Here is a 115,343-nt window from a genome sequence, read left to right on the forward strand (position 1 = left end):
AAACCTGAAAGACCTATACCCACAGAACTATAAAAATAATCTTCAGGAATCAAACCTGTAGTTGGTCGGGCGGATACGTGCTCACATCAGTATAGCCGTCAACTCAATCGTCGTATTTAACAATTTTGAAATGGGGCAGATGGCCTTCGCCTTTTCGGCAATCTCACCAAATTCCGATTCGGAAATCCCCTCAACCGTTCCTTTCAAATCCAGCTGTATGGATGTGATGCTTCCATCTTCAAACGTCACTTTAGCCTCCGTGTGGAGGTGACCGGGCGTGTACCCTTTCTCACTGAGTAAAAAACTGAGTTGCATGGTAAAACACCCCGCATGCGCTGCTCCGATCAACTCTTCAGGGTTCGTCCCTACCCCGTCTTCGAACCGCGTCTTGTAGGAATAAGCGGTTTTGTCCAATACGGTGCTTTGCGTGCTGACGGTACCACTGCCATCTTTTCCGGTACCCTTCCAATGGGCACTTGCCTTTCTGGTAAATTTCATCGTTATCGTGTTTATACGTTATAAGTTATTCAGAAAACACCCAATGCCATGAATTGTTTATAAATTCGCAAGATGGACAGGTTGATCTATTTCGACAACAATGCAACCACGCCGTTGGACCCCAACGTACTGAACGCGATGATGCCGTATTTTACCACCCATTTTGCTAATGCGTCAAGCCTCACGCACCGTGCGGGCCGCTTGGCGGCGGCAGCGGTAGACGGCGCGCGCGAACAGGTTGCTGCGCTTGTCGGTGCATCGGCTAGGGAAATCACGTTTACCTCGGGCGCCACGGAAGCCATCAACATGGCCATCAAAGGTGTCTTCGAACACTACCACCGCAAAGGCAAACACATCATCAGCTGCCGCACCGAACACAAAGCGGTATTGGACACCCTCGCCTATCTTGAAAAAAAAGGTGCCGAGGTTACCTATCTGCCCACCGACAGCGACGGCCGCATCGATTTAGACGCATTGGATTCGGCCATCCGTCCGGATACGATTTTGTTGGCACTCATGTATGCCAACAATGAAACCGGCATAATCCATCCCATAGCCCGTATCGCCGAACTTTCCGATAAACACCAAACCTTATTTTTCTGCGATGCCACCCAGGCGATTGGAAAAGTGGGGGTCGACGTCAGCGGCACAGGGCCCGACTTGCTCTGCCTGAGCGCCCATAAGCTCTACGGTCCGAAGGGTATCGGTGCGCTATATATCCGCCGCCGTAGCAAACGTATACAGACCGGGGCATTATTGCACGGTGGCGGGCAGGAAAACAAACTCCGTGCTGGCACACTGAATGTACCCGGTATCGTGGGATTGGGGAAAGCGGCCGAAATAGCCCGGCAGCAACTTACCGAAGAGGCACCGCGCCTTACCGCACTACGCGACACATTGGAAACGGCACTGCGCAAACTACCGGCTACCGCGATAAACGGACAAGGCGCACCGCGGCTACCGCACGTGAGCAATATTACGTTCAGGCACCTCCGGGCTGATCAAATCATGTTCAGCGTGCCGGATATTGCCCTGGCTTCCGGCTCGGCGTGCGTGAGTGGCACACGCGATCCATCCCACGTATTGATGGCCATGGGGCTTTCAGCACCCGACGCCCATGCGTCGTTGCGGTTCAGCCTAGGCCGGTTCAATACCGAAGCGGAAGTAAACGCCGCCATCGGGAAGCTCACCACGGTGGTGAACCAGTTACGGGCTTCCTCGCCCATCTGGCAACTGCACGAGGCCGGGCTGGTGGAATAACGCTCGTATTTAGGTACGAATCTTGTTGAAGCTATTTTTATTTTTTACGTATTGGCTACTGACAACCACATCTTAATCATCGGTGCTTTCGATCGCTTCAACTACGGCGACCTCCTGTTTCCGCTCGTCATTGAAGCGCAACTGGCTACATACGGACACGCTTTCGATGTCCGTTACTTCGGTATCATCGAAAGCGACCTCAATGCGTTGGGGGGCAAACCCACCGACGATATACAGGCATTCTACCGGGCCTGCCGGGAAAGCACGGGGCATACCAGCGTCATCGTCGCTGGCGGCGAGGCGGTGGCGGTTACATGGAGCTCCCTGCTATTGGCATTGAGCAGCATGTTTAAGCGCACACATCGCTTCCATCACCACCTGAACAAGATCGTTGACCTCAATGCATTCGCCAAACGGAAACTACACGGACAGACCGAACTGCCCTTTGTCTTCACCGCGTCGGACTTCGCTGGCGTTGACCGGGTAATTTTCAACTCACTGGGAGGTTCGGAAATCGATCCGGCCACCTTCGACCGATTTGGTTCGCTCCGCGACAAGCTGCGCGGGGTCGACTATTTTGCCGTGCGCGACCAAGCCACGCAACGTAACCTCGCCGAGCAGGGTGTCGACACGCACTTGTACCCCGATTCGGCCATCCTCATGTCCAACTTTTATCCTACGGCGCAGCTTGCCGAGCGGGTATCTCAACAGGTAGCCGAATACGTTGCCCAAAACCGGCACCGTTACCTGTTCTTCCAGGTGAAGAACAACCACGCCAAAGCAAACGAACAGCTCATCGCCCGGCAACTGGATGCCATTGCTACCCAAACAGGCCTCCACCTGTGCCTCTGCCCCATCGGTAAAGCGCTGAACCATGACGACCACCTCGCCCTGCAACGCATTGCCCCTTTACTGGCACATCCCAATACCTTATTTGATGAAGTGACCATCTGGGATATCATGTACCTTATCGCCAACGCCGGTGTTTACGCGGGCACCAGCCTGCATGGGGCTATTACGGCCATGAGCTATGCCGTGCCTTATGTGGGTATCGCGGTACCAAAGCTACATAGTTACCTCACCACCTGGGGCGTGGATGGAATAAACCGCACCGTACCTTTAAGGGAAATACATGAAGGGGTCGACCGGGCGCTGGCCGCCGACCGCACGGCACTGGAACGCTCACGTAACCGACAGATAGAAGCCGCTCAGGCTTCGTTTTCATATATCCAACAATTGGTTTTTTCTTAACAAGCACGGCGTGAATAGACACATCCTAACACCTGAAGTACAGCGCTATTTAAGGGAGCACGAGCAAAGCGACCCGGCAACGGTGGCCTTGCAGAAAAGTCCGTTTCCGACGGTCTCACCAGCCGAACTGGCGCAGCAACTGGATAGCCGCCAGCGTTGCCGTAAAAAGTTGCCGATATGGTATGACACGCCGGGCATCTACTATCCCGAAAAGCTGTCCATCGAGCAAGCATCCTCGCAGGTTACGGCAACCCACAAAGCCGGCATCGTACCCAAGGGATCGCGGGTTATTGACCTCACCGGCGGCTTCGGCGTCGATAGCCTCTTCTTCGCGCAACGGGCAGCGGCAGTTACCCATTGCGAAACCAATGCCGGCCTTTCCGAAATCGCTGGTCACAACGCATCCGTACTGGGGGTGACGAATGGCACGTTCATGGCCACGGATGGGCTCCGGCACGTGCAAAACGTGCCGGAAGATACGTTTGATGTGGCTTACATCGATCCGTCGCGCCGTGTGGCGCAGCGCAAGGTGTTCCGGCTGGAAGACTGCGTGCCCGATGTGGTTGCCAACCAGCACGAACTACTCCGAAAAGTACCGCAACTGATTGTTAAATCCGCGCCCTTGCTGGATATCACGGCCGCCCTGCAGGTCCTGGAACATGTAAGCGCGGTGCATATCATCAGTACCGGCAATGAATGCAAGGAACTCCTGTTTGTCATGGACCGCGCACATAGCGGCGAACCGCAGCTCGTGGCCACCGCGTTGACAGCGGATACGGTCGCGTGGTTTGCGTTCATGCCTGCTGAAGAGCAAACGGCAACCCCCACATTCGGCGCGCCCGCCGGATACCTCCATGAGCCCGATGCCGCCCTGCTCAAATCGGGCGCCTTCAAATTGATAAGCACGCGCTACGGATTGCACAAACTCCACCGCCACACCCACCTCTATACCGCAAACGAACCGGACGATGATTTCATGGGGAAAATTTTCCGGATAACGGACGTGATGAGCTACGGTGATTTTAAGAAATCGAAAGTCCGGTGGCAGGGAAACGTGAGCACACGGAATTTTCCGCTCAAAGCAGAAACCCTCCGCAAGCGCCACCGCATCAGCGAAGACGGGAGCCGCCAGTTATTCTTCTGTACGGGCCCCAACGATGAGCTGTTGGTCATCTTTGCATCAAAATGCTGAGTAGGGTTTGCCCGTGATACCGTTATTGCGGTACTTTGTAACCATGCACAAACAAGTCAAGCTCTCTGCACTCGACCTTTCGGTTATCATCGAAGGTGGCGATGCCACTTCAGCCATTGCCCGCACGGTCGAAGCGGCCCGATACACGGAACAACTCGGCTATGCCCGCCTCTGGCTCGCCGAGCACCACAACATGGAAAACATTGCCAGCTCGGCCACGTCGGTGCTGATTGGCCATGTGGCCGGAAAAACAAGCAGTATCCGTGTGGGCTCGGGCGGCATCATGCTGCCCAACCACGCGCCATTGGCCATTGCCGAGCAGTTTGGCACACTCGAATCGCTCTATCCGGGCCGTATCGATCTCGGATTGGGCCGCGCACCTGGTACCGACCAATTGACTGCCGCCGCGCTACGGCGTAACAACCTCGGCACAGCCTACCACTTCCCTTCCGATATCCGTGAACTCCAGCTGTATTTCAGCGACGACAACATCGATGGCCGCGTACGGGCATTCCCGGCTGAAGGCCTAGACATCCCCATCTGGATACTGGGATCGAGTACAGACAGCGCCTATCTGGCCGCAGAACTGGGATTGCCGTATGCATTTGCTTCCCATTTTGCGCCGGCCCAGCTGCACCGCGCGATCGCCATCTACCGGCAACATTTCAAGCCTTCGGCCCAACTGGATAAGCCTTATGTACTGGCCTGTATCAATGTGATCGCTGCCGATACCGACGACGAAGCCCACGTATTAGCCACCAGCATGTACCGTATGTTCCTCGGTATCGTTACGAACACCCGCCGGCCCCTGCAACCGCCCGTACCGTCCATGGACCCTTACTGGTCGCCAGAAGTGGAGGCCGCGGTAAAACAAATGACGGCATGCACCTTCATCGGCGGGCCAGAGAGCCTGTCACAGCAGCTTACCACCTTCCTTGAGGAGACCGGCGCCGACGAACTGATGACCACGGGAAATATCTATGATCAGGGCGCGCGGCTGAAGTCATACCGCATCCTAAACGAGGTCGTTAGGGGGAATTAGCTTATCTTTGCACCAAACAATAACGAAAACCATGGGATATTGCAGCCTCGCCGAATGCATCAATGATTTGGAGCACCACGGACACCTCATCCGTATCAAACAGGAGGTAGACCCATACCTGGAAATGGCGGCCATCCACATGCGTGTATACGATGCACAGGGCCCCGCCGTGCTGTTTGAAAACGTCAAAGGAAGTCCCTTCCCGGCGGTATCCAATCTATTTGGCACGTTGGATCGCTCACGGTTCATGTTCAGGGATACGCTGGATAAAATCAAGGTGTTGGTAGACGTCAAGTCGGACCCTATGCAGGCGCTGAAAAACCCATTCCGCTATGCGAACGTCGCTACGACAGCATGGTCTGCCCTTCCCTGGAAAACGCAAAGGAACGCCCCTATTTTACACAGCACCACACGCATCAGCCAGTTACCTCAAATTGTCAATTGGCCGATGGATGGCGGCCCCTTCGTTACCATGCCGCAAGTGTATACCGAAGACGTGACCAAACCGGGTGCCATGCATGCCAACCTGGGCATGTACCGCATCCAACTGGGAGGCAACGACTATACACCGGATACCGAGATAGGGCTCCATTACCAGCTGCACCGTGGCATCGGCATACACCAAACGAAAGCCAACGAACTAGGCCAACCGCTGAAAGTAAGCATCTTCGTAGGAGGTCCGCCTGCCCATGCCTTGGCAGCCGTGATGCCGCTGCCGGAGGGGCTATCCGAGCTGACCTTTGCAGGCGCACTGGGTAACCGGCGCTTCCGGTACTTTTATGATGCGGAGGGATTCTGTATCTCTGCCGATGCCGATTTCGTGATCACCGGAACGGTCTATCCGCAGGAAAACAAACCGGAGGGCCCCTTCGGCGACCACCTGGGCTACTATAGCTTGGTGCACCCTTTTCCGTTGATGCGCGTGCACAACGTGTACCATCGCAAAGACCCCATCTGGTCATTCACCGTGGTGGGGCGGCCGCCGCAGGAGGATACGAGTTTCGGTGCACTGATACACGAAATCACGGGGTCGGCCATTCCGCAGGAAATAAACGGCCTCCACGCCGTCCATGCCGTGGATGCGGCGGGTGTACACCCCCTGCTGTTTGCCATCGGCAGCGAGCGCTACACGCCCTACGTGGAAACGCAACGCCCACAGGAAATTCTCACCATCGCCAACCAGATACTGGGCAAGAACCAGCTGAGTCTGGCCAAATACCTGTTTATCTCGGCATACCAGGATAACCCGCAACTGGACATCCACGATGTCACGGCGTTCTTAACCCATGTTTTCGAACGGATTGATTTGGAGCGCGACCTCCACTTCCACACGCAGACAACCATTGATACACTAGATTATTCTGGCGATGGCCTAAATGCCGGCTCCAAGGTTGTCTTTGCGGCAGTGGGTAGTAAAAAACGTGAGTTGGCCACCGAATTGCCCGGTGGTTTTACTTTGCCACAGCCTTTCCAGGTTTGCAAACTAGCGTTGCCGGGTGTGGTGGCCGTAGAGGCGCCTGCATATACCGACGAAGCGACGGAAAGCAGCCGGATCGAAACCTGGTGCCGCGAGGTCCACGATGCCGATTTCGCCGGCATACAACTCCTCGTGCTGTGCGATGATGCGGCGTTCACCGCCGCCAACCCCGATAATTTCGTGTGGGTCTCCTTTACGCGAAGCAATCCATCGCATGACATCCACGGCGTGGGCAGTTTTACCCGGCATAAACACTGGCGGTGCCGCGGGCCGTTGATCATCGACGCACGCAAAAAGCCGCACCACGCTCCCGAGCTCATCAAAGACGCCGAAACGGAAAAGCGCGTGGAGGCATTGGGGGCGCAAGGCGGGCCGCTGCACGGTATTATATAAAAAAGCCATCTCGCTTTAAACGAGATGGACTTTCAATCATATTAACACATTAAATCAAAAAATCAGCCTTTGTAACGGAACCACTTGACCAGTTCCTTGTAACTGGCTTTCTTGCCATACATCAAAATACCCACCCGGTAGATACGGCCCGCCACCCAGGTGGTAAGGATAAAGCCGCCCACCAGCAGCGCAAAAGACAACGCGATTTCCCATATGGGCACGCCAAACGGCACACGGACCAGCATGGCTATGGGCGAAGTGAAAGGTATCATGCTCAACCAAAAGGCCAATGGGCCGTGGGGGTCATTTACCAGTACGCCGAACGACAGGATATAGGTAAACAGCAGCGGTATGGTAATGGGAAGCATAAATTGCTGCGTTTCCGTTTCACTATCCACAGCCGAACCCACAGCGGCAAACAACGCACTGTAAAGCAGGTAGCCACCAAAAAAATAAAGTAAAAAGGTGGTGATGATGGTCTGGAAATCGACTTTGGCCAACTCCTGCGTTACCTTGCCTACCATGCCCGTTTCGGATCCGGACGCCGAGACAGCAACGCCGCCCTCCTGTAGTTGTTCCACCTGTGCTTCCATTCCGCTGCCACCCATCATCCCTGTTCCCGCAATGCTCATCAATGCCGTTGAGAGCACGATCCACAGGATAAACTGGGTAAGCCCCACCAACCCGATACCAATGATTTTTCCCATCATCAATTGGAAAGGTTTCACCGATGAGATCACCACTTCTACAATACGGCTACTCTTTTCTTCAATGATGCCCCGCATCACTTGGGCGCCGTAGAGGAAAAGGCAAATATAAACCAAGATAGATAGCGCCATGGCAATTCCCATGGCTGCACCGGCACTGCTGTCTTTCTCGCCCTCATCCGTGATTTCCTTCGCAGAAAGGCTCACATGCGGACTAATACTTTCAACGGTGGCCCGGTCGATCCCGGCTTCGGCATACGCCTTGTCGCGAAGTACCTCTTCCAACTGATCGGTCACATCGCCCTGCACACCAAAGCTGGCCGTCTCTTTTGAGAAAAGCTCCACCCGTGACGACGTTGCCACGTCCGGTGGGATAACCAGGAGGAATGTTTTGCCCTCTTCGGTGAGTATACGTTCCTTTTCGGCAGCGATATCGCCCTCCTTTTCCAAAAACGTAGTGCTCTTCGTATTTTCAACCTTCCCTGCAAAAAGGCCGCTTTGGTCGATCATGTAGACCGTCGCCTCGTTATTCTCGAAGCTCTTGGCGGTAAGATATATGGTAAGGGCATAGATCCCGATGAGAAACAGCGGCACGAGGAAAGTCACCAACAAAAAAGACTTCTTCTTTACCCGGCTGAGGTACTCGCGTTTGATGATCAGTAATATCTTATTCATGATAGGGTTTCGTTTATGGTTGTTTTGGTTTTGGCCGTGACTTGCTGCACAAAAATATCATGGATACTTGGGACTACCTCCTTGAGCTCATGGATGTGTACCAATGGGATCAAATGCACCAGTACATCATTGATGGTTTTACCGTCGGCAATCTGCAGGGTGAGCGTGGTATGGTCGGCCGTCGTTTCCTGGCCCACGATCGTAAACAGGCCTTCAACATCGGAAAGCGTCTCTTCCTGATGCAGGTATTCTACCCGGTAGGTATTTGTGCGATAGGTATTCCTGATTTCCTTTACCTTGCCATCCAGAATTTTTTTCGATTTGTTGATGAGTACAATGCTATCGCATAATTCTTCGACCGATTCCATCCGGTGGGTAGAGAAAATGATGGTTGCTCCATTGCGGTTCAGGGCGAGGATTTCCTCTTTGATAATGTTCACATTCACCGGGTCAAATCCCGTAAACGGTTCGTCAAGGATAATCAGATCGGGCTGGTGCACCACCGTGGCTACGAATTGCACCTTTTGCTGCATGCCTTTGCTGAGGTCTTCCACTTTTTTGTGCCACCAACTCTGCATCTCCATTTTCTCGAACCAGTGCTTTATGCGATCGGTAGCGTCGCTCTTCGAGAGTCCTTTCAGTTGGGCGAGGTAAAGCATCTGCTCCCCGATCTCCATTTTTTTGTAAAGGCCCCGCTCTTCGGGCAGGTAACCGATCCGGCTGATGTGATTGGGGTTAAGCCGCTCGCCATCAAAGTAAACCGCCCCCCCGTCGGGGGCCGTGATTTGGTTAATGATACGGATGAGCGACGTTTTCCCGGCGCCATTTGGGCCCAAAAGGCCGAATATACTCCCCTGCTCTACGCGCGTGGACACATCGTCCAGTGCGCGGTGGTTAGCATATTGTTTGACAATATTTTTGATCTCCAGCATCGTGTGTTGTCGTGGTTTTGCACGTATGACGCACGTACGCTGGGATTGTTACAGCCCCGGCACGGATTTTGGCTATCAATTCAACAACTCATCAAACAGCAGCGAAACATAGTACATACCGCCAACCGACGGATTGCCCCAACTGGTGGTATATAGTCTATTGCCGATATTGGTGCCGCCCAATTTCACAATGGATTTGATGGCAGGAACCTTCTTGCTTACCTGCGCGTCGAAAGTGGAGTAAGCAGGGATCATGGAATGCCTGCCGATATTGACGGCCGGCGTACCAATTGAGCCATTCCACAGGAACTCGCTTTGGTGGCGGAATGTGAGGCCAAAGCCCCAGCCCGACCGGTTGATGTCGCGATTGGAAAACCCGACGTTGAACCGATATTTCGGCGAGTTGAAAAACGTGATAAAGGCAGGGTCTTGCTCCTGCAACTCATCGTCGTTGAGCAATACGTTCTGCGTTACATTTCCGGTGAGCGTATAACCCCTTCCGATCACGTAATCCAACCCGATGCCCCAGCCCGAGTTCTTAAGCACCTGCGGTGCATTCACCGGCATACTGTATACGTTACGCCGTGTCGGGTCGCCCAAATCGGCAAGGGATCCGTTCGGGTCTTTCAATTGCACCAACACCGCAATCCCTTCGAACGTAAGGAATCGGTTGTAGTAATAGAAAAGGTCGATAAAGAACCGGTTATCGATCACACTCTTATAGCCCAACTCGTAAGTTTCCACCTTCTCCGGCTCCCAATCCTTGAATTGGTACGGGGTGATGTTGCCACTTTGCACGTCCGAGAGTGCATACACCGGGTTGGTGACCATGTTGTACCGGTCGCGGAACAGTGGCAGGCCGCCAACGAGCCGTGCTTGCGGTGTCAACAGGTCGATGTACTGGTTTTGCGTAGTCGGTATACGGAAACCCCGTTGGAATGAGGCCCTGAAATTGTGGTTGTCCGCAACGGTAAGCACCCCCGATATACGGGGGCTAAACTGCCCTTTGAAGTTCTCGTTCTTATCATAGCGCAAGGAGGCTGTCAGTTTGAAAACATCGTTGAAATTCCGGCCGGCCTGCACATATGCCCCCCACTCGCGGATGTTGAACTCCTCGTCGTTATCATCGCGGGCAAAGAGTGTCCCTTCCGAATTGAGGTCGTACACCCGGTAGTTTGCACCCGCAATCAGTTCCACGATGGCCGGATCGATTTGCTGCTTGAAATTGAACATGCCTTCGGCGTGGTACATATTGGAACGGTCCAGGAAATTGGCTCCGGCGGGAATGGCCCGCGTTTTGATATCGGCCATGGTTGCCTCAAATTCCTCCCCGCTGGGCAGGAATAGGGCATTGGCCGTTTGCAGTGCCGGTGCCATGGCATCGTCCATCCACCCGCCCCGATTGGCGCCCGCATAGGCGTTGGCAGCATTCTGGGCGATACCCACCGCCGTGCCATGGTCGGCCCCACCCTGCGTGGCCTGCTGGTAGGCCATCAAAAAGGCACCTGCATATTGGGTGTAAGCATTTCCCACGAATGTGGGTGCACCCGCACCAATAGCCGTTTGCAGGTACCGTTGGCTCATGAGGCTACCCAGCACACCGAGCGCATGGGCGTCGCCCGAATTTTCCCTCGTCGTGTATCCCCGTACGAAAAAATTGTCGCCGCGCAACTCGGCCTTATATTGGCCCATGGTGAAATTCTGGATATTGTAGCGATCGGCGGCAGTATATACGGTAGAGCCCTTACCCCAATTGGCTTGCAATATCGCCTCGACTTGATCGTTGACCCGATAATGCAGGGAAGCATTGAGCTTCAAACTTTTGGTCGGGTAGTCGGTCAATTGCTGTTCGGAATAACCCGGCGCAGCCTGGTAATACTGGGGCACCATGTTCTGGAAGATGTCGCGCGCTACGGCAACCTGCTGCAAGGGGTCGCCCCCCGCGATGAACTGCGGCAGCGTGGCGTTGCCAATTTGGGGGATCTGCGTACTGTATATCGCGCCCAGTGCCGCAGACGACCCGTTGGAACCATCGCCCGGCATGCCATTGGCATACAGTATATCATACAGGTTCGCACCTACATCGCCATACCAGTTAACGCCGTCATACGTGGCGTTGCCCTGAGTATTGCCCGTGTTGTTTTCGAGGTTGGTATTATTGGTGAAACTTTGGTCGCGGTAGTCCGTTGCCTGCCAATCATCGGCCTTGAGGTAGGCGATATTGGCCTTGAAAGCGAACTTATCATTGAACGCCTTCGCGAAACGCACGGCTACATCGTAAAATGCCGTATTTGCTTGCGTACGGTTGGAGGCACTCATCAATCCCGTTTTCACATAGGCACTCAACCCCTGGTAGGTAAAGGGTGATTTGCTATTCATCAACAACAGCCCGTTAATGGCATTGGGGCCATATAACGCCGATGCCGCGCCCGGCAGGAGCTCCACGCTTTCCACATCCAACTCAGACATACCTACCACATTCCCCACCGCGAAATTGAGGCCCGGGGCCTGGTTGTCCATGCCGTCCATGAGCTGCACCAGCCGCGTATTGCCATTGGAACCGAATCCCCGCGTATTGACCGACCGGAAGGTCAGCGATTGGGTGCTCATCTCAACGCCCTTCAGGTTCTGCAGCGCGTCATAGAAACTGGGCTGCGGGCTTTCCCTGATACCCAATACATTCAGCTTTTCGATGGAAACCGGCGATTGCATCACGCTTTCCTCTATCCGTGAGGCCGATACTACGACCTCCGAGGCCATGATGGTTTGCTCCTGCAGGGCAATGGATATCGCCGCCGATTCGGTTACCGTTACCTCCTGTGGTGCGTAACCGATGGATGATACCTGCAATGTGAGCGGCAATTGGTCGTTTACCCGCAGGGTAAACTGACCGGCATCGTTCGTCGTTGTACCGACGACCTTTCCTTTCACCTGGATACTTACCCCAACCAATGGCCGGCCCGTGGCGTCGGCAACCGCTCCTGAGAGGGTGGTCTGTGCAAAAGCAGGTAAGAAAAACAACTGGAGCGCGAATAGTGAGACGTACCATCCAAAGCGCCTAAGGGTCATCATGTGTGCCATAGCGTTCTTAGTTACAATTGGGTTACTACAATGATACAAAATATTTCACAATGTGCCATTTAGGCAATTAACATTTTTTAACACTTTGCTTGATTAAACTTTTGGGTACGGGAACACTCTCATCAATAGAAACCGGTCATACAAGGCAACCGGAAAAATAAAGGTGACAACTATTAATAAAGGGAGGACAATATGAGAAATGCAGCATTCATTACGCTTTTGATTTCAGGCATAGCCTTTTCGGCGGTAGCACAGGAACGGGCACCACGGGTATCAAAAAGTGCCGAGGAAATCGCGCAGATGCGCACCGACCGGTTGACAGAACAGCTGAGCCTGACCGAAAACCAACAGCAAGCGGTTTATGCATTGAGCTTGGAAAATGCCAAAAAGATGCAAGCCACCCACGAGGAGCGCGCAGCACGCTTGGCAGAAATGCAGAAAGCAAAGGCCGCCAAGATGGACGAACAGCGTGCGGAGATGAAAGCCTCGCAAGAGCGCTTGAACGAAATCCTCACCAGCGAACAACAAGCGTTGCTCAAGCAACAACAGGCGGAGCGCGCCGCGAAAATGAAGTCGATGCGTGAAACGCACAAAGATGGCAAGTACAAGGGGGGGCGCTCGGGAAAGAGCAAGCACGGCTTCCACAAATCCCACAAGAAAACAGACAGCGCCCGGACAACGGTGCCCGAAGAAACGAAGTAGAAGTTCATATTTTTGGTTAAGTTTGATGATGAGCGCCCATTCCGCCTTTTGGCGGATGGGCGTTTTTTTTGCTATGTTTCCTCTGTAAAATAGTTCTCAATGGCAGAGGAGAGATCGATAACCGCGTAAGCGCTCATGAGCACCAATGAAAGCGGGACGAGGCGAATAAACTTGCTTCTATAGTCAAGTTTATCTAAGTTTGTCCGGAACCAATTGAGTCACTATGCAACGGATCAGCGTCATCGGATCGGGCACCATGGGCAATGGCATTGCCCACACCTTTGCACAACATGGGTTTGAAGTCGCTTTGGTCGACATCAACGCCGCTGCGCTAGCGAGTGCACGAGCGACCATAGCGAGCAACCTGGACCGCCAGATCAAAAAAGAAACCCTCACGGAGACCGACAAGCAACTTATCCTCAACCGTATCACTACGTATACCGACCTGGCGGCGGGGGTGCGAAACGCCGACCTGGTGGTGGAAGCGGCTACGGAAAACGAGCAGGTGAAACGTTCTTTATTCGAACAGCTTGACAAGCAATGTGCCGCGCACACCATCCTTGCGAGCAATACCTCATCCATCTCGATCACCAAAATAGCAGCTGCTACGCAACGCCCGGAAAAAGTGATTGGTATGCATTTCATGAACCCCGTGCCCGTAATGAAATTGGTGGAGGTAGTCAAAGGGCATTCCACATCAACTGACACAACAGCTGAAATAACAGCACTTGCCATACAATTGGATAAAATTCCCGTAGAGGTAAACGATTACCCCGGATTTGTGGCTAACCGCATCCTGATGCCCATGATCAACGAAGCGGTCTACTCGGTTTACGAGGGAGTTGCCGACGTGGAAGCGATAGACAACGTAATGAAACTAGGCATGGCACATCCGATGGGGCCGTTGCAATTGGCCGACTTCATTGGCTTGGACGTATGCCTGGCCATACTGCGGGTGCTGTACGAAGGTTTTGGGAATCCGAAATATGCACCGTGTCCTTTGCTGGTCAATATGGTTACGGCCGGCAAATTAGGACGGAAATCGGGGCAGGGCTTTTATACGTATTGAACTGATATACGTATGGAACCAGCAGCCACATTACTCCAATCCACTCACGCCACCGGACACCACCAATTTCATGGCGTCTGTTGCACTCATGGCAAGGGGTTTCACTCGCGCTGACTTAACAACAACCACTTGTCCGGCAAATGAATAAGAATAAGGAAAATAAACAACCACTTCATCTTCCAACCCAATTTTACTTAAATCACGTTGGGTAAGAAAACCTACCTTTTTCAATCCTGTTTCGTTCACTTCCACCAAGACAGGCTCGTTGAATTTTTTCGCGTCGCCCACAAATGCCTCTGTAAAATCCTTGATGGAAGAATACAGTGTATTGAACAGCGGAATCCGATTGATTAGGTCGTTGAACCAATTGTATATCGGTGCAGTGACCACATTGGTGAATATCATCCCTACAATCACCAGCCCGATGATGACCGTCAGTATCCCCAGTCCGGGGACGTACAGCGGCCTTCCGGACTCGTCTTCCCAAAACCAGCTGCTTAGGTTGAGCGCCGAGTCGATGCTTGCTACGATCCATACGATCAGAAACAATGCGCCAGCAAGCGGCAGCACCACCAGGGTGCCCTTAATGAGGTAATTAAAAAATAAGCGTACCGTTCTATTTTTCATCTCTCTAAATTTGCTTTTTTTCGGTGATGAAGCTATCGGATTTTTCAACAGTATTCTGAAAAATCATGATGGTTTCATGTGTTAGTCGTTTGTCTAGTATCTCAAATCTCACATCTCATAATAATAAATCCGTTTGACGCGCTGCGATATGCCGGTGAGCAATTCATAAGGGATGGTGCCGATTGCTGCTGCTTGTTCCTCCATATCGTCGAACACCACCACCTCGTCGCCTACTTGGGCATGGATACCGGTTAGGTCCAGCATGGTCATATCCATGCATATATCTCCCACCGTCGGGGCTTTGGCTCCATTCACCACCATATACCCCACCCCGTTGCCAAACCGCCGGTCGTAGCCGTCGGCGTAACCGATGTTGACCGTTGCGATAAGGCTGCTTTCCGTTACACGGCCACGCCGGCCATACCCTACGCTGTCGCCTGCCGGCACCTGCCGTAGTTGCGTAATGACCGTTTTCAATGAGCCCGTTTGCTGCAATTGCAACCGGTTTCCACCCAAATCGCCTACCCCGTATAAACCGATTCCCAGTCGCACCATATCCAGGTGTGCCTGCGGCCATCGCTGGATACCGGCCGTATTGGCAATGTGGCGGAGCACCGGATATCCCAGTGCGGCCGTGAGCTCGTCGGCAAATACATGGAAAGCAGCCAGTTGGCCGGCAGTGAACGCGTCGTGCTTTGCGTCGCCGGCCGCGGCCAGGTGCGAAAATACCGATTTCACCTTCACCCCTGCGGCATTTTGCAATAGCTGTGCCAACGGTGCCGCATCCCCTTCCGAAAAGCCCAACCGATGCATCCCGGTGTCTACCTTGATGTGGATGGGGTGGTCGGTGATGCCCCGCGATACCAGCATACCCAGCAGCTCTTCCAGGATGTCAAAACTGTATATTTCGGGCTCCAGCTGATGCTCCAGCAGGGCGCCGAAAGACGCCGGTCGCGGATTCATCACCATAATCGGCATCCATATACCCGCCTTCCGTAGTTCCACCCCCTCATCGGCATACGCTACGGCGAGGTAGTCTACCCGGTTAAACTGCAGCAGGCTCGCGATTTCGAAGTCGCCGCTGCCGTAAGAGAACGCTTTCACCATCGCCATCAATTTGACCTTCTTAGGAAGCAACGACCGGTATTGGTTCAGGTTGTGTTCCACAGCGCTCAGATTGATTGCCAGCACCGTATCGTGTACCTTGGCCGTGAGTGCCGTACTGATCCGTTCGAACGCGAAGCGCCGCGCTCCTTTCAACAGAATGGTCTCATGCTGAAACTCCAACGTAGGCAACGCCGCTAGCAGCGTATCGGTGTTGGCAAAGGATTCGTGTGGCATCCCGTTGTAGGTACCTGCGAGTTTTTGCAAGGCGGGTCCCACCGTAATCAAACGATTGATACCGCTATCTTCCAACAACTTAAATAAATTTTTATAAACATCACCTTTATGCTCGGACTCCCCCGGCAAGTCAGAAAGGATAAGCGTCCGCATGGGATGCCGATGCTGTTGCTTCAGGAAATCGAGTGCGATAGACAACGATGCGAGGTCGTTGCTATAGCTATCATCTATTACCGTACAATGGTTGATGCCTTTCTTCATTTCGAGGCGCATCTCCACCGGTTGCAGCAGTGCCATCCGCTCCCGGATCACCGTTTGCCGGTAACCCATCGCCAACAGCACCGCCCAGCAGCAAAGTGCATTGGCCCGTGCCGCGGCATCGGTAAAGGGGATGTTGATAGCGACATCCTCCCCTTGATAATGTGCCCGGATTGTACATTGGGCATCATCGGCCGCTTCAAAACCAAGTACCATCAACGTTGCCCCGTGCCTACCCCAGGTAACGTGTGTACCATCGGAGGGTACGGGTACATCGGCAATGGCATCAGGCGAATATACCGCCAGGCGCGCACCATGGAACAGCTGGAGCTTTTCGCGTACTTTCTCCTGGCGCGAGGCGAAACCATCGTCGTGCGCCGGACCTATGGTAGTGAGTACGGCTATATCGGGCTGGATCATCCGGTGCAGTGCCTCCATCTCTCCCAGCCGGCTCACCCCCGCTTCAATAATGGCCAGCTCGTGGCCGGCACCCATCTGCCACAACGAAAGGGCCACGCCAATCTGCGAGTTGTAGCTCTTGGGGCTTCGAGCTATCCGATAATCCGGAGCCAGCAACTGCATCAGCCATTCTTTCACGATGGTTTTGCCATTGCTGCCCGTAATGCCGATCACTGGGTAGGCAAACCGGGCCCGGTGGCTTGCCGCTAGCTCTTGGAGCGCCCGGATCGTGTCGGCCACCACGATGAAATTGGCTTCAGCAAACAATTCTCGGTCGGCCCACCCATCCATGACCACAAAGTTCCTGACACCGGCATCATACGCGTCACCGATATACCGATGCCCATCCCGCCGGTCTACCAACGCAAAGAAAAGCCCTTGCGCCACATCGGCCAGCCGCCGGCTATCGTATAGCAATGTTGTGACGGTGGCCGTCTCATCGACCAGCGAAACACCCACCGTTTGCATCATGTCCGAAACCTGCCGGATGGTATAAGATTGCGTGTGAACAGCCATGCCACGAATTTCAACATTTTTTGGGTACTGCGGGAATTTTTTGCCATTTTGGTGGTATGGACGATTTATCTGACCAAAGCCGCGGAAAACTGATGCCACAGCAGGCCAAAAGCAAGGCAGAAGCCTATTGTGCTTACCAGGAGCGCTCACAACAAGAAGTACGCGACAAACTTTATCATTGGGGGCTGCACCGCACAGATGTGGAACAACTTATCGCTACGCTCATTGCAGATGGTTTCTTAAATGAGGAGCGGTTTGCACGCGCTTATGCATCGGGCAAATTCCGTATGAATGGCTGGGGCAGGCATAAAATAAAACAGGGGCTCGTTCAGAAAGCTGTCTCCGCCCCCCTTATCCGGACTGCATTGGCCAGTCTGGACGAACGGGAATACCACGACAAACTGATGGGCCTACTAGAGGCCAAGGCCCGCCAGGAGAAGGAAAAACACCCCTATAAGCGGAGAAACAAGCTGGTTCGCTATGCGCTGGGCAAGGGATACGAAAGCGAGCTCATCCTCGAGTTATTGAATGACAATGACTTGTGATTTTTTCCAAAAATTATTTGACAGAAGCCGAAAACTCCACTATATTTGCATCCACAAACAGCAAGCGAAAGTAGCTCAGTTGGTAGAGCGCAACCTTGCCAAGGTTGAGGTCGCGAGTTCGAACCTCGTCTTTCGCTCCAAAAAGAACCCTTTCTATCATTGGTAGGAAGGGTTTTTTACGTTCATAACAACCTTCCATACGCATAAGGATTCAAATTATTCCCTTAAAAACATACGGCGATTTCAAAATAAGTTCGTAGTATTGACCCTTAAACGAACTATTTAAAAACATCACAGTACTTTAAACATGAAAAATTCGAAAAATTGGTTAACTGTTGCTTTCGCGGTCGTATTCCTGGCTGCATGCGGGTCCGGACAAAAAAATGAAGACGGACAAGATTCCACGGCCGCCACCGATCCTGCGGCTGGAAACGATGGCTGGGTATCGCTATTCGACGGGCAAACCACCAACGGCTGGCATACCTATCTACGCGACACGGTTTCCGCAGCCTGGACAGCGAGCAACGGCGAGCTACGCTTCAACCCCGATGTACCCCGCGAGCAACGCGGCGACATTGTAACCGACGGCGAATATGAAAACTACGAATTGGAGCTGGAGTGGCAGATCTCATCGGGTGGCAACAGTGGCATCATTTTCAGTGTCCATGAAGTCCCTGAATTCGGCGCTACCTATCAAACAGGCATCGAGATGCAGGTACTCGATAACATCGATGCGGGCGACAACAAGATCGAAAACCACCTCGCCGGCACGCTGTATGATTTGATCGGAAGCACCGAAGTATCGCAGCCAAAACCGGTAGGCGAATGGAACCAAGCGCGTATCCGCAAAAACAACGGCCAAATCACGCTTTGGCTCAACGACGTGCAAACCGCTGACGTAACCATCGGCACACCGGAGTGGGAGCAGGTTCTTAATGCTAGCAAGTTTAAAGATTGGGAAGGGTTTGCCAAATATCCGAAAGGGAAGATTGCCCTGCAGGACCATGGCGACGTGGTTGCTTACCGCAACATCCGGATCAAGGAATTGTAGCAGCAGCCGATTAACCGCCAATAAAAAAATCCCCGGGTGTTTTTCCACCCGGGGATTTTTTTATTGGTCAAAGACAATTTTGGACGGGCTGTTAGTCCAACCCTACGGTCCAGCCTTTGGCCCATTCAGGCACATCAATACCTGCTCCGGCACCGGTAGCAGCCGCATTTTCGGTAAATACCGCATTTACGTCAGCGCTACTGCCATCGGTTTTCTTGCCCTTGGCTTTCGTACCTACATTGACAAACCGCACACCAATCGCTTTCAATGAACCGTCGCCTACAAATGAGATGCCTTCGTCGTGCTCTACATCAAATCCGGTAGCCCAGTTGGCCAGCACCACATTTTCAAAGCTAGCCTTGGTGCCTACCCGCAATTTCATGGCCTGCGGCTCGGGGCTGCCTGCGTCGCCGTTCCCGATCAAGGTCAGGTTTTTGATGGTGGGGTTAGAAACCGGCGTAGCGGCGTGGTTGTTGCTGTTATTGTCTGCTTCGATACCACGGTTACCATTGTTCGTACGGATACCGTACCAGTTCTCGCCGTTACCGTTCCATCCCTCTGTCCAATCAAACAGGTCGTCACCCACTTCAGCCGCATAATTGGTAACAATCAGGTTCTTCGCGTCTACTGTACCGCCAAACCACTCAAAACCATCGTCCGAGCCTTCGTGTACCTGAATGTTCTCAATGACGGTGCCTTTACCTACACCGAAAAGCGACAGGCCGTTAAACTCCTTTTCACTGTTATATGCAAAACCGGAATACTCGATACGGAGGTATTTAACGGAACCCGAATTGTCATTCGCGTTTGAGCCGCCGTAGTCCAAATCACCTACTTCCGACTTGGCCGTTGCACCCTTATTGATAGGGGCTGCGCCGCAAAGCACCAAACCACCCCATGCACCCGGTGTCTGTTTCGCTGAGGTGAACACCACGGGGCTGCTTGCCGTACCCTGCACGTCGATCTGGGCACCGCGTGATACCCCGATAAAACGCACTTGCGAATGCTGATCTGACGCTACCTCGGTTGCCTCCACCGTTACGCCGGCCTTGACCACCAATTTAGCACCTTCTTTCACTACCAATGCACCGGTCAGCTTATAGGTTCCCGACTCAAGGACCACTTCCCCAGTCTTGATCTCTCCTTTCAGGTCGTTGCGATCAACCACGAACTCATCGCCGGGTTCGGGTTCCGGGTTCTCATCATCGCTACAAGAGGTAACAACTACGGCGCCCATAAGAGCGGCAACACCCATCATCCATCTAAACGTCTTTTTCATTTCCATGTTCATTCATTTTAATTTTAACACAAAGTTGTATATTAATGGTAACCTGACCGTTAACCGTATATGATTAAATTGTTAACCGTCGCCATTGAGAGAATCAGAACTGATAATTCAATCCCAGTGTAAAGAACCGCCCCTTTTTATAAGTGAATACAGGTACATGGCCACTTGCGTTCTCCTGCACCCGGCGGTATTCCGGATCGAGGATATTCCGGACCAGCAAGTCAACCCCGATGCGCCGACTGATTTTGCTCCTGACAATGAAATCAAGCGTACCTACCCCATGATCCACCAAGTTGCCTTTTTGCTCGTTGCCCAGGGCATAAATCTTATCCGAAAAATACGAATAGGCAACCGTTGCCATCACGTTACCGTCTTGGTGCCACCGCTTCGAATACGTAAGGTCCGCATTCACCAGGAGGTCGGAGGCCCCCGCGAAACTCGAACGGGTATGGGTAGGCCGCACATCGAACGCCGTTTCCCGCTGCACCTTCTCTAAGTCGATTTTCTGGTCGGTATTCATGTAAGCAACATTCAAACCGGCCGAAAACAGGTTGCGGTCACGGTCCCAGCGAAGAATATCTTTCTTCAATTCCAGTTCGACACCCATCACCGTACCTACTTCGCCGATATTGACATAAGAGATATCATTGGCCGTTGCCGCCACGTTGATTTCGTTGATTGGATTTTGGATGTATTTACCGAATGCGGCCAGCGACACCAATTCAGACGACGAAGGGAAAAGTTCCCACTTGAGGTCGAGGTTGTAGTTGTCTGAAGGGTATACGTACGGGTTACCTTGCCGGGGCACCGTACCATCGTCATATACAAACGGTGCCCGCTCCTTGAATTGGGGCAGTGTATACGTCTTGCTGGCCCCCAGGCGGAGGTTCTGCTTTTCGTTCAATTCGTATTTCAGGTTCAGACTGGGCAGGAAGGGGCTTTTTGTCAGCCTATTACTATTCCCGGGGTCGAATTGGGTAATCCATTCGACATGCTGGCGGATAAATTCGTACCGTACCCCAACGACGGAAGTGAGCCGATCAGTCAAATCGTACTCCAAGCTGGCAAAACCTGCGTGGATCTGTTGCTCGCCTTGGTAGGTTTGCGGCGATTCACCGAAAAACGAACCGATGCTGAAGCGACCGCTTTCGAAACCTTCCTGGTTGTAAAAAGCATCTAAATTATTGGGATCTACGATCGACATCCGGTCGGTGATATCAAAATTGAATTGTATCGATTCGAAATCACGCTTTTTTATGCGGCCTTGGTACCCTACCCGGAGTATACCTTGCGGCTGGTCCCCGTGGCCCAGCTTATAACTGCCGTTTAGGTTAACCGCATACTCCTTTTCATCCAGCCGTTGGTTAAATCGGTTATTATCCGTATCGGCATTATTCGTATTCACATAGCCCTGTCCATCAATTAGCCGCAACGTATTCTGCACCCGATCGGGCATGGCGTAGCTAACACTGTTTGCCGATACTCCCCAATCCACCTCAATCCGGTCGCTCAACTGGTGCGTGCCCAACAGTTGATTGACAAACAACCGGTTCTGTGCGTACGATCCCAGTCGGCGTAGACCAGTACCCCCTTCGGTGATATCCCGAAAATACCCGTCGTAGTTATCATTCCACTGATCGCTGCTGTTAACGAACAAGAAGTTATATGAAAATTTATGCGTTGGATTAAGTAGGTACCCCACATTGAACAATCCGGTGGTATTGGTTTTGTAACCAAACCGTTCCTGCTCCGCCCACCGTATCCGGGCCCCTTGGGCACTGACGTCGCGGTTGATTCCCTCACGGTACTCAAACCCGTTCCCGAAACTTGCCGTGCCAAAGAAGTTGAGCCTTCCTTCACTACCCACATTAAACGACTTTCCGCCCAGTAGCCGCACATCCGCGGGATACGGACTACGCGATACCGGATTCGCACTGTTGGTGAAGTGGAACCCACTCAACGGATTCTGCGGAATAGAATACTCATCGAACCCCCATTTGCTGCCACCGGGAAGCAACAGGAAGTTATCCGCACGCGAAACAGCGTTGGTATTCAACGTGGTAGATACCGACACTTCGAGCATGCCGTTGCCGGAGTAGTTTTTCGAATAGATATCGATATTGCCCCCGCCAAAATCGCCGAACATCTTGCTATTGTAGAGCTTGTCGACCGCCACGAACTCAATGATGTCCGTAGAAAATAGATCCAGTGCAATATTCTTCAATTCAGGATCGTTGGACGGCAGGGGAAGTCCATTGAACGAGGTGGTAACATACCGGTCTCCGAGTCCGCGGATATATACCTGGGTGCCGCCTTCTTCCTTGGAAATCCCCGACATCTTTGCCACGGCTGCCGAAGCGTCGCTGACGCCCACCCGCGATAGTTCCTGCGCGCCGATACGCTGGATCACCAAACTAGCTTTCTTCTGTTCAGCCAGTAGGGCGATGTCGCTCCCCCGACGCCGGGTGGTGGTTACCACCACTTCGTCCATCAGTTCTCCCGATGCTTCCAGGCTGATGTCCAAAACCGTTTCCGCGCCGTCTTTAACGGCAACGTCTTCAACCCGGATGGTGGCATACCCGATGTAACTTACCTGTAATACGTACTGGCCGGACTGGATACCGGAGAGCAAAAAGCTCCCCTGTTGATCCGAAATGGTACCATAGGTGGTCCCTACAAGGCTCACGGATGCACCGATGACGGTCTCGCCGGTAGCGGCGTCCTTGATCGACCCTTTGACCATCCCCTTCGGAACTTGCGCGTTCGCGCCCACAACAGCCAAAAGAAGGCCGATGAGCATTAACAATGTGTTGTTTTTTCTATTTTGCATGGTTTGACTAAAATTCCGTTGCAATAATCCTAACTTAACATTACCTGTTTGTTAACCAAGGATGAACGAATGTTTAGATTTAAGTTAAAATAATGTTATACATCTTATTTTCAGGTTATTACAAAAGTTAATTTAACTTCACCTATCCATTAATGACTGTACTTCGTCTCCATGGCCCGCACCCGCTCTATCACAATAAAGTTGCATTATCATGGTGCGGATGTGACTGGAATAACTTAGGTTTGCGTTGGGCAGAAAACATTGTTTGATATGACGCAACAAGACCTGTTAAAATCGGTCGCTTCCCTAAGCGGCATCACACACCGATATCCCGGCGGGGAAACGCTCCAGTTTGCAGACCTGAACGTTTCTGCCGGCCAGCATACCTTGATACTCGGTAATTCGGGCAGTGGCAAAACTACGTTGCTGCATATCCTCAGCGGACTGCTCAAGCCGCAAGCCGGTTCGGTGCAGATCGATGGACAGGAACTCTACCAACTCTCCTCGCGGAGACTGGATGCTTACCGTGGACAGCGGATCGGGCTGATTTTCCAGGAAGCGCATTTGGTAAAAAGCCTTACCGTAAGGGAAAACCTGCAGATCGCGCAGGGCTTTGCCGGTACCCGGGTAGACAACAGCCGCATCCGAGAGGTATTGACGCTGCTCGAACTCGACCATAAAGCCCACAGCTACCCGAGCAAATTGAGTAGAGGGCAAATACAACGGGCAGCCATAGCACGGGCTGTCGTCAACCACCCGGCCATCTTGGTAGCCGACGAACCCACCGCCTCGCTCGACGACCGAAATACCGAACGCGTATTGGACCTCTTGTTTGCACAGGCTACCCAACATGGCGCCACATTGATTATTGCCACGCACGATAAACGGGTGAAAACACATTTCGCACATACGTACCAAGTGGGAGGTGCAGCATGAATATCTTACAGATTGCTTGGAAAAACATCCGCCAGAATCCGGCTACGTCGATCTTAGGGATTTTGCTCACCGCATTCGGTACGGGAATCCTTTGTGTGTTGCTTCTCACATCCCACCAAATCGAAGAGCAGCTCGACAGCAATAGCCGGGGCATCGACCTCGTGGTTGGTGCGAAGGGAAGCCCCATACAGCTTATCCTGAGCAGTATTTACCACATGGACAACCCTACGGGAAATATCAGCCTGGCCGAGGCGCAGAAGCTGGCCGCCAATCCGATGGTTAAACTGGCAGTGCCCCTTTCGTTGGGCGACAATTACCGCGGGCACCGGATTGTGGGGACGGATAGTACTTTTCTGCAATTATATGGGTTGGAGTTTGATGGCGGCCGGTTATGGCAAACCGACTTCGAAGCCGTGATCGGCGCGGAAGTAGCCCGTAAGCATGGGCTTAAAATCGGCGACACCATCTACGGTGCGCACGGGCTGAGCAGTGAAGGGCATACGCACGACGAGCACCCATATACCATCACCGGCATTTTAAAGCCCGGCCACCAGGTGGTAGACCGGCTGATCATTTCCAACCTGGCCAGTATATGGCGCATGCATGGCGACCATACGAATGACGAGCCCCATGATCATGCGGCGGAGCAGGGGCACGAACATGACGTGGAAGGTGTGGAAGAACACGAACACCACCACGGCGAGCATCACGATCATGACCACAGCGAAAATCACGAACCTGCTGGCACCGATGGCCATCAATCACCTGCTGCCGAACACCCGGCACTGGTTAAAAGCATGATGGGCGACATCGGCTCTGGCGAGCGCGAAATCACCAGCATGCTCATCCAGTACCGCAATCCGGCAGCTATCGGCATGTTCCCGCGTTTGGTTAACCAACATTCGTCGATGCAGGCTGCATCGCCGGCGCTGGAAAGCGCCCGCTTGTTTTCCCTGCTAGGCATCGGTATTGATTCACTGCAAGTGCTGGCTTACGTGATTATGTTCATGGCGGCGCTCAGCGTCTTCATCAGTCTGTACAACGCTCTCCAAAGCAGGAAATACGATCTCGCCGTGATGCGTACACTCGGCGCATCGCAGGGAAAGCTCTTCGGCATAGTGATTGCAGAAGGAATATTGCTTACTTTTGTCGGAGCGATAGCCGGTATTGTGGTTGGGCATACTGCGCTCTATATCATTGGAGCCAGCACCGACGGCACAACCACATTCGTGGAAGCGTTTGCGCTGCTGCCACAAGAAGCAGGGTTGATTGCTATCGGGGTTGCCATTGGCTTCGTAGCTGCTGCTATTCCGGCGGTGAAGGCATACAGAACATCGATATCACACACGTTAGCAGGAAATTAGACACACAATGAAGAAATTGATCATCATCGCGTTCATGGCCCTCGGCATACAAGCCGCAAATGCGCAGCAAGACGAGCTGTTCGGGCAGGTTCCCGACCATACCCCCATGATGAACGACACGTGGGAAACCATCAATAAACTTATGTACAAGGTAACCCATAAGGATAACCAGACCATATACACTCCCCATTTCCCCGATGAGTTGAAAGCCATCGATAAAAAGGTGGTCACCCTGCCCGGTTACCTCGTTCCGGTAAACGGTGGCCGTGACCATGAAACGTTCATGCTTTCGGTACTTCCCATTATGCAATGCATGTTCTGCGGACAGGGCGACGTCCCGCCGATGGTAGAGATTTTCATGAAAAAAGGCAAAAAGGTCCGGTTCACGGAAGAACCCATCAAAATAAAGGGGACCGTTCGTCTCAACTCAAATACCCAGGAAGGGAATTCCGAAATCCAGATCTTGGATGCGGAGCTGATCTAGCCTCGCGTTGCCCCGGCAACTTTCTGCAGCGCCGCTACCTTATTGCTCACGTGCAACTTACCATAGATATTATCTATATGTTTACGGACGGTACCGAAGCTAATATAGAGGTTATCAGCAATCTGCTGGTAGGTAAGGCCGTTTTTCAATTGCTCTAGAATCTCTAACTCCCGTTTGGTAAGCCCATGGTCGGTGGGCGAGATAGGCACAGCCGAAGGAGCATTACGCACCATATTCAGCACTTTGAAAGCAATGGATGGCGACATGGGCGCTCCGCCGCGCATCACATCCAGTATGGCCTCCCGCAGTCGCTCGGGCTCCGCTTCTTTCAACAGGTAACCGCTCGCCCCGCTCTTTATCGCTTCAAACACTTTGTCATCATCGTCGAAGGTGGTTAATACCAATACTTTTATATGGGGATGGCGGCCCTTCAGCAAAACCGTAGCCCGTATCCCGTCCATTACCGGCATTTCAAGATCCATCAGCACCACGGAAACAGGACTGTTCGGAAAGCAATCCAATAGTTGCTGGCCGTTTACGGCCACCAGTCTGATCACGATATCATCATATGCTTTCAGTTTGCGCAGCACGGCCTGCAGGGCAAACGGATTATCCTCTGCTATAGCAATATTCAATGGTTGCATCATTTGTTTTTTTCAAAGTTAGCATACGCAGAGGCACGCACCTATACGGAAATTTCCGTATCTTGTTTGGTAATAGGCAAGTGGAACCCGACGATCGTCCCCTTTCCGGGTGCAGATTCGATAGTCATACTTCCGTGAACCTCTTCCATTCTCGAGCGCATGCTCATCATGCCGAACCCTTCGTTCACCTCATCAGCTCGGAATCCACGGCCGTTATCTGTCACTGCGATCTTAAGTATCCCGTCGGGGCAGTCCAGTGTGATCTCAATTCGGGAAGCCGAAGCATGCTTCATCGCGTTGTTCACAGCCTCCTGGATGACACGGAATAGTTGGGTAGCGACTGGCGAAGTCAATACGACACCCACCAATCCTGTCGTGACCACCGTAATATCGCTCCTACCGTCAAAATATGCCCGCAGTTTGATGGTAAATTCGTCGGCTTCCACGGACGGTTTGTTTATTAGCCAAACCGTTTTCCGCAATTCACGGATGGTCCCATCGGTCATTTCCCTTACCTGCCTGAAGGCTTCGTCAGACGACAATTCCTGTGCATTCCCATCTACCGTCGATTTGATGAATGTAAGCTGCGAACCAATGTTATCGTGCAGTTCGCGGGAAATGCGCAGCCGATCCTGCTGTAAAGCATTTTGTGCCTCGAAGCGAAGCAACTGCTCCTTCAACAGCGCTTCTTTCTTCAACTGCCTTTCCCGAAGCCGCTTGTTGTGGTGGATGAGCCAGGCACCACATACAGCCGCCAAGAAAAGCAAGGACGCAATCGCCAGGTAGAGGTTACGTTGACGGATACCGAGTTGCTGGATGGTGGCTTGCCGGTTGAGCAATTCGATCTGCTGCTCTTTCTGTTCGGTCTCAAACTTTGTTCGCAGTTCATTTGCTTCTTTCAACCGTTCAACAGTAGCCGCCGAATCCCTGAATACGGCTGCTTCACGCTGGTGGTTGTACGCCGCATGGTAGTCGCCCTGATCTGCCTTGACCAGCGCCAATTCACTTGCCGATTTAGCCAATTGGGCGACATAGCCGATTTCCCTAGCGACTTCGATAGAGGCCCCAAATTGGGCTTCAGCTTCATTGAGCCGCTGTTGTCTATGGTATACGTATCCCATATTATAAAGCAGTTCCGATTCGCGCTGTCTGTCTCCGACCGACCGGTGGATGTCTAACGCCTGCCGGTTGAAATGCTGGGCCCGATCGAACTGCCGCTGCCCCTCGTATAAGGAACCTAGGTTTTGATATACATTGCCATTATTTCTCTCAAACCCGATCTGTCGATTCACTTTTTCCGAACGTAGCAGGTAGGCAATCGCAGAATCCACATTGCCCAACTCCTTATATATGGTACCTATGTTGTTATAACTGGTTGCTATTTCAACGGAATCAGACACGTTGATTGCCTTATCCAGGTGCTTCTTGAAATAGGACAATGCTTTTGCATAGTCTTCGTGCGCGTGTGCCGTAACCCCCATTAAATTATAGACCCTGCCTTCGCCGTTTGCATCGCCCAATTGTTGGAAAAACCGGAGGGCGATTAGGCTTTGCTCAATGGTCTTTTCATAACTCCCCTTCACCCCGAGGGATGTGGCAATATTCAGATAGGCCTTGGCTATCTCCAACGTATCGTTCAATTGCTCATACAGTGCCAGCGATTCAGAATAATAGGCAATCGATTCATCGAACTTGCTATGGAAATAGGAGGCCACTCCCATGATTTTTGCCGCCGTGGCCGCGCCGCGCGTATAGCCAGATTTCTTGGCTATGCGATACACCTTGTCCGCCTCGACGGCGAGCGAATCCGGATAGGCCAACAACTGAAGGCTGTGTGCATTCAGGGAGTCTATCGTTGCTTCCGATACCCGCTGTGCGCGTACGGACGGGGACCAGCTACCGAAAACAACACACAATAAGGCAAAGTATCTTAATTGAGTGAATGCCATAGGTTGATTATTTTTCTCGTTGTGATCAAAAATACGGAATTGTTCGTATTTCCCGGTACCCCGGCCCGCTATACTTTTGATCGTACGAATTTAATATAAAAAAAATGAAAACTGTATTGACAATTGCGATCTGTTTGCTCACAACGGGCTGGACAATCGCACAGCCTATCACCGCCAAAGAGGCACAGAAACTATTCGGGCCGAAGGGCACCCACCGGGCACCGTTCAAAAAAAACAATGAGGTGGGTTTGGCGAGTGTAAACCTGCGATTTAAAACCGCTACGCGAGCGTATACCGAGAAACGTAACGCCGGCTCGGCCGTTACATGGGCATTCCTCGAAGGAGTGGACTCAATACTCTTCCAAGAGATTGCTGATGAGTACTACAACAGGCTGGCCAACAAACTGCACGAAAACGGATGGAACACGTCCGACGGCTACAAGCGTTCGAAACACTACCAAAGCCTCGTTGAACGTTCTGCAGACCGCAGCCGGATAACCGATAGCAAAGACTGGGGCGTAGCTCAAGTTTTCACGGCACATGACCAACCCTATATCGAATACCCGCTGATGGCTACGGCCGCCCATGCAAAAATGGGCAACGAACAGGACATGCCCGTAGGAACACTTCTTATTACCATTGACTTTGCCGACATCGTGCAAAAAGTATCCGCCCATTACCCATTTGCCCTACCACATGAAATCCGCACCAAAGAGACATCGGCCAAGACGACGCTGGTACCCATGATTCGCATCGAAGGGGTAACCAGTAGCAAAGTATTCGGCGGCGACGGCACATACGCCAAATTCGTGGGTGGTAACTGGAGTTTCTGCAATGCCGTACTGGGCAGCTCGCCTATCTATTCGCTGCAGGCGTTTGCCACCGAAGTGGAAAGCTCGAAAGAATTCCCCGAGAGCATGAAGAAAATCAAAAGTGAGGTGGTGTCCGATCTGGTCAGTATCTTCTCGCGTGGCACCGCCAACTCCGGCAGGGCCGGGGCCGAATTCATGTTTGCGGTGCAAATCGACCGTGAAAAATACCGTAAGGCAGCATTGGACGCGTTGGATCGTTTCAACGAATACCTGATTGCTTACATCAAAGCAAACAACTAACACTAAATAATTAAGCGAAATACCAGTACAAAACAAGGATGAATAAACAAATTTAGACAGATGAAACCTGCATAAATTGCCATAAACAAAAGGATGTGAATAATTTATGCAAGCTTCATTGCCATAAAAAACAAATTATACAAATGAAAAACAGCATACTCCTTCTCATTGCCTGCGCATCCGTTATCGCATGCAAAAAGAACAGCATCGAACCGAATAACGAACCGGATGCCGAAGTGGCCATTACCTCTATTCAGCCCGACTATGGCCGCGCTTTTGACGAAATCGTAGTCACGGGAACGGGATTCAGCACAATCACCACCGAAAATACCGTTGCACTAAATGGTATCAGTGCCGAAGTTGTTTCGGCCACCGTCAGCCAACTGGTCATAAAAGCGCCTGGGAATGCATCCCATGGCAACATAGAGGTAAAGGTTAAAAGCAAATCGGCCATCTCGGCCGACAAGTTCTACTACACACCGGAAATTGATGGACTGGATTCGGAATCCGGAAAAATCGGAGATGCCGTCGCCGTGACCGGCAAGCATTTCATTGCCGACCCATCAACAATGGAAGTTACATTTAACGGGACAGCCGCTACCATCTCAGTGGCTACGGCAACCACCCTGACGGTAACCGTGCCGGAAGGGGCTTCCACAGGAAGCATAACGGTGGCCCTGAAAGGCCGTGAACCCGTAACTGGCCCTATTTTCACCATCGTTGGCGAAGAAGAAACCACGGACTTATTTACAGTCGTTTCCGGCAACATCACCCCCACAAAAATCCTGGGGAGCGGAGAGGTATTTATCGTAGACGACATACGAAACACCCTCTACGCCCTTTCCGCGGACCAAAAGCAACTCCTTAAAGTGGATCTGGCATCCCTTTCGCAAACCGTGCTACTCGACGGCGTTTCGCCATTTCTGCTGGGCAATTCGGCAGCGCCGTTCTATCCCAGTAGCATGGCCTTGTCCGATGACGGCCGTTCGCTGTATCTGTTGTGTACCACCAACAACAACGTTGCTACACAAACCAATGTCTTCAAGGTAGGCACAACCAACGGGGAGGTAACGCCGATTGGCAACAGAAAAATAGGGCTGGCGGGACTGGGCGGTCTTACTGGGGGTGGAGCAAGACTACCTCTTTTTGTCGATAACGAGGAAAACATATATACCCGGCACAACGAGGGTGGCATTACTAATTTTCAAGCTTTGGCAAAATTCAACAGTGACCTGTCTTCCTTTATACATGTCATAGATAATAAATTCAGTGGATCTAACAGCTTGATCCGCATCAATGAAACGACTTTCAGGGCGCTTTACGATTATGCCTTTACCGGAAGCCAGTATGTCGACATCACCGAAGGAGTAGCGGGAACGCCGCAACGGCAACCCGTGGCCATTGTTGCCAACTACCTACTGGCGCGGGCCGGCATGGAAAAATTCGCCATGCTCAAATCCCCGATGGCAAACAGCTACAATTTGTTTGAAGTAAATGCCGATTGGTCGGCCAATACGCAAAAAGGCCAGGTAACGATCGCGAAGCAAGCGACCGTCAATGGTCGCACCTTCGACTACTTCATCGACCTGATGTGCGCGGATAGTGACGGCAATCTATATGTACGGGTAAACGTCAACATCGCCGGCAACAGCGGTATCGGCGAATATTCCGGAATCTATAAACTGAAGGTTGACTGACGTATCTACAACTTTTCCCTGGCTAAAGCCAGGGAAAAGTTTTTCGACCCACCGGTATTTCCTATCGGTTAATCAAAGCCGTCTCCCAACAGGCCATCAAAGCCGCTGTCTCTGTACGCAGGCGCGCGCGGCCAAAAGTAATGGGCTTAAAACCAGCATGAGCGGCCGCATCGATTTCCCCCGGGCTGAAATCGCCTTCGGGCCCGATGAGTATCAAGGCTTCCCCTCCCCGCTGCATCGCTTCCGTAAGGTGCCGCTTTTCCCCTTCGGCGCAGTGGGCGATAAAACACTGACCCGACAGGTCGTCACCACTGACAAAATCCGCAAACCGGGTAGCCGGGTTGATTTTCGGCAGGTAGGCACCCTGCGATTGTTTCATGGCAGCCACGACCACCTTGTATAAGCGCTCCAATTTGACTTCCTTCCGCTCCGAGTGGTCACAGATAATCGGCGTGATTTCGTCCACGCCCACTTCGGTGGCTTTTTCAAGGAACCATTCCAGCCGGTCGATACTCTTCGTGGGCGCAACGGCGATATGCAGGTAATTCGGCCGCCTTCCATCACCCTGGCTAACAGTCGTAATTTCGAGCACCGTACGCTTGGGATGCGCATCGCTAATCACGGCCGTATAGCGCCCACCCTTGCCATCAACCAATTGGAGTGGCTGGCCGGTAGATAGGCGAAGTACACGAACGGCGTGCTTGCTTTCCTCCTCGCTCAGGATAAAAGCCTTGTGCTGCGGTTGTATGTCTGGCGTATAGAAAAGGTGCAAATCGCTGAACGTTACTCTTCATCCTCATCGTCCAAGACGGCAATCAGCTCCAGCTTCACAAACTCGATATTCTGTTGCGTCTTTTTCATGATGATGAAATTATATCCATGAAATTCGGTATGCTCCCCTACATCGGGTATCTTATCGAACAAGTCGCTCACCAAGCCCGAAATGGTATCATAATCGCTACTCTCGGGCAGCTCCTTGGGCAAAAACTCATTCACGTCGTGCACATTGGCACTGGCCTCCACCATGTATTCCGTATCGGAAATTTTCTCCACAATGGGAGTTTCCTCATCGTATTCGTCTTGGATCTCCCCCACCAGCTCTTCTACGATGTCTTCCAGCGTCACCATTCCTGCTGTACCTCCAAACTCGTCCAGCACGATGGCGATCTGTAGGCGTCGCTGCTGAAATTCAGCCATCAGATCGTTGATTTTCTTGGTTTCTGGAATGAAATACGGCTTACGTATGATATTTCGAAGCACCAGCTCCTTGCCGTTGGCTAAGATGGGCAAAATATCTTTGGTATGCACAATCCCGATAATCTGGTCGATATTGTCGTCGTAAATCGGAATACGTGAATACCCCTCATGGGTGATGCGCTCAATGACCTCCTTGCCCGAGCAATTCATCTCGATGGCCGAAATCTTGGTACGCGGCACCATGATGTTTTTCACGATACGCTCATTGAAGTCAAACACGTTCTTGATCAATTCGTGTTCAACGGTATCCAGGGCGCCACTCTCGCGTCCTTGGTCGAGTAGATATTGCAGCTCTTCCGACGAATGGTGCGCCTCTCCCACGTTTACCTGAAACCCCATCAGCCGGAGCAACATATTGGCAAAACCGTTCAACACCCAGATAATGGGCCGGAATAACAAGTAGAAAAAACGCAGGGGCAATGCGATACCCAGGGTTGTACCTACGGGACGCTGGATGGCGATGGACTTGGGTGCCAGCTCGCCGAATACGATGTGCAGTACGGTGATGATACTAAATGCCAGCACATGCCCCAGGTTTTTGGCCACCGAACCCGTGAGCTCCACATTGAACCAACCGAAAACCGTTCCGACGATATCCGTCATCACGGCTTCGCCGATCCAGCCCAATGCCAAGGAAGATATCGTGATACCCAATTGGGTTGCAGCCAAATAACCGTCTAGATGGGTAGTAATATGCTTGGCTACCTGGGCAACCTGGCTACCGGTTTTAATCTTGATCTCAATCTGGGAGGCCCTGACCTTGACAATCGCAAACTCGGCGGCCACAAAAAAGCCGTTGGCAAAAACCAGAAAAAATGTCCAAAAAATTTCCCAGCCCATTAAGTCATCGTTAGGTTAGCAAACTCCTTTTGGTACAAATCTATACCATCCTGGATTACTTGGTAGGCATACGATCGACCAAAAAGACGCTCTATCGTTACGTTTTTCCGCTCCAAGGCCTTGTAATCCTGGAAAAAACGAACAATCTCTTTCATTGTGTGCGGTGGCAGCTCGGATAGGTCGTTGATATAGTTGACAGACATATCGTTTTTAGCTACAGCGATGATTTTATCGTCTTGCTCCCCGTTATCGATCATGTGCATCACGCCGATTACTTTGGCTTCGATGATACTCATGGGATATACATCGACCGAGCAGAGCACCAGGATATCCAAGGGGTCTTTATCGTCGCAGTAGGTTTTAGGGATAAAACCGTAATTGGCCGGATACATCACCGACGAAAACAATACACGGTCCAATTTGATCAGCCCGCTTTCCTTATCTATTTCATATTTCGCCTTTGATCCTTTCGGAATTTCGATGATGGCATTGACCGACGACGGCAGGTCATCGCCGGGGGATACTTCATGCCATGGGTGCGATATGCTCATGCTGGATTGCAATTAGTGTTATTATTTCTCTGTTTCAATGTTCTTCTTATTGTGTTGCCGTTTCCTCCTGATCAACGCAATTAATATAGGTGTAAATGAAATCGCAATGAACCCCACAATAATATACTCGATATAGTGGATGATTTGCGGAAACTCACGCCCCAAAAAAAAACCCGACAGCGTTAGGAGCAATACCCAAATCGCACACCCGGAGATATTATACCACACAAATCTACGGAAATTAAGTTGCACAATCCCCGCCAATATCGGAGCAAATGTACGGATTATCGGCACGAAACGGCCGATAATCAACGCCGCACCGCCATACTTGTGGTAAAACTCTTCGGCCATTACCACATATCGTCGCTTGAAAAGCCAGGTATCCTTCCGCTTAAATAGCATCGGCCCTGTTCGCCAACCAAACCAATAACCCGTGAAATTGCCCAGCACGCCTGCTCCGAAGAGCCCCAAACACAACGTCGTTATATCCACATTCAACATACCCGACGCACAAAACAAACCGGCCAGAAACAGGAGATAATCTCCAGGAAGGAAAAAACCGAAAAAAAGGCCGGTCTCTGCAAAAACGACGAATATAACAAGATAGAAGCCTCCGGACCTTAGCAATGCTTCCGCATCCAGCAATTGTAAAAAAGAATCCCAGAACTCTTGCATATCTATCAGTTACAAACTTACACAAATTGCCTATATCGCCAAAACACTTTATGGTCCCAGCAAACGCCTTTGGATGTTGTAGAACAACCGGTAGAACCCATTGGTCTATGGAGCCTTAGCCTTGGGTTATCGACAGGATCGCTTGCTTGATCGCTTCGGCGCTCTCCGCAAACGCTTCCTGGCTCAGTTTAAGTTTAGGCCGGTTGAAATCAATATCGCCCACGTGGTTGATGGGGATCAAATGGATATGCGCATGGGCCACCTCAAGACCCACCACCGCCACGCCTATCCGTTCGCAGGGGTAAACGCGCTTAATACCTTGGGCCACGATCTTGGCAAAAACCCAGAGCCCCATGTATTCGTCGTCGCCGATATCAAACAGGTAATCGGTCTCCCGTTTGGGGATAACCAGCACGTGCCCTTTGGCTAGGGGGTTGATATCTAAAAAAGCGAGGTAATCATTGCTTTCAGCTACTTTGAACGCAGGTATTTCGCCGTCGATGATTTTTGAGAATATGGTGGGCATGTATAACCAATGAAATGAAATGAAACAAATCGATATGACAAATATAAAAAAAGCGGCCGTTTTTGCAAACAGCCGCCAATCATATCGATCCAGCGTAGTTGGTTCAGCATGTGCGGTTATGGCAAACCCGCACATAACCGTTACATCGCTTATCGGGAAATATCCAGGATTTCCAGCTCCACTTGGCCCGCAGGCACCTGTATCTGCGCTTTATCCCCAATGGATTTGCCCAGCAAACCCTGTGCTATGGGCGACTTGACCGATATCTTACCGGCCTTCAGATCGGCTTCCGTTTCAGACACCAGCTGGTAGGTCATCACACTTCCGTTCTTCACATTCTTCAGCTTCACGATCGACAATGCCAATACCTTGGAAGCATCCAACGTGGATTCATCGATCACACGCGCACTGGACAGGCTCTCTTCCAGCTTTGCAATTTTCGCTTCGTGCAGCCCCTGGGCGTCTTTTGCCGCGTCATATTCGGCATTTTCAGACAAATCCCCCTTGTCGCGCGCTTCCGCAATAGCTTTGGCTATTTTCGCCCGGCCTTCCGTTTTGAGATACTGCAACTCATCCTTGAGTTTTTCCAATCCCTCTTTGCTGTAATACGTTACTTCTGCCATAATTATGAATTAAAAATAAAGTCAAAAAAAGAAGCAAGACCATACCGTCGTGAGGTATGGCCTTGCTCGATTGTTACGAAGATAGGGAATACTTTTTAATAAACAAAAAAAAGTAAGGAATACCGCGCGCCCTATTCCGGGTTGTCGACAAATTTATATCCCATGCCCCTTATAGTCTGCAAATAAGCGGGTTTATCTACATTCAGCTCTATTTTTTTCCGTAAACGCACAATGTGCATATCGAGTGTCCGGGTATTTACGTTGGAGCTATAGCCCCATACCACTTGCATCAGTTCGTCGCGACTGATAACACGGCCGATATTTTGAAGGAAGTACAGCAAGATGCGGTTTTCCAGGATAGTGAGCTCTATCTTCTTTCCATCGCGCACCAGTGAGTGTATATTGGGATGGTGCTCCGTTTCACCAAACGTGTATAGATCTGCTCCGTGGTTGTTGACGAAATATTTCACCTTGTTTTCAATCATCGCTACCAGCACATCCATACTGAACGGTTTGGTAATGTAATCCGACACACCGAAACTGTAGGCATCGATTTTATCGACATCCTGCGATTTGGCTGTCATCATGATAATGAGGTTGGCAAACCCGGCCTTGCGCAAATTTGCGCATACCTCGGCACCTTGCTTGCCCGGGAGCATCCAATCGAGCAGCACAATGTCCGGCTTCTGTTCCAATATCAATCGTTCGGCCTCATCACCATTCCCGGTCTGTACAATCGTATAATTCTCAGACTCGAGCCGGTGAGCAACCAGAAAACGCAAGTTTTCATCGTCTTCGACAATGGCTATTTTGATGTTCTTATGCATAATTTAAAAGTCAAAAGTCAAAAGGAAAAACCAAGGGCAAGATAATCAATCCAACGGAAATACGATACTGAACGTTGTACCGCTGCCCAATTCACTTTCAACCGTGATATTTCCGCCCATGAAGTTAACCAATTCTTTGCAAAATGCAAGCCCTAAACCTACGCTGCCCTTTTGGTTATATTGGTTCTGCACACGGTAAAACTTCTTGAATATGTGCTCCAGCTCTTTTTTGGCAATACCGATACCCCTGTCGGAAAACCGCATAACTACCTGCTTCTTTGTTTGCGCCACGTTAATCTCCAACAATGCGCTTTCCGGCTTGGAGTATTTATAAGCATTATCGATCAAATTTTGGAAAATGCTGCCCAATAACACCGGATCCACAAAAAGTGTCTTTTTTGCATCCACCCGGCATCGCACATCGAAATCACCATACTTAATACGCGTAGCCGCCAATACCTTATCGCAAAATTCGTGCAAATCGACCTCTTCGCGCTTCATCTTAATCGATTTGTTTTCGATCTGCGTAAAGGAAAGCAGGGTATTCATCAAGTTGTTCAACTTATCTGCTTCTTCATCCAATATCTTCCCGTAGTGCCGCCGTTCATTGTCCGAGAGCTGTTTGGCGCTATGGATGTTATTACCGGCGATCTTGATTACGCTCACGGGAGTCTTAAACTCGTGCGTCAGGTTGTTGATGAAATCGTATTGCAATTTGAACAGACGCCTGTTCACATACAGATTGCGGTAAATCAAGTAGGCCACAATAGCCAACAACAGGTATATCCCCACCACGCCGGCCATCACCGGCAGGAAACGCCGGTTAATCTCTGACCGCAAAAACGGGCGGCTGGAACTGAAATAGATCTTGTAATCGGCCAACGCACCGGGCAGGGGGGTTTCCGTGGTCAATAGGTTGGGGTCTGTATCCATAGATTCGTAGACCAGTGGCTGTATTTGGACTTGCTGGTATAACTGCGGCACCGTGTTGGTGAGCGATAGCTTGTTCGGATTGATAAAGTACGTCAGGATATCCTGCTCGTATACTGCACCGGGCACATGCTGCCCATACATCAGTTCCTTGTATATCTTAAGGTCGTCGCGCCGCGGAATATTCATGTACGATATTTTTCCCGGCGTGACCGAATAGAAGACTTTAAAGATATCGTCATCGTGCAGCGCCTTAGCCGTATCCACCCGTTCGATAAACGCAGCGAATTTCACAGCCATATTGTTGAAATCGTCTGACAACGAAAGCGGCAAATGCCTATTGTTATTCACCGCCGGCGACAAACTATCTGGTTTGCTGTATGCGCTGAACTGATACACCCCTTTTGGGTATACCACCAGGTTGTTGGCTGAAAAACCATAGTCTATATCCTCCTTATTGCTCAACGACACATCGTAAAACACGATCCGCTCGACAAAGGGATATGTTTGCAGCACACTGTCGGCATATACCGAAACCCCGGCCGAATCCAGGTAACCCTGGTAGAACGATATCTCGGGTATTCGGTTGTGAAAGAAATTATTAAACGGACCGATATTATATTCGAGCACCTCCACCTTGCGCGACGAAAACTCGTTTTCGACATACGTAACGGTAAGGTCGCGGGCGAGGAAGGTGGCCAACACAAATGAAGCAACCACAACGACGATAAATGCGCTAACCAATATATAGTTTACGCGGTAGGTGTTGCGTTGATGGGTCATTTCAAATACTTTTCAAAAAAGGCACCCAACTCCCGGTAAAACTGTACCCGGTTATCTTCGTTGCGGAAAAAACGCCCTTCTTCTTCGCGCAGCATGTACGTGATGGGGATGTTTCGTTTCCTCAACTTCTGCACGAATTGGTTGGTCTCGTTTACGGCACTCCAACTATCTTTTCCCCCTTGCGCAATGAAGACCGGTATATCGATGTTTTCCGAATGGAACACCGGCGACATGGCTTTAATCAGTCCGGGCTCGGTCTCAGGATTGCCGATAATTTCATAGTACATCTGCAGGTAAGGGGTAAGGTGTGGCGGGATTTCCTTGAGGTAGGTAAACAAGTTGGTAAAACCGGAATACGAAGCCGCACAGGCATAAAGGTCCGAGTTAAAGCACGCACCATGCAGGGCAGCGTATCCGCCGAAACCGGCCCCGTAGATGCCTATCCGCGAGGGGTCACCGATGCCTTCGTCAATGAGCCACCGCACCCCATCGGTGATATCGTCTTGTATTTTACCGCCCCACTCCTTGAACCCTGCCGACCAAAACGCTTTTCCATACCCCGTTGAGCCGCGGTAGTTGACCTGGAAAACCGCAAACCCACGGTTAGCGAAAAATTGGACAACAGGGTTAAACCCCCATTTACTTCGGGCGCCGGGGCCTCCGTGTGGATACACGATCACGGGCACTTTCCTTCCGTTGGCATCGGGCGGCATGGTCAGGTACCCCTGTATCTGGCGCCCATCGCGCGATTGATAGGTAATGGGCCTCATTTCGGCGAGCATACAATCGCGCAGCGCCGGGCTATTGTCTGCCAGTTTCACCAGCGTGTCGCCCGCCATATCGTAGTAGTAGGTGGCACCCGGATCCTTGTCGGTAAACGTGCGCACGATGAATCGGTTGCGCGCCGTGTCCCGATCCAATATATCTATTTCATACCCCGTTAGCTTTTGGCCGATGGTCCTATACACCTGTTCAGTTCTCCTATCGAGGAAATGCCGTTGCTGTTTCCACGTAGCATAGGCGGCATAGGCCATCTCCCCGCGATCAATGGAATAGCCGCCGTGGTCGATATCCACATCCGGATGGCTGTAAATCACCCCAACTTCGGCTCCTGTATTCATATCTATTTCAACGAGTGCCAACTTATCCCGGTTCAAGTTAGACAATGCGAACACGTGGCTCCGCTTCCCGGTCGAAAAACCAAGTGGCATGATCGAGTTCCTGAAACTATTGCTCATAACCGGCCGAAACGGGTCCTTTTCGCTATCGCGATACAGCATGGTTTCCTTTACGCTGTCGCTGGCCAGCGCCAACCGCAATTCGCCATCCAGATCCGCATACCACCTGATGATGTTGCCCGGATTCCTGGCAACGAGTTCTCGCTGGCAGGCATCGGTACGGAGCCTGTACACATCAAAAACAGACGAATCCCGTTCATTCAGCGAAATCAAAAAGCTATTGTTGATCACTTTGGTGGGCGATATCCAATGTAATTTTACCGCGGATGGGGGCATCAGATGCCTCACAGCCGATGTAGCGCGGTGTACCGCAAATATCTGGAGGCTATCCTGCCGTTTGTCTTTCGTAAAAACCAACTCCTCGTCATTGGCCCAAAAATAAGATTGGATGCCCCGCTCGGTTTCGGTGGTGACGCGTTGCGCCTCCCCCTCTTCGCCGGTATCCATGACGTAGATGTTTTTCTCATCGTTATACAACCCCAGATAGGCAATATATTCCCCGTTCGGCGATATCCGGAAATTGGTCTTCTCCGGCGCCGAGAAAAAATCTTCCACAGGAATCAAGCGTCTTTTCTGGCCATCACAGCCTTTCAAGAAGCAAGAGACCGCAATAACGAACGTTAAAAAAACAGCAGTGCGCAGCATAAATTACAATATTCCCTTCACTGATCAATCAAAGGTGGACAATTTTGCGGTAAAAGGAGGCTATGCAACCTTAATTTTACACGCTTAAATATCTGCAATAAACTCCGCTTATCCAACCGGCACCGATGATTAGTTTTCGACATATTGCTTATCTTCGCGCCATGTATTTGTACAATGTCTCTGTTATTGTTGAAAACGACATCCGCGACGCTGTGAAACGACACCTCCATGCAACGGTGGTTGGCAAACAACCGCTTGGCGGATCCTTGTCGCTATTGGAGTTGTTGGACTCGCCGCATGAGGGCACCACGTACTGCATCCAACTCCGCTGCCAAGACAGAACGGATATCGTAGCATTCCAATCGCATTGGCTCGCAGCACTCCAAACAGGGTTTAATGAAACCCATCCGGGGAAAGTTGTCTTTTTCGACAGCACCATGAAATACCTCAACGACTAACAACATGAACTTCACAGCCACCCCCATACCCGGACTTATCGTCGTAGAACCACAAATATGGACCGATGACCGGGGTTATTTTACCGAAACCTACAACGAGCAAACGTTCCACGCAAACGGCGTTGATGAAACGTTCGTGCAAGACAATCTTTCATACTCGCATCGTGGCGTATTGCGCGGCATGCATGCCCAAGCCGGGCCGCAGGCACAGGGCAAACTGGTCCGCGTGCTACGCGGTAGCGTGTTGGATGTCGCCGTCGACATCCGTAGGCAATCAGACACGTATGGCCAGTCTTTCTCCATCGTACTGAATGCTGGTCAAGCCAAGGCTTTGTGGATTCCCAAGGGCTTCCTACACGGGTTTCTAGCGCTCGAAGACCATACGGTATTCGCCTATAAAGTCACCGGATTTTACGACAAGGAGGGCGAAGTGGGTGTTCGCTGGGACGACCCCGACCTGCATATCGAATGGCCCATGCAACCGGAAGAGCTGATTATCTCGGAAAAGGACCAAAAACTACCGCGGCTGAGCGAGATCACGAGTCCGTTTTAGCCAGCTCGTCTTCGTATTTAGGGTCGTATTTTACCTTCGGCGTCAGGTAATGGAGAAGGATAAGGCGCGAATACCGGTAATTGAAGGGCGCAGAAACAGCAATAGCCACCAACAACACCGCCAGGTATACCCAAGGCGACTCACTTTTGGTAAACTCATAGGTCAATAGTCCGACGATGACAAGCTGCGCCATCGAGAGCCCGTAACTCACGTACATAGCCGCATAGAAATATCCCGGTTCGATTTCAAAACGGAAGCCGCAATGCGGGCATATATCGTTCATCCGTTGCTTCTTCATCCCATAGGGGCTACCTACGAACATGTGCCCCACCCGGCATTTAGGGCACTTGGAAGCAGCGATTGCCTTGATCTTCGAAGTATGTGTGGGCATGTGGGTGCTAATTCAGCACGATGGGTTCATCGTCCATGGTCACCGTCTTCTTGCTCCGGTATTTCGTATACCACAGCACGCCCACACCCACTGCTGCGAGGTAGGGAATGGCCAATAAAAACAGAATGCCCCTATTCAGGCCCTTGCCTTGGCTGTTGCCGTTTTGGGTGGCATTCTCGGCGGTGAGTGTACACATGGCACATTGCGCATCGGCACGATCTGGGATCACGGCTGTCAGTGCAACTGCCAGCACCATCGTTCCTATGAAACGCTTCATGATATTCATAATGCAAAGCTAGCGAAACTTGCGGGGATATGCAAACGGGCGGCAGTCGCAACGACACCTACCAAAATAATCCATAATCCGATTAATTTAATCATTTTTCCGTCGGCTATGGTTTCCGTTCTTTGTTTCATAAACTGATGCAATAATGGAAACCATGACAAATACGTTACCCGAACTGGATCGGCTGTACGAAATCAGCGACGAACAAGTACAGGAGTTTGCCCGGAACGGCCACACGCAGACCTTAAATCTCCTCAATGCAGACGAGGCACTGGTTTACCGCAACGTGATCAGCGCTGCTGCCGACAAGTTCAATGAGGAAAAACGCAACCTTGCCGATCGCGACACGTATGGCAAAGCGTTTTTGCAAATCATGAACCTATGGCGCGTGGATGAAGGTGTGAGAAAATTTGTTTTAGCCAAACGCTTCGCGCACGTTGCTGCCCGGTTGCTGGGGGTAGCGAACGTGAGGCTGTACCACGACCAAGCCTTATTTAAAGAGCCCGGCGGCGGCCCGACGCCGTGGCACCAGGACCAGAATTACTGGCCGCTTGACACGGACAAGACCATTACCATGTGGATGCCGCTGGTGACTATTCCCAGTGCGGAAATGGGCATGCTGACCTTCGCTTCGGGGTCACACCGCAACGGCAACGTATTTGATTTCGTTATTTCGGACGAGTCGGACGATGCGTTTGAACAATTTGTACGCCAGGAACGCTTCCCGCTTACCCGGCCGGCTGCATTGAACGCGGGCGACGCCACCTGGCATAACGGATTCACCATCCATAACGCACCCGGAAATGATTCCGACCGGATGCGCGAGGTGATGACCATTATCTATTATGCCGACGGCACCAAGATAAGTGCACCCCAACATGAATTCCAGGAGAATGACCTCAAAACGTGGCTCGGCAATAAAGCGCCGGGATCCGTGGCCGACTCGGAACTGAATCCATTGTTACTTTAAACGGCATGAAACACCAACGCCCTTTACGACTAGGCTTGGCGTGCGCCATCCTCTTGAGCACGACCAGCTGCCAAAACACGCCGGCACCTGTTGATACGACACCCGCCGATGAAATTATATACCACGTATTCCAGCGCAGCTTTTATGACAGTAATGGCGATAGCCACGGCGACCTGGCAGGCCTTGCGGAGAAACTGGACGACCTGCAGGAACTGGGTATCACGGCCATCCTCCTTACCCCGCTGTACGAATCGGTGTATTACCATAACTATTTCTCATCCGATTTCGAAAAAATAGACCCGACGTATGGCGACAAGGCGGCATACCTTTCCCTCGTGCAGGAAATCCACCGCCGGGGGATGAAAATCTATATGGATATGGAGACCCAATACGTCACGGAAGACCATCTGTGGTGGCGCGATTCCTACGGCAATCCGGCTTCGCTCTATAGCGACTACATTATTTACAACGACAGTGCGCAGACGCAGCCCGAATCCATTGTATTTAACCTCACTGAACTGCTGGGCTACGATGGTACCGTCCGTAAGATAACGACGGTCAACCTCGACCATCCCGCGGTTCTGGAATACAACTTCCAATTATTCAGCCATTGGATCGATCCCAACGGCGACGGCCGGTTTGACGATGGCGTAGACGGTTTCCGTTTAGACCATATGATGGATGACCTGGATAACAAGGGGATCCTGCCCCAATTGTTCCGGACATTCTGGGTACCACTTATTGAGCGGCTGAAAGTGGTCAACCCCGATGTACAGTTTATGGCCGAACAGGCCGATTGGGGATCGTACGGATTCGATTACTTGGAACGGGGTGGCGTGGACCGCGTGTTTGCCTTCCGTGTTCAGCAAGCTGCGCGGACATTGGACAAAGCACGTATCGAGGCCTTTGCCGACACGACGTTTGGCAACACGCCGGCCGGAAAAAAACAAATCATGTTTATCGAAAACCACGACATCCCCCGTTTCGCAACCGTGGTGGAGCAACATCCGGGCAAACTGCGGGTAGGCGCGGCCATCAACCTGCTTATCGGCGGCATTCCGTCCATCTACTACGGGCAGGAAATCGGTATGCTGGGCCATGCCGAGTTCGGCAGGTATGGAGAAGTGGTCACCGACGCCAATGAAATCCCCTCGCGGGAAGCCTTTGAATGGTATGCATCAGCACAGGGGGAAGGTATGGCGTATTGGTATAAAGATACCGGCCCGTGGTGGGACGAATCCAACATCAAACCAAACGACGGCATCTCGCTGGAAGAACAGCGTGCCGACGACCAATCGCTTTGGAACTATTACCGCTCGCTAATCGCCCTGCGCCGCGACCACGATGCACTGGTTAACGGTAGCTACCACACCATCCCGAACAACACCGCCAATATCCTTTCTTTTATGCGGGAGAGCCCCAAGGAACGAATATTGGTCGTTATCAATCTAGGGGATTTCAGCGAAAGTTTATCGCTCGACGGCGATGATGGGCACCAGGAACCAATGGGCACCCTAGATCAGCTTTGGGGAAAAACCCCTTTCAAGCAGGGAGCGGGCAAAATAGCCATCGATGACATCCCTCCTTACAGCGTCCATGTATTCCGGATGGATGGGAAGATGCGGTGATCCGTAGCCGTTCAAATGGCAAACTGGCGTCGGTAGTGAAGCGGGCTTAACTTGGTCCGCCGTTTGAAAGCACGATAAAAAAAAGACATATCCGCAAACCCACTTTCGAAGGCAATCTCGGTGATGGGCTTATCGGTTTGCACGAGCTGCTGGGTGGCGTGATTGATCCGGTAGTCCATCACCGCATCCATGAACGTTTTCCGGGTGGCTTTCTTGAAATATTTACAGAAGGCGTGTGGTGTCATGTGGGCGAGTGATGCCGCTTCTTTCAACGAGACCTTACCCCTGAACTGGTCTACCAGATAGGCCAGCACCGGCCCCATCCGCTGCTGGTCGGCCACCGCGGGCAATACCGTGATACTATCCGCACTGAACGCCACGCGATCGCCATCTTCGGCCAGTTGTTGGAGGATTTCCAGCAATCCGGTAAACCCATACAGCCCGTGCTTATCGGCCAAGTTACGAAAGGTGCTTTCCATTCGATGGGACAATGAAGCACCGGACCGAAAGCCTACGGTGGTATGGACCAACAAGTTATGGATATCTGTCAGCTCCTTCTTTGTAGCCAGGCCATTGCCGAGCATATCAGGCGAAAACTGAATGACGATAGCTTGGGCACTAGCGTTCGTGTCGATGGTCGCATCCAATTTCCAGCAATGGGGCACGTTGGGGGCAACAAGCACCAAATCACCTGCCCCGAAACGCTCCATGTGGCTACCCACATACCGCTTCCCCTCCCCCTGCACCACGTATGTCAGTTCGAACTCCGGATGGAAATGGTAAGGGGCGTCAAAGGCTTCCGCGCCAAAGTTGCGGAGCAGAAACGCATGGTCATCGGGCGTTTGCACATATTCGGGAGAGGCTTTGCGCATCATCAATCCTCCTCCACCCGTAACACGCACACCGCCGCCGCCAACATGAGCACGCCAGCCATCACCAGCGAAAATATGGCGTGGCCACCAAATGCGTACTTGACAATATAGCCGCCGAAAAAGCCATTGACCAGCTGGGGAAAGGTGATAAAAAAATTGAAAATACCCATATATACCCCCATTTTGTACGTGGGTATGCTTTTGGAAAGGATGGCGTACGGCATTGCCAGTATACTCCCCCAAGCGATACCGATACCGACCATCGGGACAACGAGGTACGTGGGGTTGCCAATAAAAAACATCGAAACGAGCGATATTCCACCCGCAGCCAACGATACGGCATGGCTCCCGCGCTGGCCCAGCCGTTTCGCGATAAAGGGGAGCATCAATGCATATAGTGCGGCTACACCATTGTATATGCCGAATAGGAAACCCACCCAATTGGCCGCGTCGGCATACTGGGTAGAAGCCGTATCTTCAGGCCTGACGCCGTACACGTGCTGGGCAATAGCCGGCGTAGTGAACACCCACATGGAAAACAGGGCGAACCACGAAAAAAACTGTACCACCCCCAACTGCTTCATCGCCTTGGGCATCCGTGCGAAATCGGTGAATATAACGGCAATACCTTTGCGCGTGGCGGCAATTTCGTCGACTGGCGGTGCTGCATCTTCGTCAAATCCCGCTACCTCCGCAGGTGTGTATTCGCGGGTGGTGACCACCGTCCATAATATGGCTAGCACCAATACCGCGGCACCGGCGTAAAATGAATAGATCACGTTATCCGGCACGTGCCCCGGCGCGGCCGTCTTCGCTACCCCCATGTACTCGGCAAAGATGTAGGGAAGCCATGAGCCTATCACAGCGCCCACACCGATAAGGAACGATTGTACGGAAAACCCGGTGCTGCGCTGCTCGTGTGGCAACTTATCGGCAACAAGTGCCCGAAACGGCTCCATGGCGACGTTGAACGATGCATCCATAATCATTAACATGCCTGCCCCTATCCAGATGGCAGGCATCACCATGGTTAATACCGCCGCATTGGGCATCAATATCAACGCTACAGCCGACAGCAGTGCCCCGCCCAGAAAGTAGGGCCGTCTACGGCCCAGCCGCGTCCACGTGCGATCGCTATAGTGGCCAACGATGGGTTGGATGATCATGCCGGTCAAGGGCGCAGCCAACCAAAAGAGCGACAGATGCTCCACATCGGCACCGAACGTCTGCAATATCCGCGATGCGTTACCGCTTTGCAGGGCAAAACCGAACTGGATACCGAGAAAGCCCAAGCTCATGTTTACGATCTGGGCGATACTTAATCGTGGCTTTTTTTTCAGCGTCATCGTTGGTTAGTTGGTTAACTTTTTTACGAGCGACTAATAATAAGGAATTTTGCTTAAAATCAGAAATGCTTGTTCATGCTTTTTCATAGTTGGGCGTGGCGACGGTCGCTTTTTTATCTACGGCAAGGTGTTCACCAAAAACGGTGATGGATGCTGGCTGTTCACCATCATTGGAAAACGTAACCGCTTTGGGCGTGATATGCACCGTAAGCAATGCACCCCTGAACCTGACCCTGAACGTGTATGATGTCCATTTCCCCGGCACCATGGGGTTGAAATGTAGGCGGCCATCCCGTACCCGCATGCCCGCAAAGCCCTCCACGACGCTCATCCATGTGCCAGCCATCGAGGTGATGTGAAGTCCATCTTCGGTGTCGTTGTTGTAATCGTCGAGGTCGAGCCTTGCGGTGCGAAGGTAAAACTGGTATGCGCGCGCCTCATCCCCTAACCTGGCAGCAAGGATGGCGTGGACGCAGGGCGACAGCGAGCTTTCATGTACCGTAAGGGGTTCGTAGAAATCGTAATTACGGCGGATGGTCTCCACGTCAAAACGATCTTCGAGCAAATAAAGGCCCTGCAGTACATCTGCCTGTTTTATATAGCAAGAGCGTAGGATCCGATCCCAGCTCCAATGTTGGTTGAGTGGGCGTTGTTCATCGGGGATATCCGTTGCGGGAACCAATGCCTTGTCCAGAAAGCCATCCTGCTGCAGGAAAATACCCCGGGCCTCGTCGACTGGATAGTACAGCTGACTCCTAATCATTGCCCATCGATCGGTTTCAGAGGTTTGCAGGGCGGTCTTGGCCACAATGGCCGCGTACCGTTCCGCATTCGACTCCCGCACTTCACCCAGCGCACTGATGGTGTACTCCAGGCACCAGCTCGCTATCGTGTTGGTATACCAATTGTTATTGACATTATTTTCATACTCGTTCGGGCCCGTCACGCCAAGCATGACATAGCGTTGGCGTACTTCGCTCCAGTTAACACGCTGTGCCCAGAACCGGGCAATGCCAATGAGCACCTCCAGGCCGTATTGGGCCAGGTAGGAAGTGTCTCCGGTATAACGGATATAATTGTATATCGCAAACGCAATCGCACCGTTCCGGTGGATTTCCTCAAACGTTATTTCCCATTCGTTATGGCATTCCTCGCCGTTTATCGTTACCATCGGGTACAGGGCAGCTCCCGCCCCGAACCCCAGCTTTTCCGCATTTGCTATCGCTTTGGGCAAGTGCTTGTAGCGATACACCAACAGGTTCCGGGCAACCCGCGGAGGCGCCGTGGCCAAATAAAAGGGCAAGCAATACGCTTCCGTATCCCAATAGGTGGAACCGCCGTATTTCTCGCCGGTAAAACCCTTCGGGCCGATATTGAGCCGGTCATCTTCGCCGGTATACGTCTGGTGCAACTGGAAGATATTGAACCGGATGGCTTGTTGCGCGGCTACATCCCCCTCAATACTGACATCACTCTCTGCCCATTTTAACCCCCATGCGTCGGCTTGCTCGGTAAGGAGGCAATCGAAGCCTTTGCCTACCACACGGTCCAGCAATTGCCCGGCACGATCTGCCATTTCCGGTTTTGGATGGTTCTCGGATGAGAGGTTTACCGCATACTTGCGGACTTCAACCGTTTCCCCCTCCAAGATTTCGACGGTCACCGACCGGGCCATGTAATCTTCACGCTCGATAGCCACTTCCCGTGGCGTTAGGTTACCTCCGTCGTGAGTCAGCTCGTAATGCATGCCCGTCGTTACCCAAAAATCGGTCTTCTTTGTACGCATGGTCAACAACGCACGATGTTCGCTGCCACGCTTCGCTACGGGTTCCCAGAACAGCTCATCGTAGTTTGAATCGGCATTCCGCACACCGCCGTCGATATAGGGCGTCATCGCTACGGTTCCCGAGAAATTCTTCGCCGTAATCCGATACCGTATCACCCCGCATTCGTCGTCAACCAGGCTGCAAAAGCGGATGGCCTCTACCTCCACCTCCTTCCCATCGGGAAAGCGTGCCGTGAACTGCCGCAGGAGGTAGCCTTCTTTCATATGGAGCACCCGCTTGAAATGGCTTACCTGCATGGTGTGCAAATCCAACGGCACCCCATCAACAGCAACATCAATCCCTATCCAGTTCGCGGCATTGAGCACTTTGGCGAAATATTCCGGATAGCCGTTTTTCCACCACCCTACACGTGTTTTATCCGGGTAATAAACACCGGCGATGTACGACCCCTGTAGGGTATCGCCCGTATATTGCTCCTCAAAATTGGCCCGCTGGCCCATGCGGCCGTTGCCGATACTGAAAATACTCTCGGAAACCCTGTTCAAGGCCGGGTCAAAACCCATTTCAATAATATGCCACGCATCGTGGACGATGTAATTCTTCATATACGTAATTGGTGGTTATGCACGCCAGTAACGGCGCATCTTCATAACGTTAAATCAACCAGCCCCGGCACGACCATATCCGCACCTTTGAGATCGGCCGGATGACCGATGCCGACCACTTGCATCCCGGCGGCAATGGCCGCTTCGATACCAGCCTGGGCATCCTCGAAAACCAAGCAATCCGATACGGGTACGTCCAACGCCCTGGCCGCGTTGAGAAAGACCTCAGGGTGCGGTTTCGACCGGGAAACCGAGTTGCCATCGATCACGGCGTCAAAACACTCGGCCGTACGGGTATGCGCTAAAATCAATTGCGCATTCTTGCTTGCCGAGCCCAGTGCCGTGCGGATTCCTTTGGCCTGCGCTGCCCTAAGCAGGCGGAACGCCCCCGGCAGGACATCCCAATGCGTCATCCCCGCCACGAGTTCCAGGTACCAGTCATTTTTCCGGGCGGCAAGCCGTTGCTTTTCGGTCGATGGCAGGTCCACGTTACCCCAGTCAAGCAAATACTCCAGCGACTGCTGCCGGCTTACCCCTTTCAGCTTTTCGTTCTGCTGCCATGTAAAATCAAACCCCAGCGAATTGGCCAGGCGTTTCCACGCTTGGTAATGGAATGTCGCAGTATCTACCAATACGCCGTCGAGATCAAAAATAAATGCCTTTTTATCGGTAGGCAGGGTGTGTTGGGTCATGCTGTGCGCAGTCAATAGCATACATTATAAAATTTCGAGTACCGTTGTTGATTTAGCTGCTAGTTGGATGGGAGCTGCGATATCGATGGTCGCTCCCGTAATAATATCCCTGGCTTGCGTAGCGGCTTGGATCCGTTCGGCGAACCGATCCGTCGCAACGGCTTTTGTTTCCTCGGCCGTGTTCATGATCACCATGACCGTTTTGTCATCGTTATACCTAAAATAGACGTATACCGCATCTTCAGGCACATACTGCATCAGTTTTCCTGTTTGCAGCACCGGATTATCACGACGATAATTGGCGAGCTTCCGCACATAATAAAACAGCTCATTCTCCCACGCCGAGCGGCCCGCTTCGGTGAATTTATCGACCGTATCCGTTGGCCATCCGCCGGGGAAATCGTCCCGGACCAGCCCATCGGGGTTGGCAAAATTTTTCATGCCGATTTCCGCACCGTAGTACAGCTGCGGGATACCCCGCGTGGTAAACAGCCAAGCCAGCCCCGATTTGTATTTATCGATGTTCTCCCCGACTTCCGACAGGAAGCGGCTTTTATCGTGATTATCAAGGAATACCACATTCCGGTACGCATCTTCGTATACAAAATCATTGGCGAGAACACTGTAGAGCCGGTTCACGCCGTCGGTCCACCCGAACTGGCCGTTCATCGCCTCGATAACGGCGAAATGGGTCTGAAAATCGGTCACGCCGGGCATGTGGCTGTCGTAATCCTGGTTGATAGTGTTCCCCTGGGTATAAACGGCTTGATTGGGCACACCATGTACCCACGTCTCGCCGAAAAAGGTAAGGTCAGGATACTCCTCCTTCATCCGCTGGCCCCATTCGGCCATATACGTCAGGTCATTATAAGCATACGTATCCAACCGGAAACCATCCACACCGGCATATTCCACCCACCATATGTGGCTCTGTGTAATGTAGTTGCGCACAAAAGGATTGCCGTGGTTCATGTCGGGCATGCTCGGCACAAACCAGCCGTCGCTCATCCGCTTCTTATCGGCTTCCGATGCATAGGGATCAAACAGCACCTGGTCTTTGTACGTCGTGTTGGTATATTCGGGCCACTGGTGCAGCCAGTCGGCCGATGGCGCGTCGAGCACGGTCCAATGCATCAACCCGACGTGGTTATGCACCAGATCTTTCACCAGCTTCATCCCCCGTTTGTGGAGCTCGTCGGCCAGCTCCCGGTACAGCGCATTGTCGCCGAACCGCGGGTCGATTTCATAATACTCCGTAGCGGCGTAACCATGGTAAGAAGCCTGCTCCATATCGTTGGTGAGCACGGGGTTGAGCCATACCGCGGTAACCCCCATGTCTTGCAGGTAATCCAATCGCCCCATAATCCCTTGCAAATCACCCCCATGCCGGTAATACATCGAGTCGCGGTTGAGGGCGGTCTCCCGCATACCTGCCACCACGTCGTTGGACGGGTCCCCATTGGCAAACCGATCGGGCATGATGAGGTAAATGAAATCCTCGCTTGTAATGCCCTGGGCTTTGGGCCGATTCCGTTCCCTGTCTTTCAGCTCGTAGGCGTACGTAACGGATGGCTTGCCTGATTTAGAAAACCGGATATCCACTTGGCCTGCCTTAGCAGCGGTACCGATGTGGATATCCAGGAAAAGATAGTTTGGGTTTTCTACCCGGTGACTTTTTAATAGCTCCACGCCCGGGTAGTCAACCGAAGGTTCCCACGTTGCGATACTATCGCCATAGACAAGCAGTTGGACTTCGGAGTGTGCCATGCCCACCCACCAGTTGAGCGGCTCCACCCGGTCGATCCGGGTGGATTGGCCATATGCCTGTGCGCCGGCAAGCAACAGAAAGAAAATACATAACCTCATCATTTGCTATTGTTTTTCTATGCTATACGTGTAATAACCGGCGTTCGTCAGATCGAGGGTAATCAGGTAAGTTCCCCCCTCTTCCACCTTGAAATTACCACCACCGTAGGCCAACAGGCCCGCTTTGTCACTTGCTCCGAAATTGATATCCCAACCGCTATTGGCCCTGAATTTCCATTCGCTGGCCGTCATATCCACCGTAGCTGTCCACAGTCCGGTTTCGGTATCATAGACCATCGGAACATCGGTATCCCAGCTTCCCACGGCATCGCCGATCAGTCCCCACGTTGTTTTCGTGGCCGACCAGGTAAGTGCGCCGGTGTTGGCCTTCAACAGGTAAAAGCCTGCCGCTTCGGCTTTGAGGTTTCCGGCACCGCCGTCGGTGCTGAGCATCGATCCGCCGCCATCGCCGTAGTTTATACCATCCCATCCCGGTACACTGGAGAACTTAAATTCCGTATTATCATCCGGAAAATTAACATAACCCTCATACTGTCCGTCGTCATTTGCCGAACCTGCCCTGAAATCATCACTATGCGACCAGCCGTTGAAACCACCTGCGAGATAGAGCGACGGATACCGCACCACATCTTCATAGGGCACCGCGGTGAGATCGATGACATTGGAATAATTAACCCGGTTGGTGGCCATGGCTACCAGTAGGCGGGCTTCCAAGTTTGCGGTTTCACCGGGATTGTATTTGGCGGCGATGAGCGCCTCATTCAGCTCTTTCACCGTGAAGGCTGCCGTTAGCGCGTCTACGGTCTTGGTGGCCACCAGTGTCCGGAATGCGTCACCCGCTTTACCAACCTGGAGGGTATAGGTCACAATGTCGGTAGCTACCTCACTATCCGACCAGGAAAGCTGCATCGCTTCCCAGTCAAAGGCCACGGCCTGGTTGTCTGCCTGTTCACGGTCCAGTTCCAACGCGGTGGCCGAAGCGGTCAGTGTCGGCGTGTCGCCATTGGAAATGGTTACCGGATCGATGTCCTTTTCGCATGCAGCCATCAGCCACAGCAACATGCACCCGGCAAGGGTATTCGTTATAGTGGATTTCATTTTATTCGAGTTCATGGTTCACGATTACTTAATATATCCGTTATTCTGATCCAAATTCGGGTTAGCGATCACGTCGGATGCAGGCAACGGGAAAATGGTCCGGTACGCCTCAACAGCAATCCCTTCCTGTGCACCGCCTTTAAATGGCCATACGTATGCATTACCGGTATACTTACCGAAACGGATCAGGTCGGTACGCCGATGGGCTTCCCAATAAAACTCGCGGAGGCGTTCATCCAAAATAAAATCGAGCGTAATGCTGCTTACATTCCCGTTGGTGTTGCCGAAGGCTCGTTCACGCAGTTCGTTCACGTAGGCTACAGCGGTAGCCATATCGCCGCCCTGGCCGCCGCGGAGCACTGCCTCGGCATAAATCAGATAAGCGTCTGCCAACCGGAACAGAGGGAAGTCCACCGAACATTGCGTGCCGTCGTTCGATGGCGCGGCAGTACCATTACGGTCCACGTTCTTGAATTTCATCACCGCTATCCCCTGGTCAAACAAACTGATATCCTGTATTGCCGGGTTTTCACCGAAAAACATGGCGCGGCTGTCCGTAGCCCCGGTCAGGTCATCAAATTTATCCACAAGGGAAGCCTTAGCCCGGTTGCCGCCCCAGCCACCGTTCGGGATGCCCAGTGACGCGGGGTCCATCGCGCTGTTTGTAGACGAGTTGATCAGGAAGGTTGTGCCGCCGAAATTCTGGGAGTTCACCGCGTCATAGTTGATGGATAGGATAATCTCATTCCGGTGTTGATCATTGTCAGCCAGGAACAGGTTGGCATACGTAGGCTCCAGTGTATAACCCGACTCGATGACCCGATTGCTGTAAGTAATGGCTTCGCCGTATTTGCCGTTCCCTTCGCCGAGATAGACCTCGGCATTGAGGTATAGTTTGGCAAGGAGCAGCCATGCCGCGGCCTTATCGGCCCGGCCGTATTCGTTTTGATGCGGTTCCACCATCATGCTTTCGATAGCCAACAGCTCGGACTCTACATAGGTAAACAGCTCTGCACGTGGAATCTGGCGCGGCGGCACCTTGCTGATGGCATCGGCTTCGGTGATAAACGGCGGGTTACCGAAAAGGTCCATCAGCACCCAGTACTGGTAGGCGCGCAGGAACCGGGCTTCGGTCCGGTACGCACGGATCTCTTCGGCATCGGCTTCGGTGATGTTGCGGCTGCTCAATTTTTCATCCGTGCTTTCACGTAGGAACTCATTGGCCACCGTGATCTGGTAAAGCGACCGCGTATAGAGCCCCTTCAACAGCACGTTGTTTTCATTCCACGTCAGGTGGTTGAGGTCGGAGATGCCGGGATCCTGCACCCAAGCGCAAGCAGCTTCATCGGAAGCAAGCTCCTGCACATTCCAATACAAGCGTAGGAAATCGGACGTACCGGCATCGATGCCTCCAAGATCGCTCGATCCGGACCCACCGCCGCCGGTCAGCGCGAAACTGGCGTATATTTTCACGAATGCCTGTTTGTAACCTTCTGGCGAACTGTAGACCACATCTGCCGTGATGTCATTCGTCGGCTTGAGGTCCAGCGATTTGTGGCAAGACGCCATCAACATCACCGCACCCAACACCATCATATATTTCTTATTTTTCATGATCTCTTCGTTAACTGCTGATTAAAATCCCAAATTCAGTCCTAAAACAAACGTCCGCGGCCGCGGATACACCCGGTTGTCGATACCGCTCTGCACCTCGGGGTCTATCCCGTCATATTTCGAGACGGTAAACACGTTCTGCACATTTGCCGAAATGAGCAGGTTGGCACTGCTGTTGGTGAACAACCGGCCGACGTTATAACTTAATGACAGGTTGTCCATCCGCAGGAATGACGCGTTATGGAGGTAGTAATCACTCATGGCACGGTTGGTTTGGAAATTGCTGTGCAACAAATCTACCGGCGCATTGTTGATGATTCCGGCTGGATTGATGACGTTATTCCGGACAGCCATATTCGACGTGATGTTGTCGTAAACGTAATTGCCGATATTGGCGCGGAGCACGGTATTGATGTTCCATCGTTTGTAGGCCACCCCTGTGCTGAAGCCCAAGATGTATTGGGGAAGCGGTGATTTATACAGGTTACGGTCCAGGTCATTGATGAGGCCATTGCCATCCAGGTCTTCATATACACCTTCCAGTGGCGTACCGTCTTCATGGTAAACCTGCTTATATAGGCGGTAGGTAAACGGCGAATAGCCCACCGTGTGTACCTGTACGTTCTGCCCGGTGCCCCCTTCTATATACCCCACCTCGGTAAAGTAGTTGGGGTCATCCACGGCCGTAAGGTTGGTCACCTTGTTGTGGTTATACGTGAAGTTGAAATCCACTTCCCACGTGAGGTCATCCTGTTGTATGGGAATGGTATTGATATTGAATTCAACACCCGTATTTTCCATGTTACCCACGTTGGTAAGCAGCAGGTTACTGAAATTGGTACCCACCGGGATGGGGATCACGCTCAGCAAGTCTTCGGTCTTCTTATAGTAGACGTCGACCGTACCGCTGATCCGGTTATTTAAAAAGCCATAGTCCAGCCCTGCGTTGTAGGTCGCCGTACTCTCCCAGCGGATATCCTGATCGTAGGCTATCGGAGAATACGACTGGTAGAAGTTGTTGCCCAACTGATACTGCGACTCGCCGGTACTCAGGTAATAATTGGCCAAGTAACTGTAGTTGGCAATCCCATCCTGTTGCCCGGTTTTGCCGTAGCTCAGCCGGAGGTTGAGTGACGAGAGGTTGGCCGCATCGGCGAAGAACGCCTCGTTTTTCAGGCGCCAGGTGAATCCTGCCGAGGGGAAAACACCCCAACGGTTTTCCGGGCTGAAACGGGAGGAACCATCCGTACGCAGCGTACCGGATAAAATGTATTTATCGGCGAGGGTATAGATTGCGCGACCGTAATACGATATCAGTCGATTCTGCGGAATATCGAACGGGAAATTCGGGGTGCTTAATACCGAACCATCCGCCCGGAGCGTCGGGTAGTTATTGCGCGTGGTCTTGTAATCGTAGTAGCCGTAACCTGCCGTCACATCGAGGTTGCTCCGTACGTTCCCTTCAAACGTTTTGCCGTAATTCAAATAAAACTCGGCCACTTTATTGCTGATGTCTGTCAGGTAGCGCGTTTGCGTACCCTGTGTGGAAAAGTTCTGGGCGGCGTGCGCGGGAACGAACACATCGCCTTTTCCCCTGGACACGTCATAACCCAAATTGACGTTTGCGTGTAATTCGGGCAGGAAATGGAAGGAATAATCCAATTGGACGTTTCCGAAACTCCGGTTTACCCGCGCATCGTCATCCCGAAGCTCGATGAGGCCGAGTGGATTACGCGGCGCCAGCGGGTGTGGGATATCGCCTTGCATCCATTCGAAGAAGTTTCCGAACGCATTCTCCTCGTGTATGGGATGGGTGGGATCAAACTGCAACGCGTTGAATATCGCCCCTTGGTTTGCATACATCGAATTTTGCATCGATCCTTTCAGGTTGAGGTCGACTTTGAGGTGATTGTCGAAAAACTTGGGACTCAAGCTGATGGCGGCACTGGTGCGGTCCATCTCGTCGCGCTGCAGGATACCATCCTGCCGGAGGTACCCTACCGACACACGGTACGGAAGGAAGCCCGACGTGCCGGATACGCTCAGGTTGTTGTCGGTAGCAAAGGCATTTCGGTACACCACGTCTTGCCAGTCGACATCTTCAGTGCCCAGCTGGGCCACTTGCGCTTCAGAACCATTGGCTTCGACATAGCTACGCAGTTGGTCGGCCGATAGGACATCCAGCCGACGCCCCAATGTAGCGACGGAGTTCTGGGAGCTGAAGCTCACTCTAGGCCTTCCTGACACTCCTTTTTTGGTGGTGATCAGGATAACCCCGTTGGAGGCACGCGACCCATAGATAGCCGTTGCATTGGCATCTTTGAGAATGGTGAACGACTCGATATCGTTCGGATTGATCAAGCCGAGCGCATTGGGACTGCCGTCGATACCGCCACCGGACAGCGGCACCCCATCGATGACGATGAGCGGGTCGTTGCTGGCATTGAGCGACGCCCCGGCACGGATACGGATGGTACTACCCGCTCCCGGTCGGCCACCATTGGGCGTGATCTGTACGCCGGCAGCTTTCCCCGAAATCAATTGTTCGGGCGTGGTGATGGCCCCTTTTTGGAAATCCTTGGTGGTTACCGTGGTCATGGAACCGGTCAGCTCCCCTTTACGCTGCGTACCGTAGCCGATAACGACCACTTCTTCCAAGCTCTCCGCCGAGGTGACCATCGTGATGCTCACACGCACCGGCTGGCCGGAAACGGCCACCGTTTGGGTGGCTGCTTCGTAACCGATAAAGGTGGCCACCAGGGTGTAGGTGCCGTTTGGCACGTCGGCAAAGGAAAACTCACCGGTGCCGGAAGTGCTGGCGGTAAGGCCGAGTTCCTGGATCGACACGGAGGCCCCTTCCAAGGGAACAAGCTGTTGATCGGTGATGCGCCCGCTTACCGCACCACTCTGTGCATAGGCGAGCACCGCCGAAACCATCAGCAGGCCCGAAAGCATCAATAATCGCTTAATGGAATAGTTGTTCATGTTGTGTAAGGTTTAATCTATATTCAGTTATTCAATTTGGTTTTACTGTATATCCGGTATTCGCCCGGCTGCAGCGTCGCGCCGTACCCTGCCGGCAACGTTTCCGTCACGTTGGTGATGTTGTTATACCAGGCCCCCGCGGTGAGCTGCGGTACCTGCGCTTCGTGGGCTACCACGTCGAAATTGCCGATGATGAATACTTGTTGGTCGCTATGTGTGAGGCTTACGAACTTGATGGCATCGCCCAATACGTATTCGGCTTGGCCGGCCCTGAAAATCTCGTTGTTTGTTTTAAACCGGATAAACCGGCTGAACGCGCGGTATAGTGCCCGACGGTTACCCTGATTGTAGTCCCAGCGTATGGGCTTCTCCCCTGTCCTTCCGTTTTCGTCAATGGAAACATCATAACCCAGCTCACCGAACTGCCAGATCATTTTTGGTCCGGGGGCAGCAAACAGGAATGCAGCGGCCATTTCAACCCGCTTCAATGCGGTTTCCACGGCTTTGGTATCATAGCCGCCCGAACTGTTGCCGTATTGCAGGTTCTTATACATCAGCCGCTCTTCATCGTGGCTTTCCATGTAACTCACGAGGTTAGGTTGGTCGAAACCGTGCTCCGTATGGAACAGCCGGTCGAAGTTGGCATGGTCAAGCCACCCCATCGTGGCTTCGTTGAATGCATGGTTCACGTTGTTCCAGAGCAGCATGCCCTCGGCAGCCAATTCCTGTTCTTCGTGGTCGTCTGCGAAGTGCTCCAGAATAACATAGCTATCCCCGTCGACCGACCGGATAAAGTCGTTGTACGTTTTCCATATCGCCACGCGCGATGCATCGTAGGCACTCCACGCTCCCACCGCGTTATCGGAGGTGCCCGAGTTGGTCTGGGTAAACCCTTTGGAAAGGTCAAAGCGGAAACCGTCCACGTTGTATTCCTCCAGCCAGAACCGGAGCACATCTTTTACGAACGACTGGGTATAAGCACTTTCGTGGTTAAAATCATAACCCACATTGAACGGGTGCATCGGCTCCACGTTGAACCATGGGTTTTCCGCCGTGGGCCTGCCATTTTGGAAATACAGCTGTACCATGGGCGATTGGCCGAAAGAGTGGTTAAGCACCACGTCGAGGATTACCGCGATACCACGGCCGTGGCATTCGTCAATCAGCTGCTTCAGGTCGCTCTTGGTTCCATAGTATTTATCGGGTGCAAAATAAAACGACGGATTGTATCCCCAACTGGAATTACCCTCAAATTCGTTCACCGGCATCAGCTGGAGGGCATTGACGCCAAGATTGTCCAAATAATCCAGCGTGTCTGCAAGGGTGGTGTAGTTGCCTGCCGCAATGAAATCGCGGACAAGCAACTCATAGATAACCAGATCGTGCTTATCCGGTCGTTGGAAGCCGCCATGTTTCCACGAGTAGGCGGGTGCGTTGGCGTGCATCACGCTCACCAGGCCTGTTGTTTTACCTTGCGGATACGAGCGTTTAGCGGCCGGGAATGTGGCTGCTGGTATGTATTGGTCGTTGGCAGGGTCGAGCACAAGCTCCGTGTAAGGGTCGGCGATACGGAGATGGCCGTCCACCACAAACTGGTAACCGTACGCCTCGTTGGGGTCGAGGCCGGAAACTTCAAGCCACCAATGCTTACCATCGGGCGTTTGCTTCATCAATCCGCCGGTGCCCAGTGTCCAATCGTTGAAGTCGCCGATGAGGTATACCGATTTTTTAGCCGGTGCCGTCAGCGCAACCACGGCTGTCGTCCCCCCATTCCCGAATGTCACGCCGTTGGCAGCAGCGCCAGCGGGAAGTTCCGCCGTTTCCGGCTCACCAGCGACCAACAAGGAGAAACTGCTTTCGCTGGTCTGCCCGTTAGCTGTCGCCTTCACCGTAAACGTATAATTCCCTTCGTCGGCTAGGCTGTAGGAAGCGGTGAGCGATTTACCATTCGTCGATGCCAGCGAAATGCCATTCACCGATATATTCAGGTCTGCCTCGGAAGAGGAAAGCGCATGAAGGTTGATATCCTGTCCAACCAGCCATTCCCGGGCAGCGGGCGACGGCTCGAAAAGCGGGTGCATCTCGGGAGCCGCAAACCGTACTGCTAACTTACCGGCTTCGAAAAGCGGTACATAGAGATCGCTCCCATCGCTGTTCCTTGCCACCTGCGACCCGTCCGCGTTTCGCACGACGAGCGCTATCTTCAAGATTTCCTCGCCGGCCGGCACGCCAAAGAATGTCCGTGGACTGAGGGTGAGCTCGTAGCGGTCGGCCGACTTCCTTATCAAGCGCGTTGCGGCCGTGTTTTCTGCCCATTCCGTCTTTACATATTTCCAGTCGGTTCCGTCTTGGCTTTGCGATGTAATAACACCGATATGGACATAGCAATCATCCTGATATCCCTTTAGCCCGGCGTCTCCTTTCGTTGCGTCGAATCGAAGGGTAACTTCGCCCCCATCCGTCGGAAATGCCGGCGAAAAAGTCAGGAGACCGATCTCATTGATGGGCTCATCTGGGTCGCCCGGCAGGTTTCCATCATCGGCCGCATGCTTCCTGCAACCCATGGCTATGGGTACACCTACCAGCAACAAAACCATACTACGAAACGTTAATTGCATCACAAATCGGTTATCTAATCAGCTTCAGAACCAAGGCTTTAGCCTTCATTCATTTTTCGGGAACGTTCCCGAAACAGAAGTAAAGGTAGGGATTATTTCGAAATTGCCAAAAAAAAGTAATTTTTTTCTGGGTGCTGGTTTTAGGTTGCCGTACGGCCTTTCGGGTCGTTAGGTGTTCCCGCGGCAGCGCCACTGGATTGGCGCTCAATCAGTATGGACTCCAAGGTGAGGTGATTGTCGGGCGTCGATTTCAGCCCGCTGGCCAGTGCATCGAACAGTGCCGTCGCCGCAGTCACCCCCATATCGAATGCGGGCTGGGTAATGGTGCTCAGCGCTGGATGGAGCAGATCGGCAATTTCGAGGCTGGAGAACCCGATCACCTTCAGGTCGGCCGGCATCAAAATGCCCTCTTGGTGGCAGAAACGGTATGCAGCGATTGCCAGCCGTTCCACGGAGGCAAACACCCCATCGGGCCGCAGGTTATAGAATGCATTCCGAAGTCGTCGCTCGATTTCTTGCTTTTCGTTCGTACATTCCACGACCAGGTCGTCATCGTACTGCTGGCCTGCATCGCGTAGCGCATCCAAGTAGCCCTGTAAGCGTATTTTACCAATCGATACATGCTTATTGACCACGAGGTAAGCCACCCGCTTGCAGCCGTTATCGATCAGGTGCTTCGTAGCCGCGTAGCTACTCGCGTAGTCGTTCGCTGTTACGCGCGTAGCCTGTACGTCATCGTAGTAGCGGTCGAAAAAGACGAACGGTATGCTCCGCTTGGTTAATACATCAAGGTAGCCATGTTGGTATTCCTCGCCCGATACCGACATCACCACACCTTCTACCCTACCATTCCCGATGTCGGCTACGAATGCGGCTTCTTTTTCATAATCATCGTCGGTCACGTAGATCAAGGTGTGGTAACCCTTGGAGCGGGCCACCTTCTCGATACCATGGATGGCTTGGGAGAAAAAATTATTGGCAAACTCGGGTACGATGATGGCAATGGTCCGGCTTTTACGGTCGCGCAGGCTGCTGGCATATAAATTCGGTTGATAGCCCATGGCCGCCGCAGCGTCCAGAATACGTTGCTTGGTTTTCGCATTGATGTCACTGTTACCCCGAAACGCCCGAGATACGGTCGAGGTCGACAACCCCAACCGCTCGGCAAGCACTTTTATGTTTACGGTATCCATCGCCTATTCATTCGTTACCCTTCACAATCAATGTGCAACTATACACATTCCTAGTCCATTTCTCGCATACGAGCCAAACAAAAAGTCCTGATCGACGAACAACCAGGACTTTCTTAAGTTTATAATTAGTTGGTTTTGTGCAATAAAAATATGGAAATTAAGCTGACATCGTCAAATAATTTTCCCGAATATGTCATACTATTTCAACAAACAATCATAACTTGTTGTTAATCAAACCCTACCCGTAATCGCTATCAACGGGACATCTTTCCGGTAATGTAACAGCTTTGTGGTTTATCGGCATATCGGTACGGATCAGTACCGTGGATAAAAATATAAAACAGATTGCATGCCGAGTACGGCCTCCCCCAACGTATAATAGCCCTGGCCATCGGGCGCAAAGGCAACGGCCTCTCCCTGTGGTTCGGGCTGATAGGGTTGCAGCATGGCTGGGCGACTGGACATTTCTGCAATGGATTCGCCGGGCTTCCGTTTCCAGTAAAATACCTGGAGCAAGTTCTTTAAAAGCATTTCGGTACCATCGGGACTGATCGCTGCGGACGTAATAAAGGTGTGGGGCAGTACACCGACTTTACGGAGCATCAACGTATCACCGGGTATTTCAGGTAGTGCCGTAGCATAGATACCCACCTCCAGTTCGCGCTTACTGATCACGTACAACTGTTCGTCTAGTGGGTCGAAGAATAGTGATTCCGCATCCCGCGGTCCATCTTCGTAGCGTAGCACGAACGAGCGGACCTGTTCATTCGGCAGCGTATCCACCATTGGTGTTCGTATGGGAGCTGTGGGTTCCTTTAATACGTGCAAATGCACGTATGGCCGTTGACCGCGGTTGTCTCCAATATCGCCAATCAACAAGTAATGGCAGCCATCCCGTTCCATCATCGCTATATCTTCCCAGTCGTACGCTGATATCCCCTGCAAATAATAGGTGGCCTTGTGATGTGCCGAACCATCAATCAAGAATATCCTGGCCCCATCGCCACTGTCATTGTGGGTCCAGAAATGCCCCGTGTGCCCTACCGCCGCTACAAGTCCCGATGCCTCGTTGATTTCAGGGTTTTCAATGTTACCCCTGGCTTCCCTCGTACCGAATATGGTGGGGCTAACTTGGCCCACCGCACATTCAGCCAGCAGGAAATAGCCTATCCATGTCGCTATTTGTTTGCCAACCCACATGTCCGCCAAAATACGAATTAATTCAGCGCAAAAACATTTTCCCTATCTTTGTACACACAATTGTCACACACAGATGGATATACACCAATTTTACGATGAGGGGCTATCGCACGCATCCTACGCCGTACGAAATGAAGATCAAATCGCGTTAATCGATCCGGCGCGGGACCCCCGGCAATACCTCGACTTCGCCGAGCACCATGGCGCCAAAATCACCGCCATAATCGAGACACATCCCCACGCCGACTTTGTAAGCTCGCATTTGGAATTGCATCAGACCATCGGGGCCACATTGTATACCAGTGCATTGGTAGGTGCGGAATACCCCTATCAACCGTTTGACGAAGGTGACCGTATCGCCATGGGCAATGTACAGTTGGAAGCCCTCAACACCCCCGGACATTCCCCAGACAGCATCTGTATCTTACTCATAGACCCACAAAACAAACCACATTCGGTGTTCACGGGCGACACCTTGTTTGTTGGTGACGTGGGCCGGCCGGATTTACGTGAACGGGTGGGTAACATCACCGAAAAGGCCGCTGCATTGGCAAGGCAGTTGTACCGCTCCACGCGTGAAAAGTTAATGCGGCTTCCCGCCGATGTCTTGGTCTATCCTGCCCATGGCCCGGGCTCGTTGTGTGGAAAAAACATGGGTGACAACCGACACAGTACCATCGGAATCGAAATCAGCAGCAACTATGCGTTGCAACCCATGGATGAAGATGAGTTTGTCGCATTGATCATGGAACAACAACCCTTTATACCGCGCTATTTCGAATATGACGTGATGCTCAACAAAAAGGGCGCTCCGGCCTACCAAGCCAGTATCGACGCCATCCTTACGTTGAACGACCTATCCCTACGCGATAGGGATGTGCTCGTGGTGGATGGGCGCCCGCAAACAATGTTCCAATCCGGGCACTTACCCGGGGCCATCAATGTACCCGATGGACTGCGGTTCGAGACGTGGCTGGGAAGCATCGTCGACCCCGGTGAGGCGTTCTACCTCATGGCCGAAGATGCCCAACAATTACAAGCACTTATAGCGAAAATAGCGAAGATAGGTTATGACCAGCAGGCGGTCGGAAAGGCGGTGATAACCGGTGGTCCCGTACAAGCCGCATCATTCGACGAAAGGCACTTCGCCAAAAATCCCCAGAACTACACGATCGTCGATATCCGTAATAGTGACGAAGTGGCGGCGCAGCCCATTTTTTCCGGTTCTATCCCAATACCGCTCCCCGAACTACGTGCACACGCAGCGGCACTCCCTACAGACAAAACAATTGTGGTGCATTGTGCAGGGGGCTATCGTTCGGCCATCGGGGCGAGCATCGTAGCGGCAGCATTGCCCCATGCCACGGTGGTAGACTTCGGTGCGCACATCCACGAATTTAAGCCTGTAAGTTAATGTGGTCGGCCTTGACCGTTATATGCCTAACCTGCAGCGGTGGTTTCCTACAAGATTCGACCACCAATCCGGAATTTAGTGAACGGCTGAACAGCATCTACCGGCACAGTATACCGACGATTACCGTCGATGAACTTGCGGTCCTGATGAAGCAGGGTGCTGTGGTACTCGACGCACGCGAGCAGGAAGAATTTGATGTCAGCCACATCCGCCGTGCAAGGCACGTCGGTTACATCTGGTTTGACATGCGCGAAGTGTACGATATCCCCAAAACAGACACGGTGGTGGTCTATTGCGCCATCGGCAACCGTAGCGAACGGATTGGCGAAAAACTACTGAAAGCAGGCTATCGCCATGTGTTTAATCTATACGGTGGGATTTATGAATGGGTAAACCAACGCAACCCCGTATATAACGCCGATGACGTGCAAACCACCGAAGTACACGTATACGATAAAAACTGGTCACCGTGGCTCACTCGCGGCACGCCGGTGCACTGACCGTGCATGCCTAACTAGGCTACGGAAAATTCCTTGGCTGCCAGGTAGCGTTCGGCTTCGAGGGCAGCCATACAACCCGTTCCTGCAGCCGTAACCGCTTGGCGATACACGTGGTCCTGTACATCGCCGCAAGCAAATACACCTTCGATATTTGTGCGTGTACTGTCCGGCTGGGTAATCAGGTAACCGTTGGTGTCCATATCCAGCTTCCCTACAAACAATTCGGTATTGGGTTTGTGGCCAATGGCCACGAAGAAGCCCGTCACGGGAATGACCTCCTCTTCCAAGGTCTGGTTGTTATATACCCTTATACCCGTCACGCTCTGTCCATCCCCCACGATCTCTTTGGTTTCCGTATGGTAGTGTATTTCTATATTCGGCGTATTCAGCACCCGGTGCTGCATGGCTTTCGATGCGCGGAACTCATCCCGGCGCACCAGCATATGTACTTTGCTGGCCAGCTTCGCCAAATACGTTGCCTCTTCGGCTGCCGTATCGCCGGCTCCCACGATAGCGACGTCCTGCCCCTTAAAAAAGAAGCCATCGCACACCGCGCACGCGGACACGCCAAACCCGTTGTACTTTTGTTCGCTTTCGAGCCCCAGCCATTTCGCTGTCGCTCCGGTAGCAATAATCACTGTCTCGGCGATAATGGTCTTTTCGCCATCCACCACTATCCGATGGCCGCTGCCCGAAAAATCCACTTCGGTAATGTAACCGAAACGCACATCGGTACCAAAACGCTCCGCCTGCTTCCGGAAATCCTCCATCATCTGCGGGCCCAGCACGCCGTCGGTATAGCCAGGGAAATTCTCCACATCAGTGGTCTGCGTAAGCTGTCCCCCCGGTACGATACCGGTATACACTACGGGCTTCAGATCGGCACGGGCGGCATAAATCGCAGCAGTATACCCTGCCGGACCAGAACCGATAATCAGGCACTTTACGTGTTCAGTTTCTTGTGACATCGTGATAAATAAAAGTGAAGATGCAAAAATACGGGTTTACCCCCATTAATCAATAGTTGTTTGTCAGGCATGCGTAAGGAATGCCTTGCGGCTATTTCCCAAATTTCGCCTGCAAGTTCTTCAGCATGTCGTCGGTGATAGGGCCCGGCTTCCGCTTCGGCCGGTCATCCTTCTCCCCCCCTTCCTGCCTAGCGGATTGTTGCTGCGGGCGTTGCTCTTTCTGTTTGGCCCGGAATCGCTGCCACAGCCTATCCAAGCATTTTTTGGTGTACAACGGGAAATCACCTTGCATCATCCATGCATAGTAGCTGGGCTCCATGGCAAATACCGCTTCGACGGACCGGCCTTTATGCTTACCGAAGTTGAACACTTCTTCGCCTTGATCGTTGAACACCATGCGGCCTGCAAAATCCACCGGCCGGCTTAGGTTGGTGAAACGGTGCAGCGCCTCCACATCATTCACCACGGGTACTGACTTGTTGCCCGCCTTATCCTCCCACTCAATCCCCTGGTAGCGGTCCAATTGCGATCGCAGCACGTCATAGGTGGCCCGTGTATCATCTTCTGCACTGTGTGCATTGTCAAGGTCCTTATCGCAATAAAAACGGTATGCCGCTTTCAACGTGCGCTGTTCCATTTGGTGGAAGATATTCTGCACGTCGACGAAAAAACGGCCGGTCAGCGAGAAGTCCACCCCCGCCCGAAGGAATTCCTCCATCAGCATCGGGATATCAAACTTATTTGAATTATAGCCAGCCAAGTCCGCATCGCCTATAAACTCGGCAACCGCCGGCGCCACCTCTTTGAATGTGGGCGCCCCCTCTACATCCTTGTCGTATATCCCATGGATGACGGACGACTCCAATGGTATGGGCATTTCAGGGTTAATTTTCAGCGTCTTCACCGCTTCGCTTCCATCAGGCGATACTTTCAGGACAGAAATTTCCACGATACGGTCGGCAGATATGTTTACACCGGTGGTCTCCAGATCAAAAAAAGCCAACGGGCGTTGTAATTTAAGGTTCATTCAGAAATAATTTATTGCGGATGTTTGAGGAGTTGTATTGCGTATTCGACGATCAACTAAAAATAATAAGTCCCAACAGAATACCTACGACCATGATCAGATAAAGCAGCAGTTCATTCCCCGCAAAGCGTTTGTACTTCGTCCAAAAACTATAATCTTCCCTTTCCGGTTGTTTGACTTCCATTTGGCGGCAAAGATAACGATATTTTTCCATCCCAAGGGGCTATCTTTGCGCATCAGTCATCGATCGATGCACCCACCAATTGCCTGAACTTCCAGCTTGTCTGGTCGTTGGTGGGCCCCTGGGTTTGTTTCATGAGGATACCGATAATGCCCTCGCTGGGATCAGCGAAATACTGGGTATTGAAGTAACCACCCCACACGAACGTACCTTCGCCGCCCAAGCCCCCCTTGGCCACCCCCTGCCCTGTCAGCATTCCGAAAGCCAAACCGTAATCCTCTTCATCGCCGCCAAACAGGTTGCCTGTTTGGTTTTTCATGATGGTAGCCACCGTGGTGCGGCTCAATATGCGGACACCGTTGAGCTCCCCACCATTGAGGTACATCTGCAGGAAGGTTGCATAATCTTTCGCCGTACTGCTTAATCCTGCACCGCCCCCGAAAAATGTCCGCGCACCTTTGACAGGGTAATCCGGGTCGTAAAACGTGTATGGAAACGCTTCCCATTGGCCATCCACCTTATATTGTATGTCTACCAAGCGATGGGCCTTATTGTCCGGCAGGTAAAACCACGTATCGTCCATGCCCAGCGGATCGAACAGCCGCTCGCGCAGGAAGCGGTCAAAGGACATGCCCGACACGATCTCGACGAGATAGCCCAGCACATCCAGGCCCAAGCTGTACGTATAACGTTCGCCCGGATCGTGGTGCAGCGGCAGCTTGGCCAGTTGCTTCACCAAGTCACTGATGCGTACCTCGTCGGTAGCGAATACCTCTTTGGTACCGGCTTTCTTATAAAGCAACTTCATCCGCTCGTCACCGTCGATTACGCCATACCCAATACCCGATGTGTGCGTGAGCAGGTGCCGGATGGTGATTTCCTTGTTGGCTGGCCGTGTGGTAAAAGTGGTATCGCTATACTTGAACGATTGCAGCACTTGCGGATTTTTAAATTCGGGGATATAGTCTGATATCGGATCGTCCAATTGGAATTTTCCTTCTTCCCACAACATCATCACCGCTGTGGCGGTAATAGCCTTTGTCTGTGAGGCGATACGGAAAATATCGTCCGGCTGCAGCTTGCGGTCGGCATCGGCGCTACCGAATGCTTTATGGTATACGATCTTGCCGTTGCGTGCCACCAACGCCACCACTCCCGGGATTTGCCCTTCGGCAACCGATTCCTGAAGCATGGCATCAATCCTTGCCAGCCGTTCCGGCGACATGCCCACCGTGCCCGGAGGCGCCGGCATGAGCGGGGAAGATTTTTTGGACGATGGGGTCTGGGCATGCAGTGACAGGGCCACTGCAGCAAATACAAGGGTCAAAAGGATTTTCATATTACGCTATCGCTGGTTATTCAGCGGGCAAAATAAGCAAATTTCCAACTAATTGAAAATCAATACGCATGCCCCGGCTTATTATCTTACATGCCGTAGCGCTGAGCAAGGCACTTAGAGTTCCTTGATCAACACGTCTTTCCACCGCACCTTGATACCACCTCCATCATGTATCTGTAGGGCAATGAATCCCGTTGCGGCTCCTATCTTCTCATCCGAAAGCTCAACCATCTTCTTCCCATTCAGCCACGTGGTCACTTGGTTCCCCGATGCGCGTATTTTCATCGTATTCCAGCCATCTGCCTTCAGGATTTTTTCCTTGCTGGGGTCGGGTTTGATCAGCCAGCCGCGGCCATAGGATTCATAGATACCCCCGGTATGGTTATTTGGCGGGGCTACCTCCACTTGCCACCCTTCGATTTTCAGGCCGTCAATGTCTGAGCGGATGAACACGCCGCTATTTCCATTGGCTTCCAACTTAAAGCGCACCCGCAGTTCAAAATCATGGTAAGACGTTTCCGTAGACAAGTAGCCATATTGCTTGTCCGGCCCGCTTTCGCAGACCAATTCGCCATTTTCCACGTACCATTTCTCGGTGCCGTGGACGGTCCATCCCGATAGGTCCTTTCCATTGAATAAGGGTTTGAACTGCGCAAATGACGCAATACTGAGCATCAGCAGGAATGCTGTTAAGTGATATTTTCTATTCATGGTCATCAAGTATATTTCTGTTAGTTGTTTATTCACTCCTATTCCGGCACCACGATGGCAAGGAGCAAAACGCTTCCTGAACGGCTATTTTGTCGCTACCAGTTCGATGTCCAACTCGAACTCATCCAAAATGGCCCGGTCTCCCAACCCGCTGAAGAAGTTCCCCGAGCGGTATTTGATATCAAACTGCGTGCGGTTTATTTTAACGCCTTTCGCGGTGGCGTGCAGGGTACTTCCCACTTGGTGAACCTCGGCCGGAAACGTGATGGACCTGGTAATGCCTTTGATGGTCAATTCGCCCGTAATGGTTACATCGTTGTCTGACCCTCTCACCTTCGTGACACCAAAGGTAGCCTCGGGAAATTGCTTGGCATCGAAAAAATCTTCATTTTTCAGGTGGTCTTCCAGCCGGGTAGCCCGTCCTCCAGTGAGGTCGGTCACCGCGATGGAACCGATATCAGCCGTAAAGCTAGCTCCCGTCAGCTTACCCTTTTCAACCATCAATGCACCTCTACTCAAGCCGATGGTGCCGGTATGCTTCCCACCGGCAACGTTTTGCCCAACCCAGCTGATTTTCGATTGGCTGGTATCCACGTTAAAAACTTCCGCAGCGGAAGGCGCAAATGCATAAAATACAACAATCGTGGCAACAGCCACCAGTGACGAGGCAACGGTTATCTTCATCAGTTTCTATTTTGCGTTAAAGATAATCAGCAATTAGCCTGCTAGCGCACGCGGGGCGTGTAATTTTTTCATTGCCATCCGGCGCAGGGACCACTTACCTGCCCTTACAACTCATACGCCAGATGTTCACAGGCGAGCCCCGCCCCTGCCAACAGCCGTTCAACTGCTCCGGGCCGGATACCGAGCGCCACGATCCGGAGAATCTTATCGCAGTCTTCCAAATCGAAACTCCATTGCTTTATCTCCCCAACCGATCCAAATAAAACCGCCACCTGTTGTACATGCGCCGTGGTATGCACCCCAGTCTTAAATATAAATATATCAGTCGCCATTGGCTTCTCCTTTTACTTATTGCGTTTCACCATCGCCGGCCTCTTTTTCCGGCACCTCTTTTTCCGGCATGTCGCCGATATCCTCCCAGCAGTGCGATCTTGACCGCATGTACGCACGTACCCGTGCTTTGTCTTCCTCGTTCATCTGGTCAAATTTCCGTCCCATCGCCTTTTTCCGCCACCGTGGGCCACCCCTTCTCGGCCCGCCCCCGCCAAAACCAAATAGGATTTTACATAAAAAGAACAGCGCGATGGCCTGCCAAAGATTGATGGCGCTGATACCGAACAACACCGGCAGGGTGTAATTCCAAAGGTGCATGATGAGGAAACCCACCAAAAAGACGAAAGCTACCGCAATAATCGGGATGAGGACGAAGCGCATCTTGCTTCTAAACAACGTTTTCATACTTATTCTAGTTAAATTACTTGTCTGTTAATTCGTCATAAAAGATTTTCAGGCGCTTTCTCAGGTGCAAGACGGCGTAGTGCTTGCGCGAAACCAGCTTACCAACCGGTTCGCCGGTAAATGCAGCTATTTCTGCAAAGGGAATCTGTTCCAACTCGTGCCAAACGAACACATCCCGCTGCGCTGCCGGCAATTCTTCCAACGCCCGGTACAACTGCTCCCAAACCATGCGTTCCTGATACTTGGCCTCGGGATTGCCGTCAACAGCCACGGGCATGCTTCCGGGCCCGTTTTTTTCCGAGTCTTCGGGTACACCATTTTTCCAGAACGTCTCGCTTTTCTTCCGCCGCTTATCGACAATCCGGTTCGTCGCCACGCGGTAAAGCCACCCGCCCACTTGCTCTACCGGATAGGAATTGATGACCGCACTCAACCGATACCACACATCCTGCAGGATATCTTCGGCATCGGCGTCGCTATTCACCCGCTTCCGGATAAAGCCCAGCAATCCTTTGCCGTAGGCCGTTATCGTAGCGGCGATCCTGCGTTGCTTTTCATCGGTCATCTTTCCACGCGATTAGTCATTTCATTTGCCAACTACCGATATAGACGAACAAGCGCTAAAAACATTTCAATAAAACTTCAATTTGTTCTTATCCCCCACACCACATCGCGCGGGCGATATTTGATAATTTGTGTATCTTTGGATATGGTTGTCTTTATAACGGTATATCATGGGTAATGGGAATACGGTGTCTTGCTGCGACACATCTCATGCGCATGGCGGAAGTCATAACCACGGTGCCAGCCGGTCTACCTTCGGGCTTTTCCTGCCTGCTATCATAAGCTTTATCTTGCTCCTCATCGGGCTCGCCTTTGACAATGGCTGGCTTGCACGGCCAACATTCTTCGAAGGCTGGATACGGTTGGTGTGGTACGCGGTAGCTTATCTTCCAGTAGGTGGTCCCGTGATCGTGGAGATGTTTCAAGCCTTTGCCAAAGGCGAACTTTTCTCAGAGTTCACGCTCATGGTCATCGCTACGCTCGGAGCTTTTTTCATCGGCGAGTACCCCGAAGGCGTGGCCGTCATGCTCTTCTATACGGTGGGCGAAAATTTGCAGGGTATGGCGGTACGCCGGGCTAAAGGCAACATCAAGGCACTTTTGGACCAACGGCCCGATGAGGTCACCGTCCTCGAGTCGGGCACGCCCCTTACCCTCAAAGCCGAACAGGCCGCCGTTGGGATGACCATACAGCTCAAGCCCGGCGAGAAACTCGCATTGGACGGCGAATTGCTTTCCGAACGCGCGTCGTTCGATACCGCTGCGCTGACCGGTGAGAGCAAACCGGCCACGAAAGAAAAAGGCGAGTTGGTATTGGCCGGCATGATCAACTTGAATACGGTGGCCCAGGTGCGTATCACGGCGGCTTATACCGATAGCAAACTTAGCCGCATCATTGCCTTGGTACAGGATGCCACGGCACAGAAAGCACCTACCGAACTATTCATCCGGAAATTCGCAAAGGTCTACACACCCATTGTCGTGTTGTTGGCCGCACTCATCGTGCTGGTGCCCGCTTTGTTTGTGGCCGATTATGTATTTAACGATTGGTTGTACCGGGCGCTGGTGTTTTTGGTGATTTCCTGTCCCTGCGCGTTGGTCATTTCCATCCCTCTTGGCTATTTCGGCGGCATCGGTGCCGCCAGCCGGCACGGTATCCTCTTCAAAGGCAGCAATTTCCTCGATACCTTGGCGCACGTCCGGCACGTGGTCATGGACAAGACCGGCACATTGACTAAAGGGGTGTTCCGCGTACAAGAGGTCCTGATCGCCGACTCGTTCGATCGCCCAACGATACTCCGGTGGGTCGACGCATTGGAGCGCCATAGCACCCATCCCGTGGCCACGGCAATCCACGACTATGTCGGCGCAACCAACGGGTCAGTGCCGTTGGAGCGCGTGGAAGAAATGGCCGGGCTTGGCATGGCGGCCGCCATCGAGGGGAAGCAACTGCTGGTGGGTAGTTTCAAACTGCTCGACCAATCCGGAATAACGTACAACGTAGATACAAACACGTTAACCGACACGGTGGTGGCGGTAGCATACGATGGCCAATTTGTGGGGCACCTCGTCATCGCCGATGAAGTAAAGGCCGATGCAGAAGATGCCATCAGGCAACTGAAAGCACTCGGCGTTACCCCTACCATGCTTAGCGGCGACCGCGCAGCGGTGGTACGGGCGGTCGCCGGCAAGTTGGGCATTGCCGATGCATATGGCGACCTACTTCCCGCCGACAAGGCGAGCAAGCTAACCGAAATAAAATCGGTAAACCACCGCGCCGCATTTGTGGGCGATGGCGTGAATGATGCGCCCGTCGTTGCCCTCAGCGATGTGGGGATAGCCATGGGGGGTCTGGGCAGCGATGCCACCATCGAGACCGCCGATGTGGTGATCCAAGACGACCGTCCGGGCAAGATTCCGACGGCCATACGCATTGGCCGCGCCACACGCCGCATAGTCTGGCAAAATATAACGATGGCCTTCGCGGTGAAAGCCATAGTGCTTATCCTTGGGGCGGGCGGGCTGGCCGGCATGTGGGAAGCCGTTTTTGCCGACGTGGGCGTTGCTTTACTGGCCATTGGCAATGCCATACGCATCCAGCGGATGCGGTTCTAACTTATTTTTTATAAATTTGTTGCTTACCAAAACACAATTATGAAGCATTCTATTGACAGAAAACAATTCCTCCAAGCGATGTCGTTGCTGGCTGGTTCGTCTTTATTACCCGCTTCGGCATGGGCGGCTATTCGCAGCAACCCTGCCAGCAAAATGAAACTTGGGCTCGTTACTTACCTGTGGGGCAAGGATTGGGATGTTCCCACCCTCATTGCCAACTGTACGGCCACGGGTTTGACGGGTGTGGAGCTGCGTGTGGATCATGCGCACGGCGTTTCGCCCGAAATGGGCAAGCGCGAGCGGCGATTGGTGAGGGATCGGTTTGCCGATAGTGCCGTGGAATGCGTGGGCATGGGCACCAACGAGCAGTACGATTTCCCTGACCTGCAACGGCTACAGACGTCCATTGCACGCACCAAGGAGTTCATCCAACTGAGTGCCGATATCGGTGGCAGCGGTGTAAAAGTGAAGCCCAATGCGTTCCATAGTGGCATACCGCGCGAAAAAACCATGGCGCAAATCGGCGCAGCGCTGAACGAACTTGCCGCCTATGCTGCCGATCTGGGGCAGCAACTCCGTCTGGAAGTGCATGGCAACGAAACGCAAGACCTTCCCAATATCAAAACCATCATGGACCATGCCGATCATCCCAATGCCACCATCTGCTGGAACTGCAATCCGCAGGACCTGGACGGGGAAGGTTTCCAATACAACTTCAATCTCGTGAAAGACCGCTTTGGCGATACCATACATGTGCGCGAACTCGACCGTACGGACTATCCCTACCCTGCATTGCTGGAGAACCTTGCCCACATGGAGTATGGCGGATGGATATTGCTGGAATGCCACACCGATCCTGCTGATAAGGTAAAGTCTATGCATGAGCAGCGCGCTGTTTTCGACCGGATGACGTCGGCGTAAGCGCAGCGGGGTTATTCGTTCCCCGCCGCGAAGTCGTTGCTTTTAGCCAATAATTTCACGCTTTCCGCCAGCCGGATAAATTCTGCCCGGTAGCCTTCGTCATCTGCTCCCTTGGCTCCTTTGGCCCGGGCGATCAACTGGTCGTAGTTTGCCTGCTGTTTGTAGTCCGAATGGCGTAGCAGCATACCCAGTTCGGCCACGGCACTGGCAAACCGGAAATCGGTAGAGGCGTTGGTAAGCTCCAGTGGCCGGTCGGCCACAACCACCTGTTGCAACCGGCTTTTATCCCCATCCGGCTCCTTATAGCGGAATTTCACTGTCGCCACTTCGCTACTGTTGCCCACTATGGGCCGCTCCCTCGCCGGCTGGTATTTCAGCGGGTCCACATCACCGGGGTAGTTGCTCTTCACCCCTACGGGTACGATCTCATAAAGCGCGGTTACGGTGTGGCCTACACCCATATCGCCGCCCAATTTCTCGTCGTTATTAAAGTCTTCCTTTTCCAATAATCGATTTTCATACCCCAACAGTCTATATGCCTGCACCTTGGCCGGATTGAACTCTACCTGTACCTTTACATCTTTAGCCACCGTAAATAGCGTACCGCCAAACTCGGTAACCATCGCTTTGCGGGCTTCGGTGATGTTGTCGATATAGGCATAATTCCCGTGCCCTTTATTGGCGAGCAGTTCCATCTTGCTGTCCTTGAGGTTGCCCATACCGAAACCCAGCACGGATAAGCTAACGCCACGCTGCCGTTCTTTGGCAATGAGCTGCTCCATATCGCCATCGCTAGAAGGCCCCACATTGAAATCACCGTCTGAAGCAAGGATAATACGGTTGTTTCCGCCTTTGATGAAGTGCTGCTGTGCCGTGCGGTAGGCCAGTTGGAGACCAGCACCGCCAGCGGTTGATCCATTCGCGTTGAGTGCGTCAATCGCATCCTTTATCTTGGTTTTCTGGCTTCCCGGAGTGCTTTCCAAGGCCACATGTGCCGAACCGGCATAGGTCACAATGGCCACCTGGTCGTTACCGCGTAACTGGTCGACCAATAGTTTCATCGATGCCTGTGCCAACGGCAGCCTATTGGCGCCCATCATCGATCCCGAAACATCAATAAGGAACACGAGGTTGGATGGTGGTAGTTTATCGGCAGGCACCGACTTGGCCTTCAGGCCGATGCGCAACAGACGATGTTTGGGGTTCCAAGGTGCAGTTGCCAGTTCGGTATGGATGGCCACCGGTTCATTGGTTGACGGCCCCTTGAGGTCATACTGGAAATAATTGACCATTTCCTCAATCCGAACGGCGTCTTTGGGTGGCAACTGACCATTGTTGATGAAGCGGCGGAAATTGCTGTACGAGGCGGCATCCACATCGATGGCGAACGTAGAAAGCGCTTCATCCAATGGACTATGGAACTTGTTTTCGGTTATACCTGCGTACGACTCCGTGTTGGTCGGTCGTGGCATAAACACCTGTGGAGCATACGTCATCCGCGACACGCCACTGGCCCGGACGTTTGCTACGCTCCCTGCCATCTCCGCTATCACCTGCTTACCGTGTCCCACAACGATCACTTCATCAAGCCGTTGTTTTGCGGGTTCGAGGTGCACGTCTATTACACTTTCCTTCCCTATTTTTACCCGCCGGTTTTCATATCCGATGAACTGGAACAGCAGGTATTTACCTTTTTCGGCCCGGATGGAATAAGCGCCCTTCGCATCGGTCTTGGTAGCTACGTGAGTACCTTCGAGCAAAACAGTGACGTTGGCCAATGCGACGCCCGTTTGTTGATCATAAACCGTTCCGCTGATGGTTAGCGGTGTTTCCGTACGGTATCCCACCAGGGATAACGAAAGGACCATTGCAATGCATATCGACTTCATAATGTTTGAATTTTGCCGAAGGATGCGCATGCACACAAATTTCCACAAACCAGAAAAAAAAATTACTTTCACCCACCCATGGGCGGATTCGGTACACCAAAAAAAAACATCGACGACGAAGTACTTCTGCGGCGCTATCGCGACAACGGTGATTTGGCCGTGCTTGGCGAACTCTATGAGGCCCACGCCGAAATGGTCTACTACGTGTGCATGCGTTACCTCAAGGATAGCGAGCGCAGCAAGGATGCGGTGATGCAGATTTTTGAGGAACTCATCCATAAGGTCAATAAACAGGAAATCCAGCGCTTCGGCAGCTGGCTGTACGTACTTAGCCGAAACCATTGCCTCATGCAATTGCGTGCCGAGAAAAACAGGCATCACGTTTCCATCGATGAATTTGTGGAATTTCCCCTCGCTGTGCATCCGGAGGACGAGGCAGGCGAAAAGGAACGGCAGCTCACGGCACTGGAACGCTGCATGGACCAGCTACCCGAAAAACAAAAACGTAGCGTAGATTTGTTTTTCTTAAACGAGAAGTGCTATAAGGAGATAGCCGAATTGACCGGATATAGCTTAAAAGAGGTGAAGAGCTACATCCAGAATGGTAAACGGAATTTAAAATTGTGCATGGAGGCCAACCATGGAAAAGGGTAACGTGGATATGGAATTAATCAGGCGGTACGTCCGCGGGGAGCTCACCCCCCGCGAAATGTACGCGTTGGAACGGCAGGCGCAGACCGACCCGATGTTGATGGATATCATCCTTGGCATGGAGCAGGAGGCGCCGCACGTGCACAGCGATAATCTTGCCGATATCCGCAAGCGCATAGCCGAACGTGCCGCCCAGCCGCGGACATCCTCACGCCGCCTCGCCCCCGCCCAGCGGTGGGCCATAGCGGCGTCCGTCTTGGCCGTATTGACGGTAGGTACGTGGTGGTTCACACGTGAAAACACCCTTCCGGAGCGTGAATCCGTGGCAGCCTCATCGAAGGAAATACGGCAAGAAGCCGCCCCGGAAATAGCACCATCGACCGAACCGGGGCCTTCCCCGGCGGAAAGGGAAGCCAGCGCTGCACCGCAACAATTGCGCACCGCACCCTCCACAGCGGCGGCGTCACGGGAACAAGAGGATTCTGTAGTCGTGGTTGGCTACGGTACCCAAAGGAAATCGGCAGTCGTTGGGGCGGTGACCCGTTTAGCTGCCAAGGAAAACGACACTCCTTTCATCGTTGGAGACCAAGCCCTTGCCAGTCGGACGGACGGCATCCGTATCCGTGGCATCGGCATACCCCGCCACGCGGTGCACCCGCAACCTATCATCGGGAAGGTGGTGGATGAGACGACGCATGAACCGTTGGCGGGTGTTACCATCCAGGTTACCGATGAGCACACCGTGGCCACAGATAAACTGGGTCGCTTCATGGCATTAGACACTTCACAGACACTTACAGCCCGGTACATCGGTTACGAAACACAAACCGTCCGGATAGACGGCCGTGATAGCGTGACCATCGCCCTGCGGCCCAATGAGACCGGGCTGAGCGAGGTCGTTGTAGTAGGATACGGCCAACGCCGGCGGCGGACCGAAGCGGAGAACGTAGAGCACACCGAAAGCAAGCCCATACCCAAAGACGGCTGGGATGCATATCGGCGATACCTAAAGGATGCCATGAAACTGGCTCAGGGCCAGGAGGGAACGGTCCACTTGGTATTCACCGTCGACGATGAAGGGCGCCCGACCGCAATCAAGGTAACCGAGACGACCAACAATAAACTCAACGCTTTTGCAACCCTGGTCGTACGGGATGGACCACGTTGGCTACCGGGAGCAAACGGCGAACGTACGGCTACGCTGCAACTAACCTTCTGAGCAGACAAGATAGGCCGTCAACCTACGCCCTTTTGTCCACTGCCAGCAGAAATACCGTTGCTACAATCAGTAAAGCACCGAGCCAGTCTACCGTTTGAAACGGAACACCCATCCAAAGCACCGCAATCAGCGTTGCCGACAAAGGTTCTGCCGAGGTAAGCAGGCTGGCTTTTTGCCCACCAATGATTTGCACCGCGCGCAAGTACATATAAAATGGGATCAGCGTTCCGAACACCACAACGAACAGCACGTTCACACGGGTATAAACATCCCACACGCCATCCGCATGCCAAGGGGGCTTCACAAATGAAATCGCCACCCCACCGATAAACAGCCCCCAACCGATCACACTGACTGCACTGTATTTGCGGAGTAATTTCCCCGGCATAAGGGTATATAACGCCAAACTAACGGCAGAGGCTATACCCAGTGCCAGTGCTAAAGGCGATATCGCCAAGGTATCCAATCGGCCATGTGTTACCAGGAGAAACGCACCCAATATCCCAGACAGGACGGCCAGGTAACCGAAAAGATTGAGCCGTTTGCCATACCGCGCAGCCAGGTAGATGGCAATCATCACGGGCGCCGAAAATTGCAGAATAGTGGCCGTGGCCGCATTGGAATGTTTGATGGCCGCGAAATAGGTATATTGCACGGTCAGCATGCCCGCAATACCGAATACAAGCAACCGCAGGCGATCGCCCCTTTCGTGCCAAATACTCCACACATGGCTGTCTTTTTGAACGATACCCAAAAGTAGCAGCAGTGAGCCAGCACCGAGCATCCGCACGGCCATTAACCATTCGACGCCCACAGCGCGCTGCTGGAACAGAAATTGACCGGCCGTACCGGAGACACCCCATAACGTGGCGGCAAACAACGCCATGGCCACCCCTTTCGCATGCGTATTCATTACGGCAAAAGTAGGCCGAAAATTCCACATTCCTGTGTGTTGCGGATCTACCCCGACTTTTCAGGGGAGCGCAAATGCCACATAGCTATCCCCCCCGTGCGTACCGAGCTTCGTGCCGCCGCATGCTATGACGACATATTGCTTTCCGGCTATCGAATAGGTTGCCGGCGTGGCAAAGCCCGCTGCGGGCAGTTCGTATTGCCATAACAAGCGGCCCGTTTTTCGGTCGAACGCCCTGAACATATTATCCCGGGTAGCAGCGATGAACAAAAGCCCACCCGCCGTCACTACGGGCCCCCCATAGTTTTCGGTCCCTGTTACCGGGATGCCGCGCGCGGTCAGTTCCCTATGCTCACCCAGCGGTATCTGCCACATATGTTGCCCGGCATTCAAGTCAATCGCCGTGAGTGTGCCCCACGGCGGCGAAATTGCGGGGTAGCCGGCCCTATCCAGAAACTTGTTGTAGCCATCAAACGTATAAGGTACTACCTCGCGTACATCTTCCCCTTGAGCAGATATGACTTCGGTCTTCTCTTCACCGAAAAGATAGCCGATGATGGCCTGTTGCTCCCGTTCGCTGATCTGCGTAAATCCGGGCATCATCCCTTTGCCGGCGGCAATAATGGTTGCGATTTCCGTCCGCGACATTTTTTCCTTCAGTCCCCGTAGCGCCGGATACCCACTTGTGGGGCTACCCGAAAAATCAGCTTGGTGGCAGGTAGCACAGTGGACAGTATATAGCTGTTGGCCGGTTATCACCCCGGAGGACTTGGAAGGCGTCTGCGGACTGAGGCTAAATAGCCAGGCCATTTCGTTGGAATTGACATACATGATGCCGTCCGTATCGACGGCGGCACCCCCCCACTCCGCACCACCGTCGGCCCCCGGGAAAAGGATGGTCTGGTCCAGGTCTAACGGGTGATACAGCCCCTTATTGGCGTTGTCATATATCCGGAGAAGGGAATCGCGTCCCTCCGCGAAGGTATTGATGTCCGCTCGATCCAGCACTTGCCTCGCGAAAGGCTTCGGCAAACGCGGTATTGGCTGGGTAGGCCACGTCTTCTCGCCGGGTAAGGTGGAGGCCGGCACCGGCACTTCATCGATCGGGAAAATGGGAGTACCCTCGTCGCGGTCGAACACGAACACATGCCCCGACTTGGTAACCTGGGCAACGGCATCAATCTGTTTGCCGTCTACCGTGAGCGTTACTAGATTAGGTGGCGCGGGCAGGTCGCGGTCCCAGATGTCGTGATGCACCAGTTGGTAATGCCAAATATATTCGCCTGTCTCCGCCCGTAGGGCCAACAGGGAGTTGGCAAACAGGTTCTGTCCTTTCCGATTGCCCCCGTAGAAGTCGAAAGCAGCCGAGCCGGTGGGGACATATACGATACCCCTTTTCTCATCCAGGGCCATCCCTGCCCAATTGTTCGCCCCGCCTATTACAGGGTTCTCATATGCGTCACTGGGCCAAGTGTCGAAGCCCCGCTCACCCGGCCCCGGTATCGTTCTGAACACCCATTCCAACGCACCGGTGATGACGTTGAATGCCTGGATAAACCCGGGGGCGGCATCCACGCCTTCACTCACCCGGATGGGCATGATAATCAAATCATTGAATATCGTGCCGGGCGTCGTGGAAACCACAAACTTATCTGCGGCGGCCGTGCCCAATCCCGACCGTAGGCTTACGCGCCCGTTATCGCCGAAGGCAGGTATAGGCGTGCCCGACTCAGGGTCGACCGCATACAACCATGACTGGAACGCGAACATGAGCTGTTTCCGATCACCTTTCCGCCAATATGCGACGCCACGGTTCACATTACTCGGGCCGGTCCGCTCCGGGGCAAACTGCCACAGTTCCTCACCCGTGGCGGCATCCAAAGCAAAGAGGTAATTGGACGCCGTGACACCATACAACCGTCCATCTATAATCAACGGATTGCATTGCACTTGCCCGGTATCGCCCGTGTGGTAGGTCCAGGCTACTCGCAGGGACTGCACGTTGGTAGTGTCAATCTGCGACAATGCCGAGAAATGGTTACGCCCGTGATCGCCCAAGTACGTGGGCCAGCTCGCATCGCGGGTATGCCCCGATCCGCACCCCGCTAACACCCCCAGTATAAACCCGAAGGCAAAAGCTACGATTGCACGCTGTATGTGGACTGGACTTCCCACTGCTAGCGGCTAGACTTCATTGCCTTCACTTTCTTGACCATTGGGTCGGTCGAAAACCGCAGGTATTCCTCCGTTTCCATACCATAAAGTGCTACTTTCCCTTTGCTATCGCTGTGGATACCGAACCCGTAGGTTTTCGTGAGTGGCGACGCGCGGAGGCACGCCTGTCCCTTTGAAAAAAACTGCGCCCTGGCCGACCGATATTCCGCCTCGGCCAACGCGTTTCGGTCGGCGTACACCTGAAATAAAACGTCGTCGGACGTGTATTGGTACGGGTGGCCAGCAATCAGATCATATTGCATTTCAGCAACGGTCCTTTGGGCCTTACCCGGCGGTTTCGTTCCGGCAGTTGCTTTCGTATCTTCCGCCACTTCTATAAACGTGTCGAAGTAATTTGAGGTATGTGTTTTCATACATGGCTGATTTTGCTACACACCCGGATGCAGCCATGGCGCCCGGTACGGCCTTTTCAGTAGTGCGGTCGCCTCGGGGTCGTCGATGCATATCTTTTGTTGCGGATCATAAGTAAGGGGCCTGTCTAACCGCATGGATAGATTGGCGAGTATGCAACTGGCTGATGAGATGTGCCCTTCTTCCACGTCGGCCACGGGCAGGTGGTCATTTTCAATGGCCGACAGCAGGTTCAGCATATGCCGCCGTGTGGCCGGGGCCACATGCAGCTCGATCCGGGGTTCGCCCACGTCTTCCGGGAAGGCTTCTCTTTCATACACCACTTCTTTCGTTATGCGCTCGCCTTTACCGACAGGGATAAACTCATATTTCATCACGCTGCCTTTCAGCGTACCCTTATCGCCATAAATGATAAATGCCCAAGGATACTCCGGATCGGTCGGGGTCCCCCACGTACGGTGCTGCCATACGCAGTTAAGCTCCTCGTATTCGAAAACAGCGGTCTGCGTATCGGCAATGGTAGATTTACCCCCTTTCTGCACATAGATACCGCCGGTGGCACTCACCCGCTTCGGCCAGCCGAGTTGCAACAACCAGCGTACGGTATCAAACATATGCACGCACATATCGCCCGTAATGCCATTTCCATATTCCATAAAGGTACGCCACCAGCTTCCATGCGGCAGTCCGTCGTAGGGACGTAGCGGAGCGGGACCCGTCCACATATCATAATCGAGAAAATCGGGAACCGGTTCCTCGGGTGGATTTCCATCACGCCGCATGTGGTAATAGCAACACATCTCCACGTGCGATACGTTTCCGAGCAACCCCTGGTCGATTATCCGCTCCTTGGCATCCATGAGGTGGGGAGTACTTCGCCGTTGTGTGCCTATCTGCACCTTTCTGTTGTATTTCCGCGCTGCGCTGCGTATCGCTTCACCCTCCAGCACATCCACACTAACGGGCTTTTGCAGGTAGAGGTGGGCACCCGCCGCCATGGCATCAATGGCCTGCCGCGCATGCCAATGGTCCGGCGTACCGATGAGGACAAGGTCGAACGCGTGGTCCGCCAGCATTTGCCGGTAGTCGGTATACAGCACGGGTACTTTACCCGACGCCTGCCGCTCACTGATCAATTTCCCAGCTTCTTCCAAGTGGTTATTATCCACATCGCAAACGGCGATCACCTCGACATCGCGCACTTGGATAAGCCTGAAAAGGTCGCTTTTTCCGTACCAACCCGCCCCTATCAGGCCTACGCGTTTCACGCGGGGCGGGTATTCGGCGGCTAGGCCCCTTCCTTGCCAAGCGGAAAATGTCAACGCCGCTCCGGCACCTTGTATGAATGTCCTTCGGTTCAGCTGAAAACCTGCCATCTTTTCATTGGTTTATCGTGTTCTACTTGGTAACTAAAAAAACGAAGATAATCTTTTTCTTAAAAAAATCCCCGGCCCACTTATCGAAAAATGGGGCGGGGATTTAATCATCTTCCCGGGAAAAGATGTCGCCCCCATGGGATTGGGGACTATCAACCTAAACCTAGGACCAATATAGGTATTTTATTGGCACCATCCAAAAATTTTATTGAGAAAAATCTCATCCGTTAGTCCAGCACCGCCAGACTTGCCTCGATAATACCGATGCATTCATCCAGCTCCTTTTTGGTAATGACCAATGGCGGCGCGAAACGTATCTTGTCGCCATGAGTCGGTTTGGCCAGCAACCCATTGTCTTTAAGCACCAGGCAAAGACCCCAGGCAGCTTCCGGGTTGGCATGGCCAATCACGACGGCGTTCAGTAGGCCCTTGCCCCGTACTTCTTTGATGCACGGATGGCCCAACGCCCATAACCGACCGCGGAAATAGTCACCCAACTCGGCGGCACGCTCCGCCAGTCTTTCTTCCTTTATTACCTCCAGCGACGCGATGGCCACTTTGCAGGCCAGCGGATTGCCGCCGTAGGTAGATCCATGCTCACCGGGTTTGATGCACAGCATAACGTCGTCATCGGCCAACACCGCTGAGATGGGCATCGTACCCCCGCTCAACGCCTTGCCCAAGATAAGGATGTCAGGCCGAACCCCTTCATGATCGCACGCCAGCATCTTGCCCGTACGGGCCAGGCCGGTCTGTATCTCATCGCCTATGAAGAGTACACGGGCCCGCCGGCACAAGGCATAGGCCTTTGCCAGGTACCCATCTTCCGGCACATACACACCCGCTTCGCCTTGGATGGGCTCCACGAGAAAACCAGCCACGTCGGGGTCCGCCAACACCGCCTCCAACGCTGCCAGGTCGTTGTAAGGAATCACCTCATAGCCCGGCATGAACGGCCCGAAACCGTCGCGCGAGGAAGCATCGGTACTGAAAGACACCACATTGAGTGTCCGGCCATGGAAATTGCCCGCCACCGTAACGATCTTAGCGCGGTTGGCCGCGATGCCCTTTTTGTCATACCCCCAACGGCGCGCCAGTTTGAGCGCAGTCTCTACCGCCTCTACGCCGCTGTTCATCGGCAATACCCTGTCATAACCGAAACACGCGGTGATGTACCGGGCGTATTCGCCCAGCAGATCGCTATGGAACGCACGCGAGGTGAGCGTGAGCTTTTGCGCCTGCGCTACCAGCGCCCCCACAATCTTGGGGTGGCAGTGCCCTTGGTTCACGGCCGAATATCCCGACAGGAAGTCGTAATAACGTTTGCCGTCAACGTCCCAGAGATACACGCCCTCGCCGCGCTCCAACACAACGGGCAGGGGATGGTAATTGTGGGCACTGTATTGCAATTCTTTCTCAATGAACGCGCTTGCTTTTGATGATAAAGTGGTTGCTGTTAGTGACATGTGCCAAAGTTAACACACTTTTGCCTAATTGCCGCATGCCATGGATGGCAAACGCAGCGACCGCCATCAGCCGCATAACGTCATCCGATTGTCGTTTTTCGGCCCGCCCCATCCATCTTCCGTTTACATGCGTTACTTTTGCTGACAGTGTTAGTTTTTTATCACACTGTTAGAAATGGGAATATCAGAACGCAAACAGCGCCAACTCGAAGAAGTACGGGCCACCATCCTCAAACAATCGTGGCAGATTGTCGAAGAGGAAGGATGGGAGGCGCTTTCCATCCGCAAAATAGCAGATGCCATCGAATACAGCACACCGGTGGTCTATAAGCACTTCGAAAGCAAAGATGCCATATTGGAAGCATTCTCGCGCGAAGGCTATGACCGGCTTGCAAACCAACTGGCAACTGCCAAAGCATCCCAGGCATCCCCCGATAAGCAATTGGAAGCTATATCGGCAGCGTATTGGCGATTCGCGCAAGAACACCCCAAGCATTACCAGATCATGTACGGCTTGGGTATCCCCACCTGCCAGATGGTCCGCGACATACCCGAAATCAGGCAAGTGAGCGACCTGCTGCATACGGCAATTGATGAAGCCATCAAATCGGGCAAAAACCCGGATGTGGATGGCCACCTGAAAGCAAAGACGTTTTGGTCTATCCTGCATGGCCTCGTGGCCATGACGATGATTTCAGCGCCAGGCGGACCGGAAATGGCACGCCGCACCCTCGACGATGCTGTGCAGGGATTCATCAAGGCACTCCTCAATTAACATCCGAATTACCCCCAATCGCAATTCATTCATTTATCATTTAAACAATACGTATATATGCAATTATTGGAAGCATTGAACTGGCGTTATGCCACCAAAAAGATGAACGGGCAACCCGTTCCGCAAGAGAAAGTAGACCAGATACTGGAGGCCGCACAACTGGCACCGACATCGTCCGGTCTGCAACCTTTCAAGATCATCGTAATCACCAATCCCGGATTGAAATCGAAAATCCAGCCCATCGCAATGAACCAAAGTCAGGTAGTCGACGGGTCGCACCTGCTGGTATTTGCCGCGTGGGACAACTATACGGCCGAGCGTATCGAGGAAGTATTTACCCATACCGCCGCTGAACGGGGGGTACCCGCCAGTACGTTCGACGATTATTGCAACCGGCTCAAAGGCATGTACCTAAGCCGCAGCGCTGAGCGCAATTTCGAGCATGCAGCCCGGCAGGCCTACCTCTCGTTTGGGCTGGCTATCGCCGCAGCGGCAGAACTCCAGGTAGATGCCACACCAATGGAAGGGTTTGACAATGCCGCACTTGACGAGTTGTTGGAGCTACCTCAGCAGGGGTTGAAAAGCGTGACACTCCTGCCATTGGGCTACCGCGATACCGAAAACGACTGGTTGGTCAACCAGAAAAAGGTGCGCACGCCCAAATCTGTATTCTTATCGCAGATTGCGTGACAGCGGGGCTGACTGACTTTTCACATACGGCACGGAAAAACAAATAACGGCTTATAACTGTACTATAAAAAAATAACATGGCAACTCAACGCACACTGGGAACATCCGATTTACGGGTTTCGCCTATTGCCTTCGGCGGCAACGTGTTCGGATGGACACTCGACCAACAGCAATCTTTCCGGATGCTGGACGCTTTCGTAGCCGCTGGTTTCAACTTTATCGATACGGCCGACACTTACTCCACTTGGGTGCCGGGCAACCAAGGGGGTGAGTCCGAAACCATCATTGGCCGATGGCTTAAGCTGCGCGGAAGGCGCGACGACGTGGTCATCGCCACCAAGCTGGGCGGCGACATGGGCGATGGGAAAAAGGGCCTCGGCGCCCGGTATATTCCCCAAGCGGTCGATGCTTCGCTGAAGCGGCTGGGCACCGATTACATCGACCTGTACCAAAGCCATTACGACGACCCCGAAACGCCCGTGGAAGAGACCATGGAAGCGTTTAACGCCTTGATCGAAAGCGGTAAAGTACGCCACATCGGGGCTTCCAACCTACCGGCCGGCCGCATTGTGCAGTCCAACCGCTATGCGGCGGAAAACGGCCTACAGGGCTACATCAGCCTCCAGCCGCTTTACAACCTCTACGATCGGCAAAAATTCGAAACCGAATACTTGCCCACCGTCGAGGCAGAAGGTTTGGCTGTCATCACGTATTACGCGTTGGCCAGTGGATTTTTAAGCGGGAAATACCGCGGCGAGGCCGATTTCGGCAAAAGCCCCCGTGGCGGGGGGATGAAGAAATACCTCGATGAACGTGGCTTCCGTATCCTGAAAGCCCTCGACCGTGTTTCGGCCGAGACAGGTGCCCCCGCAGCGCAGCTGGCGCTCGCGTGGCAACTGCATAAGCCGGCGGTCACGGCACCAATTGCCAGCGCCACCACCGACAAACAACTCCAAGACCTTGCTGCCGCTGCCAGCTTACCGCTGACCCGCGAACAGCTGGCCCTATTGGACAAAGCAAGTGCTTATTGATCTTTTAATTTAGCTGTATATCCTATATGAAGATAGAAATTTGGTCAGATATCATGTGCCCATTTTGCTACATCGGCAAAAAGCACCTTGAAACAGCCCTCAAGCAATTCAGCGACGCCGAGGCCATTGAGGTGGTATGGAAAAGCTACCAACTGGATCCGCACATCCCGCGCAATCCCGAATATAAAAACACCTACCAGTATTTGGCGGAAAGCAAGGGTATGAGTTACGACGAGGCAAAGCAAATGACGGCTGGGGTAGCACAGGCGGCGGCAAGAGCGGGCTTAACGCTGGATTTCGAACGGGCCGTGGTGGCCAATTCGTTCGATGCACACCGACTGGTGCACCTATCCCAGACCCATGGGCTGGCCGACAGGGTGAAAGATAGCCTGTTCCGCGCACATTTCGCCGAGGGCAAAGACATCAACAACCGCGAGGTATTGGCTGCCATCGGTACGGCCGCAGGGTTGGCAGAAAATGAGGTAACCGCCTTACTGGACGGCGACCGGTATGGCGACGAGGTGGCCCACGATATCCGTGAGGCGCGCGAAATCGGGGTACGGGGTGTCCCATTCTTTGTATTCAATCGCAAATACGCCGTTTCCGGAGCCCAACCGCCCGATGTGTTTTCACAAACGCTGGAAAAGTCGTTCGCCGAATGGCGTGCCGACAACCCGAAGGTCACCCTTACCGTAACCGAAGGGCCTACCTGTGGTCCCGACGGGCGTTGTGAGTGATTTTTTTAATGCCAAGGTGATAAAAGGCACCAAATCTGTGGGATAAATCCGCAGATTTAAAAACAAATTTTTACCTTTGGTTGTATTTAAGCTGTAAATCAAAATCTTTAATCCACTATGGCAAGTACCAACAGAAGGAAATTTTTAAAGACGACCGTGGGTTTTTCGGCAGCCGCAGTTGCGACGACCGCCCTGGGCGTCAATCCGCTGAACGCATTGGTCGGTTGCACATCGTCCAATTCATCCGGTGACGCCTCGGGGTCGGGTGAAGCGCTCGAATTTTCACAGGATCCGCTGGGGTATGAATATAATGCATTGGAACCCTACATCGACGCGCGGACCATGGAAATCCATTACACCAAGCACCATACGGGATACATCAGCAAGGTGAACGACGCACTGAAAGCGGATGGGGTAGCCTATTCGACGGCGGAAGAACTGTTCGCCAACGTCTCGAAGCTTTCCGATGGTATCCGCAACAACGGCGGCGGTGCATGGAACCATACGTTTTTCTGGAAATCCATGCGGGCACCGGTAGACGACAATGCGCCAACAGGCGAACTGCTTGAAGCCATCAACGGCGCATTCGGATCGTTCGACAAATTCAAGGAAGAATTTGCGGCGGCAGGTGCCACCCGATTCGGGTCGGGCTGGGCGTGGCTGGTGAGCGACAATGGCACACTGAAAATCGGCTCTACCCCCAACCAGGACAATCCGTTGATGGACGATGCCGAGCTCAAAGGCACGCCCCTACTGGGCATCGACGTGTGGGAACATGCGTATTACCTCCATTACCAAAACAAGCGTGGCGACTACATCAGCAATTGGTGGAACGTGGTCAACTGGGATTTTGTAGCGGAGCAGTTGAACGGTTAGTGTTTTCACCATAACAGCAAAAGGTCCGATGGCTATCCCAAGCACATCGGACCTTTTGTTTATTCTTCCAGCCTATGCTTCCAATGTTTTCTTCAATGCTTCCAACTGGCTACCCACCAGCTTCTCCAGCGGCTTCTGTGCCAGCATCTTCATCATCATATTGAGGTCAGCTTCAATGATCAGTTGGGCGGTGGTCGTGTTGTCGCCTGCCGGCATCACGCTCCATCGGAGGGTTACGTCGAAAGGTGCCTTTTCTGCGGGCACGAATACGACCTCGCTGTTTTCCGTGCGGCGTTCCACCTTCAGCGCCAGCTTCGCCATGTTCTGGATGGTAAACCGCGCCTCATCGCGCGTTGACGACCAATTGTAGATACTATCCGGCATCAACTGTTCGTGGTTATTGCAGTCGGCCAGGAACGTGTACACGTCGGCAATGGGCCTATTGATTGAAATTTGATTCTGGATAACCGTCATCGGTGTGTGTCGCCGTTATTTATTCTCCATTCGGCGACCAGTTCGCTGGGTCCACACGCCACGCTTCCAATAACTCGATGTCGCTGCCAAGGATATAGTTATGCCTCGCCGCCACATCAAGCAACACTTGGTAATCGCAAAGGCTGATGGTACGGCATTTGGCTTCGGCAAAATTCGCCTCCGCCTCGGCAAAGCCGTAGGTAAATATCGAAACCAACCCTACCACGTTGCAATCGGCTTCGCGTAGTGCCTTCACTGCCTTCAGGCTGCTCTTGCCCGTAGAAATCAAATCTTCGATAACCACAGCACGCTGGCCGCTCACCACCTCCCCTTCGATCTGGTTTTGCCGGCCGTGGTCTTTGGAACTGCTGCGCACATAAGTAAACGGCAAACCAAGGTCCTGTGCCACCAACACCCCCTGGGGGATGCCAGCCGTGGCAACACCGGAAATCATCTCGACGGCACCAAACTCCTCCTGGATTAGCTCCGAAAGCTTTTGGCGTATGTACGTACGGATGGGTGGATGAGATAAAGCTACACGGTTATCGCAATAAATCGGCGATTTCCAACCCGACGCCCATGTAAACGGATTTTTGGGTTGTAATTTAATTGCTTTAATTTGCAACAATGATTCGGCAACTTTTTTTGCAACCTCATTCATATCATTCATGGCGCAAATCTATAAAATTTATATGAACCAATCTGCCCTTGTTTTGGCAGATTTCTCTCCTGAAAACCCGTCCGATGTTCAATCAATTGACCATCAACACCTTGACATAGAAAAACTTTTCAAACAGTCCAAAGCAAATAAATCGGCGATCACCTATTTTGTCCAGCTAGAAAATCCGCGCGACTATTTTGACCTCATCAAAAGAAAAACCAAGGTCATCAAGGCCGCGGGTGGGCTAGTGAAAAACGGGGCTGGCGACTACCTCTTCATCTACCGACTCGGGAAGTGGGACCTCCCCAAGGGCAAAGTGGATGCCGGAGAATCGATGAAAAAGGCAGCGGTACGCGAAGTGGAGGAAGAATGTGGCGTAAAGGTCGATTACCTCGGACAAAAAATCATAACTTCATACCATACCTATCAGATGAAGGGTGAGTTGGTACTTAAGAAAACCAACTGGTATGAGATGGGGGTCAATAAAGTGCCTAAACTTAAACCGCAGCATGAAGAAGACATCACGGAAGCTGTATGGTTATCGAAAGCGAAATTCAATAAGGTACGGAAAAACACCTACCCTTCCGTTGAAGCGGTTTTGGATACGGTAGTCGGTAGTCATAAGTCGGTAGTCACAAGTCGTTCCGACTTAAAAAAACTTACGACTTAAGAAGACTTACGACTTAAGAAGACCTACGACTTAACGCTTCCGTCACCGCCTCAGGCACCAGCTGGCTTACGTTGCCGTTGTTTACAATGATTTCACGTACGATGGTGGAAGAAATATGCGACAATCCACTACTGCTGACCAAAAAAACGGATTCGACCTCCGGAGCCAATGCCACATTATTCAATGCAATGGCTTTTTCAAATTCGAAATCGGCGGCGTTGCGCATGCCACGGAGGATGAATCGCGCACCGACTTCTTTGCAGAAGTCAACCGTCAAACCATTAAATTGAACCGCTTCCACAGCACCGTGATAGGGGGCAAATACAGATTGTATGATGGCCAATCGCTCCCCAGGGCTAAAAAAACCCTTCTTGGTGGTATTGGTACCGATAGCTACATAGATTTTATCGAAAAGTGCCTTGCCACGCTCCACGATGTCTACATGTGCATTCGTAATGGGGTCGAAAGAACCGGGGAATACAGCTATTTTCATGCGCTATCCTTTTCGTCAAACTTAGATAAAGTTGCTTTAACAAGCAATTATAATTGCGATAAATAAAAAAGCAACTTTATTCGCCTAGACATCTGCTTTTCAGGCGCTCATGAGGGCTTACGCCGTTATCGATCTCTCCTCTGCCGCTGAGAGACTACTTTTATAGAGGAAAAGTAGCACATTATAACCTTAATGGCAAATCATCGGGCAACCAGCCGCGCCACGAACATACTGTCGGCCTTGTGGCGGTACCCGTGCAGTACGGTCGACTGTTTCACGTCGAGCCCGAACGCATCCTGTAAGTAGGCCACCACCCCTTCGTTCTCTTCGGCAAATACCGAGCAGGTGATGTAAACGAGCGGTTTGCCCGGTTTCAGGTGCTTTATTACCTGCGCTGCCAGTTGTCGTTGCAATGCCGCAAAGCGGTTGATCGACTGGCGGTCGAATGCCGCGAGCATTTCCGGGGTCCGGCCCCACGTGCCCGAACCCGTGCAGGGAGCGTCGAGGATGATGCCATCAAACTGGGTATTGCCAAGTACGCCAGCCGGATCGTTGGTGAGGTCGATAACCTTCTGCCGATACCCCTTGATGCCCGCCAACTCAAAACGCTCATCCAAGTTACGTAGTATGCTACGCCGCGTATCAGATACCAGCAGGTCTACCCCCGGCCATTGGTCCAACAGCAAAAGCGACTTGCCCCCGGCTCCGGCGCAGGCATCCCACCAGCGCTCGCCGTCGGCAGCTTGAAAATAGGTACCGGTCTGCTGTGAAGAGTAATCCTGCACCTCATATTTGCCGGCAATGCCGGCAATGCCCGTCAGGGCCGTCCCGTTGGGCAAGGCTACCGTATACCGATCGACCGGCCGGTAGTCGATTTGCGCACCCTCTAGCGCCGCCATCACAGCCTCGCGATAACGCGGCCGCAACCGGATATACAGGTCGGGTTGTATAAAAAGGCTTTCCACCAACGACCGGCGGTCGATACCGGCAGACAAGTATTGCCCGAAGGGGAACACATCATCTAGGCGAAAAGTGGTATTTGCCTCCAGCAATGCAATTTTTTCCGAAATATCGGCCGACCTATCTACGGGAAGGTGGGGCAGGATAACGGACGCCACCGTACAATCGTCGCTGCACAGGAAATCCGCCATCGCTATCCGCATAGTCGTTTCTTCTTGTTGGGCAGCAGTGCCTATGCGGAAGTACTGGTACACCCATTGGGAAGCGGTGCGGCGGTCCTTGCTCCCCATCTGGCGGTTACGCTTGTAAAACCCGGTAAGGAAACGGGCCAGGGGCACACCCCGCTCGCCTGCGTATTCATGGAGCAGGCGCTCAACCGTCTGGAGTTGTTGCCTCACCCTTTTTTCCGAGACCATAAAAAGGAGGTTTAATTTACCGGCCGGAAACCGCCGCCGCTATATTGCAAAATGGAGATGGCATTGTTCACGTATCCCCAGGCAGGGTTATATTCCCACTTAAAAACATTATGCAGCCCGTCGTAGCCGGTTTCTTCCAAGTGCGACCGGTAATCCGCGCCGTACTTCACCAGCAAACTCCCGAAATAATAAGCGGCGTCATAACCTTTGTACGCAAATTCCGTAGGCGCCAAGCCAAACTCACTCCGATATTGCTGATCGAACCGGCGTACATCGGAGGCACCGTTGTCGATATAATATGACGTGGTAATACGGGTCTTGAATGCAGCCAATCCATCTTCGGCATCGAAGGCTAGCTTGGACCAGTTCGGATGGCCAAACAAACGGATATCGTACGATAATTCTTCCTGCAACCGGCGTAGCTGTTCTAAAATGGGGGATATTTCATACTTATTGGTCGATGCCAATACAAGCAGGTTTTTACCGGCAAGGTGTACCCTACTTTCTAGCCCTGCTTCGTCCTCCACTTCCACTACCTGGATGCTGCCGTTTTTCAGTCGGCCGATTTCCCTTTTGAGAGGTGCCAGCAGTTGCCTGCTCGCCTCGTCGGGTGTCCGGTAGAGGATCACCGCATCGCCCTGCCGGTATTGGTCGGCTATATGGGCTGCCAATGCACGGACGTGCACCGGAAGAGGCGCCGTTAGGGTCACTAAATTAGACAGGTTGAACTCCGACGGCATCGTCGCCGCCAACGGTGATATCTGCAAGGCTTGGTCAAGTTGGGCGTTGAAGCCGAACACCTGAATCTCTTTGGGGTAAACGGGGCCTACCACCAAAGCAGCATCCTGCACTTCGGCCAGTTTGGCAATCCGCGTATTCTCTCCCACATCGTCGCGGGTATCCAATACATTCACCTTGAAATTTGCCCCCTGCGCGGAGAGTGCATCCAGCCCCAGCTTAAAACCTTGGTAGAAATCCAGTGCCAGGGCCGACCGTTTGATATCCGCCGCACTCGGCGCATGCGGATTGGCCTTGTCGAGCTCAAATGGCAGCAGCAGCGCAATCTGATTGACGTCCACCGCTTCCTCTTCGTCCGGCTTCTCCACGGTATCTTCTTTCTTCGTGGGTGTTTCCGTTTCGGAGGGAGCCTTGCTTCCCGGTGCCCGCAACACCCGTACTTTCGGCGTACACGCCGTTAGCAGTAGGAATGCCGATAAGACCCATACGCATTTACTCCCATTCAATGGTAGCAGGAGGTTTCGAACTAATATCATATACAACCCTATTTATCCCCTTTACATGATTGATTATTTCGTTTGATATCTTCGCCAACAGCTCATAAGGCAGGTGCACCCAATCTGCTGTCATCCCATCGAGCGAACCGACGGCACGCAGCGCGACGACATGTTCATAGGTACGCTCGTCGCCCATCACCCCTACCGATTGCACCGGCAGGAAAATCGTTCCCGCCTGCCACACCTGGTCATACCAGCCCGATTCGCGCAGGTTCCGGATGTAGATATCATCAGCTTCTTGCAAAATCCGTACCTTTTCGGCCGTGATTTCGCCCAGTATGCGGATCGCGAGGCCGGGGCCTGGGAACGGATGCCTGCCGAGGATGCTCGGTGCCACGCCCAACGCTTTGCCCACCCGGCGCACTTCATCCTTGAAAAGGGTGTTGAGTGGCTCCACCACTTTCAGTTTCATGAAATCGGGCAGCCCCCCCACGTTGTGGTGCGACTTGATGGTAGCCGAGGGGCCGTTCACCGAAATCGACTCGATCACGTCAGGGTAAATGGTACCCTGTCCCAGCCACTTCACTTCCACCCCGGCGGGCAATGCTGCCTGTACGGCATGTGCTGCATCGTCAAATTCATCGATGAATGCGGCACCGATGATTTTGCGCTTTTGTTCGGGCTCGCTCACACCCGCCAGCTTGCTGTAAAAGCGCTCCTTGGCGTTCACCCCCTTGATGTTAAGCCCGATGTGTTTATAGGATTCCAACACCTGTTCAAACTCATTTTTCCGCAATAGGCCATGGTCTACAAAGATACAATGCAGATTCTTGCCGATGGCCTGGTGCAACAATACCGCAGCCACGGTGGAGTCGACACCACCGGATAGCGCCATGATCACATGGTCGTTGCCCAGCTTTTCTTTCAGTGCCGCCACTGTCGTTTCCGCAAACGCATCGGCCGTCCACGAGGGCGTACACCCGCAGATATCGAGTACGAAATTTTTGAGCAACGTCGTTCCATCGGTACTATGGGTTACTTCCGGGTGGAACTGTATGCCGTATGTTTGCGTACCCTTGACATGGTAGGCCGCTACATTCACCTTATCGGTGCTGGCAATGATATCAAAACCCCCGGGGATCGAAGAAATCGTATCGCCATGCGACATCCACACTTGGGAGTCCACCGGGATATCGGCCAGCAATGGGTTGCTCTGATCGACAAAATGGAGGTTGGCTCGACCATATTCGCGGATGGTAGAGGCCACCACCGCTCCGCCCGAATGCTGTGCGATGTATTGCGCACCGTAACATACACCCAATAACGGAAACCGATTTTGTATCGATTGAAAATCCACCTGTGGCGCATCATCCTGCCGCACAGAGTAAGGGCTCCCCGAAAAGATGACGCCCTTTACCGAGGCATCAAACTCGGGTATATGGGTATAGGGATAGATTTCACAATATACATTCAACTCCCTCACCCGCCGAGCAATTAACTGGGTATATTGAGAGCCGAAATCAAGGATAATGATTTTTTCTGGCATGGGCCAAAGGTACGTATAAGATACGAAATCTCACCCATCTTTTCGTTTCGACCACTCCTCCGCATGTTCGATATCCCACTCGTCTGCATGGAATACCGGGTCTTTGCCTTCCGCCCGTTGTTGACGGTAATCTTTAAGTGCCTTCAATGCCGGTTTCCGTAGCAGTATGATCGCTATCAAGTTTAGCCAAGCCATGAGCCCGACCCCAATATCGCCCATGGTCCACGCCAATTCGGCCGTCTTCACCGTGCCGTAATAGGTGGCAAACAGAATCAGTGCACGAAGCAACCACACGGCCCATCGCTGCTTACCCCGTTTATCGAGGTAGCTAAGGTTGGTCTCGGCCATGTAGTAATACGCCATGATGGTTGTAAACACAAAAAAGAACAGCGCAAGCGCCACAAAGCCAGCGCCAATGCTTGGAAAGTGGTACGCCACCGCATGTTGGGTATATTCCGATCCGATTTGAGCACCAGGAATGTTTTCGACGGCATACCCCCCTTCCGGGTTCTGCACGTTGTATTTACCGGTAAACAGGATCATCAGTGCGGTTGCCGTACATACAAACAGCGTATCCACATACACCGAAAACGCCTGCACCAACCCCTGCTTGGCAGGGTGGCTCACTTCTGCCGCTGCGGCGGCATGGGGTGCGGTACCTTGCCCGGCCTCGTTTGAATAGATGCCCCGCTTCACCCCCCACGATATCGCCATGCCGAGCATTCCGCCAAATGCGGGTTCAAAATCAAAAGCCGCGCGGAAAATAAGCCCGAATACGGCAGGGATATCCCTGTAATTCAGCGCGATGACGATCAGTGCCATTAAAATGTACGCGCCTGCCATGAAGGGTACCACCACTTCGGCTACCTTCGCGATGCGTTTCACCCCGCCGATGATGATGAGGCCGAGCAAAATAACCAGTGCGATACCCGTATACTCAACAGGTACATTGAATGCGTTCTGCACGCTCAAGGCGATGCTGTTGCTTTGCACACCGGGCAGGAAAAGCGCCGTACTCAGTATCGTAGCTATGGCAAAAACCACGGCGTACCACTTTATGCCCAACCCTTTTTCGATATAGAAGGCCGGACCGCCCCGGTACTGGCCATCTTTCACTTCTTTGTAGATCTGCCCGAGCGTGGCTTCCACGTAGGCCGATGCAGACCCAAGAAAGGCGATGAGCCACATCCAAAACACGGCCCCCGGCCCACCCATGGCGATGGCTGTGGCCACCCCGGCGATGTTGCCTGTGCCGATCCGTCCGGAGAGCGCCATGGCAAAAGCCTGGAAGGAAGAAACACCTTTGGTCGACGAGCCACCGCCAAACAGCAGCTTCACCATGTCTTTCAGGTACCTGACCTGCAAAAATCCCGTTGCAAACGAAAAATACACACCTACTCCGATGCATAATACAACCAATGCATTGCTCCACACAACGTCGTTTACGGCTTTAATAAACTGTTCCATAATATCTTACAGCCGAAATGGCTGTTTTTTAACTGTTTCAGCGGTTAGTGAATCATTCAAGGGTCGCAAAATAGGGGAATTTTGCGGCATTCCAGTGTTTTTTTTTCACCAAAACCTGTCAAGGATGGAAATGAGGGTTGGTGCCGCCGGAAAGGGTGCTACCCTGATAAGCAGCACCCGTTAAGGTTAAAAATACAGTTGTTAAAATAGTTGCAGCCCCAGTTTCAGCTGCAGCACGCCCGTGGGCATCTTCCTATCCATCTCCTGCGCCTCATCATAAACCGACTCGCCGCCATTATTCTGGTAATAGGTTACCGGTACATTGAACGTACCGCTCTCGTAGCTTGCTGTGAGCGTCACCTTCCGATAACGTAGGGTGACCCCGACATCGGTCTTTAGGCCGAAATTGACATTTTCGTCGGTATTGAAATAGAGCACTTCCGAATCCGGGTCATATATATCCCCTTTGAAATGGTAAGGTGGCTCAAAAGACAGCAATACCGTAGGCGCCGCTTTGACGAAGATATCTGCATAGAAATCTTCCACTGGGTTGAACGAAACCACCGGCCCCAGCTTTACGCTAGCCGTAACAAAGTCGAAGGGGTCACTCCCCTCATCGGGATGGGGCAACGACTTCCCCATGTTGTAGCCGAACGAAAAGAAGGTGGCGTCTAGGCCTACTTTAAACAAATCATTGATGGGATCTTCGTGGAAAAAGAAATACTTACCCAGTTCCATGGTAGCACCGAGGTCGGCCCCTACGGCACCGTCCTTAGCGATATTTTCATACAACGGCACGCTGGTATCGAGTGCCTTGCCAAACGCCCCCTGCGGGATGTTGACACCCAAACGCACATAGAATTTCCCATAATCGGATTCATTGTGATAGGCTTGGTTTACCGCGGTTACCTGTTGTGCAACCACACCGCCAACAAAACACATCGCGAAAGCACACACCACGGCCTTTTTCAAAGAAGCATTCATTGTCTTCATAAGTCCTTAGATTTAGAAAGAGATTCGTGTTAACATCAATTGACCGACAAGCGGCTTTGCAGATCCGGTATTACGTTTTCATAAGTCCGCAATACCCGGTCCCACTTACGGAATGACTCATCTGCGATCACGCTGGTACCCGGAGGAGCAATTTCCGACACCAGTTTCGCTTTGTATTCCAGCGGGTTGGTATTGCTGGTCCTGATAATCAACCGCGTACGTACCACGGCCGAGTTGAACGATTTGGCCGACCAGGCCGTCGCCATATATCCCGTTGTTTTGTCCATGATGGCAACGACATCGAAAGTTCCCGTCACGATGCGGTTGAGTAGCACCCACGATTCATCCGCGCCGCGGGAGGGCCGGATATCGATGTCCTGGTTGGCCAAGTTGGTAACGAACGAGTTTTCGTAAGCCTCGTCTTTCACCAGTTGGATGTAGTCCGTTTTCGGAATCACATTGACCCCGTTGTTTTCGTAGTTGCGTATTTCGGTAACAAACCCTACTTTTTCAACCCGGATGTTGACGGTTGCATACTTGTCGATTTTGATTTTCGCAGGCGCCGTCACTTGCTTGCCGTCTACGAAAAGGTTGGCCCCGCTTTCGGTACTGATCGTAACGGTACGTTTTTTTGCCTTCTGGGCAAAAGCAGGTGTCGCGATAGCGAAGAACGACAAGCTGAAAATCGCTAATGTAAGAACAGATAGAAGTTTACGTGTTTCCATAATTGGGTGATTGGGTGATTAAGATGAATTACAATCTGTTGATTAAGATGAATTAATATGATATGGCAAACCTAAAATAACGATGCGCCAGGTACAATACCCACTGCTAGGTATTTTTTTTCTGTCCGGACAAAAATATAGGCTGTAAAAAGCAAAAAAAATACCCAGTACTGGGTATTTTCATGCATTTACTTATAGCTTGCTGTTTACGTCCACCGCATTCAGTTCCTCAAACGCTTGGGTAAGCCGCTTCACGAAGGTCTCTTCGCCCTTGCGCAACCACACGCGCGGATCGTAGTATTTTTTGTTGGGCGAATCCGGTCCTTCCGGATTGCCGATCTGGCTTTGCAGATAACCCTCGTTCGTTTGATAGTATCCACGTATACCGTCCCAAAATGCCCATTGCATATCGGTGTCGATGTTCATTTTGATTGCACCGTATGAAATCGCTTCGGCAATCTCTTCCGGGGCCGACCCCGACCCCCCGTGGAAGACGAAATTAACCGGCTTTTCGGCCGACAGACCAAACTTCTCGCGGATGTACTCCTGCGAATTGCGGAGGATAATGGGTTGCAGTTTCACATTGCCCGGCTTATACACGCCGTGCACGTTTCCGAAGGCCGCCGCAACGGTGAATCTGTCGCTCACCTTGTTGAGTTCTTCATACGCATAGGCCACCTCTTCGGGCTGGGTGTACAATTTGGAGCTGTCCACGTCCGAATTATCCACGCCATCCTCTTCCCCACCGGTTACGCCAAGCTCAATCTCTACGGTCATGCCGAGCGGTTTCATCCGTTGGAGGTATTTCTTGGATACCTCGATATTCTCTTCGATGGGCTCCTCGGACAAATCGAGCATGTGGGACGAAAACAACGGCTTGCCATGCTGTTTAAAGAATTGCTCACCGTGATCGAGCATGCCGTCAATCCACGGCAGCAGCTTTTTGGCCGCATGGTCGGTGTGGAGGATCACCGCCACGCCGTAATGCTCGGCCAATAAATGCACGTGGTGGGCCGCAGAAACAGCTCCGAGGATACACGCTTTCAACCCGTCGTTGTTCATTGATTTGCCGGCGTAGAACTGCGCACCGCCGTTAGACAGTTGGATAATCACCGGCGAATTAACCGCTTTTGCTGTTTCCATCACCGCATTTATCGAATCCGTACCGATGATATTCACGGCAGGCAAAGCAAATTTATGTGTCTTGGCGATCTCAAATAATTCCTGTACGGCATCGCCTGTGACAACTCCTTTAAAATCTTTCAAACTCATGGTATTCTCTTTATTATCGTTTGTTTAGGCCCCGAAAGTAGGTATAATTTTTGGAAATCGGTAATCTGTATGTGGTCGGCTTTAATGTAAACGTATGCGCATTTCCCTGCCGCACACGCGCTGTTTGGTTAACAAATGTTAAAAGTACGGCATATAAGCAACCCTGCCATTACCTTTACCGCGCAATGCGTAGTAGCTATCGTTTCATACTGTTTTATTTGTTGGCACTTTACGGTTCCCTGTCAACGCTGACGGCGAGGGCTCAGCATTTGGGAGGTTTGGTGCACGATCGGGAAACGGGGCAGCCGATCCGGGCGGCAAGCGTTACGATAGGCAACCTACGCACAGCCACCGATGCAGGCGGGCATTTCGGCATGGTCGGCTTCACCGGCTTTCCGGCAACCATTTCCATTTCGCACATCGGCTACGAACCGGTATCGCTGACGCTGTACACCGCTCCCGACACGTTATTGTATATATCCTTGGTTAGCAAGACTATCGGTATCGATGAGGTGCGTGTGCTGGGTAGGCGCAATTCTGTAAAAGACTCGCTGTGGATGCGCAAGGAATATGCCGACCAGTTCAACTTCAATCCCGTAAAGCCGTGGCAGTCGCTCACCCTCGCGCCCATGGGCATTGGCATTAACCTCAACGTGCTCTTCGCCTCCTTCTCGCGCGAGCAGAAACAGGCCAAGATACTAAAGGCCGCACTCATCCGCGATGAGCGCGAAGATTACGTAGACCGCCGGTATACCAAGGCGCTCATCCAAGCGCAAACGGGCATCCCGGAGGCAGAACTGGATGTCTTCCACTGGTTCTTCAGACCTACTTACGAACAGTTGCTCAGGTTTTCCGACTATGACCTGCTGCTATATATCCGTGATAAGTACAACGATTTCAGCACGCGTAGGGAAGCCTATCCGAAAAATGTGCCGCGACTTCATGCTACTATTCCACTTGCCTCTCCGTTCTCAGGTACGCCATGATGTCAATAACTTCCTGCGCTTCCAAGTGTTCAAAAAGACCGGGGGGCATCATAGACACCGCCGCCACCTCTTTGGACTGGATAGCCGATTTGTTGATCAATACCGGTTCATCCTGCCCAACGATCCGGAGCGACAGTTGCCGTTGGTCTTCGCCTGTTACATTGCCCGAATAGGTACGGCCATCGCGGGTGTTGATTACCACGAGCTTATAATCGTCCTGGATTTCAGCACTCGGTTCGAGCACATTCAACAGGATGTAGTCCACATCTCTCCTGTTGGAGCCCGTCAGGTCTGGCCCCATCACGCCGCCCTCACCGTACATCTTGTGGCAGCTTCCGCAGGTTTGTTGGAACAGTGCTTTCCCACGTTTCACATCGGCCGCCGCAAGTGCACCGGGGGTAAGCATTTCCCGGTATTTTTCATACGCAGCCTTATCGCTGGCTACCTGTTCTATCGGTCCCCATACCTCGATAAACCCACTCCCCACCACGCGGAGCAACTGCCTGGCAACATTGGGTGGTACATCTTTCTTGGGAATCCGGTTTTCTTTGATTTCGCCCATCAATAGGTTTCCATAGCTTGCACGGGATGCGAGCGTCTGCACCGCTTCGGCTTTCTCCTCGGGTGAAAAACCTCGGTAGCCGTCTACCAGCAGTCTGCCCAACGATTCCCTGTCGAAAGCGGCGATGGCGCGGATGGCATCCTTTCTCATTGCCGGGTCGTGCACGAGCCCGGGCAGCTCGGCAACCAACTGTTGCTGTTGCTGCGAAGCTAACGTCCGGAGGGCATTTTTCCGCTGGTCTGTCGGCATTTTCTTGTCTTTGAGCGTCATAAATGCCAATTGGGTAGCCTCCTGATCACCAAACAATCCCGAAACGTTCATGGCAAGTGCAGCTACATGCCCCTCGTTGTGCTGTAATTTTTCAGCTACCGATTTCCAGTTAGGAGGCATGCTGAGGTCTGTCCGTCCTTCCATGCCACTAAGCATACCGGTCAGCAGATCTTCCGTATTTTTTTCCTGCATCCCGATCAATGCCACAAGGCGGTGCAATTCATCTTCATCCACGGCCCTTCTGGCGATGTATTGCGTAACCGTGGGTATGCGGGAAATCGCAGCAAGCGCCAGGAACTTGCTGGGGTTTTCCACCACCAACGGCTCTATGCCGTACCAAACCATCTTGGGTATGTTATGGTCGTTTTCGTCCTCGCTATGCTTGATGAGCCCGATGGCAATGCCCCATTTATCTGCGGTATCGATACGTTGCAGTGCCGCCGCCAGGTATAGGCGGACCACCGGGGAGCGGTCGTGCTGGGCCATCGACCGGAATTTGGCCAGTGCCGGTACGGAAGGCGCTCGGTCTTCACAAAGCAGCTGGATGGCCCAGGCCCGGATGTAGGCATCCTTGTCGTCAAGGGATTCCACCAACACCTCCGGGGTCAGCCCACCACTGACGTGCAGCGCCCACATCGCGCGCAATCGCAGGTCGGTGCTGCCGTTTTTATCGAACATTGTTTTCAGTTGCGCGTGCGTACCCGTTTGGAGCTTCCCGGTGGCCGCGCGTTTATGCAGGATGCCCCTCGCCCGCCGTGCATGCCAATCGCTGGGGCTGGCCTGCAATTCCACAAGTTGTTTATCCGACAACGCATTGAGGTCGTCGTATCTCCCGGGGAAATCTTTCGCCAGCGATTCGGAAGGCATGATACGGAAAATCCGGCCGGTCTCCGCATTAAGCACCTCCTGCCCACAGATATCGGCATCGTGCCAATCGAGCACATACAGTCCACCCTCGGGTCCGATTTCCATGCTGAAGCCTACCCATTGCGCGTTGTTGGCCATCAGGAAATCATCCCCGTGTATGCCCACGTAGCCGGATCCCTCGGGCGCCAAGATATCCGACAATACGGCATGCTCGTGGATATTGGCCATGAAAATCCGGCCGTGCTCCTCCCGTGGAAAGGCGTCCGATTGGTAAATCCGGGCCCCACCGTGGGCCGAACTGTGGCCGTGGTCGGCAATCGTCGTGATATCCTCGTAGACATAGGGATTGAAATGCTGCCCGCCCTGCCGGTGGTAAATACCGCCGGGCACCACATGCCATAGATGGGGGATAACACAGGCGGTCATAAACAGTTGGCCTTTCGCATCGTAGTCAATGCCCCACGGATTGCTGAATCCATGGGCAACCACTTCAAAGCGGTGCTTAACCGGATGGTAACGCCAGACCCCCCCATTGATATCCACACCATCCGCTTCGAGCAGGTCTTCGGGGAACGCATCGTTGTGATAATAGAGCTTTGCATCCCCGTTGGGTTTCCTGATTTTTGAAGGCGTGGCAAATCCCTGCAATCCGTATAGCCATCCATCAGGCCCCCATTGGAGGCTGTTCAATGTTTCGTGCCGATCGCGGATGCCCCAACCGGTAAGCAAAATTTCGACATCTTCCATATCTGCCTGATCGTTGCCATCCCTGTCGGGCACAAACAGCAGGTTGGGAGGTGCGCCCACGAAAAGGCCGTCGAAGCCTACAGCAATGGCAGCGGGAAAAGCCAACCCTTCCATAAACACCTGCTGGCTGTCCGCAGCCCCGTCGCCGTCCGTATCTTCCAGTATCAAGATGCGGCTGGTCCCTGCATTCGAGAAACCGTGCCCACGCGATTCGTAGTCCTTGTTTTCCGCAACCCACAGGCGTCCCCTGTCGTCCCAGCAAAACGCCATCGGCTGTGACATCATCGGCTCAGCCGCCCAGACATTTACCTGGTACCCCACTTTCACGGTCATGGTATCCACCGCTTCCTGCGGTGTTAAAAATTTGGCATTCCTCCCCTCCGCCTGGGCCAACGACCACAGCTCCGTCATACTATATACCCCATCTCTACCTGCGAACTTGCTCCAAGCTGCGTTCATCTCGGTCTCACTCCATTCACCCGTGTGCACCACCAGCCTGTGCTTGATGGTTTCGGTGTGGCCCACCTCCCACTGCCAGTCTGTATCGCGCGTGTAGGCGGGCCCTAGGCCCAACTGGGGGTCTACACGCCATTTGTTGGGAAAACCATGGTTTTCCGGATGATCGAAAATGGTCACATATGCCCAATCGTCACGGCCGGCTATTTCCATCCCTACCGCTGCCCACATCGCCGCCTGTCCTTCGGCACGCCCGTCTTTGCTCCGGGCGGCATTTACAATTTCCCCGCCGACACCGGGTTTCCAGGGCATCCTCAAAAACAGGCCGCCGTAGTCGTACTTTCCGATTACCAGCTCCGATAACGCTTCGCCCTTCCACGCCAAGTCAAGCAGGTACTGTCCATCGACCAGTTGCATCGACCAGTCTTGCGTTTCTTCCATCACCGGTACACCCCGCTCGTCTATCAACCGGTAGATGGTCTGCCAGCTGACCACGTCCCCTTCCCCATCCAGGATCGTGGAGGCTACTTTTTTCCAATGGTCGCCCTGCGGGTTGTGGAAATAGTCGCGGCCGTTCACGCGGGTGAACCCCCAATACAATCCGGTCTGGTGTTTATGGTGACCCGGGCTATATTCGGTAAGCACCCCGTTACCATCGGGCGCTACGATGGGATGGAGGTATGGCCGGAAATCCGTTTCAGCATGTTGCACCAAAATCGGTGTGTCACCATCAACCCTAAAAACGGAAATGGTTTCATCATTACCCCCTTTCACGATTTTCAACCGTACGGATATAGCCTCCTGCCCTTCATTTCCATCCGTCGCCACACGCGGACCACAGCTGAGGAGAAAGCAGCAAGCAATGATTGATAGGGCGTAAAAGATTGCCCGTGATTGCACCTGGATACGCTGTTGGTACATCGCATAGTGCTTTTCTACTTTTATTTTCAAGGCCACAACGGATTAGTTAATGCCAAAACTAAGGATAAAATTGAAGAATACCAACGGTGCGTCTTCCACCAGCATGTCTTTGAATCCGGAGTAATAAAAACCGCCCTACCATAAAGTTGTCAATGCTGAATCGTACCTTTGCTTATCAATGATCCATATGCGACCACCGCACCCAACAAATCTCATGGTTTCGTTTACATTCACCGCCCCGTTGGAAATCATCGGCATCAATCCGTATGTCGCCGTACCCGAAAACGTATTGGCCGCCATACAGGCCCAAGCCGGCAAGAACAAAAGCCCGATACCGATTAAAGGTACCCTAAACGGGCGGGCGTTCCGGCAGACCTTGGTCAAATACCGCGGCGCCTGGCGGCTGTATGTCAATACCGAAATGCTTGAAAACTCACCGAAACGCATCGGTGAGACGGTAGAACTGGATATTGCCTATGACCCGGCCGACCGAGCCATCCATCCCCACCCCCGGTTGGTAGAGGCGTTGGCGCAGAACAAGCAGGCTAAGGAGCGGTTTGATGCGCTCCCGCCCTACTTGCAAAAAGAAATCGTCCGCTACATCTCATTCCTCAAAACCGAAGCCAGCATCGAGCGGAACGTGGCCAAAGCCATCGATTTTTTGTTGGGCAACGGCCCGTTTATCGGGCGGAAAATGCTTGAGTAAAGCTATTCCAGCACCAAATTGAAACTATTTTCCCGTTGGTTCCGCCAAACAGTCAGCTGTAAGCGGCCTTTCCATTTGTTGGAAGCCTCCGCTTTCAGCAAATCGACCACGTTGTTTGTCGCGGTACCGTCGCAAGCCAAAATGACGTCGCCGGCCTGCAGCCCTGCTTTCGCTGCCCACGAGCCTTCCGAAACGCCCACCAATAGCACCCCCCTTATCCGGTCCAAACCTGCGGCGGATTGTTCTCCGAGGTTCTCCACGGGCTTCACAGTGCCACCCTGCCACTCCACTACCTCGCCCGGAGCAAAGGTTCCTGCGGCCGCTACCGGCGATATCACCGGGCGATCGGCCTGTGCCTTCAAATGAGGGGAAAATACGCCGAAATCATCCATCGCGAAATTTTCAAACCCCTGCTCCAGCAATTCAGATTCCTCGGCCAACGTAAAATCTCCTGCCAATGCATCCACAAAGTGCGGAGCGCTCACCTTGCCATGCTGCTCAATACCGTGTTTACGCGTCGTTTCCAGGTCGGCACTGTCCAAGAAAAAGTTGCCGTCCACCGTATCTCCCCAATCGTTTACGCGTATCTCCTGATGGGCGGTCATGACGATATTTCCGGTAAAGACATCGTGGCTGTTCTCAAACCATACATGCGGGTGGAATCCGTTGTTCACCAAAATATTGTTATACACCCTTCGGTAAAACCCTTCCCTAAGCTTTAGCCCTCCGGCTAAGCATAGGTTGTTATAGATTTCATAGTTGCTCGAACCATCATCCAGATCGATATCCCACCCGTGGTCGCACCGGAAGCGGTTGTTCCGTATCACCGTCGTCTCCACCGCATCCAGCAAAATCCAGTCGGGATGTACCTCAGCCAAACTATCCATCACGTGCCGGTCCGGGTGCCAGAAGCGGTCTCTGCCCCATGAATTGAACGCCCCATGGTCGCCTGTTTCCAGCACCGTTTCAAACACGTCGTTGTGTTCGATGATGTGTCCGCCCCAAGCACCGTCTCCGATATTAATGCCGGCACGCGGCACGTGGTAAATGGTATTATGGCGCACATCGATCCGCGCGGCCAGTTGGATCTGCACACCGGCCACCTGTTTTTCGATGGTACCGATGTGCCGGATCAGGTTATCCTCCACCGTACAATCCGCTGGGAAAGCGTTGCTTTTCGGGCCCGGGATGGTATCCATCTCGCTGGCAGGTACAAATTCCTCATACCGAAACGACGGGGATCGGACGGCATCGGCACTACCTACAAAGCAGACCGCGCTTCCGCCGATGTGTTCAATCAGGTTCCCGGAAATTTCAGCCTCCCGGTTGTAATTACTTACGAACACGGCATTCCCCCCCAACAGGCTGAACGTGCTGCCGCGCACACCGCATCGCTCCGTTCCGTCAAACAAAACGGCTCCGTTGCGGTAAATCGCCCAATCACTCCGCATCAGCTGCTCCTCGGTCTTCATGAATGTGGGAACGGTATGTTGGAAGGTAATGCCCTCCACATAGATATCGGTCACCGGGTGCTGCTCACTGCCTTTCAGTTGGATAATGCTTTCGAGTTGAGCGGCTACAAACTCCAAGCGATCGATTTGCTGCCCTTCCTCGGGAATATAATACAGCATCCGCTCGGCTTCCGAAAAATACCATTCGCCCGGTGCGTCCAGTTCCTCGAAAATGTTTTCCACATAGCGTTGGGTCTCGTGCATCGGGCTCGGCCGATTGTTCTGCCATCCGCCCTCGTAAACCAGCTTGCCCGCCCCATCCTTGCCTGTAATCCGGTAATGCATGCCACCCCACCTGCCGCTGTGCATCGCATGGATATACCCCCCTGCCGGGTTTTCCCAACCGGCTACCCGCTCGGGTCCGATCGCGTCGACAGCAAACCCACCGAATGGGAATTTCCCCTCTTCATAATTGGGGTACCTCGCCCGCGTCAACGTCTTTCCGTCAGCGAACAGCCCCGCTATGCTGTCCACGTCGGCTATAGAGCTCTTCCAAATGGTTCCGTCATGCTGTTGCCAATCCAATTCGAGCAGCTTCCCTCCGCTCAATACCACGTCGGCACCATCATCCGAACGGATGATGTAAGGTGCTGCAACGGTTCCAGACTCTACTGCCTCGAAAACGAGCGGTTCCGACAGGTAATGGGTGCCTTCCAACAGCACAATTTCGAACCCACCGTCATTCCCTTGTTCTTTAATATCCGCTACCGCACGCTTGGCTGCGGTCAATGAGGTAAACGGCCGGTCTTTCGTGCCGTCGCCCTCATCACCGTCTTTCGGCGTTACGTAATACGTAGTCACCGCTGTACTGCACGAACCCAAAACAGAGCTTATGCCCACAAATAGCAAAATCGCAAGACGTATGGTGGTTATTATCCGTTTGTTGTTCTTCATGTCGAAACGGCTATTGATACAGCGGGTTCTGCGGAATGTTATTCGTCGTAATCTCCTCAATGGGAATAAGCCATGTTTGATTATACACACCAATGGGCACATTTAACGAACTACCCCTAATAGCTTGTATTTTGTGGAACGTATTGGTACGCTTCATGGTCTGCCAACCCAACCCTTCGGCATGCAGCTCCCAGTTCCGCTCGTCCCATACGGCCTCACGGAATTCGCCTTGCGTCAATCCGGCCAAATCAGGCACATGCGTGGCGTCATTTTTGTTCACACGTGCCCTTTCTCTGATTGCATTGATGTACGGATAAGCATCTGCCGGGCCATTGATTTCGTTTTCGGCTTCCGCTGCGATCAAATACATCTCGGCCAAGCGGATGATTGGCCGAGACCAAGATACCATCGCTTGCGAAGGGCCCACTCCCCTATCAATCAAATCGGTATCGACAAATTTATGAAAAAAAGGCAACGATAGGTTACCACCCGGTGCAGGATAGTTTTGCTTTATCCCCCATTCTTTCCGCCTGTCCCCTGTCGGGAAGCTATTGATAAACGCATTCGTGGGCATCAATTCAGGCCGGTACCCCTCAGCTGTACACATGATACCATGCAGCCCATTTCCGCCCCTGCCCGGAATATATTGGCGCTCCCAAATCGATTCGCTGGTATATGCCTCATGGTGAAACACATCCGCATAATCAGCTCGTAACGAAAACCGACCGTCACCGATCACCGCCAACGCCTTATCACGTGCTTGCACGTAGTACTCCGTCAGGTTCAGTGGGTTCCCTGCCATGGTCAGGTAAACCCGCGCCAGCAATGCTGTAGCTACACGTTGATACACACGCCCCTGCTGCGGAGCTATTTCCGGCAGATGGGTTTCCGCAAACAACAGGTCTTGCACGATAAAATCATACACCTCCTTTTGCGGCGTCCTCGGAAGCTGAAGGTCGCTGTAATTGGGTGCCACTTGGATCGGCATGGGAACATCACCAAAGAGCTGCACCAAATCGAAAAATGCATATGCCCGCAGCATGCGCGCTTCCGCCGTTAGCTGATTTCTCTTGGTTTCATCCAAGGGTGCACTAGGCAAGTATTCAAGCAGGAAATTCGCGTTTTTAATAACCCCGTAGGGGCCATTCCAGGCGTTCCGGGCATTGTAGTACGACGGTGTCGGATTGTTGTTATAGATGGGTAGTGCTTGCTCTACACCGGCATCGGGTGCACGATAGATATCAATAATCAGTTCGTGGGTAAACGTCACATACATCGGAAAAGAAGCATACATCCCCTTTGCTACCGCTTCATAACCATCAGGGTTTGCCAGCACACCGCCGGGGCTAAGTACCGTCTTCGGCTCTTCTTCCAGCATTTTTTCACAGCCGGCATGCAAGCCGATGACAGCCGCCAGTATGATTGTCGCTATATTTTTAGATAATTTCTTCATCTTGATATTCGCTTATGAATGTTCCTGTCAAAAAGTGATATTAACGCCCGCAGTGATGGATTTTGTGGAAGGGTAATTTCCCCGATCCCACCCTGCAATACTGGCCGAGGCCCAAGATACTTCGGGGTCGTAACCAGAATACTTGGAGAAGGTTAGGTAATTCTGCAAACTTACATACGCCCGGATAGACGAGGCTTTTCCAGACTTAAACAGCGTCGGTGAAAACGAATACCCTATCGTAACGTCGCGCAGACGCAGGTAAGAAGCATCTTCCAACCACAAGCTGTTGGCATAGTCTCTGATCGAACTACCACTACTGGCCGAGGGCTTATCCACCGAATTACCTGTCCCAGCCCCGGTCCACCGTTGTTCGAACGCTTCACGCGTAGGCGTCCAGCTTCCATTCATCGTTATATTATATTTCCGGAACTCATTCGCGATATCATTACCGTAGCTTCCTACAATCATGAACGATAAGTCGAATTGTTTATACTGGAAACTGTTATTGAAACCGAAAACAAATTTCGGCTCGAAATTCGATAACACCGTGCGATCATCCTGATCGTTGACTACCCCTTGGCCATCCCAGTTCTTAAACCGGTAGTCACCAGCCTTTTTGGTAGGTTCGCCATTTTCGACAGCCTCGGCATCCGTTTGGTAAATGCCTTCCACGGTATATCCATAAAGCTGCATCATGGACTGCCCTACGATGGTGGGAAACCAATTGCCTCCCGTGCCAATCTCCATGAACGTAACCGGATTGCCGTGTGCATCATTACCCAAATCAAGCACCTTCGTCCGATTGTGCGATACCGTCAATATCGGGTTCCACATTACATTCCCGATGCGGTGGAACAAAGACGCTTGAAACTCTACCCCACGGTTACGCACAGCACCTACATTTTGCAATACCCTGCTGAACCCGCTTGACCCTGGTAAGTTGACACCTAATAACAGATCTCTTGTTTTTTTGTCATACCAATCTGCCGTGATATTCAACTTGCCATCAAATAAGCCGAGATCCACTCCCACGTCAAATTGCTGCGTGGTTTCCCATTTCAGATTCCGATTTTCGAGTGCCGAAAGCGTAAATCCCGTATGCTGGCTGTTATTGAACGCGACATCTACGCTTGATAAGTTAGCCAGGGTTTGATAGTTTGCTATCGCTTGATTTCCCGAGAATCCATAACTCGTACGCAATTTCAAATTGGATACCGTTGGGTTATCCTTCAGGAAGTCTTCCTCGGAAACCGCCCACGCCAATGCACCTGAAGGGAAAAAAGCAAATTTATTATTGATACCGAACCGCGAGGAGCCGTCATATCTTGCCGTTAGGGTAACGTAATATTTATTAGCGTAGTGATAGTTGGCCCGCCCCAGATACGAAATCAGCTTGCTGTCGCCGAAAGACGACGACGGCAACGCCTTCGTGGCTGCAGATTGAATATTGTACGTTTCATAGATATCGCTCAAAAACCCTAACGCAGTGCCGCTATTCAACCCATCTCCCTTACTGTCTTGATAGGTCATTCCGGCCAGCACATTCAAGGAGTGGGCACCAAACAGGTTGCTATATTCAAGCGTATTCTCATTCAAAAATGAAAAACTACTTCCATACGCCCGCGACGCCCGGCCGAAAACCGGTAGCCCGTCGGCATCGGTGCCCTGGCCTAGGGTTATGTTTCCGGGGTAGTAGGTATCCGACTTATTGTTTGATTGGTCGAGTCCGGCGCTTATGTTTAATTTTAATCCCGTTGCGATTCGGTATGAAAGCAATACATTGCCCAGTAACCGAAGGTTACGCGATGGGTTATGCCAGTTTTTAGATAAACCAACAGGATTCGTTTCTCCCCACGGAACGCCGGTGAATCGCGTATATGTTCCGTCGTCGTTATATACCCCTTCTGTCGGCTGCATCACCATCGTGGTAAACGGAATCCCACCACTGCCATCGGCACTTTGGTATTGGGCTCGTTCGTAGTTGGAGTGTTGTACCGAAAAACTGGTATTGAAGTCCAAACGCTCACTGATTTTCTGATCCAGGTTAATCCGGAAAGAGTAGCGGTCGAATCCTGAGTTGCGGATAATCCCGTCCTGGTTGAAGTAACCGAAGGAACTATAATATTTTGTTTTTTCGCTACCGCCAGACAGCGATAAGTCGTGGCTCTGTACCATGGCTGTACGGTAAACGAGGTCCTGCCAATCGGTACCTTTGCCAAAAGCATCGACCTCCTGCGGAGTCCAGGGCAGCGGTTCATCGTCGTTAGCGGCCACTTCATTCTGCAGTTGCGCAAACTCCGAAGCATTGATCAAGTCGAGTTTTTTGCGAAGATGCTGTGCGCCAGCATACCCGCTGTAGCTAACGGTCGGCTCGCCTGTTCTCCCTTTCTTGGTCGTTATCATGATGACGCCATTCGCACCGCGCGAGCCATAAATGGCTGTTGAGGAGGCGTCTTTGAGGACACTGACGCTCGCCACGTCGTTCGGGTTAAGCTGCGAGGTCAGCGCATCCAGCGGCATGCCGTCTACGACATATAAGGGCTCATTGCTCGCCCCCAATGAGTTTGTACCCCTGATTTTGATGCGCATGAACTCACCGGGTTGCCCCGATGCTTGGGTAACCTGTACGCCCGCAGCGTGGCCCTGCAGCCCCTGGGCTATGGTGGATACCGCGTTGACCTGCGTGAGCTTCTCTGCAGAAACCGAGGCGATGGAACCGGTCACATCGGCCCGTTTTACCGCGCCATAGCCCACCACCACCACCTCGTCGAGGTCTTCGCCTGCCGCGGGTTCCATCACGATACGCATTTGGCCGCTGGTCGCCGCCCGTTGCACGGTTTCGTACCCCAGGTAAGAGAAGGTAAGCTGGTTGCCCATCTCCGCCTGTATGCGGAATGCGCCGTCGTCATCGGTAGCCGCTTCCCGCGCCGTGCCCTCCACCTTGATGGATACGCCTGCCAACGGGTTGCCCCGTTCGTCCACAACCCGGCCCTCCGCATATTGTTGCGCGATGATGACCGGGGCAATAGGCATCACCCCTTTCCGCGCTGCCGCCTTTTTTATAAGTACTACGCCATCATGCATACTGTACGCCAGGGGTAGCCCGGCGATGATTTGTTGCATGACTTCATCGAGTGATGCATCGTTGGCGTTGACGGTAACCCGCCAAGCGTCCTCAAGCAGCCCGTGTTCGTAGATAAAACGGTATTTCGTTTGCTTCGTAAGGTCATCCAACACCGCCTTAATGGTGCGGCTCTCTACGTGCAACGTTACCGTCTGCGCGGATGTCTCGGCCCGTAGGCCCAGCGAGAAAAATACCGTAAAAAACAACACCAATTTCATGGTAATAATGGTGATAAATAAATTATTCATAAATTTGAAATGATAGGGTTATTCCATTGGTTTCGAATAGCACACCAAGCAATACCTTATTCGTTTCCGGAGGTAGTCGCATACCTTCGGATTTTTTTTGCTTGGCCAGTTTTTATATGATTACTTATCTATGTAGACCTCCTTCCTTTTTGATGCTTAGTAAACAATCAATTTCTTTCCGTCGATGGAAAATTCCCTTCCGCTCATTTCGGCTAGCAGCGCACATACAGGTGCCAAGGTTTCACTGCGTTTTATGCCACCCACAAACCGTTTGTCGGGGAGTGTTTTTTTTACCGACACGTCTACCCCGTACCATCGCGCCAATTCGTCTAAAATCTCATCCATGGTCTTTTGGTTGAAATAGAAATACCCATCTTTCCATGCCAAGGCCTCTTCGATTTCCACCGGCGAAACATCCATGTGCCCCGCGGCAGCCACCACCCCCGTACCGGCCAACAGCTCTTTGGTTTGCTGCCCGTTGCTTACGCGGATTTTCCCTTCCGTCAGGATGGCTTTCACCGACCCGTCTTTGCGGTGGCTGTTCACGTTGAATGCCGTGCCCAGCGCCTCGATTTCGAGGTCTTTCGCCTCGACAATAAACGGCCGTTCCTTGTCTTTCGCCACCTCAAAAAAAGCCTCGCCTACCACGCTTACCCGCCGCTCGTGGGCTGCAAACGCAACCGGAAAGCGAAGTGTGGCGTTTGAGTTGACCCATACGCGCGTACCATCGGCCAGCGTCAATTCATAAACCCCGCCCACCGGTACGTCCAACTGGTGGTATACAAGCTCTTCGGTAGGCACTTCGGTTTTCCTATAGGTGATGGCGCCCGCTCCGATATCCAGGGCAACACCATCGGCTAGCTGTTGGTGCAAAGGTGCGTCTCCGAGTGCTAGGGTAGTCCCATCGGCCAGCGTTAGCACGGCTTTCTGTCCACCCGGAAGCACATCGTTTTTATGGCCGTACCGGACATCTGCCACTACGCCCGATTCCGTGGGCGCGTCTACCAGCCACCAGCCCGCCAGCAGGAACATCACTAAGGTTGCCGCTGCTCCGAAGCCAGCTGTCCAGCTCCGCAAACGCTTTCGGCGGCGGCGTGCCAAGACAGTCTCCCAATCGGCACGTTGCGCAAAACCATCCAGCCGCGCCAGCTTGGCAGTAAGGGTCCCGTTGTCTTCGAACGTTTCCAGCAGTTCGCGCGCCTGCGCATCCTGTTGTACCCGTTCCGCGAGCCGCTGTTGTTCCGCCTGGGTAAGCGTGCCTTCCAGGTGGCCTTTGATCAGCCTTGTCAGCTCCAGCTGTTGGTCATCCATTGCCTTTTTGTTTTCGTCTATAACTAACTATAAGGAACACGAAAACGGAAAAGGGGTGGAAAAAATTTGCATTTATTTAATGGAGTAGAAAAACAAGCAATGTGAGCGCCTGCGGGCTTATTCGGCGCTTCAGCAGGTTAATGGCGCGTTGCTTCTGGCTTTTGATGGTGTTGATGCTTACCCCAAGGGCGGCGGCGATTTCGTGGTTTTTCTTTCCCTCAAAGTAAGCCAGTTTGCAGACATCGGCGCAGCCCTTGGGTAGCGTGCGGAGCGCAGCATGCAGCTCTCCCAATATTTCTGCCTGCATCATGTGGTGGGTTATCTCGCGCTCTTCGGTTTCGGCCGGCGTGTACTTTTTAAAGATACGCGCCGCTATGTTCCGCCGCCGCACACTGTTCAACGCCGCATGTTTGACCATGCCGTAGAGGTAATGGCGTGCTGACCCTGGCGATACACGCGCCAGTTGGTTGTTTTCCAGCAGTGATACAAACACATCCTGCACCAGGTCTTCGGCGGTCTCTTCGCAATCGACGACACGGCAGGCAAATTCGCACAGCCGTGCATAATAACGGGTGAAGAGTTCTTCCGGTGTTAGCAATTGTTCGCTTTCTATCATACTGGTTCCTTCTCAACCTTTCTTCCGGGCGCGGACGGTCGTTGACAACCCAAACCACGTGCCGATGCAATAATTGGTTACCTGTATCTGGTAAACAAAAGTAACAAGCATATTACTTATCCGATTAACTTCAGTTAACCAGCTATTCAATCAGATTAACACAGCGCAGCACTAATCAGCCACGTAAATGATATTCGCTACCCTGCGTTGGCCCAAATGGTCGAACTGCTTATTGTCCGATGGATGGTTCACTACGCCGGTCTCCGTAGCCGCTTTCACGTAGAGCGTACTGCTCCCTCCTCCATCGAGGTTCATCGCATCGTCTGCGCCCAACCACCGTAGTACCTTGGCTAATTCGGGGAGGCTCATACCGGCAGATAGTCGATTTCTCCCATCCACCACGATGAGTATTAGCCTGCGGTCGGCCGTGGTGGCGATGGCGCTCCGAGGATGGCGATTGTCGTTGAACGGGTTGGAACCTAGTATAACAGCAGCACCGTCTTGAATCAACAGCGGACCGGAAAGAAGGATGTTAGGTATGTTGGCGTATTCTTCATCCCCTGCCTCTGCGGACTTGATTGCGGTTTTCCTTCTGGAAACCAGCAATACCGCATCGGCGCGGTCGGTTTGCTTCCTCGTACGGTTGATAATGGCGCCGTCTACCTTCACGAAATCGACCGAACCACCGTTTTTCACATCAAAGAAGCCGCCGTTGATCGCTACGATGGCGTTGTGCGCCCCAGCGATCCGTGAGGTGCTATCCAGTCGGACCGAATCGGCGGCAATGCGTATTTTCTTTCTGTATTTCCGGAGGTTTATTTCGATGAAATTGATATCCTGCTGGCTACCGAACAGCTGTTCGAAATGTCCGTGCTTCCATACGATTCCCTTATCGATACGGGTCGTATTCCACGCTTTGGTCACCAACGCTATCGAATCGGGCGATTGCCCCAACGTGGGCTGGATAAACCACAAGTAGGTGATCAGCAATAAGGGAAGGATTTTTTTCATGTGACCAAATGTAGCGAAAACCCTAGCCCTTTGGAAGCACCTACTATAATTGTCAACTTGTATGGCATGCCCAAACCAAACAACCGTGCAATTTGCTTACTTTTGGAAATGCGCAAGCGGATAACATTTGAGGATAAGTAAGTAGATAGCATGAACGCATATGTAACGGCCGCCGTATTATTGCTGGTGCAGTTTTTCAATGGTACGGAAGCATGTGGCCAGCAACCCAATATCCTGTTTTTATTTGTTGACGATCTACGGGCTGATTTGGGAGCGTACGGTAACGCCGCCATACAAACCCCGAACCTTGATCGCCTGGCGAAAAGCGGCTACTTATTTACGAACCAATACGCGGTTGTTCCCACATGCGGGGCGTCGCGGTATTCGCTGCTGACGGGGCAGCTTCCCAAAACAACAGACCATTTGAGAAACGATGTGGCCGACAAGTTCCTGTCCTACCGCCCCAAGACAGACACCCCTGAAACGTTCGTCGACCACCTCCGGCGGAACGGGTACCAAACGATTGGCATCGGTAAGATAAGCCACGCCGCCGATGGGTACCTATATCCCTATACAGCCGAAAAAAGCGACATCCTCGAATTGCCCCACAGTTGGGATGAAATGCTATTCAACGCAAGCCGTTGGGGTACCGGCTGGAATGCATTTTTCGCCCAAGCCGATGGAAATAGCCGGAACTCACTTAACGGCAACATGAAGCCCTATGAGCATGCAGCCGTAGGCGACAACGGTTATCCAGACGGCTTGACGGCGGAGCTAGCGATCCATAAAATCAGAACGCTTGCGGCGCAGGGTCAACCTTTCTTTCTAGGGGTGGGTTTCTTCAAACCCCATCTCCCGTTCAACGCCCCACAAAAATATTGGGACCTGTACCATGAGGACGATATCCCATTGACGGAATCGCCGGCATTACCCAAAAATGTAGACCGCGCCAGTTTAACCCAAAGTGAGGAGTTCAACCA

At 52.6% G+C, this 115,343-nt stretch carries 97 protein-coding genes and 1 tRNA gene (1 of these 98 running past the window's edge); 34 read left to right on the forward strand and 64 right to left on the reverse strand.

Going from position 1 to position 115,343, the window contains the following annotated elements:
• Positions 1-81 precede the first annotated feature (81 nt).
• Positions 82-498, reverse strand: a complete 417-nt coding sequence (locus ACEVG1_RS10355) for an OsmC family protein (protein ID WP_374743590.1) — start codon at positions 496-498, stop codon at positions 82-84.
• A 72-nt stretch (positions 499-570) separates the two neighbouring features.
• On the opposite strand from ACEVG1_RS10355, the gene ACEVG1_RS10360 reads away from it, so the two are divergent.
• From ACEVG1_RS10360 to ACEVG1_RS10380, 5 genes are read left to right on the forward strand one after another with little or no spacing between them, the layout of a single operon-like run.
• On the forward strand, positions 571-1,758 hold the full coding sequence (locus ACEVG1_RS10360) for a cysteine desulfurase family protein (RefSeq protein WP_374743591.1): 1,188 nt from the start codon (positions 571-573) through the stop codon (positions 1,756-1,758).
• A 51-nt stretch (positions 1,759-1,809) separates the two neighbouring features.
• Entirely contained in the window at positions 1,810-3,009 is a 1,200-nt protein-coding gene (locus tag ACEVG1_RS10365; protein WP_374743592.1) for a polysaccharide pyruvyl transferase family protein, read from the forward strand.
• Positions 3,010-3,019: 10 nt separating this feature from the next.
• A complete protein-coding gene (locus ACEVG1_RS10370; protein ID WP_374743593.1) occupies positions 3,020-4,201 on the forward strand; it encodes a hypothetical protein in 1,182 nt (393 codons plus the stop codon).
• Between the two features lie 43 nt (positions 4,202-4,244).
• Entirely contained in the window at positions 4,245-5,243 is a 999-nt protein-coding gene (locus ACEVG1_RS10375; RefSeq protein WP_374743594.1) for an LLM class flavin-dependent oxidoreductase, read from the forward strand.
• 31 nt (positions 5,244-5,274) lie between these two features.
• Positions 5,275-7,113 carry a UbiD family decarboxylase gene (locus tag ACEVG1_RS10380; protein ID WP_374743595.1) on the forward strand — a complete coding sequence of 613 codons (1,839 nt, stop codon included), beginning with the start codon at positions 5,275-5,277 and terminating at the stop codon, positions 7,111-7,113.
• A 62-nt stretch (positions 7,114-7,175) separates the two neighbouring features.
• Here the strand turns inward: ACEVG1_RS10380 and ACEVG1_RS10385 are convergent, their stop codons facing one another.
• The 3 genes from ACEVG1_RS10385 to ACEVG1_RS10395 form a co-directional block, all read right to left on the reverse strand.
• Positions 7,176-8,495: an ABC transporter permease gene (locus ACEVG1_RS10385; protein ID WP_374743596.1), complete on the reverse strand. Its 1,320-nt coding sequence runs from the start codon at positions 8,493-8,495 to the stop codon at positions 7,176-7,178.
• Positions 8,492-9,427, reverse strand: coding sequence for an ABC transporter ATP-binding protein (locus ACEVG1_RS10390; protein WP_374743597.1), 936 nt, complete (start codon positions 9,425-9,427; stop codon positions 8,492-8,494). The genes ACEVG1_RS10385 and ACEVG1_RS10390 overlap by 4 nt, the downstream gene beginning before the upstream one ends.
• A gap of 75 nt (positions 9,428-9,502) precedes the next feature.
• Positions 9,503-12,499 carry a TonB-dependent receptor domain-containing protein gene (locus ACEVG1_RS10395; RefSeq protein WP_374743598.1) on the reverse strand — a complete coding sequence of 999 codons (2,997 nt, stop codon included), beginning with the start codon at positions 12,497-12,499 and terminating at the stop codon, positions 9,503-9,505.
• A gap of 201 nt (positions 12,500-12,700) precedes the next feature.
• Here ACEVG1_RS10395 and ACEVG1_RS10400 point away from each other — a divergent pair, with 201 nt between their 5' ends.
• On the forward strand, positions 12,701-13,210 hold the full coding sequence (locus tag ACEVG1_RS10400; protein WP_374743599.1) for a hypothetical protein: 510 nt from the start codon (positions 12,701-12,703) through the stop codon (positions 13,208-13,210).
• Positions 13,211-13,433: 223 nt separating this feature from the next.
• Positions 13,434-14,279: a 3-hydroxybutyryl-CoA dehydrogenase gene (locus ACEVG1_RS10405; protein ID WP_374743600.1), complete on the forward strand. Its 846-nt coding sequence runs from the start codon at positions 13,434-13,436 to the stop codon at positions 14,277-14,279.
• 30 nt (positions 14,280-14,309) lie between these two features.
• Here ACEVG1_RS10405 and ACEVG1_RS10410 read toward each other — a convergent pair whose 3' ends face one another.
• Both ACEVG1_RS10410 and ACEVG1_RS10415 read right to left on the reverse strand, forming a co-directional pair.
• Positions 14,310-14,906, reverse strand: a complete 597-nt coding sequence (locus tag ACEVG1_RS10410) for a DUF502 domain-containing protein (protein WP_374743601.1) — start codon at positions 14,904-14,906, stop codon at positions 14,310-14,312.
• A 108-nt stretch (positions 14,907-15,014) separates the two neighbouring features.
• Positions 15,015-17,480, reverse strand: coding sequence for a bifunctional UDP-N-acetylmuramoyl-tripeptide:D-alanyl-D-alanine ligase/alanine racemase (locus ACEVG1_RS10415; RefSeq protein WP_374743602.1), 2,466 nt, complete (start codon positions 17,478-17,480; stop codon positions 15,015-15,017).
• A 56-nt stretch (positions 17,481-17,536) separates the two neighbouring features.
• On the opposite strand from ACEVG1_RS10415, the gene ACEVG1_RS10420 reads away from it, so the two are divergent.
• The 3 genes from ACEVG1_RS10420 (at position 17,537) to ACEVG1_RS10430 (ending at position 19,076) form a co-directional block, all read left to right on the forward strand.
• Entirely contained in the window at positions 17,537-18,025 is a 489-nt protein-coding gene (locus ACEVG1_RS10420) for a regulatory protein RecX (protein ID WP_374743603.1), read from the forward strand.
• 64 nt (positions 18,026-18,089) lie between these two features.
• Positions 18,090-18,165: transfer RNA gene (locus ACEVG1_RS10425), tRNA-Gly, on the forward strand.
• A gap of 167 nt (positions 18,166-18,332) precedes the next feature.
• Positions 18,333-19,076: a family 16 glycoside hydrolase gene (locus ACEVG1_RS10430; protein WP_374743604.1), complete on the forward strand. Its 744-nt coding sequence runs from the start codon at positions 18,333-18,335 to the stop codon at positions 19,074-19,076.
• A 91-nt stretch (positions 19,077-19,167) separates the two neighbouring features.
• On the opposite strand, the gene ACEVG1_RS10435 is transcribed toward ACEVG1_RS10430, so the two are convergent.
• A complete protein-coding gene (locus tag ACEVG1_RS10435; protein WP_374743605.1) occupies positions 19,168-20,355 on the reverse strand; it encodes a hypothetical protein in 1,188 nt (395 codons plus the stop codon).
• Between the two features lie 103 nt (positions 20,356-20,458).
• A complete protein-coding gene (locus tag ACEVG1_RS10440) occupies positions 20,459-23,194 on the reverse strand; it encodes a TonB-dependent receptor domain-containing protein (RefSeq protein ID WP_374743606.1) in 2,736 nt (911 codons plus the stop codon).
• A gap of 270 nt (positions 23,195-23,464) precedes the next feature.
• Between ACEVG1_RS10440 and ACEVG1_RS10445 the strand changes: the two genes are divergently transcribed.
• The 3 genes from ACEVG1_RS10445 to ACEVG1_RS10455 are packed head-to-tail and all read left to right on the forward strand — an operon-like array spanning position 23,465 to position 25,978.
• Positions 23,465-24,130 (forward strand): ABC transporter ATP-binding protein, encoded by a 666-nt coding sequence (locus tag ACEVG1_RS10445; RefSeq protein ID WP_374743607.1) that lies wholly within the window; start codon positions 23,465-23,467, stop codon positions 24,128-24,130.
• Entirely contained in the window at positions 24,127-25,494 is a 1,368-nt protein-coding gene (locus ACEVG1_RS10450) for an ABC transporter permease (protein ID WP_374743608.1), read from the forward strand. The genes ACEVG1_RS10445 and ACEVG1_RS10450 overlap by 4 nt, the downstream gene beginning before the upstream one ends.
• A gap of 7 nt (positions 25,495-25,501) precedes the next feature.
• Complete coding sequence (locus tag ACEVG1_RS10455; protein ID WP_374743609.1) at positions 25,502-25,978, forward strand: hypothetical protein; 477 nt, start codon at positions 25,502-25,504, stop codon at positions 25,976-25,978.
• Here the strand turns inward: ACEVG1_RS10455 and ACEVG1_RS10460 are convergent.
• Both ACEVG1_RS10460 and ACEVG1_RS10465 read right to left on the reverse strand, forming a co-directional pair.
• Positions 25,975-26,625 carry a response regulator gene (locus tag ACEVG1_RS10460; RefSeq protein WP_374743610.1) on the reverse strand — a complete coding sequence of 217 codons (651 nt, stop codon included), beginning with the start codon at positions 26,623-26,625 and terminating at the stop codon, positions 25,975-25,977. The two genes, ACEVG1_RS10455 and ACEVG1_RS10460, sit on opposite strands and share 4 nt — an antisense overlap.
• 38 nt (positions 26,626-26,663) lie before the next feature.
• The gene (locus tag ACEVG1_RS10465) at positions 26,664-28,571 is read right to left on the reverse strand and encodes a tetratricopeptide repeat protein (RefSeq protein WP_374743611.1); all 1,908 of its coding nucleotides are present in this window, start codon (positions 28,569-28,571) and stop codon (positions 26,664-26,666) included.
• Positions 28,572-28,675: 104 nt separating this feature from the next.
• Here ACEVG1_RS10465 and ACEVG1_RS10470 point away from each other — a divergent pair, with 104 nt between their 5' ends.
• Both ACEVG1_RS10470 and ACEVG1_RS10475 read left to right on the forward strand, forming a co-directional pair.
• Positions 28,676-29,683, forward strand: coding sequence for a hypothetical protein (locus ACEVG1_RS10470; protein ID WP_374743612.1), 1,008 nt, complete (start codon positions 28,676-28,678; stop codon positions 29,681-29,683).
• Positions 29,684-29,826: 143 nt separating this feature from the next.
• Positions 29,827-31,380, forward strand: a complete 1,554-nt coding sequence (locus ACEVG1_RS10475; RefSeq protein ID WP_374743613.1) for an IPT/TIG domain-containing protein — start codon at positions 29,827-29,829, stop codon at positions 31,378-31,380.
• 61 nt (positions 31,381-31,441) lie between these two features.
• Here the strand turns inward: ACEVG1_RS10475 and ACEVG1_RS10480 are convergent, their stop codons facing one another.
• The 9 genes from ACEVG1_RS10480 to ACEVG1_RS10520 form a co-directional block, all read right to left on the reverse strand.
• Positions 31,442-32,152, reverse strand: a complete 711-nt coding sequence (locus ACEVG1_RS10480) for a 16S rRNA (uracil(1498)-N(3))-methyltransferase (protein ID WP_374743614.1) — start codon at positions 32,150-32,152, stop codon at positions 31,442-31,444.
• 11 nt (positions 32,153-32,163) lie between these two features.
• A complete protein-coding gene (locus ACEVG1_RS10485) occupies positions 32,164-33,477 on the reverse strand; it encodes a hemolysin family protein (RefSeq protein ID WP_374743615.1) in 1,314 nt (437 codons plus the stop codon).
• Positions 33,477-34,028 carry an inorganic diphosphatase gene (locus ACEVG1_RS10490; RefSeq protein WP_374743616.1) on the reverse strand — a complete coding sequence of 184 codons (552 nt, stop codon included), beginning with the start codon at positions 34,026-34,028 and terminating at the stop codon, positions 33,477-33,479. Before ACEVG1_RS10490 ends, ACEVG1_RS10485 begins: the two co-directional genes overlap by 1 nt.
• Positions 34,029-34,049: 21 nt before the next feature.
• Positions 34,050-34,703: a DedA family protein gene (locus tag ACEVG1_RS10495; protein ID WP_374743617.1), complete on the reverse strand. Its 654-nt coding sequence runs from the start codon at positions 34,701-34,703 to the stop codon at positions 34,050-34,052.
• A gap of 115 nt (positions 34,704-34,818) precedes the next feature.
• A complete protein-coding gene (locus ACEVG1_RS10500; RefSeq protein ID WP_374743618.1) occupies positions 34,819-35,229 on the reverse strand; it encodes an HIT family protein in 411 nt (136 codons plus the stop codon).
• A 149-nt stretch (positions 35,230-35,378) separates the two neighbouring features.
• Complete coding sequence (greA, locus tag ACEVG1_RS10505; RefSeq protein ID WP_374743619.1) at positions 35,379-35,852, reverse strand: transcription elongation factor GreA; 474 nt, start codon at positions 35,850-35,852, stop codon at positions 35,379-35,381.
• Between the two features lie 131 nt (positions 35,853-35,983).
• A complete protein-coding gene (locus ACEVG1_RS10510; protein WP_374743620.1) occupies positions 35,984-36,679 on the reverse strand; it encodes a response regulator transcription factor in 696 nt (231 codons plus the stop codon).
• Positions 36,680-36,724: 45 nt separating this feature from the next.
• Positions 36,725-38,392 carry a sensor histidine kinase gene (locus ACEVG1_RS10515; RefSeq protein ID WP_374743621.1) on the reverse strand — a complete coding sequence of 556 codons (1,668 nt, stop codon included), beginning with the start codon at positions 38,390-38,392 and terminating at the stop codon, positions 36,725-36,727.
• On the reverse strand, positions 38,389-40,185 hold the full coding sequence (locus tag ACEVG1_RS10520; RefSeq protein ID WP_374743622.1) for a prolyl oligopeptidase family serine peptidase: 1,797 nt from the start codon (positions 40,183-40,185) through the stop codon (positions 38,389-38,391). The genes ACEVG1_RS10515 and ACEVG1_RS10520 overlap by 4 nt, the downstream gene beginning before the upstream one ends.
• A 251-nt stretch (positions 40,186-40,436) precedes the next feature.
• On the opposite strand from ACEVG1_RS10520, the gene ACEVG1_RS10525 reads away from it, so the two are divergent.
• Positions 40,437-40,733, forward strand: coding sequence for a DUF4286 family protein (locus ACEVG1_RS10525; RefSeq protein WP_374743623.1), 297 nt, complete (start codon positions 40,437-40,439; stop codon positions 40,731-40,733).
• A gap of 4 nt (positions 40,734-40,737) precedes the next feature.
• Positions 40,738-41,286, forward strand: coding sequence for a dTDP-4-dehydrorhamnose 3,5-epimerase (rfbC, locus tag ACEVG1_RS10530; RefSeq protein ID WP_374743624.1), 549 nt, complete (start codon positions 40,738-40,740; stop codon positions 41,284-41,286).
• On the opposite strand, the gene ACEVG1_RS10535 is transcribed toward rfbC, so the two are convergent.
• Together ACEVG1_RS10535 and ACEVG1_RS10540 are read right to left on the reverse strand one after the other, a co-directional pair.
• Positions 41,270-41,677: a DUF983 domain-containing protein gene (locus ACEVG1_RS10535; RefSeq protein ID WP_374743625.1), complete on the reverse strand. Its 408-nt coding sequence runs from the start codon at positions 41,675-41,677 to the stop codon at positions 41,270-41,272. The genes rfbC and ACEVG1_RS10535 overlap by 17 nt on opposite strands.
• A 7-nt stretch (positions 41,678-41,684) precedes the next feature.
• Positions 41,685-41,954: a hypothetical protein gene (locus ACEVG1_RS10540; protein ID WP_374743626.1), complete on the reverse strand. Its 270-nt coding sequence runs from the start codon at positions 41,952-41,954 to the stop codon at positions 41,685-41,687.
• A gap of 163 nt (positions 41,955-42,117) precedes the next feature.
• On the opposite strand from ACEVG1_RS10540, the gene ACEVG1_RS10545 reads away from it, so the two are divergent.
• Both ACEVG1_RS10545 and ACEVG1_RS10550 read left to right on the forward strand, forming a co-directional pair.
• On the forward strand, positions 42,118-42,933 hold the full coding sequence (locus ACEVG1_RS10545; RefSeq protein ID WP_374743627.1) for a phytanoyl-CoA dioxygenase family protein: 816 nt from the start codon (positions 42,118-42,120) through the stop codon (positions 42,931-42,933).
• A gap of 5 nt (positions 42,934-42,938) precedes the next feature.
• Positions 42,939-44,561, forward strand: a complete 1,623-nt coding sequence (locus ACEVG1_RS10550) for an alpha-amylase family glycosyl hydrolase (protein ID WP_374743628.1) — start codon at positions 42,939-42,941, stop codon at positions 44,559-44,561.
• 11 nt (positions 44,562-44,572) lie between these two features.
• Here ACEVG1_RS10550 and ACEVG1_RS10555 read toward each other — a convergent pair whose 3' ends face one another.
• From ACEVG1_RS10555 to ACEVG1_RS10605, 11 genes are all read right to left on the reverse strand, one after another.
• Positions 44,573-45,436 carry an AraC family transcriptional regulator gene (locus ACEVG1_RS10555; RefSeq protein WP_374743629.1) on the reverse strand — a complete coding sequence of 288 codons (864 nt, stop codon included), beginning with the start codon at positions 45,434-45,436 and terminating at the stop codon, positions 44,573-44,575.
• Complete coding sequence (locus tag ACEVG1_RS10560; RefSeq protein WP_374743630.1) at positions 45,436-46,779, reverse strand: MFS transporter; 1,344 nt, start codon at positions 46,777-46,779, stop codon at positions 45,436-45,438. The genes ACEVG1_RS10555 and ACEVG1_RS10560 overlap by 1 nt, the downstream gene beginning before the upstream one ends.
• A 73-nt stretch (positions 46,780-46,852) precedes the next feature.
• On the reverse strand, positions 46,853-49,171 hold the full coding sequence (locus ACEVG1_RS10565) for a glycoside hydrolase family 65 protein (RefSeq protein ID WP_374743631.1): 2,319 nt from the start codon (positions 49,169-49,171) through the stop codon (positions 46,853-46,855).
• A gap of 41 nt (positions 49,172-49,212) precedes the next feature.
• The gene (pgmB, locus tag ACEVG1_RS10570; RefSeq protein ID WP_374743632.1) at positions 49,213-49,884 is read right to left on the reverse strand and encodes a beta-phosphoglucomutase; all 672 of its coding nucleotides are present in this window, start codon (positions 49,882-49,884) and stop codon (positions 49,213-49,215) included.
• Positions 49,885-49,887: 3 nt separating this feature from the next.
• On the reverse strand, positions 49,888-51,732 hold the full coding sequence (locus tag ACEVG1_RS10575; protein ID WP_374743633.1) for a glycoside hydrolase family 13 protein: 1,845 nt from the start codon (positions 51,730-51,732) through the stop codon (positions 49,888-49,890).
• A 3-nt stretch (positions 51,733-51,735) separates the two neighbouring features.
• Positions 51,736-52,803: a SusE domain-containing protein gene (locus ACEVG1_RS10580; RefSeq protein ID WP_374743634.1), complete on the reverse strand. Its 1,068-nt coding sequence runs from the start codon at positions 52,801-52,803 to the stop codon at positions 51,736-51,738.
• A gap of 9 nt (positions 52,804-52,812) precedes the next feature.
• A complete protein-coding gene (locus tag ACEVG1_RS10585) occupies positions 52,813-54,402 on the reverse strand; it encodes a RagB/SusD family nutrient uptake outer membrane protein (RefSeq protein WP_374743635.1) in 1,590 nt (529 codons plus the stop codon).
• A 21-nt stretch (positions 54,403-54,423) separates the two neighbouring features.
• Positions 54,424-57,387: a SusC/RagA family TonB-linked outer membrane protein gene (locus ACEVG1_RS10590; RefSeq protein ID WP_374743636.1), complete on the reverse strand. Its 2,964-nt coding sequence runs from the start codon at positions 57,385-57,387 to the stop codon at positions 54,424-54,426.
• A gap of 23 nt (positions 57,388-57,410) precedes the next feature.
• Positions 57,411-60,005 (reverse strand): alpha-amylase family glycosyl hydrolase, encoded by a 2,595-nt coding sequence (locus ACEVG1_RS10595; protein WP_374743637.1) that lies wholly within the window; start codon positions 60,003-60,005, stop codon positions 57,411-57,413.
• A gap of 140 nt (positions 60,006-60,145) precedes the next feature.
• Positions 60,146-61,198, reverse strand: a complete 1,053-nt coding sequence (locus ACEVG1_RS10600; RefSeq protein ID WP_374743638.1) for a LacI family DNA-binding transcriptional regulator — start codon at positions 61,196-61,198, stop codon at positions 60,146-60,148.
• Positions 61,199-61,513: 315 nt separating this feature from the next.
• Positions 61,514-62,398, reverse strand: coding sequence for a hypothetical protein (locus ACEVG1_RS10605; RefSeq protein WP_374743639.1), 885 nt, complete (start codon positions 62,396-62,398; stop codon positions 61,514-61,516).
• A 73-nt stretch (positions 62,399-62,471) separates the two neighbouring features.
• Here ACEVG1_RS10605 and ACEVG1_RS10610 point away from each other — a divergent pair, with 73 nt between their 5' ends.
• Complete coding sequence (locus tag ACEVG1_RS10610; RefSeq protein WP_374743640.1) at positions 62,472-63,812, forward strand: MBL fold metallo-hydrolase; 1,341 nt, start codon at positions 62,472-62,474, stop codon at positions 63,810-63,812.
• Positions 63,812-64,312 (forward strand): rhodanese-like domain-containing protein, encoded by a 501-nt coding sequence (locus ACEVG1_RS10615; RefSeq protein ID WP_374743641.1) that lies wholly within the window; start codon positions 63,812-63,814, stop codon positions 64,310-64,312. Before ACEVG1_RS10610 ends, ACEVG1_RS10615 begins: the two co-directional genes overlap by 1 nt.
• A 14-nt stretch (positions 64,313-64,326) precedes the next feature.
• Here the strand turns inward: ACEVG1_RS10615 and trxB are convergent, their stop codons facing one another.
• From trxB to ACEVG1_RS10660, 9 genes are all read right to left on the reverse strand, one after another.
• Positions 64,327-65,280: a thioredoxin-disulfide reductase gene (gene trxB, locus ACEVG1_RS10620; RefSeq protein ID WP_374743642.1), complete on the reverse strand. Its 954-nt coding sequence runs from the start codon at positions 65,278-65,280 to the stop codon at positions 64,327-64,329.
• Between the two features lie 91 nt (positions 65,281-65,371).
• Positions 65,372-66,307: an exonuclease domain-containing protein gene (locus ACEVG1_RS10625; RefSeq protein ID WP_374743643.1), complete on the reverse strand. Its 936-nt coding sequence runs from the start codon at positions 66,305-66,307 to the stop codon at positions 65,372-65,374.
• A 52-nt stretch (positions 66,308-66,359) separates the two neighbouring features.
• Positions 66,360-66,521, reverse strand: a complete 162-nt coding sequence (locus tag ACEVG1_RS10630) for a hypothetical protein (RefSeq protein ID WP_374743644.1) — start codon at positions 66,519-66,521, stop codon at positions 66,360-66,362.
• Positions 66,522-66,543: 22 nt separating this feature from the next.
• The gene (locus tag ACEVG1_RS10635; protein WP_374743645.1) at positions 66,544-67,827 is read right to left on the reverse strand and encodes a serine hydrolase domain-containing protein; all 1,284 of its coding nucleotides are present in this window, start codon (positions 67,825-67,827) and stop codon (positions 66,544-66,546) included.
• A gap of 114 nt (positions 67,828-67,941) precedes the next feature.
• Positions 67,942-68,538 carry a DUF1080 domain-containing protein gene (locus ACEVG1_RS10640; protein WP_374743646.1) on the reverse strand — a complete coding sequence of 199 codons (597 nt, stop codon included), beginning with the start codon at positions 68,536-68,538 and terminating at the stop codon, positions 67,942-67,944.
• A gap of 84 nt (positions 68,539-68,622) precedes the next feature.
• A complete protein-coding gene (locus tag ACEVG1_RS10645) occupies positions 68,623-69,222 on the reverse strand; it encodes a YceI family protein (RefSeq protein WP_374743647.1) in 600 nt (199 codons plus the stop codon).
• Between the two features lie 104 nt (positions 69,223-69,326).
• Positions 69,327-69,554, reverse strand: a complete 228-nt coding sequence (locus ACEVG1_RS10650; RefSeq protein WP_374743648.1) for a hypothetical protein — start codon at positions 69,552-69,554, stop codon at positions 69,327-69,329.
• Between the two features lie 16 nt (positions 69,555-69,570).
• Positions 69,571-69,960 (reverse strand): DUF948 domain-containing protein, encoded by a 390-nt coding sequence (locus tag ACEVG1_RS10655; RefSeq protein WP_374743649.1) that lies wholly within the window; start codon positions 69,958-69,960, stop codon positions 69,571-69,573.
• A gap of 16 nt (positions 69,961-69,976) precedes the next feature.
• The gene (locus ACEVG1_RS10660; protein WP_374743650.1) at positions 69,977-70,525 is read right to left on the reverse strand and encodes an RNA polymerase sigma factor; all 549 of its coding nucleotides are present in this window, start codon (positions 70,523-70,525) and stop codon (positions 69,977-69,979) included.
• A 169-nt stretch (positions 70,526-70,694) separates the two neighbouring features.
• Between ACEVG1_RS10660 and ACEVG1_RS10665 the strand changes: the two genes are divergently transcribed.
• Together ACEVG1_RS10665 and ACEVG1_RS10670 are read left to right on the forward strand one after the other, a co-directional pair.
• On the forward strand, positions 70,695-72,638 hold the full coding sequence (locus ACEVG1_RS10665; protein ID WP_374743651.1) for a heavy metal translocating P-type ATPase: 1,944 nt from the start codon (positions 70,695-70,697) through the stop codon (positions 72,636-72,638).
• A gap of 39 nt (positions 72,639-72,677) precedes the next feature.
• Entirely contained in the window at positions 72,678-73,559 is an 882-nt protein-coding gene (locus ACEVG1_RS10670; protein WP_374743652.1) for a sugar phosphate isomerase/epimerase family protein, read from the forward strand.
• A gap of 11 nt (positions 73,560-73,570) precedes the next feature.
• Here the strand turns inward: ACEVG1_RS10670 and ACEVG1_RS10675 are convergent, their stop codons facing one another.
• Positions 73,571-75,448 carry a von Willebrand factor type A domain-containing protein gene (locus ACEVG1_RS10675; RefSeq protein ID WP_374743653.1) on the reverse strand — a complete coding sequence of 626 codons (1,878 nt, stop codon included), beginning with the start codon at positions 75,446-75,448 and terminating at the stop codon, positions 73,571-73,573.
• A 78-nt stretch (positions 75,449-75,526) separates the two neighbouring features.
• Between ACEVG1_RS10675 and ACEVG1_RS10680 the strand changes: the two genes are divergently transcribed.
• Positions 75,527-76,102 (forward strand): RNA polymerase sigma factor, encoded by a 576-nt coding sequence (locus ACEVG1_RS10680; RefSeq protein ID WP_374743654.1) that lies wholly within the window; start codon positions 75,527-75,529, stop codon positions 76,100-76,102.
• 7 nt (positions 76,103-76,109) lie between these two features.
• Entirely contained in the window at positions 76,110-77,318 is a 1,209-nt protein-coding gene (locus tag ACEVG1_RS10685; protein WP_374743655.1) for a carboxypeptidase-like regulatory domain-containing protein, read from the forward strand.
• A 22-nt stretch (positions 77,319-77,340) separates the two neighbouring features.
• Here the strand turns inward: ACEVG1_RS10685 and ACEVG1_RS10690 are convergent, their stop codons facing one another.
• The 5 genes from ACEVG1_RS10690 to rocD all read right to left on the reverse strand — a co-directional run bounded on the left by ACEVG1_RS10690 (position 77,341) and on the right by rocD (position 83,659).
• Entirely contained in the window at positions 77,341-78,231 is an 891-nt protein-coding gene (locus tag ACEVG1_RS10690) for a DMT family transporter (RefSeq protein WP_374743656.1), read from the reverse strand.
• 60 nt (positions 78,232-78,291) lie between these two features.
• Positions 78,292-80,406, reverse strand: a complete 2,115-nt coding sequence (locus ACEVG1_RS10695) for a PQQ-binding-like beta-propeller repeat protein (RefSeq protein ID WP_374743657.1) — start codon at positions 80,404-80,406, stop codon at positions 78,292-78,294.
• Between the two features lie 2 nt (positions 80,407-80,408).
• Positions 80,409-80,819 (reverse strand): DUF6157 family protein, encoded by a 411-nt coding sequence (locus ACEVG1_RS10700; RefSeq protein ID WP_374743658.1) that lies wholly within the window; start codon positions 80,817-80,819, stop codon positions 80,409-80,411.
• Positions 80,820-80,834: 15 nt separating this feature from the next.
• Positions 80,835-82,193: a Gfo/Idh/MocA family protein gene (locus ACEVG1_RS10705; RefSeq protein WP_374743659.1), complete on the reverse strand. Its 1,359-nt coding sequence runs from the start codon at positions 82,191-82,193 to the stop codon at positions 80,835-80,837.
• A gap of 227 nt (positions 82,194-82,420) precedes the next feature.
• Positions 82,421-83,659, reverse strand: coding sequence for an ornithine--oxo-acid transaminase (rocD, locus tag ACEVG1_RS10710; RefSeq protein ID WP_374743660.1), 1,239 nt, complete (start codon positions 83,657-83,659; stop codon positions 82,421-82,423).
• 175 nt (positions 83,660-83,834) lie between these two features.
• Here rocD and ACEVG1_RS10715 point away from each other — a divergent pair, with 175 nt between their 5' ends.
• The 5 genes from ACEVG1_RS10715 (at position 83,835) to ACEVG1_RS10735 (ending at position 87,768) form a co-directional block, all read left to right on the forward strand.
• Positions 83,835-84,434, forward strand: a complete 600-nt coding sequence (locus ACEVG1_RS10715; protein ID WP_374743661.1) for a TetR/AcrR family transcriptional regulator — start codon at positions 83,835-83,837, stop codon at positions 84,432-84,434.
• 57 nt (positions 84,435-84,491) lie between these two features.
• Entirely contained in the window at positions 84,492-85,124 is a 633-nt protein-coding gene (locus ACEVG1_RS10720) for an NAD(P)H-dependent oxidoreductase (RefSeq protein WP_374743662.1), read from the forward strand.
• 77 nt (positions 85,125-85,201) lie between these two features.
• Positions 85,202-86,155, forward strand: coding sequence for an aldo/keto reductase (locus ACEVG1_RS10725; RefSeq protein WP_374743663.1), 954 nt, complete (start codon positions 85,202-85,204; stop codon positions 86,153-86,155).
• 26 nt (positions 86,156-86,181) lie between these two features.
• Complete coding sequence (locus ACEVG1_RS10730) at positions 86,182-86,892, forward strand: DsbA family oxidoreductase (protein WP_374743664.1); 711 nt, start codon at positions 86,182-86,184, stop codon at positions 86,890-86,892.
• Positions 86,893-87,009: 117 nt separating this feature from the next.
• On the forward strand, positions 87,010-87,768 hold the full coding sequence (locus ACEVG1_RS10735; RefSeq protein ID WP_374743665.1) for a superoxide dismutase: 759 nt from the start codon (positions 87,010-87,012) through the stop codon (positions 87,766-87,768).
• Positions 87,769-87,840: 72 nt separating this feature from the next.
• Here the strand turns inward: ACEVG1_RS10735 and ACEVG1_RS10740 are convergent, their stop codons facing one another.
• Both ACEVG1_RS10740 and pyrE read right to left on the reverse strand, forming a co-directional pair.
• On the reverse strand, positions 87,841-88,242 hold the full coding sequence (locus ACEVG1_RS10740; RefSeq protein ID WP_374743666.1) for an SRPBCC family protein: 402 nt from the start codon (positions 88,240-88,242) through the stop codon (positions 87,841-87,843).
• Between the two features lie 19 nt (positions 88,243-88,261).
• Entirely contained in the window at positions 88,262-88,912 is a 651-nt protein-coding gene (pyrE, locus tag ACEVG1_RS10745) for an orotate phosphoribosyltransferase (RefSeq protein ID WP_374743667.1), read from the reverse strand.
• Positions 88,913-88,934: 22 nt separating this feature from the next.
• Between pyrE and ACEVG1_RS10750 the strand changes: the two genes are divergently transcribed.
• Complete coding sequence (locus tag ACEVG1_RS10750) at positions 88,935-89,573, forward strand: NUDIX hydrolase (protein WP_374743668.1); 639 nt, start codon at positions 88,935-88,937, stop codon at positions 89,571-89,573.
• 13 nt (positions 89,574-89,586) lie between these two features.
• On the opposite strand, the gene coaD is transcribed toward ACEVG1_RS10750, so the two are convergent.
• From coaD to fbaA, 8 genes are all read right to left on the reverse strand, one after another.
• Positions 89,587-90,066, reverse strand: a complete 480-nt coding sequence (coaD, locus tag ACEVG1_RS10755) for a pantetheine-phosphate adenylyltransferase (protein ID WP_374743669.1) — start codon at positions 90,064-90,066, stop codon at positions 89,587-89,589.
• A 200-nt stretch (positions 90,067-90,266) separates the two neighbouring features.
• Positions 90,267-91,442, reverse strand: coding sequence for an RsmB/NOP family class I SAM-dependent RNA methyltransferase (locus ACEVG1_RS10760; protein WP_374743670.1), 1,176 nt, complete (start codon positions 91,440-91,442; stop codon positions 90,267-90,269).
• Positions 91,443-91,453: 11 nt separating this feature from the next.
• Complete coding sequence (locus ACEVG1_RS10765) at positions 91,454-92,716, reverse strand: ABC transporter substrate-binding protein (RefSeq protein ID WP_374743671.1); 1,263 nt, start codon at positions 92,714-92,716, stop codon at positions 91,454-91,456.
• Positions 92,673-94,223: a glutamine-hydrolyzing GMP synthase gene (gene guaA, locus ACEVG1_RS10770; RefSeq protein WP_374743672.1), complete on the reverse strand. Its 1,551-nt coding sequence runs from the start codon at positions 94,221-94,223 to the stop codon at positions 92,673-92,675. The genes ACEVG1_RS10765 and guaA overlap by 44 nt, the downstream gene beginning before the upstream one ends.
• 30 nt (positions 94,224-94,253) lie before the next feature.
• Complete coding sequence (locus tag ACEVG1_RS10775) at positions 94,254-95,690, reverse strand: alanine/glycine:cation symporter family protein (protein WP_374743673.1); 1,437 nt, start codon at positions 95,688-95,690, stop codon at positions 94,254-94,256.
• 201 nt (positions 95,691-95,891) lie between these two features.
• Positions 95,892-96,683 (reverse strand): hypothetical protein, encoded by a 792-nt coding sequence (locus tag ACEVG1_RS10780; RefSeq protein WP_374743674.1) that lies wholly within the window; start codon positions 96,681-96,683, stop codon positions 95,892-95,894.
• A 35-nt stretch (positions 96,684-96,718) separates the two neighbouring features.
• Complete coding sequence (locus ACEVG1_RS10785; protein ID WP_374743675.1) at positions 96,719-97,408, reverse strand: hypothetical protein; 690 nt, start codon at positions 97,406-97,408, stop codon at positions 96,719-96,721.
• 192 nt (positions 97,409-97,600) lie between these two features.
• Positions 97,601-98,680, reverse strand: coding sequence for a class II fructose-bisphosphate aldolase (gene fbaA, locus ACEVG1_RS10790; protein ID WP_374743676.1), 1,080 nt, complete (start codon positions 98,678-98,680; stop codon positions 97,601-97,603).
• A gap of 185 nt (positions 98,681-98,865) precedes the next feature.
• On the opposite strand from fbaA, the gene ACEVG1_RS10795 reads away from it, so the two are divergent.
• Positions 98,866-99,666: a carboxypeptidase-like regulatory domain-containing protein gene (locus ACEVG1_RS10795; RefSeq protein WP_374743677.1), complete on the forward strand. Its 801-nt coding sequence runs from the start codon at positions 98,866-98,868 to the stop codon at positions 99,664-99,666.
• Here the strand turns inward: ACEVG1_RS10795 and ACEVG1_RS10800 are convergent.
• Positions 99,629-103,519, reverse strand: coding sequence for a PVC-type heme-binding CxxCH protein (locus ACEVG1_RS10800; protein WP_374743678.1), 3,891 nt, complete (start codon positions 103,517-103,519; stop codon positions 99,629-99,631). The genes ACEVG1_RS10795 and ACEVG1_RS10800 overlap by 38 nt on opposite strands.
• A 184-nt stretch (positions 103,520-103,703) precedes the next feature.
• Here ACEVG1_RS10800 and ACEVG1_RS10805 point away from each other — a divergent pair, with 184 nt between their 5' ends.
• On the forward strand, positions 103,704-104,195 hold the full coding sequence (locus ACEVG1_RS10805; protein WP_374743679.1) for a YdeI/OmpD-associated family protein: 492 nt from the start codon (positions 103,704-103,706) through the stop codon (positions 104,193-104,195).
• A gap of 2 nt (positions 104,196-104,197) precedes the next feature.
• Here ACEVG1_RS10805 and ACEVG1_RS10810 read toward each other — a convergent pair whose 3' ends face one another.
• The 6 genes from ACEVG1_RS10810 to ACEVG1_RS10835 form a co-directional block, all read right to left on the reverse strand.
• Complete coding sequence (locus ACEVG1_RS10810) at positions 104,198-106,600, reverse strand: PDZ domain-containing protein (protein ID WP_374743680.1); 2,403 nt, start codon at positions 106,598-106,600, stop codon at positions 104,198-104,200.
• Between the two features lie 10 nt (positions 106,601-106,610).
• Positions 106,611-108,053, reverse strand: coding sequence for a RagB/SusD family nutrient uptake outer membrane protein (locus ACEVG1_RS10815; protein WP_374743681.1), 1,443 nt, complete (start codon positions 108,051-108,053; stop codon positions 106,611-106,613).
• A gap of 27 nt (positions 108,054-108,080) precedes the next feature.
• A complete protein-coding gene (locus ACEVG1_RS10820; RefSeq protein ID WP_374743682.1) occupies positions 108,081-111,425 on the reverse strand; it encodes a TonB-dependent receptor in 3,345 nt (1,114 codons plus the stop codon).
• Positions 111,426-111,581: 156 nt separating this feature from the next.
• Positions 111,582-112,736 (reverse strand): FecR family protein, encoded by a 1,155-nt coding sequence (locus ACEVG1_RS10825; RefSeq protein WP_374743683.1) that lies wholly within the window; start codon positions 112,734-112,736, stop codon positions 111,582-111,584.
• A 76-nt stretch (positions 112,737-112,812) separates the two neighbouring features.
• The gene (locus ACEVG1_RS10830; protein ID WP_374743684.1) at positions 112,813-113,352 is read right to left on the reverse strand and encodes an RNA polymerase sigma factor; all 540 of its coding nucleotides are present in this window, start codon (positions 113,350-113,352) and stop codon (positions 112,813-112,815) included.
• 171 nt (positions 113,353-113,523) lie between these two features.
• Entirely contained in the window at positions 113,524-114,363 is an 840-nt protein-coding gene (locus ACEVG1_RS10835) for a phosphodiester glycosidase family protein (RefSeq protein WP_374743685.1), read from the reverse strand.
• Positions 114,364-114,513: 150 nt separating this feature from the next.
• On the opposite strand from ACEVG1_RS10835, the gene ACEVG1_RS10840 reads away from it, so the two are divergent.
• Positions 114,514-115,343, forward strand: partial view of a sulfatase gene (locus ACEVG1_RS10840; protein WP_374743686.1) — the 5' portion only. It continues 655 nt past the right edge of the window; the window shows 830 of its 1,485 coding nt (coding positions 1-830); it begins with the start codon at positions 114,514-114,516; its stop codon lies off the right edge, out of view.

The sequence above is a fragment of the Parapedobacter sp. 2B3 genome (assembly GCF_041925275.1).
GTDB lineage: Bacteria > Bacteroidota > Bacteroidia > Sphingobacteriales > Sphingobacteriaceae > Parapedobacter > Parapedobacter pyrenivorans_A.

What these genes read in the sequence shown, in the direction of transcription:
- greA (WP_374743619.1), bottom strand. Translation starts at nt 35,852, where the DNA reads ATGGCAGAAGTAACGTATTACAGCAAAGAGGGATTGGAAAAACTCAAG.
- ACEVG1_RS10485 (WP_374743615.1), bottom strand. Translation starts at nt 33,477, where the DNA reads ATGGGCTGGGAAATTTTTTGGACATTTTTTCTGGTTTTTGCCAACGGC.
- ACEVG1_RS10640 (WP_374743646.1), bottom strand. Translation starts at nt 68,538, where the DNA reads ATGAATAGAAAATATCACTTAACAGCATTCCTGCTGATGCTCAGTATT.
- ACEVG1_RS10540 (WP_374743626.1), bottom strand. Translation starts at nt 41,954, where the DNA reads ATGAAGCGTTTCATAGGAACGATGGTGCTGGCAGTTGCACTGACAGCC.
- ACEVG1_RS10515 (WP_374743621.1), bottom strand. Translation starts at nt 38,392, where the DNA reads ATGACCCATCAACGCAACACCTACCGCGTAAACTATATATTGGTTAGC.
- ACEVG1_RS10795 (WP_374743677.1), top strand. Translation starts at nt 98,866, where the DNA reads ATGCGTAGTAGCTATCGTTTCATACTGTTTTATTTGTTGGCACTTTAC.
- ACEVG1_RS10810 (WP_374743680.1), bottom strand. Translation starts at nt 106,600, where the DNA reads ATGAAGAACAACAAACGGATAATAACCACCATACGTCTTGCGATTTTG.
- ACEVG1_RS10835 (WP_374743685.1), bottom strand. Translation starts at nt 114,363, where the DNA reads ATGAAAAAAATCCTTCCCTTATTGCTGATCACCTACTTGTGGTTTATC.
- ACEVG1_RS10740 (WP_374743666.1), bottom strand. Translation starts at nt 88,242, where the DNA reads ATGACGGTTATCCAGAATCAAATTTCAATCAATAGGCCCATTGCCGAC.
- ACEVG1_RS10645 (WP_374743647.1), bottom strand. Translation starts at nt 69,222, where the DNA reads ATGAAGATAACCGTTGCCTCGTCACTGGTGGCTGTTGCCACGATTGTT.
- ACEVG1_RS10490 (WP_374743616.1), bottom strand. Translation starts at nt 34,028, where the DNA reads ATGAGCATATCGCACCCATGGCATGAAGTATCCCCCGGCGATGACCTG.
- ACEVG1_RS10575 (WP_374743633.1), bottom strand. Translation starts at nt 51,732, where the DNA reads ATGATGAGGTTATGTATTTTCTTTCTGTTGCTTGCCGGCGCACAGGCA.
- ACEVG1_RS10450 (WP_374743608.1), top strand. Translation starts at nt 24,127, where the DNA reads ATGAATATCTTACAGATTGCTTGGAAAAACATCCGCCAGAATCCGGCT.
- ACEVG1_RS10550 (WP_374743628.1), top strand. Translation starts at nt 42,939, where the DNA reads ATGAAACACCAACGCCCTTTACGACTAGGCTTGGCGTGCGCCATCCTC.
- ACEVG1_RS10765 (WP_374743671.1), bottom strand. Translation starts at nt 92,716, where the DNA reads ATGATATTAGTTCGAAACCTCCTGCTACCATTGAATGGGAGTAAATGC.
- ACEVG1_RS10590 (WP_374743636.1), bottom strand. Translation starts at nt 57,387, where the DNA reads ATGAACAACTATTCCATTAAGCGATTATTGATGCTTTCGGGCCTGCTG.
- ACEVG1_RS10825 (WP_374743683.1), bottom strand. Translation starts at nt 112,736, where the DNA reads ATGGATGACCAACAGCTGGAGCTGACAAGGCTGATCAAAGGCCACCTG.
- ACEVG1_RS10470 (WP_374743612.1), top strand. Translation starts at nt 28,676, where the DNA reads ATGAAAACTGTATTGACAATTGCGATCTGTTTGCTCACAACGGGCTGG.
- ACEVG1_RS10705 (WP_374743659.1), bottom strand. Translation starts at nt 82,193, where the DNA reads ATGGCAGGTTTTCAGCTGAACCGAAGGACATTCATACAAGGTGCCGGA.
- ACEVG1_RS10565 (WP_374743631.1), bottom strand. Translation starts at nt 49,171, where the DNA reads ATGAAGAATTACATCGTCCACGATGCGTGGCATATTATTGAAATGGGT.
- rfbC (WP_374743624.1), top strand. Translation starts at nt 40,738, where the DNA reads ATGAACTTCACAGCCACCCCCATACCCGGACTTATCGTCGTAGAACCA.
- ACEVG1_RS10435 (WP_374743605.1), bottom strand. Translation starts at nt 20,355, where the DNA reads ATGAAAAAGACGTTTAGATGGATGATGGGTGTTGCCGCTCTTATGGGC.
- ACEVG1_RS10430 (WP_374743604.1), top strand. Translation starts at nt 18,333, where the DNA reads ATGAAAAATTCGAAAAATTGGTTAACTGTTGCTTTCGCGGTCGTATTC.
- ACEVG1_RS10760 (WP_374743670.1), bottom strand. Translation starts at nt 91,442, where the DNA reads ATGGTCTCGGAAAAAAGGGTGAGGCAACAACTCCAGACGGTTGAGCGC.
- ACEVG1_RS10665 (WP_374743651.1), top strand. Translation starts at nt 70,695, where the DNA reads ATGGGTAATGGGAATACGGTGTCTTGCTGCGACACATCTCATGCGCAT.
- ACEVG1_RS10475 (WP_374743613.1), top strand. Translation starts at nt 29,827, where the DNA reads ATGAAAAACAGCATACTCCTTCTCATTGCCTGCGCATCCGTTATCGCA.
- ACEVG1_RS10775 (WP_374743673.1), bottom strand. Translation starts at nt 95,690, where the DNA reads ATGGAACAGTTTATTAAAGCCGTAAACGACGTTGTGTGGAGCAATGCA.
- ACEVG1_RS10500 (WP_374743618.1), bottom strand. Translation starts at nt 35,229, where the DNA reads ATGCCCACCATATTCTCAAAAATCATCGACGGCGAAATACCTGCGTTC.
- ACEVG1_RS10655 (WP_374743649.1), bottom strand. Translation starts at nt 69,960, where the DNA reads ATGAAAACGTTGTTTAGAAGCAAGATGCGCTTCGTCCTCATCCCGATT.
- ACEVG1_RS10785 (WP_374743675.1), bottom strand. Translation starts at nt 97,408, where the DNA reads ATGGAAACACGTAAACTTCTATCTGTTCTTACATTAGCGATTTTCAGC.
- ACEVG1_RS10725 (WP_374743663.1), top strand. Translation starts at nt 85,202, where the DNA reads ATGGCAACTCAACGCACACTGGGAACATCCGATTTACGGGTTTCGCCT.
- ACEVG1_RS10380 (WP_374743595.1), top strand. Translation starts at nt 5,275, where the DNA reads ATGGGATATTGCAGCCTCGCCGAATGCATCAATGATTTGGAGCACCAC.
- coaD (WP_374743669.1), bottom strand. Translation starts at nt 90,066, where the DNA reads ATGAAAATAGCTGTATTCCCCGGTTCTTTCGACCCCATTACGAATGCA.
- ACEVG1_RS10525 (WP_374743623.1), top strand. Translation starts at nt 40,437, where the DNA reads ATGTATTTGTACAATGTCTCTGTTATTGTTGAAAACGACATCCGCGAC.
- ACEVG1_RS10685 (WP_374743655.1), top strand. Translation starts at nt 76,110, where the DNA reads ATGGAATTAATCAGGCGGTACGTCCGCGGGGAGCTCACCCCCCGCGAA.
- fbaA (WP_374743676.1), bottom strand. Translation starts at nt 98,680, where the DNA reads ATGAGTTTGAAAGATTTTAAAGGAGTTGTCACAGGCGATGCCGTACAG.
- pgmB (WP_374743632.1), bottom strand. Translation starts at nt 49,884, where the DNA reads ATGCTATTGACTGCGCACAGCATGACCCAACACACCCTGCCTACCGAT.
- ACEVG1_RS10700 (WP_374743658.1), bottom strand. Translation starts at nt 80,819, where the DNA reads ATGAAAACACATACCTCAAATTACTTCGACACGTTTATAGAAGTGGCG.
- ACEVG1_RS10675 (WP_374743653.1), bottom strand. Translation starts at nt 75,448, where the DNA reads ATGAAGTCGATATGCATTGCAATGGTCCTTTCGTTATCCCTGGTGGGA.
- ACEVG1_RS10510 (WP_374743620.1), bottom strand. Translation starts at nt 36,679, where the DNA reads ATGCATAAGAACATCAAAATAGCCATTGTCGAAGACGATGAAAACTTG.
- ACEVG1_RS10555 (WP_374743629.1), bottom strand. Translation starts at nt 45,436, where the DNA reads ATGATGCGCAAAGCCTCTCCCGAATATGTGCAAACGCCCGATGACCAT.
- ACEVG1_RS10595 (WP_374743637.1), bottom strand. Translation starts at nt 60,005, where the DNA reads ATGCAATTAACGTTTCGTAGTATGGTTTTGTTGCTGGTAGGTGTACCC.
- rocD (WP_374743660.1), bottom strand. Translation starts at nt 83,659, where the DNA reads ATGTCACTAACAGCAACCACTTTATCATCAAAAGCAAGCGCGTTCATT.
- ACEVG1_RS10730 (WP_374743664.1), top strand. Translation starts at nt 86,182, where the DNA reads ATGAAGATAGAAATTTGGTCAGATATCATGTGCCCATTTTGCTACATC.
- ACEVG1_RS10780 (WP_374743674.1), bottom strand. Translation starts at nt 96,683, where the DNA reads ATGAAGACAATGAATGCTTCTTTGAAAAAGGCCGTGGTGTGTGCTTTC.
- ACEVG1_RS10635 (WP_374743645.1), bottom strand. Translation starts at nt 67,827, where the DNA reads ATGAAAATCCTTTTGACCCTTGTATTTGCTGCAGTGGCCCTGTCACTG.
- ACEVG1_RS10375 (WP_374743594.1), top strand. Translation starts at nt 4,245, where the DNA reads ATGCACAAACAAGTCAAGCTCTCTGCACTCGACCTTTCGGTTATCATC.
- trxB (WP_374743642.1), bottom strand. Translation starts at nt 65,280, where the DNA reads ATGTCACAAGAAACTGAACACGTAAAGTGCCTGATTATCGGTTCTGGT.
- ACEVG1_RS10535 (WP_374743625.1), bottom strand. Translation starts at nt 41,677, where the DNA reads ATGCCCACACATACTTCGAAGATCAAGGCAATCGCTGCTTCCAAGTGC.
- ACEVG1_RS10650 (WP_374743648.1), bottom strand. Translation starts at nt 69,554, where the DNA reads ATGGCGACTGATATATTTATATTTAAGACTGGGGTGCATACCACGGCG.
- ACEVG1_RS10680 (WP_374743654.1), top strand. Translation starts at nt 75,527, where the DNA reads ATGGGCGGATTCGGTACACCAAAAAAAAACATCGACGACGAAGTACTT.
- ACEVG1_RS10385 (WP_374743596.1), bottom strand. Translation starts at nt 8,495, where the DNA reads ATGAATAAGATATTACTGATCATCAAACGCGAGTACCTCAGCCGGGTA.
- ACEVG1_RS10750 (WP_374743668.1), top strand. Translation starts at nt 88,935, where the DNA reads ATGAACCAATCTGCCCTTGTTTTGGCAGATTTCTCTCCTGAAAACCCG.
- ACEVG1_RS10625 (WP_374743643.1), bottom strand. Translation starts at nt 66,307, where the DNA reads ATGAACCTTAAATTACAACGCCCGTTGGCTTTTTTTGATCTGGAGACC.
- ACEVG1_RS10600 (WP_374743638.1), bottom strand. Translation starts at nt 61,198, where the DNA reads ATGGATACCGTAAACATAAAAGTGCTTGCCGAGCGGTTGGGGTTGTCG.
- ACEVG1_RS10460 (WP_374743610.1), bottom strand. Translation starts at nt 26,625, where the DNA reads ATGATGCAACCATTGAATATTGCTATAGCAGAGGATAATCCGTTTGCC.
- ACEVG1_RS10815 (WP_374743681.1), bottom strand. Translation starts at nt 108,053, where the DNA reads ATGAAGAAATTATCTAAAAATATAGCGACAATCATACTGGCGGCTGTC.
- ACEVG1_RS10445 (WP_374743607.1), top strand. Translation starts at nt 23,465, where the DNA reads ATGACGCAACAAGACCTGTTAAAATCGGTCGCTTCCCTAAGCGGCATC.
- ACEVG1_RS10715 (WP_374743661.1), top strand. Translation starts at nt 83,835, where the DNA reads ATGGGAATATCAGAACGCAAACAGCGCCAACTCGAAGAAGTACGGGCC.
- ACEVG1_RS10400 (WP_374743599.1), top strand. Translation starts at nt 12,701, where the DNA reads ATGAGAAATGCAGCATTCATTACGCTTTTGATTTCAGGCATAGCCTTT.
- ACEVG1_RS10420 (WP_374743603.1), top strand. Translation starts at nt 17,537, where the DNA reads ATGGACGATTTATCTGACCAAAGCCGCGGAAAACTGATGCCACAGCAG.
- ACEVG1_RS10355 (WP_374743590.1), bottom strand. Translation starts at nt 498, where the DNA reads ATGAAATTTACCAGAAAGGCAAGTGCCCATTGGAAGGGTACCGGAAAA.
- ACEVG1_RS10585 (WP_374743635.1), bottom strand. Translation starts at nt 54,402, where the DNA reads ATGAAAAATAAGAAATATATGATGGTGTTGGGTGCGGTGATGTTGATG.
- ACEVG1_RS10690 (WP_374743656.1), bottom strand. Translation starts at nt 78,231, where the DNA reads ATGAATACGCATGCGAAAGGGGTGGCCATGGCGTTGTTTGCCGCCACG.
- ACEVG1_RS10440 (WP_374743606.1), bottom strand. Translation starts at nt 23,194, where the DNA reads ATGCAAAATAGAAAAAACAACACATTGTTAATGCTCATCGGCCTTCTT.
- ACEVG1_RS10395 (WP_374743598.1), bottom strand. Translation starts at nt 12,499, where the DNA reads ATGATGACCCTTAGGCGCTTTGGATGGTACGTCTCACTATTCGCGCTC.
- ACEVG1_RS10410 (WP_374743601.1), bottom strand. Translation starts at nt 14,906, where the DNA reads ATGAAAAATAGAACGGTACGCTTATTTTTTAATTACCTCATTAAGGGC.
- ACEVG1_RS10660 (WP_374743650.1), bottom strand. Translation starts at nt 70,525, where the DNA reads ATGACCGATGAAAAGCAACGCAGGATCGCCGCTACGATAACGGCCTAC.
- ACEVG1_RS10465 (WP_374743611.1), bottom strand. Translation starts at nt 28,571, where the DNA reads ATGGCATTCACTCAATTAAGATACTTTGCCTTATTGTGTGTTGTTTTC.
- ACEVG1_RS10610 (WP_374743640.1), top strand. Translation starts at nt 62,472, where the DNA reads ATGGATATACACCAATTTTACGATGAGGGGCTATCGCACGCATCCTAC.
- ACEVG1_RS10670 (WP_374743652.1), top strand. Translation starts at nt 72,678, where the DNA reads ATGAAGCATTCTATTGACAGAAAACAATTCCTCCAAGCGATGTCGTTG.
- guaA (WP_374743672.1), bottom strand. Translation starts at nt 94,223, where the DNA reads ATGCCAGAAAAAATCATTATCCTTGATTTCGGCTCTCAATATACCCAG.
- ACEVG1_RS10720 (WP_374743662.1), top strand. Translation starts at nt 84,492, where the DNA reads ATGCAATTATTGGAAGCATTGAACTGGCGTTATGCCACCAAAAAGATG.
- ACEVG1_RS10495 (WP_374743617.1), bottom strand. Translation starts at nt 34,703, where the DNA reads ATGCAAGAGTTCTGGGATTCTTTTTTACAATTGCTGGATGCGGAAGCA.
- ACEVG1_RS10455 (WP_374743609.1), top strand. Translation starts at nt 25,502, where the DNA reads ATGAAGAAATTGATCATCATCGCGTTCATGGCCCTCGGCATACAAGCC.
- pyrE (WP_374743667.1), bottom strand. Translation starts at nt 88,912, where the DNA reads ATGAATGATATGAATGAGGTTGCAAAAAAAGTTGCCGAATCATTGTTG.
- ACEVG1_RS10390 (WP_374743597.1), bottom strand. Translation starts at nt 9,427, where the DNA reads ATGCTGGAGATCAAAAATATTGTCAAACAATATGCTAACCACCGCGCA.
- ACEVG1_RS10415 (WP_374743602.1), bottom strand. Translation starts at nt 17,480, where the DNA reads ATGGCTGTTCACACGCAATCTTATACCATCCGGCAGGTTTCGGACATG.
- ACEVG1_RS10560 (WP_374743630.1), bottom strand. Translation starts at nt 46,779, where the DNA reads ATGACGCTGAAAAAAAAGCCACGATTAAGTATCGCCCAGATCGTAAAC.
- ACEVG1_RS10580 (WP_374743634.1), bottom strand. Translation starts at nt 52,803, where the DNA reads ATGAACTCGAATAAAATGAAATCCACTATAACGAATACCCTTGCCGGG.
- ACEVG1_RS10630 (WP_374743644.1), bottom strand. Translation starts at nt 66,521, where the DNA reads ATGGAAAAATATCGTTATCTTTGCCGCCAAATGGAAGTCAAACAACCG.
- ACEVG1_RS10735 (WP_374743665.1), top strand. Translation starts at nt 87,010, where the DNA reads ATGGCAAGTACCAACAGAAGGAAATTTTTAAAGACGACCGTGGGTTTT.
- ACEVG1_RS10820 (WP_374743682.1), bottom strand. Translation starts at nt 111,425, where the DNA reads ATGAATAATTTATTTATCACCATTATTACCATGAAATTGGTGTTGTTT.
- ACEVG1_RS10605 (WP_374743639.1), bottom strand. Translation starts at nt 62,398, where the DNA reads ATGTGGGTTGGCAAACAAATAGCGACATGGATAGGCTATTTCCTGCTG.
- ACEVG1_RS10405 (WP_374743600.1), top strand. Translation starts at nt 13,434, where the DNA reads ATGCAACGGATCAGCGTCATCGGATCGGGCACCATGGGCAATGGCATT.
- ACEVG1_RS10360 (WP_374743591.1), top strand. Translation starts at nt 571, where the DNA reads ATGGACAGGTTGATCTATTTCGACAACAATGCAACCACGCCGTTGGAC.
- ACEVG1_RS10615 (WP_374743641.1), top strand. Translation starts at nt 63,812, where the DNA reads ATGTGGTCGGCCTTGACCGTTATATGCCTAACCTGCAGCGGTGGTTTC.
- ACEVG1_RS10545 (WP_374743627.1), top strand. Translation starts at nt 42,118, where the DNA reads ATGACAAATACGTTACCCGAACTGGATCGGCTGTACGAAATCAGCGAC.
- ACEVG1_RS10805 (WP_374743679.1), top strand. Translation starts at nt 103,704, where the DNA reads ATGGTTTCGTTTACATTCACCGCCCCGTTGGAAATCATCGGCATCAAT.
- ACEVG1_RS10830 (WP_374743684.1), bottom strand. Translation starts at nt 113,352, where the DNA reads ATGATAGAAAGCGAACAATTGCTAACACCGGAAGAACTCTTCACCCGT.